This window comes from Reichenbachiella agarivorans (genome assembly GCF_025502585.1).
GTDB classification, from domain to species: domain Bacteria; phylum Bacteroidota; class Bacteroidia; order Cytophagales; family Cyclobacteriaceae; genus Reichenbachiella; species Reichenbachiella agarivorans.
On record NZ_CP106679.1, the window covers coordinates 1,280,070 to 1,395,412 of the forward strand.

The window sequence follows — 115,343 nt, forward strand, 5'->3', positions numbered from 1 at the left end:
CATTTTCATCCTTGCCTTTTGATGCTTGTGCCATAGCTAGAATGTCTTTGGTACTGATGTCACCCTTGAATGCTGAGTCTCTCAAAATCATACCAAATGCTGCGACACTTGCTGACCATCTGAAATTATCAGAGATTTGATCAAGATCGACAGGTTGATCCAAAAGCGGATGTTCAATCAGTTGGCTCTTGCTGCTCTTTGGGTCTTTGTAGCGCAATTTCACCATCATGAGTTCGTCGCTTTGGTAGGCTGATTCGTCTATCTCCATTTTTTGATATTTCAATTCATCCACTGGACTGAACTCACTCTTGACACCTACGGGGATGATTTCGTAGAGAGCGGTCACGGTGTGTCCAGCTCCCAATTCTCCTGCATCCTTTTTGTCGTTGTTGAAGTCTTCGTCACGCAAAGCGCGATTTTCGTATCCAATCAATCTATAAGCTTGTACTTTGGTAGGATTGAATTCTACCTGAATTTTGACATCCTTGGCAATGGTGAATAGGGTACCTCCAAACTCATTGACGAGTACTTTTTTGGCTTCCAGAATGTTGTCTATGTAGGCATAGTTGCCGTTACCCTTGTCGGCAATGGTTTCCATTTTGGCATCCTTGTAGTTGCCCATCCCAAATCCTAAAACTGTGAGAAAAACGCCTTCTTCTCTTTTTTGCTCGATCAATCTTTCCATCCCTGCATCACTTGATTCTCCGACATTGAAGTCTCCATCAGTCGCGAGGATGATTCGGTTGTTGCCATTGGGCTTGAAGTAATCTTGCGCGACTTTGTAGGCAAGGTTGATGCCTGCTCCACCTGCAGTAGACCCGCCTGCTTGTAGGTTATCTAGGGCACGGATAATGGTTTCTTTTTCGTCTCCAGGCGTAGACGGGAGCACTAATCCTGCTGCCCCTGCATATACGACGATCGCTACACGATCCTGTGGTCTCAATTGCTGTACGAGCAATTTGAAGCCAGACTTCAACAGCGGCAGTTTGTTGGCGTCACTCATTGATCCAGACACATCTAGCAGAAAAACCAAGTTGGAAGCAGGTAGATCATCTGTGGGGATATGCTTGCCTTGTAGACCGATATGTACCAGTTTGTGTTTTTCGTTCCACGGTGCGGGAGCGATCTCGGTGTTGATAGAAAAAGGATCGTTGCCTGTAGGTTCGGAATAGTCATAGTTGAAATAGTTGATCATTTCTTCGATTCTCACAGCATCTTTGGGAGGCTTTTGCCCATTGTTGATGAAGCGACGCATGTTGCTGTATGAGGCGGCATCCACATCTATGGAGAAGGTAGACAGAGGTTTGTTTTTGACTGCCAAAAAGATGTTTTCATTGATAGCATCATAGTCTTCGGTGTTGTGGAGGTAGGCAGCATCCTGCTCGTAGTGATGCATAGGGGCAGCTTGAGAAGATTTCATAGAGAACGCTATCTCTTTCTTTCTTGACCTCCCATAGTCAATTACGACTACTTCTTCCAATTCTGCTTGATCGCTGATCATAGAGATGTTGATAATGGACTGGTTTTTCACTTCTACTTCTTGACTTTCATATCCAATGAAAGAAAAAACAAGAAACTGTTTGCCTGTAGTTGGCACTGTGATTTTGTAGTTTCCTTTCAGGTCTGTGATCGTCCCTGTGACGGATCCCTTGATCAATACATTGACTCCAGCGATGGGTTGTCCATCGTCAGCAGACGTGACTTGTCCGGTGATTTCTTGGTCTAGGCTTGGTGACATAGCAGCAGTAGCTATCATCAGCGTCATCATTAATATGGTTATTTGTCTCATCGTTTTTGTATTTATGTAAAACATTTTGACAGTAGGATGCAGGGTCCTTGCGGATTCCATAAAATCTTTTGAAAAAATTCATAGATTGAGCCCAAATAGAGAAAATTAAGTAGATAATCAATATTGCCAGAGCAGCAGACAGATAGTGACCAGACATTGCTGGAGGACTTCCAGCAGGACGGAGATATTTCCATCTTGGGGGAGCTGTACCAGCGCCACATGCATCTAGTCTATGGTGTGAGTCTGAAGTATCTCAAAAACCGTGAGGAGGCACAGGATGCGGTGAGCAATATTTTTGAAGAGCTACTCGCCAAAGTCAAAAAACATCAAATAGATAATTTTAAGAGTTGGCTCTATGTACTGACCAAAAACCACTGTCTGATGGCACTCAGAAAGCAGAGTACTAAAACTTCATCCTTAGATTTTTCGGATTCCTTTATGGAAAATAGCTTGGCGGAGCATCCTAGTGAAAAAATAGATCTGGAAGACAATCTCGTAAGATTAGAACAATGCATCAGTCAATTGAAGGCCGATCAGCGCAGTTGCGTAGAGCTATTTTATCTACAAAAGAAATGCTATCAGGAGATTGTGGATGTGACACACTTTCAATTGAAGAAAGTGAAGAGCTACATACAGAACGGGAAAAGAAATTTAAAACTATGCATGGAGCAGAGTGAGTAAGGATAAAAACCATAGTGCCCCTTTGACAGAGCTGTCAGCCGAGAGGATGCAAGCCTATTTGGATAATACACTCAGCAATTCGGATCGTCATGCCGTAGAGCGATACCTTTTGGATCATCCCTTCGAAGCAGAAGCCATGCAAGGCTATGAGCATGTGTCCATTGACATGAAACAAGACCTTTCGATTTTGTCTCAGAGAATAGACGATGTCCTAGAGCAAAAGGGTCGAAAAGTCATTCCTCTCTGGAAAAGGTCAATTGCTATTGCCGCGGCGATTACTGTATTGCTGGTAGGTTCATTTGCGATTTTCGAGCTGTTTGACGTGACAAAGCAAAATGGGCAAATCGGAATGAATGAGCCTGTAGAAAAAGTAGAGGAGATAAAGGAAGCGAACCCTACAAAAGCCACACCCGAAGACTCAGAAACGGTAGTTGAAAAACAAGAAGAGCATGCGGTAAGTCCAAAGCCAACCGAATCACCACGTAAAAAAACTCCCAAAAAAGTAGTCGAGCATGTTGCCAAAGAAGAGCGGAAAGAAAATGATGAGGACATGGTAGCCATAGAGATGGACTATGTCGCAGACTATGCCACACCAGAGCAACAAGATACCCAAGAGAATGTAGTCACAGAAATAGAGTCCACCACAGAGCTGAATGAGAGCTATGCCTCTGGCAGTGCTCTTAGATCTGCTCCTAGCGCAAAGATGAAAAAGTCTAGTGCAAAGCTAGAAAGGAGCAGTATCTCAGACCCTAAAATGGTCAAGGGTCTGGTGGTAGATAGCGAAATGGAGCCCATCGCAGGAGCAACTGTCATCGTCAAACAAACAGGCGAAGCAGCCATCACCGATCTCAACGGGGAGTTTCAGATTCCTGTACATAGTGAGGACGACATGTTGTCGGTGAGTTTCATAGGATTCAACACCCAAGACATCGTCGTAGGAGAGCAGGACAGCATCCGTGCTACCATGAGTCTGGACATGGCCTCACTAGATGAGGTGGTCGTGGTGGGCTATGGCACAGAGCAGCCAGCTAGCTCCTCAGCTACACCAGATGGTGGCTACCGTGCATTCAAACAATACCTAAAGGACGATCTCGTCTACCCCAGATGGGCCAAAGCACAAAAGATAGAGGGCAAGGTAACACTACGCTTTCGCGTAAAAACCAATGGAGAATTGGCAGACTTTGAGATCCTAGAGGGACTAGGCTATGGCTGTGACGAGGAGGCCATCCGACTGATAGAGGAAGGCCCAGATTGGACACCCGCCAGAGAAAACGGCAGCCCTAAGGAGTCTGTGGTCAATGTCAAAGTGAGATTCGAATTGTAATCAGGTGCAGACAAAATAGCTGTCTTCCAATGGAATAGCTCGATAAATTGATTATTTTAGGTAACGAAATTTATTTTGTCACCTAGCCAACCAACCATGAAATATTCCCTCACTGCCCTACTATGGCTCAGCTGCTGGAGCCTATCTGCACAAGTCAATGATGATTTTTCGGATGGAGATTTTACTGCTAGTCCTGTTTGGAGTGGTGATGTCTCACAGTTTGAAATCGAAGGAAATCAACTCAACTCAAATGGACCAAGTGCCTCTGCTGTTCTCCATTTGTCAACAGCCAATGACATCATGGATTATGCGCGATGGGAGTTTTTGGTTGAATTAAAGTTTGCCCCATCTGGAACCAACAAAGCTCGTATTTACCTTGTGTCCAATAGACAAAATCTTGAAGGAGATCTCAATGGGTACTTTATTGAAATAGGACAGAGCAATGAAGATTACATCAATTTTTATAGGCAAGACGGTTCATCGTCAACCCTGCTCTTTACAAGTTCGACTTTCTATTCTGGAAATGTACTGGTGAGAATACAGATCACCAGATCAGCCTACGGTGTTTGGTCGATTGCTGCAGATCCTTTAGGTGGATCAACCTTTGATTCAGAGGGTGTACGGTTTGTAGACAATACTTATACTGCTACCTCCTATTTCGGAGTGGTTGCTTTTCATACCTCCACCAATAAATCCAACTTTTACTTTGACGACATCCACGTCACGACATACGAACCCAGTGCAGGTGAGACAGGACCAATTATTGATTCGTTGGTGGTGAGCAGTGCCAATCTTCTGGAACTGTACTTTGCACAAAACTTTGATGTGATGTCAGTCACTGATCCAGACAATTACAAAGTCGGCGGAGTAAGCCCTATCTCTGTTTTCGTAGATAGCGAAACAACGAAAATGGTGAATCTGATCTTTCAATCTGATTTTGATCCCAACAAAACCCTCAAACTAGAAGTCAATGGCGTCAAAGATGAAAGTGGCAGTCCCTTTCCCCGTCACTCATTGGCGTTTTTATATGACACATCCCCGCCCAAAATAGATCACCTTGAAGTACTGAGTTCGACTTCCATTAAAATCAAGTTCAAAGAAAGAGTTGAAAGGCAATCCGCAGAGACACGACAAAACTACGAGTATGATGATGTGTACCCTATGTATGTGGAACTAATAGGAGACTCGGTGGTTGTTTTGGAATTTCGAGATGCATTCGTGCCTGAGACACTCTTTGATCTCTACATTGATGAGGTAGAAGATTGGTACGGCAATGCTATTCAAACCCGAATCAAGACTCCTTTTGTTTATGATATTTTGCCTCCCAGATTGGACAGTGCCTTTGTAAAATCACCGCAAGAAATAGTTCTGCTATTCCATGAAAGGCTGAATGAATCCATATCGCAAGAAACGAACCGTTTTCTTTTGGATGGAATGAATCCAAGTATTATACAACTCGAAACAGAGTTTGGAAAAAAATTGACACTGAATTTTGCAGTGGATATCCCAGTGCAAGCACATTTATCTCTGCACATTTCAGAGGTCATGGATATGCTAGGAAATAAAACGGAAGATCAAACGATTAACATCGACAGTGACCTTTTCCGAGTAGGAGAGCTCGTTGTATTGAATCATAGACAGTTGAAATTAGTATTTAACAATGTGCCTAGTACAACAGGCAGTCAACTGTCAAACTATCTTTTGACCCATGGCAATATTGAATCCGTAGCTGTTGATGGTAGGGAGGTGTGCCTGACTTTTGCTGAGAGTCTGATCCTTGGAGAAAGCTATGAACTGAACATGACGGGTGTAGCAGATACCGATGGCCGAAATCTAGTAACACAGACAATCCATTTTGATTTTGATCCTCAGTTTGTAGCAGCGAGAATCATCGGTATGAAGGAAATAGAAATGACTTTCTCCACAAGTTTTGACATCAACGGCTTGATCAATGCCACTTGGTTTGCCTTAGCCAATGGCAATCAAGCCTCAAGCGCAATTGTCAGTAGCAAAGATTCAAAAATCATTCGGTTGATATTTGCGGATAATTTTCTCGATGATCAAACCTATACCCTCTCCTGGCAAACATTATACAACGAACATGGCAATGCCGTTTCTGGATTTACAACACAGGTGATTCGAGATCAGACCGTCCCCAGCCTGACGAATCTTACCGTACTCAAGAGCAATCAATTGCAGCTTCATTTTTCCGAGCCGCTGCTAGAGTCATCAGCGGAATTTACTGGCAACTACCAAGTAGATCCAGGGATTGGTTTTCCTCATACTGCCCTATACAATGCTTCGGATAGTACGGTACTTTTGACTTTTGGGCAAGTGTTTCAGGAGGAAACAGAATATGCACTGCAATTATCCGAGTTGAAAGACCTGTCCTACAACCAAATCCTGCCAGTTGCGATTCCATTTCAATACTTCCTACCATATCAGCCTGCGTTTGGGGAGTTAATCATTTCGGAGATCATGTCCTCGCCTACAGAAGGTCAAGTAGAATTTGTCGAATTGTACAATGCCTCCGACCATACGATTGAGCTGACAGGGTTGACTTGGCATGACGGGAGTGATCAGACTGTATTTACTACAGGAACCATTGAACCCAATGCCTATATTCTTTTGGCCGCTAGTGCGACCAATTTTTCTACCTCCAATCTAGGAAAGCTCGCAAAATGGCTGACACTCAACAACAGTGGAGAAACCTTGTCAATCTATGCTGGGGAATTACTGGTTTTTTCCACAAATTATACAGACGATTGGTATGGCACAGCAGAACATCTGGGCATGAGTTTGGAAATGGTGGATTTGTCCAATTTTTGTGGAGAGGAAAGAAACTGGACCGCATCCCAAGTCGTCGGTGGGACTCCTGGAACCCCCAATTCTCAGTCCAAAACTAATCCAGACAATTTTGGCCCCAAGATTACCCAAAGCGTATTGGACGGAGCGGATCAAATATTGATTCAGTTCAACGAAAAGCTGTATCCTGACTATAACTTGCTCGACAACATCAAGATCGAACCTCATGTCATCTTGGAGTCGGTTGATTTGATTCTGCCCCAGAGCCAAATGATACAGGTATCACTTTTGGAAGGTTTGAATGTGAAGGAAACTTATACAATGACCTTGGAGCACCTCAAGGACTGTGTAGGAAATGTCATTTCGAATGAGCAAAATTATGACAAAATTTCCATCCCTGAACCTGCAGATAGTTTGGACTTGCTCATCAATGAGATTCTATTCAATCCCAAAACAGGAGGCGTAGACTTTGTGGAGATTTACAATCACTCCGACAAGGTCATCGATCTGCAAAACTGGCATCTAGCGAGTGTAAAACCCAGCGAAACCATCAGCAAAATGATCCATACGGATCACCTCCTGATTCAACCCGAACATTACATGGTTTTTACTTCCGATCCAGAATTGTTGAAAGCCAACTACCCAATCAGTGATGAGACTACCTTCGTCAATCTCCCAAGTTTTCCTTCTTACAATGATGATGAGGGAATAGTCGTTCTGATGAATCCAAATGACCAAACCATTGACTATTTCGAGTATTTTGAGGATTACCACTCCAGTTTGCTGGATGATGAAGAGGGTGTTAGTCTGGAGCGAATATCCTTTGACTCGCCGACCAATGATCCCAATAGTTGGTTTTCAGCAGCCAGTACGAGCTACTATGCTACGCCTGGCTTGGTCAATTCTCAGTTTGTCGGATACTCTGATACTCAGAGCATGTTGTCGATAGAGCCCAAAGTGTTCATCCCCGACGGATCTGGTCAGGATGATTTTACTACCATCAGCTATCAACTGGATCAACCAGGCGGATTTGCCAATCTCTATGTTTTTGATACGAGAGGGAGAATCATCAAAGCGTTGGCTCAAAATCAACTGTTGTCAACATCTGGATTCATGACATGGGATGGGTCAACAGATCAGGGCAATCTCGCACCCGTTGGATACTACATCGTTTTTGCGGAGATTTACGATACGAAAGGCAACAAAAAAATGATCAAAGAAACCGTCGTATTGGGAAGCAGACTATGAATGAAAAATTAGAGATTAAAACGTTTGATCAACTCAGTACCAAAGAACTGTATCAATTCCTCAAACTGCGAGTAGATGTCTTCGTCGTGGAGCAAAACTGCCCCTATCCCGAACTCAGCGACAAGGACGAAAAATCGCTGCACTACATGCTCTATGATGGACAAGAGTTGGCAGCCTACTTGCGCACCTACCAACGGGAAAAAGGCGTCTATGCCATCGGGAGAATCGTGACCGATCATCGATACCGAGGCAAAGGACTCGCTGGTAAACTGATTCATGAGGCAATAGCCAAAATACAATCAACAGAAGGAGCAAAAGAGATTTATGTCCAAGGCCAATCTCCTCTGGTAGATTATTACCGCTCTTTTGGACTGGAAGTGTGCTCGCAGGAATACTTGGAAGACAACATCCCCCATACTGATTTGAATCTTAAATTTTAAACTGATGGCATACAACGAAGAAACTGCCGCTCGGATCAGACAACATCTCCAAGCCTATGGAGATGCCATTACCGAAAAAAAGATGTTTGGTGGACTGTGTTTCCTCTACCATGGCAAGATGAGTGTAGGAATTGTCAAAGAAGAACTCTGCGTCAGAGTGCTCGCACCCAAAGATCAGCAAGAACTCCACAAAGCTCATGTCCGACCGATGGATTTTACTGGTAAACCCATGAAGGAAATGATTTTCGTCGAGCCAGCAGGTTTCCAATCCGAAGCAGCTCTGGGATATTATATACTTCTGGGAATAGAACATGCCGAGAGCAAGCTAGGCTGACATTACTCCACTCGTAGAAAAATGACTATAGAGTGTTTTTATACTCATCACAGATGTCTCATGACTCAATACACAGAGCGCAATACGGTCCTCATACTTTCCCCACGCTGACTTTTTTCCAGAGCTCTGCTTTCTTCCTAAAAGCTAAAAAGTGCTCATAGATTTTTTTACTCTGTGGATCGCTGCTAATCAACTCAGACATGACTTCTTCTGATGCTTTTCGCAGGGTGTCCAATATTTCTGAAGAAAAGGCGCGAATATCGACTTTCTCATCAATCATTTTTTGTAGATAAATGGCGTTTTTAGCATCGAATTCAGAGAGCATCCATTGATTGAGGCGCAGGTTGGCCGAAATCAAGATCTCTTGCAAATCCAATGGTAACTCCTTGAACTTGTCTTTGTTCATTGCCATCTCTAGCACAGTACCTGGCTCATGCCATCCCGGAAAATAATAATGCTTCGCAACTCGGTGAAACCCCATCATGTAATCGTGATAGGGTCCAATCCATTCGGTAGCGTCAATCACTCCACGCTCAAGGTTGGTAAATAGCTCTGCACCTGCGACAAGTACCGAGTTGCCACCGACCTTATTGATGACCTTGCCACCCAATCCCGGCATACGGATTTTTAATCCTTTAAAATCTTCGATGGTGTTGATTTCTTTGTTGTACCAACCGCCTGCCTGCTGTCCTGTGTTGCCTCCAGGGAGCGGTATCAGGTTGAAGGGTTCATAGATTTCTTCCCACAGTTTTAGGCCTCCCGCATTGAGTATCCACGTATTCATTTGCTGCGCAGAGACTCCAAAAGGAACGGAAGAAAACAAAGTAGCCGCAGGAATCTTTCCCGTCCAGTAATAACCAGACCCGCTCATCATTTCGATCGCACCATGACTTACCGCATCAAAACATTCTAGTGACGGAATCAGTTCTCCTCCTCCATATACCTCAATTTTCAACCGACCGCCACTCATCTGTTCGACCCATTTGGCCATGAGTTTGCAACCTTCCCCCAATACCGGAAAGTTGGGCGGCCAAGTGGTGACCATTTTCCATTGGTAGTTTTTGTTAAAATTGATGTTGGGGGTTTCGATGGCAGTCTTTTCATGACTACACGCCGACAAAGCACCCGTGACCCCAGCCGCCAACGCCAAGCCCCCTACCTTGATGAACTTTCTTCTATTTTGATCCGACATATCATGCAATATTATGGAGGAGCCAAATTAAGGGAATTAACTCGTTTTCTGAATAGGGAGTCCATGATTCATTTAGCGCCTGCGCATCGCAAAATACACCAAAAATCCTGTAAGGATACCGGGCATCATTTCGTAGACGATCGAGGACCAGCCTAGAAAATTCCAACCCAGTGTCACTACTGCTGCAGAAATCATCATCGCCAAGGTCGTATTGGCATCTACTTTTTTGTGCAGCATCCTCAGCGTGATCACTGGTCCAAATACTGTCCCCAACACCGCCCAAGCATAAATCACTATCTCAAACACACTTTTGTTTCCTAAAAGGGAAATCCCTACCGCAAACAAAGTGATCAAAATCGTGAAAATCTTGCTCACGCGGTAGTTGTGCTTGAATTGTGGAAAAATGTCATTGGAGAGAGACGAAGTGCAACTGATGATCAATGAATCGGCTGTGGATATCGTAGCAGCAAATATCCCTGCCAGCATCACACCAACTAGATAATCAGGCAACAAATGCATTGACATGAGCGGCAAGGCCAACTCTGGATCAAAACTTCCCTTGTCTGACAACACGATTCTGGACAGCAAACCTACTCCGATCGCCAAAGCATAAAAGCCCGTAAACCAGCTGTAATAATACACCCTGACTTTTCGGATGTTTTTGGGATGATCTAAAGTCATGTATCTGACCATGATATGTGGCTGACCCACTACTCCAAATCCTGCAAAGAGCCAACCAACGGCAATGAGTATGGAAGCTGACAAGGACAGTTCTGGTTTGAACAGACTCATGTATCCAACCTCTACACTTTTCAATCTGACTAGGGTCTCGTTCAATCCTCCCATATCATCTATCGCATAATACAACAATGTACCCATCGCAATAAACATGACGATTGACTGAGCAGCATCCGTCCAAATAGAAGCCCTAATCCCTCCCGAAAAACAATAAACTACTACCAAAATCGCGCCTGCTACTATCCCTACAGACTGATCCCAATGGAGTGTAGCTGCCAGAGCCTTTCCTCCAGCACTGAATTGTGCCGCTGCATAGGTGCTCAAAAACACAAAGCTGATTAACCCACTCAACAAACGAATGCTTTTGATGACTTTGCCATCATGATAGGCAATCAGACTCCCAAAACTGAGAATCCCATATTTAGCACTCAAATCGCGGAGCTTGCCATACACCAACATCGATCCCACAAAATCACCAATGATCCAGCCCACCATAAGCCAGATGGATTCCAAACCCGCCACATAGGTATAGCCAATCATCCCGATAAACATGTAGCCGCTGTTGTTGGTGGCTACTGCGGAGAGCGCTACCAACCATGGCTGCACATCTTGACCAGCGAGGAGATAGTCTTTGGTGTTATTTTGTTTGCGAAGAGAGGATGAGACGCCGATACCAGCAAAAAGAAGCAGCAAAGCTCCAAATACTATAATCATAGATATTTCATTGTTGAACTATTCGCAAGTTAATAAAACTATGGCAGAGGGTAATTGTGCCATTCGCTATAAACCAGCTCCTTTAATTCAAGCGATCCAACTCCTGTTGGTAATCATACTGGAGGTCTTCGTGGAGAGACAAGAGAATCTTGCTGATGGCAGCTTTTTGTCTGAGGTAGATATTGTACAAGGCGAGGTTGTGATTGGGTGATGGGTGTAGCTCCTTCACAGATTGACAAAAATGTAGAAGTAACTCCACTTCAGTTTCCTTCTTCTTGGAATAGCGAATGTACTTTTTGGTTAGTCTCAGAACCTTACGTACCGTCTTATTCACGTAATAGTAGCTACTGGTATTCATACTCTCGAAAAGCTCGTCCATCTCTACTTTCACACTATTGATATAGGAGGTTTCATCCTGCTCCTCAAACAAAAGATACGTCAGCAGTTCTTTGCTTTCTTTCTTGAATCGGGACAGGTGCAGACAGAGCTCAATCAGTTCCTTTTCTGATTTATCACCCAGTGCCAGCTTGATTTCTCTGAGAGTGGCTGCTTTCATTTGTATTAATTTATGCGGGCAATTTAGCGTCTATTGGCCGTTTTTATACTCTTTTTACAGTTTTGCTTAACGACACTTTCCAAAAGATAAACATATAAAAGTTCGAATGCGAAACATTCCACGTACCTTTGCCATCAAATACCGAAATGATGTTTAGCTTATAAATTGTCATTTCATTAACAATTTATATGACATTCGAATCACTAGGCCTATCTGATAAGATATTAGAGGCCGTTACAAAAAAGGGTTATACAACCCCATCTCCTATTCAGGAAAAAGCAATTCCAGTAATATTAGAAAGAAAAGACGTACTAGCCTCCGCGCAGACAGGTACAGGAAAAACAGCAGGCTTTACTTTGCCTTTGCTTCAAATCCTAAACCAAGGTCAAACACTGAGAAACAGACCCGTCCGAGCATTGATACTCACACCAACCAGAGAGTTGGCCGCTCAAGTATATGAAAACGTAAGAGAATACAGCCAGTTTACCGACTTGAAATCTACGGTGATTTTTGGTGGTGTAAATGCCGGTCCTCAAATCAAAGATTTGAAACGTGGTGTGGATATCCTGGTAGCCACTCCAGGTAGATTGCTAGATCTCATCAATCAAAAGGTCATGACCCTCGACAAAGTAGAGATCATGGTTCTTGATGAAGCAGATCGTATGCTTGACATGGGTTTCTCTAGAGACATAAACAGAATCATCCAGCTGCTCCCAACACGCAGACAAAACTTGCTGTTCTCAGCTACGTTCTCCAAGGAAATCAAAAAATTGGCCAATGGCCTGTTGAATCATCCTGTCACGGTGGAAGCAACTCCCGAAAATACCACTGCAGAAAAAGTATTTCAAAGAGCGTTCAGAGTTGATCAAAAACAAAAACCCTATTTGACCATCCAATTGATCGAAGAGGGTGATTGGAGTCAAGTCTTGATTTTTACCAGAACCAAACACAAGGCTAACAAGCTAAGTGAGCAATTGGAGAAAAAGGGTATTACCTCTGCGGCGATTCATGGCAACAAGAGTCAAGCTGCGAGAACCAAAGCATTGGATGGTTTCAAAAAAGGAAAAATCAGAGTTTTGGTTGCGACTGACATTGCTGCACGTGGGTTGGATATTCCATTGCTACCTCATGTAATTAACTTTGAGTTGCCCAACGTGCCAGAAGATTATGTACACAGAATCGGCAGAACGGGTCGTGCAGGTGCCAAAGGCGAAGCAATCTCTCTGGTCAGTGTGGATGAAATCGAATACCAACAAGGCATCGAAAAACTCCTCGGACAAAAATTGCGCACAGAGGTCATGAAAGGATTTGAGCCCACGGAAACTGAGCCCACCAAAAGCGAAAGCAAATCTAAATCAAAAGGTGGTTTTCGCCACTCAAGCCACGGCGGAAGCAATGGTGCCAAACAAGGCGGAGGAAATAGCAGCAACAGCAGTAAAAAACCATTCAGAAGACGAAGAACCAGCAATTATTAATTGCAACATTTCATAAAAAGCAGAAAGCCCTCGTTGAATTGATCATCGAGGGCTTTTTTCTGTCAACAGTTCTATTCGAATATGCTGGTTTCATGCCCATCAATACTCACGGTATTCTTATCGTGCCAGTATTTTTTGATACGCTCGTCTCCCTGTTTCTCCCAATAGACCTTCAACTCATTGCGATCCTCCTTGTAATCCATGAATGGCACAGCCATTCCACAGGATGTTTGTACCATATCTATGTCCATTTCGATGATTTGCCGAGACCCCATAATCGCAGGAAACATACTCAAGCACTTCTCATACTTTACGTCTCTTGGATGAAAAACTTTTGCATGCCCGTACAGCCTGAGGATTAAAGGTTTTCCCTCAAATGCACAAAACATGATTGTCATTCGGTCGCTTTCGAGCAGATGAGTGGCGGTTTCGTTACCGCTTCCAGTCAGGTTGAGCCAAATGACTTTGTTGTCTGATAATACACGAAAGGAGTCCATACCTTTTGGAGATACATTTACCTTACCTTCCTTCATTGCCGTAGCGACAAAGAAAATTTTTTGATCCTTGATGAATTCTTTCAGCTCCGTCGTTAGACATTCTAGTCGCTTTCCCATTTCATTTTGGTTTAGGTTTTGCTATTATAAATTGGCTCAGAGCCACTTTCTTCTTTTGAAATAGATAAACATGCCGATAAACATCAAACCCATCACGCCCCAGACGATGTGGTAGCCATAGCGGTATTTGAGCTCAGGCATGTATTCGAAATTCATCCCATAGATACCTGCGATGAAGGTCATCGGTATGAATATCGTAGAGACAGTGGTCAAGACTTTCATCGTTTCGTTCATTTTTTGGCTCAGAGACGAAAAATAGATGTTGGTCAAACTCTCCAGCGAATTGGCAGTAGAATTGATCTCTTCGATTGCACCGTTGCAACTGCTCATCAAATCAAGGAAGTACTTTTTGGCCTCCTTGGTGATGAATGATGATTCTCGGTTCGAGATCAATCGCAGAGAATCTTTGAAGGGAGAAAGTGATTTTTTGATCGTCTGCGTCACTTGTTTCATTCGCTCCATTTTGATCAAGAGCTCTTGTGTAGGGTCGGCAAAAACCTGCTTCTCCAACTCTCTTACTTCTGTATTAATCCATTCGATCGTCTCATAGTAATTATCCAACACAGCATCTAGTAATTGACAAACCAAAAAATCTGATCTTTTACTCCGTATCAACCCCAAATTCTCTTCGATTTTGTTTCGGATGTGATCAAAATGATCTCCATGCTCCTCTTGGAACGAGACTACATAATTTTTACCCAAAATGAACGAAAGCTGCTCTACATTGAGACTTTTATCCTCATCATTCAAAATAGACTTGATGCTAAAGAAAAGGTATTTGTCAAATTCTTCGACTTTGGGCCGAAGCGTGGTGTCCAGTACATGTCGGAGCGTGATTCTGTCCATACCCAGCTTTTGGCCGATGTCTTGGATGATTTCTACATCGTGCAAACCATAGATGTTGAGCCAGTGTACTAGTTTATCATTTTCCTCTTTCACGAAATCCAAATTGTACTCGACCTCATTCACTTTCAACTCGTCCTTGTTATATTGGTAGTGTTGTACACTTACCTCATCAAGTTTCTTTTCTCCAATAAAGGAAACTTTACCGCTACCTTTTGCTTTACTCTTTTGTTCTGTGTAGAGATTCAATGGCAAGCTGACCAATGATTTGAGTCCTGTCAGGATAAGTTTGTCGGGTCTGGTAATATCAAATTCTTTCATCGATGCGATTTTGTAATGATCTTATATTTCAAGTTTAAACCTGAATGAAATAATTCAGGAGTTAAATGGCTGCTCACCTACAAAGCAGGGTTAAAATTAACGATCAAGATTATTTTTAATCCTATCTCACAATACTTTTGACTGGTAACCATTTTCCATTAATTGCCAAATATGCTTTTGCATCATTTGGGTTAAAGCTAGTTGATTTATCGTATTTGCCCTATCCTGATCAGCGCATCCTTTTGGCAAAATGAGTAGAAGGACACGCTCCCAATATTAGATTTTCCATTCTTAACTATTTTATAACGAAACATGCTTTGATTTGCCGATTAGATATGGGACATTTTCTATACTTGTAAGTCTCATCGTCAAATAATCAAATGATCGTCATTGGAAGAATCGACAAAATAGACTTACCAGAGTTTGAGTTGTTCGATATAGATGCAAAAGTAGATACAGGAGCGTATGGCAGTGCGCTGCATTGTCATCATGTGAAAATAACAGAGCGAAATGGAAAACCAACTTTGGAGTTTATGATTTTGGATCCAGATCACCCTGAGTATGAAGGCAAGGTGTTTTACACCACAAATTTTAAAGAAAAGATGGTCAAGAGTTCGAACGGCGAACTGGAAAACCGACAATCAATCACAACAGAAATAGTCATTTTTGGCAAAAAGAGGAGAGTGGAGTTTTCGCTCACAGACAGGAGCAACATGAGGAATCCTATCTTGCTAGGTAGAAAATTCCTTTCAAAGAAATTTATAGTGGATGTACAATTGAAGAATTTATCTTATAATAATAAATACAAAGAATCATGAAAATTGCAGTGCTATCGAGAAATCCGAGACTTTATTCGACTCGGAGGCTAGTGGAGGCTATTGTGCAAAAGGGACACGAAGCACTCGTAATCGATCACATGAAGTGTGACATCATCATGGATGAAAAGGGACCTTCCATTTATTACGAAGGTCAAAAGCTAAATGATCTAGATGCCGTGATCCCAAGAATCGGCGCATCTGTGACCTTTTACGGTACAGCTGTGGTCAGGCAGTTTGAAATGATGGACGTATTCAGCCCAGTGAGTTCGATAGCGATTACCCGATCCAGAGACAAATTGAGAAGTCTCCAGATCTTGTCCAGACATGGAATCGGCATGCCCAATACTGCCTTTACCAATTTCAACAAGAAAGAAAACAATGTGCTCAAGCACATAGGTAAAGCCCCAGTGGTAATCAAGCTGCTGGAAGGCACCCAAGGGCTAGGAGTCGTTTTGGCAGAGACCGAAAAAGCTGCCACCTCCGTCATAGAGGCATTTGAAAGTTTGAAAACCCGAGTGATTTTGCAAGAGTTCATCGAAGAGGCTGGAGGAGCGGACATCCGTGCCTTTGTCGTAGATGGTGAAGTCGTAGGGGCGATGAAGCGTCAAGGCAAAGAAGGAGAGTTCAGATCCAATCTTCACCGAGGTGGAGAAGCCAATGTAATCAAACTATCCAGAGCCGAAAAATCCACCGCACTCAAAGCAGCCAAAAGCATGGGACTAGCCGTGGCAGGTGTGGATATGTTGCAATCCAAAAAAGGTCCTTTGGTATTGGAGGTAAATTCTTCGCCAGGCCTAGAAGGCATAGAGCAAGCCACCAAAGTGGACATAGCAGCCAAAATCATCGAATTCATCGAAAAGTCAAAAAAGAAGACCAAAAGATCAAGCAAAAGTAACCTTCATGCCTAATGGATAGTGACAGTATGTGGATCAGCGATACCGAAATATTGCCTGGGGAAACTAAAAAGGTAACCGTCAACATCGCACGGTTGCCATCACACTCACCCATCGAGATTTCTATTACAGTTGCGAGATCCAAAATCCCTGGCCCAGTTTTCTTGATGATGGGTGGCATGCATGGAGATGAAATCAATGGGATAGAAATCGTCAGACGGATAATTCAAAACAACCTTCACATCCCTGAGCGGGGTACAACGATTTCTATCCCCATTATCAATGTATATGGTTTCATTCATTTCTCCCGCTATGTACCCGATGGCAAAGATGTCAACCGCTCCTTTCCTGGCAACAAGAATGGATCACTGGCTGCCAGAGTGGCCTATTATCTGATGAAAGAAATCATCCCGAAGATCGATTACGGGATAGACTTCCATACGGGAGGCGCTGACCGCACCAATTATCCACAGATTCGCTGCATGATGTCTGATCCAGTCAATGCTGAATTGGCTGCCGCCTTTGCTGCCCCATTTAGTTTACACTCAGCCTTTAGACCCAAGTCTCTCCGCTGGGCCGCTGGCAAAATGAAGAAGAAAATATTGGTGTACGAGGGAGGCGAATCCTCACGCTTTGATGAATATGCCATCAGCCAAGGAATCCTAGGTACAGAGCGACTCATGAATCATCTAGGATTAAAAACCTATGCCCCACCTGCTACAGAACACGAAACGATTCTGATCAAATCCTCCTCGTGGATCAGGGCAAAAGCATCGGGACTCTTCGGGACACTAGTCAGCAGTGGACAGACGATCACAAAAAATCAGATCGTAGGCTACATCTCAGATCCCTTTGGGGAGTTCAAAGTTCCCGTCCGTGCCGGAGCAAAAGGCTACGTCATCGGACTCAACAACAACCCCATCGTCCACCAAGGAGATGCGCTGATGCACATCGGGGTGTTGAAGGGGTAGAAATTCTACTTTACAAAAGTAGAGCGGTGAATTGCCCTAAAAAATACGGTTAACTCTGAGAAACAGACCGTACTTTTTTGAGGAAAAGTACGGTCTGTTTGAGCATCTTTTTAACCCGTTCTTGATCAAACCCACTTCCATACGCATCAAATTATTTTCTTTGCTTATAGAATAAATTTCCTTGCCTATAGGATTATTTTTTATAAGCATCGCTTTACAATCCGATAAGCATAAAACAGAAAAGCCATCAGTACATTTTTGACATTCAAATAAATCCCAAATCAACAGTGCCACAAGTAACCAATTCTCCTTTCAGACCGTTTTAGATTTTCATGATCATTTCATTAGTTTAGTGCCTCATAACATTTTCTTTTCAATCAATACCCCATGAAAAAAACACTCATCGCAGTAGCACTTTTTTTTTCTGTCCAAGCCTATGCTCAGGACAAACCCGCACCCGAATACCTAAAAGGCAGTGTGTTTCCAGATAGTGTCCGTGCGCTCTCATTGACGGCACTAGATGGTAGCGAGGTGTTCTTCGGTGAAATCCTCGCAGCACATACAGGTCAAAAAGTAGTTTTAGATATTTGGGCAACTTGGTGCAAGGATTGTATCGTCAGCCTACCTGAACTCCAACAACTGATGAAAGATGGGAAGAAAAATGATATCCATTTCGTCTTATTGTCAGTAGATAGAGAAGAAATCAAATGGAGAGAGGGAATCAAAAAATACAAAATCAAAGGAGAGCACTTCTTCATCAACGAAGGCTGGGACAATGCCTTGTCCAACTACATTGACCTGGATTGGGTGCCTCGCTACTTGATCATTGATGAAGATGGGAAAATAACCGTACCAAAAGTTGTCAAAGTGGATGATCCTACACTGAAGGATAATTTTTGAGAAGAATTACTAAGCTCATAACAAGCTGGTCTTCAACTCTACATGATTGTGCAGAGTTTTATGAATGGGACATTTATTGGCAATCTCTAATAGTTTTTGCCTCTGTGCCTCATCCAGATTTCCATGTATCTCAATTTCACGAGATATATGGTCAACCTTGACCTTCGGATCACATGACTCACAGGCTACTGGAAAGTCTGTTTTATGATTCAAATGGACATCAACTTGCTCTAGATTCCAACCCTTGCGGTCAGCATACATACGCAAGGTCATTGCTGTACATGCTCCAAGTGAAGACAATAGCAAATCGTACGGAGATGGGCCAAAATTTTGTCCTCCAAGATCCAAAGGTTCGTCCGCTCTCAGTGCATGCTGACCCGCCAATATCTCGGTGACATAAGGCTCGCGCCCAGTTTGTACCACCACCTGATGTTGAGATCTCAGTTTCAGCTCTTCTTCGGCAGGCAAATACCTACCTGCCCAGCTGGCGATTACCTCACCTACATAAGTTGAATCTGCTTTGTTGCTGAGCAAGTGATCAGCTTTATCTAATGAAACAAAGCTTTTAGGATGCATGGCATTGTCATATATCTCTGCGGCATTTTGAATCCCCACTATGTCATCCTGCGGCGAGTGCATGAGCAGAAGTGGCTTTTTTAATTCCTTGACGATGGCAGACATGTTTTTGGACGAAATATCATCTAAGAATTGCTTCTTCACCCAAAAAGTTCTCCCCCCAATGCTAACCTCTGCTGCATCTTGTTCATTGATCTGATCCAGATTCTCTATCAACAGATGTTGCACATGATCAGGAGAAGATGGTGCGCCGATGGTAGCGACTGCTTGAATAGACTTAATTTTGCTCGCTGCAAAAATTACCGCTGCTCCACCCAACGAATGACCCACCAGCAGACTTGGCGCTTCGAATTGCTCCGTCAACGCTTCTGCGGCAGCCACCAAATCGTCAATGTTGGATGAAAAATTGGTATCAGCAAAATCTCCCTCACTCATTCCCAATCCTGTAAAGTCAAAACTCAGCACGGCGATTCCATGATGTGACAGGGCGCGAGAAATACTGCGAACAGCATTGAGATTCTTGCTGCAGGTAAAACAATGTGCAAAGATCGCGTAGGCAAAAGGTTGCTGATCTACAGGTAGCTCTAGGTGTGCCGACAACTCATCACCTTGCTTATTCTGGAAAGTAAATTTTCGGATAGCCATATATTTTCGGACGTAAACAGTAAATCAAGTCAACAATAATTTTATTCTCCTCTTTCTATCAAGAGGACAAAAGGATTAGCTCTCCAATACCTGAGAGTAATAGATAGTCTCTAAGAATATCGTGGATTCAGCGTTTTTATCCTTCTTGTTTTTGAGCTCACGTATGATGCCTCCGCAGTGAATTCTCTGCTCTGGTAATTTTACGGCGTCTTTGCTTTGTGCTATCAGAAAATGCTCATCTGTATCTTGATCGCGGAGTTCATAGACATCGTACTTTTCAAAAATCGGAATCATGATCAAGGTGGTAATTTTGCCTGTACTGACTGGTACTGTGATAAAACCCGTGAGTTTGTCCTCCGAATCTACCCATTTGGGAATACCTGTGACGATTGCCATCGAGGATACCTTAGCCAAGATTGATGCTTCGGAAGGCAAAAATTGTAAGGGAGCATTCTTCTGAAATGATTCCATCAGGTCTTCTGAAAAACGCTGCCAGATGCTAAATTTTTCTTTTTCAGAAAGTGCCAACAATGACATTTCTAAATAAAGCATCATTTTTTGCTTGTCAGTAAACACGCCTGCTGCCTTGGCCAGCTCCGCCGAAGTAATGTTTCCATCATTGGCTTTGGATGAAAAATTGTAAAATCGACCACCATTGTCCAGAGAATCTAGTGCATGGTTCAAATCCGAAAATGGTTCGATTAATTTCATAAAGCGGGGGTTGTTTTTGATTGCAAAGATAATAGAAATGCAAACTCACCAGCGACTACATAGAATCTGTCTACTTTTCAAAATCATATCCCTTCTGCTCTTTCTTTTAACCCTTGATTCATGGCCTTAAAACTTTCCAAGGTCTCACCCTCCAGTCTTTTCTTGAACAGTGGTACGAGCATTCCACTGAAATTTTCGCCATGCAACAGGCGGGTGACACCATCTCCCATCACCTCTAGTACAAAATAGTGCTCACCATCAAAGAGTCCTTTGACCAATAGTTTCCCTTTCCATCTAAACTCTCTGTTTTCCTCTAGTACCAATACTTCTGGTTCAAATTTCATTCCTGGCAATACCACATGGATATGTTTTCCTACGACAGGATCGCCACTGATACTCTTGACAAAAGGGTTCCACTCTGGATAGGCTTTAAAATCCATCAGGATAGCCCAAATTTTTTCAGGACTGGCGTTGATGTTGATTTCTGATACGATTTGCATGCTTATGATATTTAGGTTGAGTATTGATATTTGTTTTCTTTGAAATGATGTGACACAATTCAAAAAGCAAACTGCTATTTCACCATTTTTGTTTGAGTTCCAGATTAGCCTTTTGCAAAATCTGGTTTAAATATACTAGAGTCTTGCTTCTAATATTGCTTAATCGCTAAATTCGGAGAATTGTTACCCAAAGATTAAGAATCAGGACTGACGATTACCTAATGACAAGATTTGACTAATTTCCATCGAAAAAATTAAGCCTATGCCTCCATCATATACCGAACAACGTCAGACATTGGTCAACTCCCTCGAAAACGAATATTTCGACTTGGTCATCATAGGTGGTGGCATCACTGGAGCGGGCATCGCTCTCGATGCAGAAACCCGTGGACTCAAAGTAGCGCTGATAGAACAAAACGATTTTGCCTCTGGCACCAGCAGCAAATCCACCAAGCTGATACATGGAGGTTTACGGTATTTGAAGCAATTTGAATTTGGGTTGGTCAGAGAGGTAGGAAGAGAAAGAGCGATTTTGCACGATCTCGCCACCCACCTAGTCCGCCCCGAAAAAATGCTCCTTCCCCTCACCAAAGACGGGAGTTATGGAAAAATCATCGCATCGGTTGGCCTCATGGTCTACGACGTACTGGCGGATGTCGAAAAGGAAGATCACCGCAGAATGCTCTCACCACAAGAAACCATGCAACTTGAGCCACTACTCAATGTAGATAAAATAGAAGGTGGTGGATTGTACTCCGAATACCAAACGGACGATTTTCGTCTGGTCATCGAACTACTCAAGGCCGCACAAAATGAGGGTGCCAAAGTCATGAATTACAGTGCTTGTCAAGATTTTATCATCAAGGCAGGGAAAATAGCAGGCGTCAAAGTTCATGACGACATCTTGGATCAAGAATACACACTCTACGCTGACTATGTGATCAATGCTGCTGGGCCATGGTCAGATCTGATCAGAAAAAATCAAGAAGAAGTCAAAGGAAAGAAATTGCACCTCACCAAAGGTGTCCATCTCGTGGTACCATTTCAAAACTTGCCAATCCAGCAATCAGTCTATTTCGATGTCCCTGATGGTCGGATGATGTTTGCGATTCCTAAAAAGGACGTTACCTATATTGGCACAACCGATACCACTTTTACAGGAGATTTAGAGGATGTAAGGACAACTTTAGAAGATGTGCATTATTTGCTGGATGCCGTCAATCATTATTTCCCTACTGTCCATCTCGAACCCAAAGATGTGATTTCTTCTTGGGCAGGCATACGCCCACTGATCGAAGAGGAAGGTAAATCGGCCTCTGAAATTTCTAGAAAAGATGAAATATTTGTCTCCGAACACGGATTGGTCACTATTGCTGGAGGCAAATTGACAGGCTACCGCAAAATGGCCAAAAGGGCAGTTGAAACTATCCTAGAGATTCGTCATGAACAGACCGGAAAGAAAATCCCCAAGTGCAAAACCAAAAAATATTATTTACCTGGCAACAGCTTTAAAAATCAAAAAGCTGTCAAAAAATACAAGAAAAGTCTAGCAGAAGAAAACCCCAATACATCCATTGCTGACATTGATTATCTTGTCGACCTCTATGGCACACAATGTGAAGAAATCCTCAGCCATGCCAAAACCAGTTCAATCATTATGTCAGAAGTACGATTCTGTATCGAGCATGAATGGGTCAGTCATTTGACAGACTTTTTTATTCACAGAACAGGGCGATTGTTTTTTGACATTGAAAGTGTCAAAAGCAATCTTGAGGTTGTCGCAGAAGAAATGTCTGCTATGCTATGCTGGAGTGACGAACAGAAAAATGCAGAAATTGAAGGCATCAATCGGGAGATCACTAAGGCAACAGTATTCGAATGAAGCTTTGGGGCATAGACTTGGGAGGAACAAAAATAGAGGGGGTCGTACTAGAACCCTCTACAAGCGAAGTATTATACAGAGAAAGAGTCCCAACTGAAGGAAACTTGGGTTATGAACACGTCCTCAATCAGATTTTAAAGTTGGTCACCAAACTCAAGGAGCAGTCAGGAGAGTCTCCAACCAAGATTGGCATTGGTACACCGGGTTCTATCGACCCCAGTACAGGTTTGCTAAAAGGATGCAACTCCACCCATCTCAACGATCGACCCTTCTTGACAGATGTCAAAAAACTACTCGGCACAGAAGTGGCTGTGGCCAATGATGCCAACTGCTTTGCACTGGCCGAAACGCACATGGGCATCGTGCATGAAGTGTCTCCCCAAGCAAAAGTTGTATTTGGTATCATCATGGGTACTGGAGTGGGTGGTGGTCTCATTGTCAATGGTCAGGCCATTCAAGGCAGAAATGGTATCGCTGGAGAGTGGGGTCATAATTTCCTCGACGATTCTGGAGGAAAGTGCTACTGTGGCAAAACAGGTTGTGTCGAAACCATTCTGTCTGGTCCTGCATTAGAAAAATATTACCACTCCATCAGTGGAGAAAAACTGCCTCTCCGTGAGATCATAGGGCAAAAAACTACAAACCCAAATGCAAAAGCAACCTACGATCGACTCATTCAATTTTTTGGACTGGCTGTCTCGACCATCGTCAATATGATCGATCCAGAGGCGATTGTGATTGGGGGAGGGGTTGGCAACATCGATGGAATCTACACGGACGGATTCGAAAGTCTAAAAAAGCAAGTGTTCAATCCTAGTTGCCATACACTGGTACTCAAACCTAAACTAGGAGACTCCGCAGGAGTCTTCGGTACAGCTTATTTATGAAAAGTCAAGTTGTAATATTAATCACAGGGGTATCGTCTGGTATTGGCAAAACTTGCTTTGACTACCTATTTGCCAAAGGCTACAAAGTCTATGGCACCAGTAGATTCGCAGAACCAGACAATGCTTTTTTGTTGAAAATGGACGTGACCAAACCCAACAGCATTCGATCTGCTGTCAACTATGTTCTCCAAAAAGAAGGAAAAATAGATGTCCTCATCAACAATGCTGGTATTTCGGTTGTCGGATCTGCAGAAATGACGCTGACAGAAGATGCCCGCCAACAAATTGAAACTAACTTTTGGGGGGTAGTCAACACTACCAACGCCGTGCTACCCACCATGAGGCAGCAACATGCTGGCAAGATTATCAACATCAGTTCGTTGGCAGGCCTTTTTGCCATACCCTATCAGTCCTACTATACTGCCAGCAAATTTGCCCTAGAAGGATACTCAGAGTCGCTTCGTATGGAACTGAAAAAACGCAACATACAAGTATCACTCATCGAGCCTGGGGATTTCAAAACCGAAATCTCGCAAAACAGGATTTTATCCAATACGGAAGAAAATGATGATTATTCACTCGGCCTACATTCTGCCATGGAGATCATCGTCAAAGGAGAGCGCCAAGGAGACGATACCAAAAAAATAGCTCGCGTGGTAGCACATATCATCCGAAGCAGGAATCCTCGACTCAGGTACTTGGTTGGCAAACCTATGGACTTGCTTGCTGCCAAGCTGAAGCGTATTTTACCTCCACGATTGTTTGAGTGGATCATTATGAACCATTACAAGCTGTAGTAAATAACCAACAATGACAATCCAGTTTCTGACCTAGAACCAAAATCTTGAGTCATCTATTGGACGCTTTAAGTCCAGACATTCACTATTTTTGACAATTATTAAGAAGACATCATTATGAGCGAAAAACTAATATCCTGGAACCTAAACGGTCTCCGAGCTGCTGTCAAAAAGGGTTTTCATGACTCCATCCTCCAATTGAATCCAGATGTATTATGTATTCAAGAAACCAAGGCACAAGACGACCAAATCCGAGAAGCCTTGGGTGATATTCCCTATCACATATATTCTAGCAGTGCAATCAAGAGAGGTTACAGTGGCACTGCCATCCTTAGCAAAAAGGAGCCTTTGAGCATAAACTACGGTTTGGGGATTGACATTCATGATCAAGAAGGAAGAATCATTACTGCTGAGTTTGAAGATTACTTTTTGACTACTGTCTACGTCCCCAACTCCAAAAATGACTTGAGCAGACTAGAGTACCGCCAAGGTTGGGATGCGGATTTCAAAAACTATCTGAAGAACCTAGAAAAAACTAAACCCGTCATCGTTTGTGGGGATTTTAATGTCGCGCACAAAGACATCGACCTAGCTCGCCCCAAAGCCAACTACAATAAATCTGCAGGTTTTACCCAAGCAGAAATCGATGGCATGGACAATTTTGTTGCAGCTGGACTGATTGATTCATTCAGACATTTGCACCCAGATCAACTGGACGCCTATAGCTGGTGGAGTTACAGAGCAGGTGCCAAAGAAAAAAACGTAGGTTGGAGAATAGATTATTTCTTGATGAGCGAATCCATGTTGGATAAGCTTGACAAAGCAGAGATTCACCCTACGTACGTAGAATCAGACCACTGTCCCGTCAGCATCACATTGAAATAAGAACAAGTTATTTTTAATCACTGGCTTAGCATTGATTTTTATCATTCATTTGGTTTTAACTTAGTGATTATCCTCCTTGTATTCAACTGACATGAAACAACTTAGATTTCTACACATAGTCTTACTCTTCCTGATATTAGCCACTGCCTGTAGCAAACCAAAGACCATGAAAACCATTAGCATCGACATTCAGGGACACCGAGGCGCCAGAGGCCTGATGCCCGAAAACACTATTCCAGCTTTTATCAAGGCGCTGGAATTGGGAATAACTACACTGGAATTGGACCTAGCTGTTACCAAAGATGGTCAACTGCTCGTCTCTCATGAGCCCTTTATGAATCATGTCTTTGTGCTTGATTCTATGGGTCGTGACATCCCCAAAGTAGAAGAAACAAAGCATAACATCTATGAGATGACTTATGCACAGGTAGAAAAATACGACGTGGGGTCAAAATTTCACAAGCATTTTCCTGATCAGCAAAAGATGGTAGTTGCCAAACCTTTGCTGATCGATGTGGTCAATGCTGTCAACGACTATGCCGCAAAGCACGATATCAAAGATATCCGATACAACATCGAAGTGAAAAGCCTCCCCGTAGGAGATGACAAGTTTCACCCTACCCCCCAGGTATTTTCGGATTTGGTCTATGACTTTATCAACAAGCACATGAACAAAAACCTTCTCAATGTGCAATCATTTGATTTTCGAGTTTTGCAATATTTTCATCAAAACTATCCAGATATCGAACTGGCCGTGTTGGTAGAAAATACACTTCCGATCGAAGAGAACCTTCAGGAATTAGGATTCCATCCACAAAAATACAGCTGCTACTACCCACTCCTAAATGAGGAAAAAGTTAAATACCTACATTCTCTCAATATGAAAGTCATCCCTTGGACGGTCAACGAAACAGCAGATATGGAAAAAATGATCTCTTGGGGCGTAGATGGGATTATTTCTGACTACCCAAATAGGGTAATAGACATATTTGAGAATTAAATTACAGATCGAGAAAAACAACAATCAGAATCATGGAGTTTCCAAATTTAAGTGACATCAAGAGAGCGCATACCAGAATAGGCAACTATATCTACAACACACAGGTGATGACCTCTAGCACGATCGACGAGATGGTAGGTGGACAGGTATATTTCAAATGTGAAAATTTTCAAAAAATCGGCGCGTTCAAAATGCGTGGTGCTGCCAACGTGATCATGTCTTATCGACCCGAGGAGCGCAAAAATGGATTTGCTACCCATTCGTCCGGCAACCATGCACAAGCTGTCGCCAAAGCTGCTGCCGAAGCAGGTGCCAAAGCCTATATCGTCATGCCTCACAATGCACCTCAAGTCAAAATCGACGCAGTGAGAGGATATGGTGCGGAGATCACTATGTGTGAGCCAACTGAAACAGCACGCGCAGAAACTTGTAAGCAAGTGATCGAAAGAACAGGAGCGATACAAGTACACCCCTACCACGATGCAAGAATCATTGCGGGCCAAGCCACAGCGGCTAAGGAATTCATCGAGGAGCTACCAGACCTGCACTACATGATCACACCAGTAGGTGGAGGTGGCTTGGCAGCTGGGTCTGCATTGACACTGGCCACTGTAAGTCCTACTACCAAAATGGTTTTGGCAGAACCAGAAGCTGTAAATGATACTTACCTATCCTTCAAAGCTGGAAAGCTCCAAGGAGTTAAAAACCCAAAATCAATTGCCGATGGATTACTTGTCTCGGTGGGTGAAATGAATTTTGAAATCATCAAACAGTATGTACATGAAGTGTACTGCGTGAGTGAAGAAGAAATCATCTCTGCGATGAGATTGGTTTGGGAAAGAATGAAAATAGTGATCGAACCTTCTAGTGCGGTAGCAGTGGCCGCCTTGTTGAAAAACAAAGAAGTGTTTGCTGGCAAGAAAACAGGCATCATCCTCACAGGAGGAAATGTTCAAATGAACGATTTGCCTTTTTAATCTCAAAAGAAAAATTTGGCCATTATAACACAAAAAGGCTTCTCAGTGATTGAGAAGCCTTTTTGTTTTTTATCCTAATTTATATTTTTGATTTCACTAGCTCAACGAGCTCCAATGCATCATTCACGGGTTGCTCATGATCGACATCAGTCCTGCCTCTTGCTGAACTACAAAGATCATCATAAGTATCCTTCAAGGTCTTGTAGGAATCCAGTATGGCTCTTACATCTGTTTGAGACGCACCACTTTGACTCAAGCAATCAACAACTGAGTCATACCATGGTACAAACTCTGAATAGAAGAACGAACAAAGCTGATCAATGTCTCCTGACAAATTTGACAAACTAGTGCTGATGCGTTGTGCATCAGCATTCATCGTATTGGCATCACAGCTACATCCTACAGCCAATTCTTTGCATGAGGAATCATCACATGCACCACATCCTAATACCAATTCGTTGATGTTTTCATTAGAAATACGATACGATGATCCACCAGCACTCGCTACTGCAAACTCATAGCATTTCACATCATGGCAAATACTCTTGATCTGATCACATAGGCCACTAGGTATGCCCATAGAAAAACTCAAAGTACCTGAAGAATAGCCTTTGGCAGCACTGATAGGTATCAGCCAAGATTTCCCAGAGTTACCAAATCTGATCCCAGCATGAGTCACATTGGCATCTGCAGAACTAAAAGTAATAGAAGCAGAAATGGTTTGGCCCTCTTCCACTCTTACCGCAGCAGACGAAGTACCACTCGAAATAGTCAAACCCGGATCACGCGTCAATTGATCGTCATCTACCGAAAATGAGCCCGCAGGCAAAATGATTTCCTCATTCAAAACATCTTCGCCTTTCGGCTTTTCATCCTCCTCCCTGTTGAGCAAGCAAGAGGTAAAAAATAGTGTCAAACACACCAAACCATAAGTCAATAAATTTTTCATAAAATAAACGTTGAAAGGTTAAATAGTGAAAATTCAAGCAGGTGGATTCCACAAATAATCAAACTATATTGCTAATCCGCAATACCTTTTTATGAGTATTTTTTATATGAAAAGGGGAAAAATTTTGTGTGTAATCTGGAATTTAATTTTACCAATATATTCTTGACAGAATCTTAGAAAACAAAGAAGGGGCTCGAATGAGCCCCTTCTTTGTTTCATATCTATATGCAAAGTCTAACCATATATCTCATTCAAGATGCCTGCCAATCTCACACCAGCTTTGAGCAATCGGTCATTGACAATCGAGATATTCTTATAGTTGTATTCGTACGATAGCTTTCCATTTTCTGGAATGTCATAAACTTGGGGACGGTAACTCATAGATTCCTGAATCCAAACATCGATTCCTTCAGATTGGTATTTCTCCAATGCTGTTTGTGACACATGATTGATCCACTTAGAGTATTCCGTAAAACTCAATTGTTGGTAATCAATCAAACCACTGTCCCACACACTGTGCAGATTGGTGTCTTCCCACATAAAATTCACTTTGACAGTGTTGCCACCTTTGTCTTCTCCATTACCCACATGCAAGGGCTGATGAATATCTGCAACCAGGTGAACCAGGTACTTCAAATTTTCTAGTTCGTCACCATAAGTAAATTTTTTGGTCTTCAATTCTTCTATTAGCCTGTTGATCGTGACCACAGCATCACCTTCATCTGGTGTACCTGCCTCTGCATAGGTTTGTCCATCAGGTACTGTACAATAGTGCCATGGCGTCATGTAATCGTTTTTACTATCCGAGCGAATAAAATCCATGTAGTTGCCCACCATGTTGAGGTGCTCATGTTTGAGCAACTGATGAATGTTGCTCTTTGCCTTTTTATTGAGATGCCAATAGGCAATGTCTCCAACGACACGATGACCTGTTTTGCCCCAACCAAAGGCCGTCAAACAAGACAGCGTCAACGCCAAAACTAATATGCTTCTAGATTTCATGTTGTTTCAATTTTTTCATAAAGATTTGAATTATTTCAGGATTAGGCAAATTTGAATCTATATTATTGAGAGAGTGCAGAGTTTTTAAGACTTTTTAACTTTTGAGATAAACACCTTCGAAAAAGGTTAATTAGGTAAAATTGAAGAGGCTTAAAATGAATTCAGCACGCCCCAACGAGCGTGCTGAATTACTAACCTAACCTTAACATTTTTGAGCTAACGCAAGCTCAAAATATCAATAATACTAACTAGAACTTATTACTTATTGTTTTAAAAGGAAAACCACCCGCTTAGGTTGCGCGGGCATGTAATTAATTTGTCAATGGGTAGTTTTAACAGGAGCAATAGTCGTCAATTGGACATACCTTTGCCCAAGCCTATTCATAGCCAGTGCTAAATTGCAGGGCATAATTCAATTATTGAATTCAAAATATTGAGTATTGAAAAGTAAGGAACTTCTCTCCATCTATCGAGCTGATAGTCAAGTCAAAGGCCTGGCAGATTGCATCAAAGCCAACGAAAATACCCACGTCAGTATCAAAGGACTCGTTGGTAGTATGGATGCTGTCGTCGCAGCGGCCGTTTTTGAAACCAATCACCAAAACCACATTTTCGTCCTTCACGAGAAAGAAGAAGCGGCCTATTTTCATAATGATCTTCAAAATCTTTTGGGAGACAAAGAAGTACTTCTATTTCCGTCCTCCTACAAAAGGCCCTATCAGTTTGAAGAGACAGAAAATGCCAACATCCTGATGAGGGCAGAAATCCTCAACCGCATCAACAACAAAGCCTCCTCTGGCGAAATCATCGTCACCTATCCAGAGGCTCTCACCGAAAAGGTAATCAACAAAAAATCGCTGGTAGAAAATACCTGGACTGCCAAAGTGGGTGAAACCGTCGATATAGTGTTCTTGACTGAGCTGTTGATCACCTACGGTTTCGAACAAGATGATTTTGTCTATGAGCCGGGCCAGTTTGCGGTCCGTGGCGGAATCTTGGATGTATATTCCTATGCAGGAGAGCTACCCTATCGGATAGAGCTATTCGGAGATGATATCGAAAGCATCCGTACTTTCGATCCCGAAACACAGCTATCCAAAGACGCCCTGAAAACCGTCAACATCATCCCCAACATACAGACCAAATTGCTGGAAGAATGGAGACAGTCTTTCATGGATTATGTCCCAAAAAACTCCAAAATATGGATCAAAGATCTACAACATACGCTGGATGTAATTGATAAATATTTTGAAAAAGCGACCGTCAATTTTGATGACATCATGGAGGCCAGTGGACAATCAGGGATTGTGCTAAGACCTGACTTGCTTTTCGAAACCCCTGAATCTTTTCAAACAGCTATTGAAAAATACGCCAAGATTGAATTTGGCAATCGCTACTCAGGTGATGCCAAACATAGCTTTTCGTTTGAGGTCAGCGCACAGCCCTCGTTTCAGAAGAATTTCGAAATCATGGCTGAGAGTTTTGAGAGCTATCAGCAAAAGGATTATGCTACCATTATTTCTTCGGATTCCGAAAAACCCATTCAACAACTACAATCCATTTTTGAAGAAATCAATCCCTTCATCAAGTTTGACAACATTATCCTCAGTTTGAGAGAGGGGTTCATAGACCACAACCAAAGGATCGCATTATTCACAGATCATCAGTTGTTTGAGCGCTTTCATAAGTATGCGCTCCGAAAAAAACATTCAAAATCCAAAGCACTTACCCTCAAGGAACTCCGTACTCTCAATCCTGGGGATTACATCGTCCATGTGGATTATGGAATCGGGCGATTTGCAGGATTAGATACTGTAGAAGTCAACGGCAACAAACAAGATGCTGTTAGAATCGTCTTCCGTGATGACGATCTGTTGTATCTGAGTATCCACTCTCTACACAAAATCTCCAAATACAGTGGCAAAGAAAGTGGGCCTCCGCAGATGAGCAAACTTGGCTCACCAGAGTGGGAAAACAAAAAGAAAAAAGTACGCAGCAAAGTCAAGGACATCGCCAAAGAGCTGATTGCACTGTATGCAAAACGAAAAGCTGCCCCAGGTTTTGCGTTCGGCAAGGATACTTATCACCAGACCGAGTTGGAGACGTCCTTCGTCTATGAAGATACACCCGATCAAGCCTCTGCATCCGAAGATGTCAAGATCGACATGCAAAAAGCACATCCGATGGACAGACTGGTTTGTGGAGATGTAGGCTTTGGTAAAACAGAAGTTGCGATTCGAGCTGCTTTCAAAGCAGCTATCGAGGGCAAACAAGTAGCTGTATTGGTACCTACGACGATTTTGGCCATGCAGCATTACCATACTTTCAAGGGTCGTCTGGACAGTTTTGCCGTCGTGGTAGAGTACATCAACCGCTTCCGTACGACCAAAGAAATCAAAGATGTCCTCCAGCGAGTCAAAGAAGGAAAAGTTGATATTCTGATCGGTACACACCGTATCGTCAACAAAGACGTGCAGTTTCATGACTTGGGTCTGTTGATCATCGATGAGGAACAAAAATTTGGTGTCAAAATCAAAGACAAACTCAAAGAGATCAAAGTCAACGTCGATACACTTACACTCAGCGCAACGCCCATTCCTCGGACGCTGCACTTTTCGCTGATGGGGGCAAGAGATTTGAGTATCATCGCTACCCCTCCTCCGAATCGTCAACCAGTCACCACGGAACTACATACCTTCAGTGAGGAAGTCACCAGAGATTCTATCAGTTTTGAGTTGCGTCGTGGGGGTCAGGTATTTTTCGTACACAACAAAGTGAGTGATATCGAAAGTATAGCCAATCTGATTCATAGATTGGTACCAGATGCACGAGTCGGTGTGGCTCATGGCCAAATGGATGGACCCAAACTGGAAAAAGTCATGCTCAAATTCATCGAAGGTGAATATGATGTTTTGGTTTCTACCAACATCATCGAGTCAGGTTTGGACATCCCCAATGCCAACACCATCATCATCAACTCAGCGCAGAATTTCGGCTTGTCCGATCTCCATCAGATGAGAGGTCGAGTCGGTCGCTCCAACAAGAAAGCATTTTGCTACATGTTTACGCCTCCTACCTCCAAGCTATCTACAGATGCACGCAAAAGATTGAGTGCTTTGGAGGAATTTTCGGATCTAGGAGATGGATTCAAAGTCGCCATGCGAGATCTCGATATCCGCGGAGCGGGCAATTTGCTCGGTGGAGAGCAGAGTGGCTTCATCACCGATATTGGGTTCGACATGTACCACAAGATTTTGGACGAGGCAGTCCAAGACTTGAAAGAAAACGAATTCAAAGAGTTGTTTGCAGATCAAGACAAAGACCTAAGCAAAACACTCATCAATGACTGTGTGATAGAGACTGATTTGGAAATTTTGATTCCAGAAGACTACGTCAAAAACATCACTGAGCGACTGAGCCTCTATACACAACTGGACAACATCAAAACCAACAGTGAGCTGGCGATATTTACCCAATCGATCCAAGATCGCTTCGGAAAAATTCCGAAATCAGTACTGGCCCTATTCGAAACCGTCAAATTGCGGTGGATTGCCATTGATTTGGGATTTGAAAAACTAGTGATCAAAAGCGGCAAAATGCGTTGCTATTTTCCACCACAAGAGAATGACAGATACTATACTTCCCCCATTTTTGGCAAAGTGATGTCCTATATTCAGCAGCACCCCAAAGACTATCAGATCAAGGAGATGAAAGGAAAACTCATGCTGATCATCACAGGAGTAGAAGAAATAGAAATTGCGATCCAACAATTGGGCAATATCAAATCTTCATTTTAAAGATTTTAGATCACATTTTATGAAAAGTAGTAGATTTAACATTTACAACTTTGGCACATTTCGATAGATTACTCCCCCACCCCCCTCCAAAGGGGAAAAGCTTATTTCAAGAGATAGTGGCATTTTTCACTTCGGAACTAGGATCAATGGTGCTTTCGAAATGGATTTGATTTCCTTCTTGTTCATCAACATCCTTCTAAATTTCCCTTGTACGTACATTTTGGCTTGATCTTCATAGTGTGGAGAAAATATGTTGCCTGAGTTGCCTGTCGGCAAAATGCTCCAACTATTTTTTTCCACATCTGCGAAATCAACGATTCGGCGTGTAGAGGGTCCAGCATGTACGTGCGCTTCGCCCATTTCATTGAGAGAGAACAGGTAATTATTAATCACCTCGTTGCTACCCGATACTTCAAAAGGACCCACATTAAAAATCCCTCGGAGCAGTGCTACTTTGCCAAATACATGCTGGTGCTCTAGTTGATGCACTTTGCCCCATTGCCAGTCTGATACCTGATCACCGAGTTGAGTTTGCAGCTCTTGGATTCCTGATATGAAAGCCTCCGTGATGATGTCCGTTCTACTTTCCTTTTCTTCCGTAGTGACATCATCCCACCACACAGATGAGTCATTGGCAATCAGTGGTTCGAGGCTTCTTTTCATCACATGTGTTTTGAGATAAGCTTCAAATGATTCCTTGCCCAATTCATCCTGCATCGCCAGTTGTTGTATTTTGAATATCAACTTGTTGAAAACAGTACCGATTGGATCATCTTCTTTAAAATTTCCATCCCAGTCTTTCAACAAATCCAAGACGCTTTGATGGACAGGCTCTTTTAAGTGACCATAATCCAAACTCTGCAAAATTGACTGATTGATACTCATCGCGGTATTGGATTGATAGTCGAGCATCATGGCTTGGGTCCCTTTCACATCCCACTTTTTGTCCTGATCCAAAAGTTCTATGATTCTGTTGGCTCTATCCTCTGGCAAGTAATAGCCAGGATGTGAAATGCCATGGATAGAATCTGGTTGGTTATTGGCACTGTAGGCATAGCCCCAAGGTGCATTTTCTGATTTGGGATTGTACGAAAAATCATAATAACCCAAAGGGTCATTTTTAGAATCCGATCCATCCATGATGAGTTTCGGTGTGGCACTTTGTGAGCGATGAGTCAATGTAGCAGCAGACCAACGGGCATAATTGCCACCCACATCGGCATACATCATGTTGAGTCCTGGTGCATGGATTTTAGCTATTTGGTTTCTGGCTTCATGTATGCCTTTGGCTCGCTGCAATTTGTAAAGAACCTCTAGCTCATCACTGGGCAACTGGAGATAAGTCCACATCATGGTAACAGGGGGAATCGAATCACTCAACCCTAATGCTTGATTCATGATTGGACCATGAGCTGTAGACCGTACATTTAGCAAAATGTCAGAACTGTCTTTGACGATAATGGTTTCTTGTCGGTAAGTCAGTACTTTGGAGATTCCATCTTGTATGTAGCGGCTGGTGTCAGACTTACTTATTTTTTCGAAGTACAAATCGATATCGTCATTTTCGAACATCGTCATGCCAGTCGCCATCCGTCGGTTGTGACCGATGACAGCAAAAGGGAATCCAGCGAGATGAAACCCGTAGAGACTAAAACCTGGCGCTTCGATATGTGCCTCATACCAAACTGCCGGTTGGGAATAGCCTATGTGAGGATCATTGGCAAGAATTGCCCTTCCTGATTTGGTTTTGGTGGGGCCCAGTACCCAACTATTGCTGCCAATAAAGGCTGCAGCAGGCAATTGATCCATAATTGCCGAAACCTGTCTCGAAATCTGAAGCAGCGAACGGACAATTGGTGGTTCATCATCAGTTGAGTACCTTCTCTCCCATCTATGTCCAGATCATCCAGATACCTTACGCCATATTTTTGATAAATCTGAGTCAGGACGGGTTCTGTCTTATGCGCTTGTGCAAAACTGATGGACATGTATCCTAGGACATTGTAAATATCGACCAATTCGAAATCTCGCTTTTCGATTCCCAAAATAATAAACTCTATTGGAGTCGGACCATGATGCATATAGGCATTGATGCCATCAAGATAGGCTTGGGCAGCATTCAAAACATTTGGGTCTCCCTCACTTTTCAATCTTGCAACCTGCTGTTCGGAATATAGGTTGACACCTAATGTTTTGAAAAACATATCTGCACTCAACAAGTCTTTGCCAAAAATCTCAGACAATCTCCCTGGTGCAATTCGCCGTACCAACTCCATTTGCCAAAGGCGATCCTGAGCATGGACATAACCCAGCGTACGATAGGCATCTAGCTCAGATTCTGCATAGATATGTGGCACGCCGTACTTGTCAAAATAAACCGTAGACTTAGATTCCAATCCCCACAAAACAGCGGTACCAGAATATTGGGGTTCTAGTGATGTGGAAATCAAATAATATATGAGGTAAAGCAAACCAATCAAGACTACGATGGCTACCGAAAATTTCTTGAGCATAGATTTGATATTTTAGTCTATGCTTCAATTTAGCGTAGATTATGCGCATTGCATAATCTGTTGAGGCTAGAAAAAGGAAAATAGTTATTTGAAATTTGTCAAATAGCGTTTCCAAAAAGGACTGTACTCTGAAGTTGGATGTTATGGGAGTTTCTCCAGATGCCTCACTTGAGCTTCACCATCTACGACCAGTTTGTTTTTTGCCTTGTCAAAAATTTGGGTCTTGATGGTAGCAGTATGTTTTCCCTCTGTGGTTTCGATGATTTCAAGTCGTACCTCGTAGGCCTCTTCTGGAAACACTGGTCGTTTGAAAGAAAGATTCTGAGACAGATACAAGGTGCCTTGTCCAGGAAAATCCATGCCCAACACTTTGGAAATAAATGAGGCTGAAAATATTCCGTGTGCAATCGGCTTTTTGAAAGGCGTCTCTGCGGCAAACTCCGCATCGAGGTGTAGTGGGTTTTTGTCTCCCGACAACTCCGCGAATAAATTGACTTGCTCTTGGCTGATGCTAAACTCTGTGCTGTACTGATCTCCTACTTTCAACATATCTCTAAAAATTTCGGCAATATTAATCCATTCTCACTTGCACACCATCATATTCGTCGTTGGCAATTCCATCTCCATCCCAGTCCAGCGTAGCTTTGAATCTGACACGATTTCCACGAATCTCGTATTTGTATTTCGTGGTTCCCTCTTCTGACAACATCACGAGCGAATCATTTTCAATCCACCACTTACCATAGACGGTGTTGAAATTCTGACCATCAACTGTGTAGTATTGAGAGGCAAAAGTGCTGTCGGCATTGAAAGTTGTCTCGATGGGTTTGATTTTTAGGATTTTCTCCCATTCCCCCTCATTGGCGAGCAAGACGGAGTCTTTGTTATTCAACCTTTTCATCGTGACGAGTAGGCTGAGATTCATCCATTTGCCCTCAATCTGTTCCTCCTTCTTGAGATCCGTACTTTCTGTACTTTCCTTTTTGTCAGTGGAGCAGGCTGCAAACAGCACAATTGCTAGGAGTAATATGGATAGCTTTTTCATGGAATAAAGATAAGTGCTAATGTTGAAAAATGGACAATTTTATTAGTAGTTGGGGCGACTTGTAGCACAAATTACCAATGGTCGATTAGCTATAAACCGTCACCCTCGCTCGGAGCAAGGGCGACGTTCCTGAAGAGAAGGGTGGGTCATTCTAATATTAGGCTTTCGATTTTGCTGAAATCAGCTTGTGATTCATGAAAATCGTGGTATTGCTTTAAGCCACCAAACCAGTCCAAAACTTCGGTTCTATTTAATTTGGATGGCATATTGGTCAAGTGACTTTTGTATGAGGAGTGGGGATACTCTTTGTAATTTCCAAATAAGCCATGTATTTGTGGGTAGAGATGAATGTATGCAATCAACTGAGAAAAATAGGCTTCTTCTTCCACCAGCTTTCGTTTGAAAGGCCTTTCGAAAAGTGCGCCTGTTCTTTTGAATTTCTTGTTAATGGCTTGTGTATAACTTTTCAACCAGTAGGACAAAGCATCACTGATATGTCTGTAGGCGGGCTGATCATTATCGGCTTTTATTTGTTGATGGATTCCTTGCTCCGACTTTACACGGGTCAATAGGTGAAAATGATTGGGTAACAAGCAGTACGCAAAAGTCTCTAAAAATGGATGAGCATATCTGGCATATTGGCGAAGGAAAAAGTGATAACTCTCTGTATCAAAAAAGACCTTTCCTTTGTTTACTCCTCGATTATAGATGTGATAGTATTTTTCGGGATGTAGTTGGGTGTGGCGAATACCCATGGTTTTAGTTGGCTGGGTGCTACTAAAGATATCCAAAGAGAAAGGAAAATACAATTGACCTTAAATGAAACCGTCGCCCTCGCTTCGAGCGAGGGCGACGGTAAACTAATTTAGCTCAAAAACTCATAGATGCCTGCGACACCTTGTCCACCGCCAACACAGGCGGAAACCATGCCGTATTTTTGTTTTCTGCGGCGCATTTCGTTCAGCAGTTGGATCGAGAGTTTTGCTCCTGTGCATCCTAGTGGGTGACCGAGTGCCACTGCTCCTCCATTGACATTGATGATGTCTGGATTAAGTCCCGCTTCTTGGATCACGGCGAGTGATTGAGCAGCGAAAGCTTCGTTGAGTTCGATTTGCTCGATATCACTGAGTTTCATCCCTGCTTGTCTCAAAGCTTTCGGAATTGCCTCGACCGGACCGATGCCCATGATGCGTGGACTCACGCCTGCCGCAGCATAAGTCACCAATCTCGCAATCGGCTCCAGTTTCAATTCTTTGACCATGCGCTCCGACATCACCATGACGAAAGCTGCTCCGTCAGAAGTTTGAGATGAGTTACCCGCTGTAACCTGCCCTCCCATTTTGAAAGCTGGTCTCAGCTTGGCTAATCCCTCCATGGAAGTATCTGCTCTTGGACCCTCGTCAGTATCCACTACATATTCACGCTCGGCTTTTTTGCCCTCGTCGTTGATGTAGGTTTCTTTGACAGTGATCGGGACGATCTCGTCTTTGAATTTTCCGTCTTTGATCGCTGCAAGTGCTTTTTCATGAGATTTAACGGCAAATTGATCCGCTTGCTCGCGAGAAATGCCATAATCTTTGGCGATTTCCTCGGCAGTCATGCCCATTGACAAATAGTACTCTGGATTGTTCTTGGCGATTTCCCAGTTGAGGGCTGTTTTGTATCCCATCATCGGAACGAGAGACATAGACTCTGTACCACCAGCGATGATACACTCGGCCATTCCGGCTTTGATTTTGGCAGTGGCCATGGCGATAGTTTCCAATCCCGAACCACAATATCTGTTGACGATCAAACCTGGCACTTCGACCGGTAACGACAACAACGAAATCATCCTTCCCATCTGCATGCCTTGTTCCGCTTCGGGAATGGCATTGCCCACGATGAGATCATCTATTCTTTTTGGATCCAGCGCTGGCACTTGTGCCGTGAGGTGCTTGATCACATCTGCAGCGAGATCATCAGGCCTGATGAATCTGAATCCACCTTTTTTTGATTTACCAACTGCTGTTCTATATCCTTTAACTATGTAAGCTTCCATTTTTTTAGACTTTAGTACTTAGACATTAGATTTTAGACTTTCGCCGAAAACCCTTATCATTTTTTGTATTTCATTTATTTCGGAGACTGCGGTCTCTTTTTGCTCCTCATTGATAAAATTGAGGTTTTCACCAATTATCAATTGAGTCTCTAGTTCACATAATGAACCCATGGCTATGCTCAAGAACTGGACAAATTCTTTGTCTGATTTTCTACCTGTTCCCTCAGCAATGTTTGAGGGAACAGAAACAGAACATCTACGAATCTGATTGGTCAATCCAAATTTTTCAGATTCTGGAAAATGACCTGTGAGTTGATATATTTCTGTCACCAACTCAATGCTTCTTTTCCAAATGTTCAGTTTTCCAAAATCATGCATTTGTCTAGTGTCTAAAATCTAGTATCTAACTACTAGTTTCTTAAAGGTTTTCCCTTGAACAAGATGCTATGAATTCTTTCCAGTGTTTTTGGTTCTCCTGTCAAGCTCAAGAAAGCTTCTCTTTCTAGATCAAGCAGGTATTGCTCCGAAACCAAAGTGTTGGAGGTCAAATCTCCACCACTCATGACGTAAGCCAATTTTTTGGCGATCTTGGCATCATGCTCGGAGATATAATTGCCGTACAACATACCTGTCACACCTGCTTCGAACATTGCCATCGAACTGCGTCCGTGGACTTTGATATCTTTTCGCTCGGTAGGTCTGGTGTAGCCAGCTTCTGCCAATTCGATGGCTCTGGCTTTGGCATCCGCCAAAAGTCGAGATCTATTGAGCGTGATTCTATCCGAAGATTTCAAAATACTCATCTCAGCTGCCTCTGCAGCTGAAGTGGCCACTTTTGCCGTAGCAATATTCATAAAATACTTCTGAAGAATATTTAGTTCTGGATCTCCTTCTGAATATTCATCCGAAGCACGCAAAGTCAACTCTTTGGTTCCTCCCCCTCCTGGGATCAGCCCAACTCCGACTTCAACCAAACCAATGTAAGTTTCGGCATGTGCCTGTATCGCATCACAATGCATGGACAATTCACAACCCCCACCCAATGCCAAGCCAGATGGCGCAGACACCACAGGTATATCCGAAAATCTCGCTCGAACCATTGTTTGTTGGAATTGTCGGATCATCATGTCGATTTCGTCATATTCCTGATCTGAAGCATACATGAACAGCATCGCCAGATTCGCTCCAGCAGAAAATTGCTGTGATTCATTGCCAATCACAACTCCTCGGTAGTTTTCTTCGGCTTTCGAAATGGCTGTGTTGATACCTTCGATCACCTCACCTCCGATGGCGTTCATTTTGGTGTGGAACTCTACGTTGAGAATGCCATCTCCAATATCATAAACAGTAGAACCTGCATTTTGGAAGACTACATTGTTTTCTTTGTAAGCCTCCAAAATCACAAAACCCTCAGTACCAGGGACTACCTTGTAAGATTTGGACGGAATGTCATAATACAGTTTTTTGCCTTTTTCGAATTTGTAGAAGCGCTCGTGACCACCATCGAGCATTTCTTGCACCCATGGTGCTGGCTTCATTCCTGCGGCCTCCATTTTTTGAGCTGTTTCCTTGACGCCTAAGACATCCCACGTCTCGAATGGACCAATCTCCCAAGCAAAGCCTGCGGCGACCGCCTGGTCGATCCTATATAGCTCATCGGCGATCTCAGGGATTCGCATCGAGCAGTACTTGAACATATCATAGAACGTCGCTCTGTAGAACTCTCCTGCTTTGTCCTCAGCGTTAACTAAGATCGGAAGGCGTTCTTTGACATTTTCGATGTCTTTTACCTTAGAGAGGCTCTCATAGCTTGCTTTGGTTCGCTCGCCATATTCCATGGTTTTGAGATTGAGCTCCAAAATGTCCTTCTGGCCATTCTTATCGACCGTTTTCTTAAAATAGCCTTGCTTGGTTTTGTCTCCCCACCATTTTTTGTCATAGAGTTCTTGGACAATTTTTGGGAGTTTGAATGCATCTCTGGATTCGTCGTGTGGCAAACCCTCGTAGAGATTCGTTGCGACTTTGACTGTCGTGTCCAATCCTACCACATCCATCGTGCGGAAAGTTGCAGATTTGGCGCGACCGATGATCGGTCCAGTCATTCTATCAATTTCACCGACGGTGAATCCCATTTTTTCGATGGTATGCATACCCGACATGATCGCATAGATTCCTATTCGATTGGCGATGAAGGCTGGCGTGTCTTTGCAAAGCACAGTTTCTTTGCCCAAAAACAAATCTCCATAGTTCATCAAGAATTTGACGACTTCTGGATCTGTGTCTTTGGTCGGGATAATTTCCAGCAGTCTCAGGTATCGTGGTGGGTTGAAAAAGTGTGTGCCACAAAAATGCTTTTTGAAATCCTCACTTCGTCCATCCGTCATCAGATGGATAGGAATCCCTGAGGTGTTGGATGTGACGAGTGTCCCAGATTTTCGGTACTTTTCGACTGTTTCGAAAACCGATTTTTTGATGGCAAGATTTTCAACTACTACTTCGATAATCCAATCATAGTCTGCAATCTTGGGCATGTCATCGTCGAAATTCCCCAATTTGACTAATTCAGCTTTGGTGGGGTCGTACAATGCTGCAGGTTTGGCAGCCAGTGTGGATTGAAATGCTTGATTGACAATTCTGTTTTTTACTGCACTGCTATCGAGGGTCAGTCCTTTGGCGGTTTCGGCTGGGTCTAATTCCTTCGGTGCAATATCCAACAATAATACTTCCACTCCGATGTTGGCGAAATGGCAGGCTATCCGTGATCCCATGATTCCGGAACCCAGTACAGCAACTTTTTTGATGGCTCTATTCATTTTCGATCAAAATTATTTGTTGTTCTATGTTTCTGTTTTCTTCTATGACTTGTTCGATGGAAGACATCACTTCAAAAAACGCAGCTAGTTTTTCGTCGGAAACTTTGCTACGTACACTTTCATTGAAGTAAATGACGGCCTTTTTTGAAAAACTCCTTTTTTTCTTCCCCTCTTCTGTCAACATGATTTTAACAGACCTCTTGTCGTTTGGATCTCTTTCACGGTATATCAATCCGTTTTCTTCCATACTCTTGAGCATTCTGGTCAAGCTCCTTGCTTCCATCCCCAAGAGTGGCGCGATTTTAGTCGCTGGTGTTCCTTTTTCTATATCTATGTTGAGCAATACAAAACCAGAAGATGCAGTGATCCCTCTCTCTTGTCCTCCTTGATTATACATTCTGGATATTGCATGCCAAACTACCTTGATGTGGTAGTCTACCGTTTCTTCTTTTTTCATATCTTACACATCTCGTCCCTCTCAAAGATATATAAAAAATGTATGCACGCATACTAAGTTTGATTTTACTTTCAAACCTACAAACGGGAAATTATTGGTAAACGTTATCGCCTCTTAGTGTTCTAAAACGCTTTCTCGCTTCCGCGACATAGATGCTGCCTGGGTAAGTGATCAGAAATGATTTGTAAAGCTCCATTGCAGTATCTGTATCATGCAAATATTCTTCAAATATTTTACCCTTCAGGAAAAGCGCATCATCGCCAAATATGTCTGTTTTGTAATCTGACTCTATCACATCCAGATTCAAGACGGCGTTTTCATACTCCCCAATCTCTAAGTATATATGAGCCAGTTGCCAGTGGATTTCGTCAGTCAACGAATGGTGAGGATAGGATTTCAACATCTGCAAATATTTGTCCTTGGCTTCCAGTGTTTTATTTTGAAAACGGAGCAAATCAATGTCAGCAAATTCCTTGAGTACAAAATCAGATGTATCCAAAACGGTATTGTTTTGAATCAACAAGCTCAATGCCATGGCATCATTGGCAATTTCTTTGGTCGTGGCGGTTTTGAGGATGTCCAAGTGACTCTTGGCCAATTCAAAGTTTCCCAAGTAATAATTCAACTTTGCATTCTTGAATTTTGCCTCATAACCGATATCACTAGACTTGTTAGCTTTCTCCACTTGGGAATAAAGCAATGTTGCTTCCCATGGCTCATCGATCAATAAAAATATATCGCCAAGATCCAATTTGCTCAATGATTTAGATTTGAGATCCACTCTTGGCAGGGCTATAATTTGATTAAGCATGGCGATCGCAGAATCTTTTTCATCCAGATAAAAAGCATGCAGCAGGGCTTTTTGTCTGAACGCTTCGATCGTCTCTGCATTCAATCCCACTTCGATAATCAATGACTCATAATCTTTGGTAAGCTGACGGATTGCCGTTTGATCTACAGGAAATACATTTTTCACTTTTTCTTGACGCGTTTTGATTAATTCACGCCTTGCTTGCAAATAGTATTGGCTTTCTGGCATACTTTGAATAATGTATTCAAATACCTCTTCTGCTTCAACATAACTTTTGTTGTCCAAAGCGATCATCCCAATATCCATCAAACGATAGCCATTTTCACGAAAACGCTTGGTTATTGCCTTGGCTTGAATAAAGGCTCCATGGAAATTCTTTTGCTGCATAAAAGCCCAAATCAACAAGTCCGCATACATATCTGTACTAGGATCTCTCTGGATATTGTCCATGAGCGAATTTTGGAATTTTTGCATGTCCTCTTCGTTTTGAAGTAGGTTTTGGAGAATGTTCTTGACGTATCTCAAGTTTTGTGGTCTGAGCGAAGCGAAGACGAGATATTCATTCATCATCTTTTCTTTGTCTCCCAAAATACGATACGTATTGGCGAGCTCCAGAGCGTATTCCTGATGGTCGTTGCTAGACTTTCTTCCTTGCTGATAAGTCTGCAAAGCATATTCGGTCAATTGCTTGCTGATAAAATACTGCGCAGCAGTCCGCACCAAAAAACTGTTTTCTTTGATTTCATCTATGAGCTGAACGTATTTTTTGTCTGCTAGATCTTGGCGTTGCGTTGCGGTCAATAGGATTCCTTCATCTATTCTGTAGTAAACATTGGATGGATAATTCTTCAAAGCATTTTTCAAATACTTATCTGCAGTTTTGAAATCATTGAGGGATAACAAGACATCAAAATAATTGTTGTGGATAGTTGGTATGTTTTCTCTGCGATTGGACAAATCATCATAGACATCCTTTGCTTTTTGAAAATCACCATTAAGATAATATTCATTGGCAAGTTGAATTTTTTGATCGTCCTGCGCCACGAGGCTGAGCGGAATGATGATTGCTATTAGAGAGAGAAATAATTTCATATACGTTTTCCACATCTTTGACCGATCCTACAATATTAAAATAGATTATAAATAAACTATTATTATTTACTATCTGTGTAGATATGTGGATAAGTCTTTATGTTCTTTTGACTTGTTTGTAGATCGTGTATTAAAATTAATTTAAGGACAACTTATCTACATTCTAAGTTATTGATTTTTAGTTAGTCATATGGTTTTCCACAGTTTTTAGAACTATGTTGATTACTTTATACTGATGTGTGTTGTTGACCACAATTTGTTGATATATCTGAGTTACGGAAAGTTATTAGTTGGGGTATGAGTGACTTTGGTGTTAACTACTGTTTTGTCTGAATTTGTACACAGTCTCTGCGATCTATCTCAACGATTTATCCACAGTTATCCACATGGTTTTAGAAGCTGATTAGAATGTTTTCAATCTCCCAATTGGCGCGAATATCAAATTCTTCTGGATAGAAGTATATGGGTTCAGGTTCCATTTGAAGGTTGAGATTGCCATGTGTCCAGGTTTGATCTTCATTTTTATCTATTAAAACTCTAAAGGTGTATTTTCCTGGTTTGACATAGTTGAAGATGAATTTGGTTGGATTTTTCTTCTGTGCTATTACCTTATAATCTTTATCTACTAGCTGTAGTGTATAGCTAGGATTGGTCGTCTCTACTTGTCCAGATACGATTCCGTAGTTTTCTGGATTTTTAAATTGATAGAATCTGGTTTGTTGTTCGGCTGTATCTAGATCGATGCTGATGAACGTACCTTTTTTGAATAGATAATATACTTGGTTGGTCTTGATCTTGGTGAGGTAGTTGACTTGTTTGACTTTCACTGTATCAATGGCACTGCTGTCTTGTGGAATATGAGTGCTGTCTGTAAGTAGGTTGAGAAGACTGTCTACTTTGTGTTTGAAGAAATTCTTGTTGAGTTGATTACTAATGACCAGTTCGGTCATGTCTTCATTCCATTGAAGAATACTGTCAGGTATATTTTGTTTGTAAAGGGTGTCGTATTGCAGGATCATGCTATCTCTGTAGAACTCAGTGATGGGTTTGGTGAACCTGATAATCATGTTGAACTTTTCGTCGACATTACTCTGATCTCTGGGCAACAGAGATGAATTGAATTTCTCAGGCTTTCTTTTAGATTCAGAGAATTGTACATAGACAGTATCTGACATGTGATTGTAAACCGTATCGGTGGTTTGGATGATGACAGCTAGGCTATCTTTTTCATATTGGTAAGCTGAGTCATAGTAGTACCTGAGTGTTGTCCTTTCTTTGATTAGGTTGCTCTTGGGAAGGGGTAGTTTACTCATTGAGTCTAGTTTCTTCATTTGATAGGATTGGATGTATTTGTTGTAGAGTACGTCAAAATACTGTCCTGTCTTTTTTGCTCTGATCATTTTGAGATCATTTATGTTGAGCAACTGGATTGCTAGATCAATGTTTTCTTTGTTGCTGTTGAGATCAATAGAATCCTTTATGAATCCTTGTGTCTCTTCATCTGGTTGATTGGTCAGGTTGTTATTCTTGTCCTCGAATGCATAAATCTGGTAATAGGAGTTTTTGATGTTCTCTATTTTGTATGTGCCAGAGGTATCTGTTTTGGCGAAGTACCTTGGTTTTCCTGTAAGTATATTGAGTGTGTCTGATACGTCGTATAATGTGACTGTCGCCTTGTCTACTTTTTTATTGTTGTAGAGGTTTCTGATGGTGCCTGAGATGCTAATCGAATCGATGTAGGGTCCTGTTGAGAATGCTAGGATGAAGTTTTCCACGGAGTTTTTTTCTGTGACATCTACGACACCATCTGCAAAATTGAAAGTATAGGTGGTGCTGTCTTCAAAATCTTCTTCGAATTCAATAAACAATTCATTCTTCTTGATTCGATGTTTGTATTTGTTTTCTGTGAATGGAGTGATGACAAGCTTCTGTTTTATTTTGGATGCATCGATTCTTTCATCAAACACAAAGTGAAATTCTTTGCTTTTGTAGTTAATGCTTTTGTTGGCTGGAGTGCTTTCTATGAGTAGAGGGGGAATAGTATCTCTAGGTCCTCCAGTTGGTGTACCTTGATTGGCGCATGAGTAGATGTATATAGCGACTAGACAGAGCAGGATGGGGAATAGACTTCTCATACTTTTTTGAATACGTATATTAAACTGGAGTAATTGTTATTGTTTTTTCTTGCCCATCTGTTGGACAATAGACCGATGAAGAATGATTTGATGTAATTGGATTTGCCATTCTTGTACTTCTCGCTCAGAAGGCTCACGTAGAATGAATCAAACTTCATCGGAAGTGTTTCTACGAGTTCGAATGAATTGTATTTCATTAATTCCTTGATCGTAGCTTGATTGAAGTGATACAAATGTCTGGGTATATCATATGCTGCCCAGTGTTTTTTGTAGAATCGCTGATCGTATGAATCTGAATTGGGTAGTGCTATCACCAATCTACTTTGTTTGGATAGTAAGTTTCTGATGATTTGTAAGGTATCATTGATATCATGAACATGCTCCAATACATGCCACATTGTGATGATTCCATACTTTCCTTTAGGCAGATCTCGGAGTTCTTCATGTACATGATTGCCTATTTCGTTGATGGCTTGTTTCCTGGCCAATTCATCTGGTTCTATTCCTGTTACCTTCCAATCATTGGCCTGCAGATAGGAAAGCAACTGACCTGTTCCACAACCTATGTCTAATATGGATTTCTTATCCGCCAATCTATCTAGTAGTTTGGACTTTGATCGGATGGTGTAGTTCCTGACTACCTTGTAGATTTGATTGGTTAGGTTCGTGCCTTTGTTGGTGTGAGATATGTAGTCCTTGAACTGGTAGTACTTGCCTATGGATTGTTTGCTAGGTCTGGGGTTGGTGAGGAGCAATTGACAATTGCTGCATTTCATGATAGCAAAGCTCTCACCAGTCAAAGAGTAATCATCACATATGAGGTGGTTGACAAACTCTTTCGAGTTGCAGGATGGACATGAATCTATTTTTTCGTACATAGTTTATCTAGCCATATATACCATTAGAACTGAAATGTCAGCAGGATTGACTCCACTGATTCTAGAGGCTTGGCCCAAATTGGTAGGTTGAATATTTGATAATTTTTCTTTTGCTTCTTTGGATAGAGCGGGTATTTCACGATAGTTGAATCCTGATGGTATCTTCTTGTTATCTAAATCACCCATTCTGTCAGCCAGACTTTTTTCTTTCTCAATATAGGTTTCATATTTGGCAAGAATGGAAGCTTGTTGAATGACCTCTTGAGACAGAGATTTGGTTCTTTCTTGTATCTCAGGATGTAGCTTGATGATATCTTCTATTTCCAATTCTGGTCTACGTAAGAAGTTGATCAATGGTGCTTTCTCCTTGATTGTTGCCGAGTTTCGCTTTTCTAGAATTTGATTGACTTCTTCAGGTTTTACTTTAATAGTGTTGAGATCATTCAGGAGCTGTTCTGTTTGATTTACTTTTTGCTGTACTTTCTCTAGTCTATCGTCGGATGCTAATCCAAGTGTGTGTCCAATAGGTGTGAGTCTAATGTCCGCATTGTCTTGTCTGAGTAGGATTCTGAATTCAGCACGTGAGGTAAACATGCGATAGGGCTCATCCGTACCTTTGTTGATCAAATCATCTATTAATACTCCTATGTAGGCGTCTGATCTGTTGAGGATGAATTTGTCTTTGCCATGCACCTTGTTATGTGCATTGATTCCTGCCATGAGTCCTTGACTGGCAGCTTCTTCGTATCCTGTTGTCCCGTTGATCTGTCCTGCGAAGTATAACCCTGATATTCGTTTGGTTTCCAAGGTTGCATCGAGCTGCGTAGGAGGAAAATAATCGTACTCAATGGCATATCCAGGTCTAAACATTTTGACTTGTTCGAACCCTGGAATTTTAGTGATGGCTTTGTACTGCACGTCCTCTGGTAAACTTGTAGAAAAGCCATTGACATATATCTCCACTGTGTTCCAACCTTCAGGTTCTACAAATATTTGATGCCTTTCTCTGTCTGCGAACCGATTGATTTTATCCTCTATAGATGGGCAATACCTTGGACCCAAACCTTTAATCCGCCCTGTGAACATTGGAGATTTTTCAAACCCAGTTTTCAGAATTTCATGTACTTCACTGTTGGTATAGGTGATATGACAAGGTCTTTGTGTTGCAAGAGGCTTTGTGTCTGTGAAAGAGAATTTACCTGGTTCTTCATCTCCTGGCTGTTCTTCCATCACATTCCAATTAAGGGAACGACCATCTACTCTTGGAGGTGTTCCTGTTTTCATTCTCCCTGCTTCAAACCCTAGTTCCACTAATTGTTCGGTTATGCCTGTTGCAGCTTTCTCACCTGTACGGCCTCCACCGAATCTTTTTTCACCAATATGAATGATTCCATTGAGAAAGGTTCCATTGGTTAGCACCACGGATTTCCCCATGATTTCAATACCCATGGATGTTCTCACGCCTCTGACTTGATTGTTTTTGACGACCAGTCCACTTACCATTTCTTGCCAGAAATCTACATTTGGTGTTTGCTCAAGTGCTAATCTCCACTCTTCGGCAAATCTCATTCTGTCATTTTGAGTTCTTGGACTCCACATGGCAGGACCCTTAGATTTGTTGAGCATCCTAAATTGGATCATAGACTTATCAGAAATGATCCCTGAGTATCCCCCGAGTGCATCTATCTCTCTAACTATTTGTCCTTTGGCTACACCGCCCATGGCTGGGTTGCATGACATTTGAGCAATGGTATTCATATTCATGGTGACCAACATGACTTTGGAGCCCATGTTGGCAGCAGCAGCAGCGGCTTCACAGCCGGCATGCCCAGCACCTACCACGATCACATCGTATTCTGGAAACATAACGTTTATTAATAATGTTCCACGTGAAACCTTTTGTGTTTTGTTGCAAAGTGTTCCACGTGGAGCAGTGATATTGTTCTTCTAAAATTGCGGCAAAGATAAGTAAGCATTCTCTTTTTCTCTCATAAGGCTTTTTTCTTCATCGGTCTTGTCGTTGTACCCGACAAGATGTAATACTCCATGCACCATCACACGGCGTAGTTCTTCTATGAAAGTAATAGATTGTTGGTTGGCATTGTCGCTGACTCTGTCTATGCTTATAAATAGGTCTGCTTCGATTTTACCTTCCTCTTCAGAGTTGTCGAAGGTGATGATGTCTGTATAGTAGTCGTGATCTAGATAATCCACGTTGACTTGGTGTAGGTACTCATCTGAGCAGAAGATGTAGTTGATATTAAGTAATTCGTGTTTTTCTGCATTGATGGTATGCAATATCCATTGGCGGATATTGTTTTCTTGACCTAGTACAAAGTCGGTGTCCTCGTAAAAGAATTGTATTTCGTCCATTAGTCTATATAGAAACTCAATTCGACTCTCTTACCTTGGTCTTCAAACTTGACTTCATCACAAAGGTTTTTCATGAGGAAGATTCCCCTCCCTCCTGGCTTTTCTAGGTTTTCTGGAGCTGTTGGGTCTGGTAGGTTATCATAATTAAATCCCTCCCCTTCGTCTTGTATCGTAAACCGTATTTGACTTTTTTCTAAGAAAAGTGACAAGTCTACATTTTTGCTCTTGTCTGATTTGTTGCCATGTACTATAGCATTGTTTACAGATTCTGTGACTGCAATCATGATGTTGCCATAGATGTCATCATCAAATTGGTATTTCTCTTTGGCGTTATCAATAAAGCTTTCAATGATTCTAATGTTTTCGGAAAGAGAAGGGATCTGAATTTTTATGGCGTCCATTGTTCGATGTTTTTATGGTTCACAAATATATTATTGTTCGTTCAACCTTTGGAAATATTTGTTTACTTCTTCTTTGTAGTACGGATTCATTTTGGCTGGTAATGTCTGTAAGAGTTCAAGTTCAGACTCTTTGGCCTTGATGTATTCTTCAAATTCTTTGTTAGGTGTATGTTGAAGGTCTTTGGCACTTTGTGCTTCTCTTTTTTGATCTAGTTCACGCTCTTTCAATGCGTCTTCTGACTGTAGCATTCGAGTCAAGATTTCTTCTTGCCTGCGGAGCATTTCTTGAGATAGGTTTTTGTTGACCAGGTCTGTTTCTGTCTGCTCCATTTTTTTGATCATTTCTTGCAGGTTTTTGGACACTCCCTCTTCTCCCTGATTTAGTCCGTCTTGCATTTCTTGGAGTTGCTGTCTGAGCATTTCTTGCTCTGCAGCCAGTTCTGCTAGTTCTTGGGATAGCTGCCTTCCTGATTTCCCCTCTTTTTTCAATTGATTAATCTTTTCGTTCAATTGTTTTTGCATTTCTGACATGCTGGGTGATTGGTTTTTTGGTCCTTTTTTGCCCTTTTGTGGTGAACCCATCGCTTCTGCCATTTGCTGTTGCATCTGCTGTAGGACATCATTGAGCAACAGTGAGAGGTTGTTGATGGCTGTCATGGTGTACTGTTGACTGGCGACTGCTTCAGGTTTTTTTCTGTCCTTGAGTGCTTGAAGACTGGCTTCTATATTCTTGTTCATGTCATTGAGTTCTCTCGTCACGAAACTTTGGATTTGAAAGACCCTTTTGGCTAATGACAACAGGCTGTCTTCTATGATGACAGCATCATCACGGAGTTTGAGTTGGTTCTGTGAGAGCGTCACGTAGCGCGGATCACTTTGATTGACATCTGTGAAATCATCCATCAACGATTCTTGGTCAAAAGAAAGCTTTAGCAAGTTGTCCAGTATGTCTCTCAGGTTGTCTAGATTTTCACTGAGCATTTCCATCTCCATACCTGCTTGCATTTCCTTCATCTTTTGACCTAGCTGTTGCATTTGATCAGCAGCTTTTTTCTGAGAGGATCCAGCCTTCTTTCTATTGTTATCTTCTAGTTCCTTTTTTGCATCCTCTTGTGCTTGATCTATTGATTCTTCTTCGGGAGACAAATCTTCTAAGTCTTCTGGTTGGGAGAGTTCTTCATTCATTTCTTCCATTTTGTCCATTTGCTCCTGGATGCGATCAAACTCTTCATCCAGTTTGGACTGTTCTTCCTTGATGGAATCAAGATCTTTTTCTTTGTTTTGCGTGTCTTCTGCCAGTTTGGACTGTTGTTTTTCCAAGTTCTCCAGGTCATTGATGATCTCATCCATTTTATAGTCGAACTGCATTCTTTTGAACATTTCAAGCGCTCTTTCTATTTCTTTTTCGAGATTCTTTTCTTTGTGTTGGATGTTGTTCATCAGATCCTTGAGGTCTGTGTCTGTTTTTTCGTTTTCTAAGAGTTTTTTTAGTTCATCATACAGTTTTTTAGTTTCCTCATCTAGGATGTCCTCCATTAGCTTTTGTAGCTCTGCTGCTTTCTTTTGTAGTTCAGGGTTGGGTTTATGAAACTGATTTTGTTTTTGCGTAAGCTCTTTGTGCTTCTTAGCCAATTCTTGCAGTTCTTGCTCTAATTGGGTCTTATCTTTTAGTAGTTTATTTAATTTTTTCTGCTCTTGCCAGCTGTTGTTGTTTTGCTTTTTAAAGTCTTTTTGTATTTCCGCAATTTTTTCTTTGATATCTTCAGCTTTGTCTAGGGCTTTGTCAATGTCTTTTTTTGCTTGACTGGCAGATTTTTCTATGTCTTTGTTGATTTCGGTCTTAACAGGAATTTTGAAGAGCATTTTTTGGGTGCGAGACTCTTTTGGCCCATTGACTGCATCATTGTCAAATACACTTACATAGTAGCTTAGTTCATCACCAAGAGTGAGATGAAGGGAGTCGATAGAGAGTTGATGATAGTAGTTTTGAGAGTTGATTTTTCGGTTAAAATTGATGTTTTCTTTATGGGTAGAACCGTTAATGTCATAAACCAACTGTAACTTTTGGAACCCATAATCATCAGAGATGATGCCATTGATCAGCAGATATTTGTAGAGTGTGGTATCCTGCTGTGTGCTGATTTTGATCTGGGGATATTGATCTTTGATGATGTCAATGTGATAAACAATGATTTCTTTGTTTTGGCTATAGACATTGTGCAATTTGATCTCATAGTCCGTTTCTTGATTGAGTTTTTGCTGTGTTTTGAAAACACCGTTTCTATCTGTTGTGAGGTTAAGCGAATCACGTTCAAAAACAAGCTGTATCTGGTCGGACTCTATTGACTCGATGCTCCATTTGGCAATAGTGCCTTCGGGTGCTGTGATGTTGCCATTGTTGATAATTTGTGAGCTTTCCAGACCTGTATAGACAGGAAAATCTAGGAGAATGCTCAGATTTTTGATCTCTGGACGTGATTTTACTTTGATGTTATATGTTTTGGATACGAATGACCCAGCAGATATGCTAAAACTAAAATTGTCTTGAACTTTGGCAATTTGATAGCTCAAATTTTCTCCATCAAAGTTCATTTTGGCCCTTTTGTTTCCAGATTCAAAATAGAAATACGCTGGTATAGCTTGCCCTTCTACTTTGAAGTCTATTTGATAAGGCTCGTTGCGAAAGGCTATGAGTTCTGTGTTAACCAACTGTATTTTGAATAAGGAGCTGTTGTATTCTTTGTCGTAGTTGATGATTCGTACGGTGCTTTCGGTCAGAAAGTGCGGTACAAACAAAAAAGCCAAGAGGATAATACAAAACGGTATAAGAATATATTTGAAATACCTAAAGTTGCCTTTCAAATCAATACTATTCGAAAATGTAAATATCGACAATGCCTGGGTTCGTTGTGCGACACTTGCGTTTAGAAGGGCATTGTCTTGCCCACTGTTACGCAACTGTATAGTATTCAGCAATTTGTCTTTTAGATCAGGAAAGTAATTTCCAATATGTACTGCTGCTTCTTCGTTGCTGAGTAGACTGTCACTTTTGAAATATCGAATCAGTGGTACGATGACCAGTACAATGAGTCCAGTAATAAATGCCATGCTTACCATAAAGAAAACGGCAGTTCTACCAGCTTCTGAGAACCTAAATGAAAACTCTAAACTGTTGGCTACTAGATAGATACATAGAGAAATCGCTACAAAAAATATACTTCCTCTGATGAATATGTTCAGAAAAAGCTTCTTTTTGTAAGCCTGTATATTTTGGACCAAAGTGTCCTGAGTATTTGAGTATTCGGTTTTCAATAGCTCTTTATGACTTCAAAATGTACTTTGCCGATTTGCTCGGCAAGGCTTCTATGTGCTAATAATCCCTTGAGATTGCCGTTGGTTAGGTAGTAATCTGGATATATTTTTATTGCTACATATGCGTTGACTCTTGGGTTCTTACTTTTCATTTGATTAAAAAGACTATCAGCTACGGTACTTCTGTTATCCACTAAAAAATTGACATATTCAGATGACCAAATAATATACGGATCATTGCTGAGATGATCTGAACTTTCTGAAGGATATATGTGTACATTGTCCTGTTGCAGTGTGTCATGTATCAAATTTGGGTCATGGTATTCAAATACAAGTGGAATTTTGATCGTGTCGCTACCGATTTTGGGCGTAAAATGCGCTGAATCAATGGCAAAATGGTTGTTTTGAGCCCCTAATAATTCAACACAGGTACTAAGAGTCGAAGAATCTTTGAAATTCACGAATGTATAGCCGTTTACAAAGCCACTTTTTCGTTCAATTAATGAATAATTGCTGTATTTATCCTCCTTTACTTGTCTGTAGAAGTCTATCGCTCTTGTGCTTGTACTTGTCCATTGATTGAAATGAATGATATCCAATTTTCCATCTATAAATTCATCAAGAATGGCATTTTCATTTTTTAGAAAACGGATGGATATGGTTTTGATTTGAGAGCTGTCATGGGTTGTGAGTTGATAGAGAATGTCACTATCAGAGATTGCGAGCGTATATTTAGGTTTTGCACCAGTGCTTGTGATTTGATTTATAAACAGCTCTGCTTCATTGAATATCTTACCAGAATCGAGACTAAGTACGTTTTGATTAAAATTAATATTTAATGTTTCACGTGAACTGATTTGTTCGACTGTATTTTGCTCCTTTCCACAAGAGCAACACAGCCATAGAATAGCAGCCAAAGAAAGTAATAGTGTTTTCATGATTAAAATTCCAAGCCAATTTCTTTCTCGAAGTACTCTATGGTGTTCATTTTCAATAATTTTTCTTGCTCCATCAGGTTGAGGTTAGGAATGTTACTGTTAGCTGCCCAGTGTGGCCAGCCTTCTTCGTCAAGCCCTTGCAATTCGTAATAGCCAGATAAGCTCAGTACTTTGCATATCCCTAGATGAATTAAGTCCTGTTTTTCTTCTTTGGAAAAACTCATTTGACCTTTTCCTAATTCTTGGATTCCAATGAGAAATAAAACGCCGTTTAAATCGGCAGGTTTCTTCCCAATCACCAATTTCAATTTTTCCCTCAATTTAAGCCACCTTCTGTCTAAATCTAGATCCTTTTTCATTTGTCTGGTATCAATTTTCAAATATAATTGACCTCAATGCAGTAATCTATATTTATCTTAAAGAAAGCAAAGGAGATATGCACATCAATCAGTATTTCAAAGGCTTTATGTCACTTATTTTTCCTGTGACCTGCGCCAATTGTTCTAGACCTCTTGTGGACCATGAGGAGTTACTTTGTTTGCATTGTTATTTTGATCTTCCCAAGACGGGTTACCATCTTATGACAAAGAACCCCATGTTGGACCAGCTTTCTGGTGTAGTGCCAATGGAGGCTGCATATGCATTCTTAAAATACACTAAAAAGGGAATGGCTCAGAGATTAGTACATCAATTGAAGTATGGTGGATCCAAAAAGGTAGGTGTGATTTTAGGAAGATGGTTTGCCAAAGACATCCAACAAAAAGTGCTGGAACAGGGCTTTGATTGTATCATGCCTGTTCCCATACATAGGTCACGTTTGATGAAAAGAGGGTATAATCAGTCTTTAGAAATAGCAATTGGTATGAGCGAAGTATTAGGAATACCAGTAGAGACCAATGCCATCAAACGTGTACACATGACTCAATCACAAGCCAAGAAGATGAGGTTGGATCGTTTGACGAATTTTCACGTGGAGTATGTGGTATGGGATGTGAGCAAGATTGATGGAAGGAAAATATTACTAATTGATGATGTGATTACCACTGGAGCCACCATCACTAGTGTTTGTAGTTTGTTGACAGACTATGGTGTGAAATCCTTATCTGTTGGCTGTTTGGCAACTGGGAAATAAAAAAGCCAACTGTAAAACAGTTGGCTTTTTAAAGTTTCTTTATTTGATCTCTTAGTAGTTAGTACCAGCTCTAATCATAGCACATCTGAATCCGATTGTCGCTGTTGCTGAATCTTCTTCTAAGAATCTTCTTGTTCCTGGTGACATCCAGTATGCTACGTCAGCCCATGATCCACCTTTGTAGACTCTTACTCTGTCACTTACCATAGAGTTGAAGTTTGCAAAGTCATAACCATCTTCCTCATCAAGGAAACCATCATTTCTGACAGGGTTCAAATCATCAAAGTCTTGGTAAGACAAAGGACGATAAATATCTTGTACCCACTCGTTGACATTTCCTGCCATGTTGTATAGACCGAAATCATTTGGAGGATAATCGTAGATATAGGTAGTAATCATTGCGCCATCGTTCAGTTTACCTGCGATACCTGCATAATCACCACGTCCTCTTTTGAAGTTGGCCATGAAAGTACCAATCTTCTTACCGTAAGGATTTCTCAAAGCATGTCCATCCCATGGATACAATCTTCTGTGTGTTTGGTTTTCGTCCAACCACTGTGTACCGATCAACGCTTGCGCAGCATATTCCCACTCAGCTTCTGTAGGTAGACGATAGTTTGGCAACACAAAACCAGTTTCCAATGGAATTCTTTGGTTTGGTGCAGCTTCAGCTTCAGCAGACTCTTCAAAATAACCAGCTTCTTCAGCAAGTTTCTGATTCACCACGATAGATCTCCATGTACAATAGTCTTGTGCTTGTTTCCAAGTCACACCTACTACTGGGAAGAATCTAAAACCTGGATATCTTAGGTAATGATCTACATAAGGATCATTGTAAGCCAAGTCTTTGGTCCAAACAGTCGTGTCAGGAAGTGCTGATTTGTAGTATTCTGCAGAAGAATCCATTCTCACGTAGTGTAGGTACTCTAACCAGTGAATGTTGGCTACTTCTGTTTCATCCATGTAAAATGATGCTACCGTCACAGTTCTTTCGATGTTGTTGTTGGTATTCATCAAATCTTCTTCAAAACTACCAAGGATGGTACGTCCACCTTCGATAAATCTCAAATTGGGGCCTTCAGGCTGCCCTTGAAAGTCACTGACTTCAAACGCACCTTCTTCATTATATTCTAGTCCAGTTGCTGAACTATAACCTCCTGGGTTTTGACTAGTTGCATGTCCACCTCCTCCACCACAAGAGCTTAATGCAAAACCTAATCCCAGTGCAAACGCCGATGCGTTCAAGAAAGGAATAAATTTCTTCATAACAATTTTTCAAATTTTATTCGAACTCCTAAAATAGCGACAAAATTCTATAAAACAAATTGGAAACAATAGACTGGGCAATTATTAAATAAAAATATGCCCATTCCTGTTGCATTGAGATAGAACCCTATACACCTAATTAATACCAAAAGTATTCAATTTATTGTCCACAAGATACATTTATTCAATAAATCGTGGAGAATAAATGTATTGAAAATACCTTAGGTGCTAAGTGTTGCTATGTCTTGACATTATTTTCTCTAAATTTGTGCTTGTTATGTTGCACACAGAGGTTATATCATATCGTCCTTTTTTGATTGCTGTTGCATTCAAAATGGTAGGCTGTAGGTCTACGGCCGAGGATTTGGTACAGGATACTTTTTTGAGTTGGCTCAAAGTAGATGCAAGCAAGATACAAGATGTCAAATCGTACCTGACCAGAACTGTAACTAACAAATGCCTCAATTATTTGAAATCAATTAAACAAAAGAAGGAAGAGTTAATAGATCAAGTCAGCCCATCATTGACTTCTCTGAGTATTTCTCCTGATTTTAGTAATTTGGATTTGAAGTGTGAGGTGACCCACGCTCTTTCTTTGGTTTTTAAGAAACTAGCTCCGTCTGAACGTGCAGTATTTGTTTTGAAGGAATTATTCAATTTCGATTATTCTGACCTGACTACTATCTTAGGTAAGAAGGCAGATAATTGTCGTCAGATTTTGAGTCGTGCGCAAAGCAAGCTTTCAGATGAAACGGAGCGTTTTAGTGTAGATGTTGACAAATTGAGACGAACCGTTATAGACTTCAAAAATGCTACACTGGGTGAATTCTCTGGGTTGATTGATAATCTGAAATCAGATATTTATAAAAAGGGTCTGTGAACTTGAGTTTCTCACCTTAGTACTAGAATTTTATCACATTCATATTTTTTTTACTCAAGAGTGTAGGCGGTAGCATCAAGTTGATTTCATCTTTGAGTGCTTTTATCATTTTATTCTTCACAAAACTTTTCTTCACAACTAAACCTACTTCTCTAGTTGGAATTGGCTCTGCAAAATGTCGCAATTTGTTTTTGTCATCTTTTGTCATGTCAAAAGTGAAAAGCTCAGGAATTAAAGTATAACCACCTCTTTTATCCACTAGTTTTTTTAGGGCTTCTAATGAACCACTTTCATAAAGTACACGGTTGTTGAATCGATCTGAGTGCTTGACGTTACAGATATTCAGAGTTTGCTGTCTAAAACAATGACCCTCGTTGAGAATCCACAGTCCATCTGCGTTTAAGTCTTCTACTTTGATTTTTTCTTGATCAAACATCGGATGCCTGTGTGATACATAAGCAGAGAATTCCTCATAGAAAAGGGGGATTTCTTTGAGATCGGCTTCTTTTAATGGAGTCACCAGTATTCCGATGTCTAGCTGGTCTTTTCTGAGCAAGTCGATCAGACTATCTGTCATATGCTCTGATATCTGTAGATTGATATAGGGATACTTCTCTATAAAACTGGAAATGAATAATGGAATAAGATAAGGAGCTAATGTGGGTATAACACCAATCCGAATGTTGCCTTTGATGTCTTGTTTTTCTTCATCTATTATTTCTTTGATGCGCTGTGATTCACTTAAAGTCACCCTAGCTTGATCCAGAATTTTTTTACCTATTTCTGTTGGCTGTACAGGATGCTTTGATCTATCAAAAATTAGCACCCCAAGAGAATCTTCTAATTTTTGAATTTGCATGCTCAACGTGGGCTGAGTGACGAAGCATTTTTCGGCAGCCAGAGCAAAATGTCTGTAATTGTCAAGAGCAATAATATACTCAAGTTGGACTAGTGTCAATGCGTAGAATTTTAGGTAAAAAAAAAGACCTAACATAATTAGGTCTTCAATTCTAAAGCTTTTATTCGAGAATTTTGAACTCAACTCGTCGATTGTTTTTCCGACCTTCGACAGTGTCATTGTTATCCACGGGTTTAGCCTCTCCATATCCTATTGTTACCATTCTACTGGTATCGATGTTGTGATTTTTGAAATACTCGTAAACAGCGTTGGCTCTTCGTTTAGACAGTTGCTGGTTGTAGTCTTTGTCACCAATGGAGTCTGTGTGTCCCGATATTTCTATCTTTTTGATTGCGCCAGAGTTTAACATTTCTAGAATTCTCTTCAACTCTGCGTAGGAAGAAGTCTCTAGTTCATCTTGATCAAACTCAAAGAAGATATTGTTCAATACCACTGCTGCACCTGAGTGTATTTTGTTTAGAGAAAGGTCTTGAACAATAACTTTTGCTTCCCTCACATCATTGAGGTCGATGTGTTCATTTTTGGATAAATAACCATCCTTCTCAGCCAAGAATCCATACCTAGCACCAGATCTAACTTTGAACTCGAAAAGCCCATTGGCATCTGTATTGGTTTCTCCAATTTTGATACCATCAGGAAGGCGCTCTACAACTACCTTGCTGGCAATGGCTTTTTTGGTATCCGTATTGAAGACTTGGCCTTTTACAGTCACTACGATTTCTGTGATAGGCACAACTACCGGTGCTGGCTCTGCGGCGACTGGTTCTACAGCAGCTACTGATTCTTCGGTAGTAGGTTTTTGCTCAGCTGCAGCAATGATTTCTTCTATGCTTTCTTGTTCCTCCCCAGGTTTTACAAACAGTTCATCGATTCTAAACTGGAATACATCTGTATTTTCGTCTGATGTACCTCGTGTAAAATAAGCATGACTACCTGTGGATGGGATGTTGAAATAAGTATCATCCTCTGGGCCATTGACTCCCCTACCCATGTTTTCTGGTTTGGACCAGTTAGTCCAGGTGTCATCTAGCCTTTTTGAAACATAAATATCCGCTCCTCCATATCCACGAAAACCCCTTGAGGTGAAGTACAATGTTTCATTGTCCTTGTCTAAGAATGGCGCATACTCTTCGTCCGCAGAGTTGATTACTGCTCCTAGGTTGAGAGGCTCGGACCATGTACCTGATTGTGCGTTTTTGAATGAAGTGTAAAGATCTCTTTCGCCATTGGTGTCATCTCGCTCTAGAGACATGATGATCACCTCCGTATCTTGACTCATATAGAAATCAGCTTGGTCAGAATAATTGTAAGCGTTTTGGATATCAATGTTGACGGGTTTTTCCCATTTGCTACCGTCTTTGCTTCTCGTCATAGAAATTCCCTCGCCCATTCGACCTCTTTTTTCATATCGGTTTCCTAATAGAAGAATGATTTCATCATCTACTTGTGTGATCGAACAGATATAATTAGGTCCAGCAGTATTGAGTGGCCCTCCGATATTTACGGCTGGCAACCATTCATGTGTGTTTTCATCAAGTTCTGAATACCAAATGTCAGAATAGTCATCCATGCCACCGACATTGTCTGGGTGACTTCTTCTACTAAAGTATAGTCGCTTTCCATCTGGAGAAAGCAATGGGCCTAGTTCTACATATTCGCTGTTTACGTTTTTGCTGAGTCGCTCTGTACTCAAGTTGTTGTTGACGTTGGCAGCCAACTCAATCAATACGCTGATTGGAATATTAGAAGATGAAATACCGATAGCATCGATAGCATTGTAACCAGGTACTTTGCTACAATCCAAATCTACACGAAGATAGGCTATTCTATAAGGTGTCTTTTCAAAGAAAAGGTTGAGTAGTCTACTCTGCAGTGGGATTGGTCTTGCATTTAAGTCAAACAAGAGGTACTCATTGTCCAATGAGTCGTATGCGAATACCTTGGTAACCGCACCTGGGTTTTCAGTTTCAGCAATCGCAATCTGTTGTGCTCTGATTGGTTGATCAAAAAGAACAACAATGTACTCATTTCCATTGGCTTTGGCAGGTCGCCACGCGTTAGGGCTATCTCCGCCAGATGGATAGATATTTGGAGAATGCAAAGCCTGACTCGCAGCATATTGAAGAGCTGTTAGCTCTGACGTCACAAAGAGTACTTCGGATGCCCATTGAACAGTTTCTTGTGCCCAAGATTTTGTAGTCAATAGGGAGATAATAATGAGGATATAATATTTCTTCATTTAGGTAAGTCCATTAAATAAAAATGAATCATAGCGTGGCAGGAATCAAAGGTATTCAAATTATTTTATTGTTGAATGATTCTAACTTCAACTCGTCTATTTTTTGCTCTAGCTTCTGGAGTTCTTTCTCGGGTGAGAGGCTCTGTTCCTCCAAATGCTTTTGTTTGTATTCGGTTCTTTTTGACGCCTTTTGACACCAAATAATCCTTGACAGCCAATACTCTTTCTTCAGATAGCTGCATATTGGCATCTGCATTTCCTTGAAAATCAGTGTGTCCTTCTAGTTGCACAATTACATTGGGTCTCTCATCTAGCCATGCAGCAAACTCATCTAGTTCTTGGTTTGACTCTTCTGAGATTCCAGCCTTGCCTCTAGAAAACATCAAGTTGTCCAAGGTAAATTTTTCGTGCATGGCATCCGGTTCCATTTTAAAATTCTTTTCGATCAAGCCAATCCCTTGGTCTTTCACCTCGAATTCTTCACTGATTGGTTTGTAACCATCTGCTTTGACATTGATGATGTATTTTTCATTTTCTATCATGTATAGTTCATACACACCATTGCTTTTATCAGTATTAGATGTACCCATGTCATCATAATATGGGAGTTTTTCATAAAATACATTGGCAAGAATGGGAGAATTAGAGACTGGATCGGTTACGGTTCCTGTGACTCGAATGACGGTTTGTTCTTGGGCAGATACTATACTGGCCCAGCTCAATAGAATGGTAGTAAGGATAAGTTTTGTGGACATGGTTCAGGTGGTACTGTTGAATTCAACATCAAATATGAATAATTTATTTAAAAAATCAGGATTATTATAGTGAATAGAAGTTAAAAATGTAGTTAGCAACATGCTGGATTGTAAGATTCACGGTTAAGAATCTCTGACGATAAATCTTAGTAGAAACATAGGAGATCAGTCGTGGACAATTATATTTGTTGGCTCATCAAAGGATTAAATGGCAGTCAACAAACCCAATACCTCTTTAGATTTATACAGAAACCGATCTAAGTTCAAGTGGGTCGTGTTGGTGGTCTCGGTGATTATTAGTTTGGTATCCATCTACTATACCAACATACTGGTGAGTCAGCTAAAGAGTCGAGAGGAAAAATCAATCAGCCTATATGCCAATACTTTAGAACACTTTGCCAATCAGCAGAGCAATACAGATATGAATTTCATTTTTGAAGAAATCATCGTATCTAATAAATCCATTCCCGTCATCGTCACAGACGAAATTGGCAGGCCGCTAGAGTCAAGAAATGTCCCCAAGGCAGATCAGGCGCAAACAGTCAAGGAGCGAAACAGAATATTGAAGGAGGAATTGGAAATCATGGAGTCGCAGCATGAACCCCTCTTGCTAACCTTGCGCAGCAATGATGGCACGATCACGGGGTACCAATTTATCTACTATAGGAACTCTACCCTTTTGGCACAGCTCCAATATTACCCTGTGGTGCAACTGTCCATCATTGGTATATTCGGAATGATTGCTTTTCTTATTTTCAACTACTCTAAGGCTGCGGAGCAAAACAGAGTATGGGTAGGCATGGCCAAAGAAACGGCTCATCAACTGGGGACACCCATCTCGTCGCTCATGGCATGGGTCGAATATTTGAAAGCGGACGAAAATCTGACAGATCAAGAGATCGTCTTGGAGTTGGAAAAAGACGTGGAAAGATTGAACATGATCACAGCACGTTTTTCCAACATTGGTTCTGAGCCACTGTTGGAGAATGCCAACGTCTACGAAGTAATAGATGAGACAATTAATTACTTGAAAAGAAGGTTGTCCACGAAGGTCAACTTTACCATTACATGTTTTCCCAACCAAGACTTGGAGGCCAATTTGAATATCCCGTTGTTTGAATGGGTAATTGAAAACTTGTGTAAGAATGCCGTAGATGCCATGAGCGGGGATGGTCAGATCGACATTAGAATTTTAAAAGCCAATGAAGGGCATGTAGTCGTTGATATTTCGGATACAGGCAAGGGGATACCTAAATCCATGATTCAAAAGATATTCCAACCAGGGTATTCGACTAAAAAGCGAGGTTGGGGATTGGGTTTGACTCTGGTGAAGAGAATCATAGAAATATATCACAAGGGAAAAATCTACGTGAAAGAGTCAGAAGTAAACAAGGGAACGACCTTTAGGATCTCCCTTAAATCCTGATTAGCTAAAAACAAATATGATAGTTGGTGATTATGTCAATATTGCCTTAACTTCGCACTCTGAAAAAACAGGACACAATTTTCATAGAAAAAATATCTAGAAATGGCAAATAGTGGTAAAATCACACAGGTAATCGGCCCAGTTGTAGACGTTAGTTTTGAAGCTGAGGGATCCAAACTTCCCAATATCTTGGAAGCATTATACGTGATCAAAGAGAATGGTCAAAAAGTAGTTTTGGAATGCCAACAGCATTTAGGTGAAAACCGAGTAAGAACCATCGCAATGGAGGGTACCGAAGGTTTGACCAGAGGAATGGAAGTGATCGATACGGGATCGCCTATTACCATGCCAATTGGAGAAGATATTAGAGGTCGTCTTTTCAACGTAGTGGGAGAAGCAATCGATGGTATCGAACAGCCTAAAGGAGAAAAATCTCTACCTATTCACAGATCAGCACCTGCATTTGAAGATTTATCAACTTCTACTGAGATCTTATTTACAGGGATCAAAGTAATTGACTTGATTGAGCCTTATGCCAAAGGAGGTAAAATTGGATTGTTTGGTGGAGCGGGTGTAGGTAAAACTGTATTGATCCAAGAGCTCATCAACAACATAGCCAAAGGACACGGCGGTTTGTCAGTATTCGCTGGAGTTGGTGAAAGAACAAGAGAAGGTAATGACCTTTTGAGAGAAATGATTGAATCTGGAATTGTTACCTATGGTGACGAATTCTTGCATTCTATGGAAAGCGGCGGATGGGATCTATCCAAAGTAGATAAGAAAAAATTACAAGAATCTAAAGCAACCTTTGTTTTTGGTCAGATGAATGAGCCTCCAGGGGCAAGAGCGAGAGTAGCGCTTTCTGGATTGACAGTTGCAGAGTACTTCAGAGATGGTGATGGAGAAGGCGAAGGCAAGGATATTCTTTTCTTCGTAGACAATATCTTTAGATTTACTCAAGCTGGATCTGAGGTATCGGCTCTATTGGGACGTATGCCATCAGCGGTAGGATACCAACCTACACTAGCTACCGAAATGGGTGCGATGCAAGAGCGAATTACTTCTACTAAAAATGGATCTATTACTTCTGTTCAGGCGGTCTATGTACCTGCGGATGATTTGACTGACCCTGCTCCTGCGACTACATTTGCTCACTTGGATGCAACCACCGTACTTTCTAGAAAAATTTCTGAGTTGGGTATTTATCCAGCGGTGGATCCATTGGATTCTACATCTAGAATTTTGTCAAGAGACATCGTAGGTGATGAGCACTATGACTGTGCACAAAGAGTAATCGAAATCTTGCAGAGATACAAAGAGCTGCAAGATATCATCGCGATCTTGGGTATGGATGAATTGTCTGATGAGGACAAGGAAGTAGTACACAGAGCAAGAAGAGTTCAGAGATTCTTGTCTCAACCATTCCACGTAGCAGAGCAGTTTACTGGATTGAAAGGCGTGTTGGTAGATATCAAAGAAACCATCAAAGGTTTCAATGAAATCATGGATGGTAAATATGACCACTTACCAGAGGCTGCATTCAACCTAGTAGGAGGTATCGAAGATGCAGTAGTGAAAGGTGAGAAAATAATGGCAGAAGCTAACGCATAAAGATATGTTTTTAGAGATCATCACACCAGACGAGAAAATATTCAAAGGAGAAGTGGATCATGCGACCTTTCCTGGGAGCGAAGGTTCGTTTCAAGTATTGAATGACCATGCTGCGATGGTCAGCTCATTGGGTAAGGGCGATTTGAAAATGGTCATTACTCATGACAAAAAAACCAAAGAAGTACACATGGGCATCGATGGTGGAGTCGTGGAGATCTTGAACAATAGAGTTCTGGTCTTGGCCGAACATGTCGATCGTTAATCATAAAAAGTATAAGAATTGAAAACCCACAGGCCTGACTTGTGGGTTTTTTTGTGTCCAAAAGGATCACTTGGTAAACCCAACTACTTCTGGTGCTTCGATATCAAAATCTGGCAACTTCAATTTAGAAGATGTAGAAGCGCTAATAAAATTAGATGTCGCATTGAGGGGCAAATGAGGATAATATGCCAACCTAATCGTCAATGTAGAGATCGCAAACTTATCATTGCTGATGCTGACACCCAATCCAACACCTGAGTAAAAATCTGTGTCGAAATAATCACTTTTGGTATCCTTGACCAAAGTACCCTCAACAAAACCAAAAAAAGCCAAACGCATATTCATGACGTTGTAAGGAGAGAAGAACAAAGACTCAAGCTGGGCATTCAACAAGCTAGTCGCCTTGAGATAATAACCACTCACGCCATAAATACCCAGCTGATTTGACCCTCTGATGTAATGATCATCTGTCGGTCTGATTGAATGTAGCAGCGTCAAATAGGCAAATTGTCTGAATCGATAATTCCCTATCCTCAACAAAGAAGTATAATAATTGGTGTTGATACGAACAGTCCCGTCCTCCCAATGATCTTCATTATAAAACGCACCATAGGATGCCTGAATATTGAGATACCCGACTTTGGAAAAGTACCCTCCCAAAGCATATTTAAATCCCAAATAATATCTATCTACAAACTCTCGATGCTGAAAACCTGTCGTAACACCCATCGACGATCCAGTAGGGATATCCTCTGTTCGTCCATAGTTGAGGACATACCTGTCTTTGAAATAATTTCTAGAAGATAGACCTACTTCAACTAGGTAATTTGTCTTGCTATGGTAGATGTAATTGGAGTCTGGGGTTACGAGTGGTTTGTCATAGAAATTTTGGCGATCCAATCGTCCAGCCACCACAATGTTGATGTCATTTTTGAATCCCAATCTGTTCAAATCCGCCTTGATAGGAAAAGATCTGCCCAACCATAAATCAGAACGATCCACGCTATAATAAAACAAGCTTGTAGAGTCTACATCTGGATCATAATTGAATTCTCCATATTTATAATCACTCAACTCGATTCCTCCAGCGTATTTAGTATCCTGAGTAAAAAAACTTCTGTTTGCTTCTATGCCCAAACCTCTTTTTCTAAAATGATCAGAAAGATCAAATTTAATATCTATATAGGAGGCAAAGAGGTTGTTGATCGTATAGAACAGTTCACTCCCTCCGTGCCTGATGTAATTGTATTCCAATTCGTGTCCTAGCCCACCTATATTCACTGAGCTGATTCCAACAAGAGCATTGTTGTCATTGTTGGGTTGAATAGAAACAGCATAGGGGAATATGTCTCGGGTGACAACATGGGTTTCTACAGAATCATGCGAACCAGAAGGCAAGACCATGATCCTGGCATCTCTGATAAAGTCCTTGGAACGAAGTAGACGCTCTGAATCGACAATTTTCTGTGCATCTACAAAGTCTCCTTCCCTAAAAGTCAACGTCCTACGAACGACCCATCGTTGGGTATGAACATGCAGTTTATTGATTACATTGGTATATGGATCTACACGATACCTAGATGTATCATTCATGCTCGACCCAAATACAGCTAAGTGTTTGTATTTTAATGGATTGATAGTCCTATCTTCATAGGGAGTAAAGCGAAACTCACTCAGACCCTCACCATGACTCTTGGATTCCTTGGTAAACAAAACATCATACACCATACTGGATACCCTAGACCGAGACATTTTTTGCTCTACCGAATCATAAAAAGCATCAGACTTGCCAAGAGTATGTTTTCTTACGTAATAATCAGTGGTGTCTGAGATGGCAATGGTTGTGTCTCGGCGTATATAATAGACCTCATCACCCAAGAAAAGAAAACGATCTGCCTTAACTTTAATTGAATCATGGTTGACATGAGCCTGCTCCTTTAAAATTTGACCAGGCAGGTCTATGACCATAAGCGAAAAGCAAAGGGCAGTCAAAAAACGCAAGAACAAAACCCCATTTCGCACACCTATTCCAATTACTTTTCAATCCTAAAAACTACTCCTCCACTAAATTCTCCATGAAGTATAGGCACGGCAAATGAGGAACCCCCTCCACAACCCGAACCTGACGAACAGTAGATTCCCACGCCATCAAATAACAAAGGCATAAACATTCTAGCTTGCATCTTGAGCCCTATTCTTTCTGTTGGGAAAATTTTGACCCCTGCTCCAAGCCCCATTGAGAAAAATATCCGAGTATCGTATCCTTGCTCCTGTGGTGCATAACTAGTGAGACCCATGCCAATCACACCATATGGGCGGATGAGCTCATCACCACCCAGCGATTTTTCAACCCCCAGATGAAAATTTTCCATTTTGAGTCTCAGGTTGTGATAGGGATACAAAATCGCATCATAATCTACCGTCTCCGAGTCTGCAGAACTATTCGTATATAAAAACTGTACTTGAGTACCATTGCCCATATCATACCCCAATGTCAAACCCCAAATTCCAGAGTTTTCTACATCGACCTCTCCTCTGTAATATTGCGCTCTACCACTGAGCATGTATCCCCCATATCCCGAAAATTCTATGGCCTGCGCCATAGTCGTCATGGGAAGTAGGAAAACAATCATTGTAATCAATAGATTTCTTTTCATGGCTTGTTAGTTTCAGTTAATAATTAAACTTAATCAATATCTCGTACTAGCTCCATAGAGACGCAACAGATTTTATAAAAGAATCCATCAAAGACAATAATGATCAGGCTCGTCTCAACAGAATATGAAAACTTTGCTAACTTGATACACAAATAAGCCACCCAAACGAAATGAAAATCTTCTGCCTCTTTTTGATTTTAGCACTAGGATATCACCTGGCGCATGCTCAAGTAGAAGACAGCACACAAAGTACTAAGAATCAAAAAAAGATATCAATCATTCCTTTGCCTGCCATCGCTTCTAACCCAACCAATGGCTGGATGTTTGGCGTAGCACCAGGTGCTAGCTGGTACATGGGAGACAAAGAGACGACTCACATCTCATCAGGCTTGGGCACACTTATCTACACCACCAAAAAACAATGGATTATCACCGCCAAAACAAATATGTTCTTGGCTAATGACAGTTGGAACCTCCTCGGAGATTGGCGCTATTTCATCACTTCACAACCGACATACGGATTAGGTACAGAGTCTCAATCAAAGAAAAACAAGGGAACAGGAGTAATTTTCGAAGACAATACCTTTAGTCAACCTATCCCCGATAAGCAAATGATGGATTTTGACTATTTACGATTTCATGAAACCGTACTCAAGCGCTACCACCAAACACCATTCTACTTTGGATTAGGCTATCATCTCGACTACCATCACGAAATCAACGATCGCTTACTTGATTTGGATACAATTCCTCCCTTGCTCACCAGTCATTACATTTATTCAGAAAAAACGGGGTTTTCAAATACTGAGTATATCCTATCAGGCATCAGTATCAATTCCTTGTATGACAGTCGAGACAATTCCATCAATCCCTATCACGGCAGGTATGCCTTTGTAAATGTCAGAATGAATCCTACATTTCTAGGAAGTGACCAGGCATCTAGCCTACTATGGGCGGAATACCGCGACTACCTCAACCTGAGTAAAAAAAGACCCCGACACATGTTGGCATTTTGGGCCTATGGTTGGTTTGTGACTTCAGGCAATGTGCCCTATCTCGATCTACCTGCGGTAGGTTGGGATCAATTTGGCAGATCTGGTCGTGCATACACGCAAGGCAGATTCAGAGGAGAAAATGTAGTCTATGCAGAGACTGAGTACCGCGTACCATTGCAAAAAACCAAAGATACCTTTGGAGCTGTGGCCTTCATCAATGCCACCACAGCGAGTAGCCGATACGATGACATAAACCTATTCGAGCATCTCAGTCTTGGATATGGTGCAGGTCTACGTGTCATGATCAACAAAAAATCAAGAGCTAATCTCAATATTGACGTGGCATGGGGAGAAGGTGGTGCTGCAGGTTTTTATTTTGGAATAAATGAAGCATTTTAGAGTTTATGAAAACAGCCATAGCCATATTATTCCTGATCACAATTTTTTTCCAAACCCAAGCGCAGGAAATCATCCAACCTTCCAAAAATTACAAAGGAGGAGAAATGATTTTTGCCCCGAGCTATGGATTAAAATTAGAAATCCCATCTCATTGGAACGGCTATCTCTCACGGGGGACAGAGATATTCACAGTCAGCAATGATACCACGCTAGAAGCGACCGCTTTGTACTTTGTCAATGAAACTTCACTCCCGTCTATCCAATCCAATTGGGAAAAGGGGTTCGAACTGGCAACAGAACTGAGTATCGAGCTCCTAGATACAGTCACTGAAAAGGATGGTGTACTCTCAGCACCCATTCACACGACAGGATCTAATCCGTACAAGGGCTATTTGCTAGCCAAATGTGGTGAATACAACTACTGTGTCACTGTTCTCATGTACACCCCACACAAATTCTACCCCCCATATGAGGGAAAGCTGAAGCCATTGATCGATCAATTGAGCTTTTACAAACCAAGACCCCAAACCAACGATTTTGATTGGAAAAAGGCATTGACCAACAAAATGATTTTCAACTCGGCCCGAGGAGAAAATGGTTCGAAAGAGGAGAATAGAATATGGTTGTATTATGATGGTACCTTCAAAAGCAAAACACAGCGTACAGGAGTATTCAGAGGTCAAGCAGGGAAATACCACGGCACCAAAAAAGGAAGCTACATCATCCAAAATGCGAAAAACGAAAACCCTGCAACCCTAGAATTGCAATTTAAAAAGCAACCTAGCCTTACTCTCACATTGACGATCAAAGACAATCAGTACTATCTCAACAGTGATGTGATTTACTTTTCGGAAATAAAATAGGGTTGAGAATACAATCTCTAATCTAGCAAAAAGTACAAAGTGCTATTCATATTGATAATGATATGCAAAATTGCAGGCGTTCTGTTTAATATTTTACCATCTCTGTTGTTTATATTGCAATCACCTAGCAATTCAGAATCAAGATGACAGAAGCACTACCTACCTCTTTGGACAAACTATTCTCGCAAGGCCAAGAGGTATTTTGCAAAAAAGGTGATGTTCTCAAAAAGCAATTTAGTCGTGTGGACAGGTTCTACATTTTGCTAGAGGGCACCGTGCACTTTCATCAAAGCCTGCACAGCAACGACAGAGAACTGTTGGCAGGGATGAGCCAATCTCTTTACGCACCGATTGGCATGGATGCTTTCATCGCACCCTACAGGAATGAAACTACGGCGAGAGTCGCATCAGACACTGCTAGACTTATCAAATGGGAAACGGAGCAGTTAATCAAATGTCTCGATGCAGATATTCATCTAGCGATAGATTTTTTTACTTTCCTCAACAATCACTCACACCGCTTCGTCGAGGATACCAGCGAGTTATTTGCCAATACCTCTGCAGCTTTACAAACACTCAATACAGACTCTTCCTCGGACGGCTATCTCGCGCACATCGATCGAGACGAAATAGACAAAGTTATCTTGCTGTTGCAATCTCCATTTTTTGAAGAGTTTGATGAGAAGGATTTGGCCGTACTCGCCAGCTCTATGCAACGTCGAGAATACTTGGTCAATGAAATTGTCATCAGCCAAGATGAGAAAAAAAAGGGGATATTCTTACTAGAATCTGGTGAAGTTCAATACTCTCGCATGAACTTCAGCATAGAAACCAACAAAACCTACAAAGTACCATTTAGGTCTATTTCTACTCCAGGCTACTTACTGAGTTCGTCTAGCCTACTCGGAATCAAAAGTGCCATGACCTCTCATGTCACCAAAGAGGCCGTCGTACTATATATCCCTAAGGAGACATTGGAAAAACACTGCAAAGAACATCCTAACTTTGCACTCAGCTTCCAAAAAAGAATCCTCTGGTTGATCAACAATCAGCTCAGAGCTGTGCGTACCCGACTCATCGCCACGCAATTCAACGAAGAGCTACTGGTAGCCAGTACACTCATCAGTAGCAACAGCACGAAACTGTCTGTACACTCTCCCTTGCACGCTGTGCCAGTCTTGCTCGAAGACAAACTAACCATACCACAGGCCATAGAGGTGCTTCACAAGGTAGAACTAACTGGAATAGGCCCTGAAAAAAACCTAGCCTCCCTATGTTTGGACAATCTCCACAAGACACAACGAGAATCCAATTTCTACCGTGCCTTGCAAGACATCTATAGCAGTGTCGCTGAAAATACCGAAGAAAAAACCAACGATGAAGTTCAGTTGGACTGTATCAAGGCCAGTAAGAAAGCATTTTCTATCCCGTCGATATATATCAAAGGACTGGAATACATGCCTAATCAACCAGGGTGTATTTTCATCTACAATCATCTGCTCAACGAACCCTATTACACCTTGCCCAATCAATTTCAAATCACATTGGACTCACACTACCTGAGCGCATTGGTGTATGAAAACTATGGTGCACATGCCCAAAGGGTAGTCAGAATTGGAAAATCAGATGAGTATGCCCACGAAAACTACTACAACAAGCTAGGTTTTATCAGTGTGTACACCAACGATTCGGATGAACTGATTGAAACAGAAGAAGAAAGAAAATCAAGACACCAGGTATTCTATGATCAAATCAAAGACGCCATATTGTCTGGCAAGAACATCATCATCAGTCCAGAAGGAAGTTCACATCCAACTGAGCATTCACCGAGCAAATTCAAATCTGGGATTTTTAAGGTCATACAACAACTAGAAGTACAACCCCTGATTGTACCCATTGTTATGGCCAACTTTGACAAGCGCATCACAGCGTACAAATTTGCCTGTGAGATCAAAAAACCTTTTAGGTTGAATGAGAAAATGAAAGAGCTCGGCACGAGCGACATCAAAGAGTTCCTGAGAAAATACCAGTTAAAGTTCAGGCAAGACACGCAAGAACTCACAGACAATATCGCCAACGAAAACAGTGCACAGCTTCTGTTTCAAGATGAAATTGATGCCTTAAAAGAAAAAGTCACAAAACTTCCACCAAATGATACAGTTGCCTTTTATGGCAGTAGTACCATCCGACTATGGGAAAGCTTGGAAGGAGATTTGGCTGATAAAAAGGCTGTCAATTTGGGCTTTGGTGGATCTTCTTACCAATGGTGTTTGTTCTATTTTGAACGCCTATTCGAAAATTTTCTGCCTAAATCCTATGTACTCTATGGAGGTGACAATGACTTGAGCATCGGACAGTCACCCTCTGATGTACTGATGAATTTTTCGCTCTTATATGAAAAAATCAAACGTCACAGTCCACATGCGCCTATTACCGTGATCTCTATCAAACCTAGCCCAAGTAGAGAATATTTGCTGCCAAAGATTATCCAGACCAACGAACTGTTGAGAACCTTTGTGGATGAACATGACAACATGCATTGGATCGAAATATTTGAACACATGCTGTCCCCAGATGGAAGACCCAAAACAGATTTATTTGTGGAAGACATGCTTCACCTCAATCTAAAGGGGTACAAAATCTGGAAACAACAAGTTAGAGAGCAATTGATCGTATGATCTGTTGTGCGCACAGGTATTTTAGGAGTTATTTGGGTACAGCGAAATAAGGCTCCCTTGTTACTACTTTTATCTTCTCTCCCTGAGATAAAATGCTATCTGGTGCTTTTCCATTCAGTACTTTCAACAATTTTCCTTTAAGCTGGTTGTCACTTCGGATGGCCAGCTTTTCTATGGATTCTCCTTCGCGGGCAGCAACTATAGTTATTGACTCTCGAAAAATCAATTCCTTCTCTTGGGTAGTCAAGGGATGCAATGAAAGCGCTGCCTTCTTGATCATGCTTTTGGCATCTCCAGAGGTGACAGTAGAGATTTTATACAGGTTTTCACCCATTTTGATCCAGACAAACCCAGTATAAATGGAGCCTTCATCTCCTTGCTCTGTGACCAAGACCAAAAAAGCATCATGTCCATTTACTTCTACCTTTTCGCCTTTGACAGACGCTTGCGCTTGCTTGTCTTTCAGTAGTTTCATGTAATCACTTCCATACTTTTGGGGAGACTGTGCTGTATCCTCCAAGGTTAAAATCACAAAAGCATTTTGATCCTTGCTGACCGCACCGACAGCATTGTAGGTATTTACATAAGTCCAAGAAGAAGGAAAAGTCACACTAAAATCAATGTCAGGGTGCAAAAACACACTATCCACAAATATCCCCTTGTCTGGATTGTCCGAAAAAGACAAGCCATTCAGCCTATCCAAAATGGGTCTTTCTTGCATTTCATTGCTAGACCATGTTAGGTTGTGGGTAGACTTGGTCAAGTTGCTAATTCTGTCTGGGGTATATGGGTGATTGCTGAAATAGCTTCTTTTCTCCTCTTGTTCGGATCTTACCTCCTCCCATACGACGATCCGGTCGAGAATTTTGCTCAATGCCTTAGGGTCAAAACCAGCTTTGGCTGCCAATGCTACGCCTAGGTGATCGGCTTCTGTTTCGTGTTTGCGGCTGTATTTGGCTGTAAAAAAACTAGAACCCACGGCAAAAGGTGTGTTGATTATGTTTCCCACATTGGCACCAGCAACTGCCCCTACAATCATACCAGGCACTTGGAGCAGGGCAGGGAGAATACTCCGTTTCATTTGTTTGACGGAGTGACGCTGCTCGACATGAATGACCTCATGACTGAGCACACACCCCAATTCATCTACATTCTCCACCAAAGCCAATAGTCCTCTCGTGACATATATATAACCACCTGGCAAGGCAAAAGCATTGGGAATCGGTTCGTCCACGATCTTGAATTGGTAATCAAAAAGTCGGTTGTCCAAGTGATCTATCAACCGCTCTCCAATCTCCTCGACATATGGAGTCAAAATCTCATCTTCATAAATCCCCATTACCAATTCTACCTGCTTGGCTCCATTTTCTCCTAACTGCTCATCATAACTCAAGGGCTGAGAGAGAGACGGAAGGGTGAAAACAAGAAATAGGAAAAGGGAAAAAAGGTAGTTTTTCATACAATTTTAGTTTATCAAATCGCCCCCCATTCAACTCCGTGCAGATAAAGTAAGCACAAACAATAACGAAATAAAATATTATACATTTGTTTAAAACATTTATTCAATATAGTTTTGTTCAAAATTATCAATTTTGTCAGAAGATACAACAGAAAGCAAAATCAAAGAAGCAGCAGAGTCCCTCTTTGCTAAGTACGGCCTCAAAGGCACAACGATTAGAAAAGTCGCCGAAAAAGCGGGAGTGAACATTGCCTTGGTCAATTATTACTTTAGAAGTAAGGAAAAGCTGTTTTTATCTGTTTTCGAAGAGAAGCTAAAAATTTATACCGAAATGGGCATTGGAATTCTAACAGACAGAAAGAGAGATATCTGGAGTCGAATCCGTGACTATGTAGACGAAATGATCAATGCAATGATGAAGGAATCAAACCTGCCAATCTTCATTATGAGCGAAACACATTTTAATCCAAACCTCATTACGCAGATTAAAAGCTTCAGTAAAGAAGAAATGAGATTAAAATCTCAAAAAATTCAGACCGTTTTAGATGAGGAGTTGGAGAAAGGCAATATTCGAAAAGTTGATGCTATAGACTTTGAATGTACTTTAACATCCATGATGATTTTTCCTTTTTTAACAAAAAACATTTTGAAGCATACAGGTAGGTTAGATGAAGATTTTAATGGTTTTGATGGCTTCCTCGAGCATAACAAGAGCAATGTGATCTTTGCGATTACAAATTTTTTGAAAAAAGACTAAACAAATTTTTTTACCCCATAATTAAACAAGCGTTTAAAACATTTTAACAATGCGATCGAAATTAGTAATATTAACTTTAGTCATGGCTTTGGCTATCCCCACACAGGCGCAAAAGGTATATAGCCTAATGGAGTGCGTGAAGCGTGCCCAAGAAGAAAACTTGGAAGTCAGCAACAGTCAATACGACCAATTGCTTTATGACCAACAAGTCAAGGAGGTCAAACGATCTGCGCTACCACAAGTGGGCTTTGGTGCGGAATATAAAATATACACTCAGCTACCTACGACGGTGATTCCTCTATCAGCTTTTCAGCCAGGAGAGGAGGGATACAGTGAAGCCGCATTTGGTACTGACCATCAGTCTAATTATTCACTGCATTTAGAGCAGGTCATTTTTAACCCCACTCTTTTTGTCGGTATCAAAGCGGCCAATACAGCGGCACAGATGGGTGAGCTTCAGTACAAACAAACCAAGGAAAATATTACCTATCAGGTCGCCTCCAACTATTTCAATGCGCAGGTTATTGCAGAGCAAATATCTATGCTCAAAGAAAATAGTCGAACCCTAGATACATTAATCAATAGTACGAGACTCATGCAGGAAAGTGGTTTGGTGAATCATACCGATGTAAGTCGTCTCAAAATCAATCAATCCAAGCTGGACAATCAAATTGCCACACTTAGTGCTAATTATGATTATGTACTTAATTCACTCAGGCTGCTGCTCAATCTGAGTGCGGATGCAGAGTTTGCAGTTGTGACAGACTTTAACCCAACTCCTACTCCACTCGAAAGCAATGAAGCTTTTGATTACCAAGACCGCACTGAGCTGCAATTACTTGATAAACAAAAAGAAGTGCTTCACCTTCAAGAGAAACAGATTCAGGCTGGATATCTACCTAATATATCAGCAGTAGGTACCTATGGATTTATGGGTTTTGGACAACCTGATCAGGATTTTTATGAACACTACGATTTTAGTTATGTAGGGCTAAAAGCAAGCTGGTTACTGTTCGACGGCTTTACAAAAACAGCGCAGACAGCACAAAAAAGAATAGAACAAAAACAACTTGAATCCAGCATGGAGCTGACACGTCGAAGCATTGAAAACGAAAGAATAAATGCCCTATCCAAATTACGGGTTCACCACCAAGAGGTAATCAATCAAAAACAATCAATGGAACTAGCCTCTCAGGTCTATAATGATATCAAACTACAATACAGTGAAGGAGTAGTGGGTGTACAAGAAATTATCGAATCAGAAAACGAATTGACCGAATCACAAACAAACTATCTCAACTCTTGGGTTCATCTACAACAAGCCAAACTAGATCTAGCCAAAGCAGAGGGAGCATTATTAAATGACTATTAAAACAGTAATCAACATATCAAAATGAAAAATAATAAATCGAAAATAACAAAAATCGCAATTGCAGTAGGAGTAATTGTTTTGCTAGGCGCATGGTCGATCCATACCCTTTTGGGCAATTCTGAAGAAGTAGAAAAAAAAGTTTACGTTCGTGATTTTGCAATCAAAGTGCCAGTAAAAGTCGCACAGGTAAGCAACCAAAATCTAAAAGAAAGCAGAAGATACTTAGGAAGCTTTAAAGCCAACAAAGAGATTACAATTACCTCGCAAACACAGGGTGAAGTAATCGGTATCTACGCTGAAGAAGGTGTCAAGCTCAAGAAGAATTCACTCATTGCAAGGGTAGATTCAGAGCAAATCGATTTTCAACTCATAGCTGCCAATGCTGCATATCAAGATGCAAAAAGAGAATTTGAGCGCTATGAAAAATTGACCAAGCAAAATGCAGTGGCTGATATCAATCTGGAGAAAGCCGCGCTACAATTAGCAACCGCAGAAAGTCAACTCAAAATTCTCCAGAAGCAACAAAGCCATACCCGTATCAAGGTTCCTTTTGCAGGTACATTGGTAAAGAGAGAGTTTGATCTAGGTTCGGTACTTGCTCCGGGTATGCCATTGGGCACGCTGATAGATATTTCAGAACTAAAATTGGTAATCAGCATTCCAGAAGAAAAAATTCGAGCTTTCAAAGAGGGGGATGATTTGACTGTTCATTCTGATGTCTATCCTACACAGACTTATGCAGGAGTGGTTACGGCTGTTAGCGCCAAGGCAGACAAGGCACATAAGTTCGATGTTCAGATCAAAATCAAAAACTCTGATGAATATCCTCTAAAATCAGGTATGTATGGGTGGGTTGAACATCAATACGGTAATCAATCTGAAAGTTTATCAATTCCTGTCACAGCACTGATGGGTTCTTCTAAAGATGCAAGTGTGTTCAAAGTCGTAGATGGAAAAGCCCAACTACAAAATATCCAAATTGGGATCCGCACTGAAGACTTCATCGAGGTAAAAAAAGGTTTACAAGCCAATGAAACAGTAGTAACCAATGGTCAGATCAATTTGAGCGATGGAATAATCGTAACTTATTAATTAACAGGTTAATAAACTTTCATAGATATGAATATAGCAGAGTTTTCAATTAAGCGGCCATCCTTCATTTTGGTGATATTTATACTCACCTCTCTGGCAGGATTGCTGACTTATAACAAAATAGGATATGAGCTAATCCCTGAGATGGACATTCCTGTCATGACGATCACAACCATATATCCCGGTGCAGCACCATCTGAGGTCGAATCATCTGTCTCCAAAAAGATAGAAGATGCCATATCAGAGCTAGACAATCTAGATGAAATCAATTCCAAATCGCTGGAAAGTGCCTCCATCGTGATTGTTAACTTCAAAAGTGGAACGGATCTAGATTTAATGGTACAGGATGCGCAGCGCCAGATCAACAATATCCTAGCAGAGCTACCAGAGGATGCCGAAGCACCTTCTATCTCTAAGATTTCTCCAAATGACATGCCGATTTTACAGATCAGCGCGACTTCCAATCTGGACGGAAAATATTTTTATGCCCAGATGGATGACAAACTAATTCCGGAGCTCCAGCAACTCAAGGGTGTGGCAACCATACAAGTGATTGGTGGTGATCAACGGTCTATTAACGTGAGCGTGGATCCAGAAAAGCTGCACTACTATAACCTGTCTTTGCTACAGGTGACACGCGCCATTTCTTATGCCAATCTCGACTTTCCTACTGGGAAGGTCAAAAGCAACGGACAAGCCGTGACAGTAAGAATTTCAGGAAAATTTACGAAGATAGACGAAATCAGAGAGCTCATCGTGGCTACAACCGATGATGGTGGCGTGATTCGACTCAAGGATATCGCTACCATAACGGACGATATCGCCGAAACAGAAAGTATTGCGAGGTTGAACGGAAAGAATGCAATCCTACTCCGGATCAAAAAACAAGGGGATGCCAATACTGTAGAAGTCTCCGAATCAGTACTCAACAAACTAAAGGAACTGGAAGAACGCTACTCTAGTCAGGAATTAAATTTCGCCATCGCTCAAAATGATGCTGACTTCACACTGGAAGCAGTAGATGCTGTGCTACATGATTTAGAGATTGCGATTATTCTCGTTGCTGCAGTGATGCTCTTATTCCTTCACAGTTTTAGAAATGCACTGATCGTAATGATTGCCGTCCCTGCTTCCTTGTTGGCTACTGTGGCATTTATGTTCATGATGGGTTACACATTCAATCTCATGACACTTTTGGCAATGTCGCTAGTGATCGGTATTCTGGTGGATGATTCCATCGTAGTACTAGAAAATATCTATCGACATATGGAAATGGGCAAAAAGCCCATGAAAGCAGCCATTGACGGCATTGCAGAAATCGGTTTGACCGCACTATCCATCACGCTGGTAATTGTGATTGTGTTCATCCCAGTGACGATGGTTAACTCCTTCATTGCTGATATGTTCAGACAATTTTCATGGACGATAGTAGTGGCTACACTCTTCAGTTTACTTGTCTCCTTTACTTTGATCCCCTGGTTGATGTCACGCTTTTCACAAGTCACACATTTGAATCCAAAGAATCCCTTTCAATGGTTCTTAATTCAGTTTGAGAAAGCTTTGAAAGGCCTAAACGACCTCTACTCTTCGTCTTTGCATTGGTTTATGGACAAGAAATGGGTGCTTTTTGCTATCCTTCTGGTATTGTTTGGTTTTACAGGGTGGATTGGAAGCTTAGGAATAATCGGTTCAGAAACTTTTGCCTCGGGAGACAAAGGAGAGTTCAAACTTAGTCTTGAATACAGCAAAACAACCAGTATAGAAGCAAACAATCTACATACACGAGAAATCGAAAACTGGATAGCTTCTAAACCAGAAGTCAAAATGATTCTGACCAATGTAGGTGGGCCTACTTCTGGGATGGGTAGCACAGGCTTAGGCGATCCCTACAAAGCAGAAATGAACGTAATGATCGATCAGGAAAACTACAAAAATCTCCAGACCGAACCTTTCATGATAGACATCATGAATCAAATCAGGCAAAATTCCTCTGGTGTGAAAGTAGGGGCTTCTAAAGTAGGCATGACTGGAACAGGTTCAGCACCCATCGAAGTATCCGTCGTAGGTGAAAATTATGACGAAGTAATAGAAACTGCTAATAAGCTAAAGAACATTATCGAGCATACTCCAGGAGCAAATGACCTGAAAGTGTCTGTTGAGGCTGGTGTACCTGAGGTTCAGATCAATATAGATAGAGACAAGCTTTCTCGATTAGGTCTTGATGTCGCCACAGTAGGTGCGACTCTTCAAAATTCCCTGCAAGGCAATGATGATAACGAGTTTAGTGAAGAAGGATTGGAATACCCAATCATGGTTCGTCTCACCAAATTTGATAGAAAAAATGCCAATGACGTGGAGCAAATTCCATTCATCAACAGTAAAGATGAACTCGTTACTTTGAATCAATTTGCAGCAGTCACACAAACTACAGCCCCTTCGATGCTGGAGAGAAAGAACAGGCTTTCCTCTGTGACGGTCACAGGATATACTCTGGGAGTACCTGCTGGTACTGTAACTCAAAACATCATGGCACAAATGGAAAAAGAAAATTTCCCAGCGGGAATTAACTTTATCTGGGGTGGTGATGTAAAAAATCAGAAAGAGAGTTTTGGGCCACTAGGTGGGGCATTTGGCATTTCATTGCTATTGATTTATTTTATCTTGGTCGCTCTCTATGACAATTTTGCATATCCACTGGTCGTACTTCTGTCTGTACCTGTGGCAATTATCGGAGCAATGTTGGCGCTGGGTCTATCGCTGTCTTCCATGAGTATATTTACGATTCTAGGAATGATCATGCTACTAGGTCTTGTAGCGAAGAATGCTATTCTGATTGTTGACTTTGCCATCAAACTAAAGGCAGATGGCCTATCCACACGTGAGGCCGTCATGCAGGCGGGCAACGACCGTCTCAGACCCATACTGATGACAACCATCGCCATGGTGATCGCCATGATACCGATTGCTATCGCATCTGGTGCTGGTGCTGAGTGGAAAAACGCCATGGCATGGGTATTGATTGGAGGACTGATGTCTTCGCTGTGCTTGACAATTTATCTAGTGCCTGTGGCATTCGAACTGGTGGATAAAGCGACAGAATGGATACAATCGAAATTCAAAAAAGATCCTATTAGGTCAGTAGATAGCGTAGAACATGCTTAATCATATTTATTATTTTTTTGAAAATGGAGTGCGGTCTTAGATCGCACTCTTTTTTGTTTTCATTGGGAATTGAAGGAATTTGATGAGTAATTTTATACCCATGCAAAAGCTTTTCATTCTCATAATCTTCATCACCTTTTCTCCCCCCCTTTGTGCCCAAAAAATATTCACACGGCATCAAGGTTGGTCAGACTTGACTCTTTGGTACAAGGTAGGAGAACACACCAAGGTTGGGGGAGATTTTGGCTATCGAACAGAACTAGAGCATTTTTCATTTAACCAGACCTACTTTAGACCTACCATAGTTTGGCAGAAAAACCCACTCTACAATGTGTCCTTTGCCATTTCCAACTTTTATACATTTTTAGAAGATCAACCGAATCTATGTGAATTGAGATTTGCACAGGAAGCCAGCCTATTTTGGCCACAACTTTCTTTTATGAAAATTGATCATCGCTTGCGGTTTGAAGAGCGATTTTATTACCTAGACAACTACTCTGGCAGAGAAAGTCGGATGAGGTATCGTTTGGCGCTAAATCCCAACAAATTCACCTTACTAAACAAAGAAGGTTTCTATACCTCTGCCACTTGGGAGACATTTATTGGACTAGGGAATAATTTCGACAATCCCTTAGGCAATCTACACCGTTGGGAAGCAGTCTTCGGTAACAAAATCAACGATCGCTTTGGCGTAGGTCTCCACTACATTTGGCAAACAACTGTACTGACTGATAACTCAATGAAAATCAAAGACAACATTGTCAGGTTGCGATTTGCATACAAGCTCAACTAAATCAACCTTTTTTCCCAAACTTGTAGAAGGGTAAGGTAAAACCTACCAAGAATCTCCATCGCTCCCATACCACCTCTACTCGCTGATCAGGGTTGGTATTGTCATCAGGCAAATTCACGATTTTTCCTACGGTTTGATTACCTCTAGAATATACCGAACCAATGGTAAATTCTATTTTATCAAATTTGACCAAAAAACCACCCCCATAGTGGTATATATCGGTAGTAAAAATAGAGTTGGTGAAATTGTCAGTGATTAGACCAGCTGTATTGTCTGCTGCATCATCCAGAGTAGAATGATCAACCGCCACACTTAAAAACCCTTGTAATTTTTTGACCAGATTAAATTCCATCCCTACACCCCAATTGATAACCGACTGCCTCTCGTCAAACATACGATCCATAAATACCATATCATTAACTGGAGCCTTCTGCGCTGTAAATGGCTCTGGAACTAGAATGGCATAGCGATCCACCTTGGCAAACCACTCTGCACTACCGTGAAGCTTGAAAGCTCCAAAATCATATGCTGCTCCTACACCAATAGAAAAAGGAGTCTTGTATTGCACCTCTACATTGCTTGTGCTGTTTTTAATCAACCTAGAGTCGTCATCTATGTCACCGTCACTATCTAGGTCAAAGCCAGTGAGCACTTCATCGTATTCGGTCTTTGCACTTTTTCGCAATACCGCATATGGTGTGGTGATGGTCATTCCAATACTCAAGTTTTTAGCCTCATAGTTCATTCCTACCTTGAACACCAAGCTGTAAATTTGAAATTTTTTGACACGCGTCCGCTCAAATGAAGCGACTGCACCATCATCCGCACTCAACCCATCTTCATACAAGGCGTAAGTTCTCTTTTGATCCAGCGTAGATAAGAATCCTGAGACACCCACACTAAAATGGTCATTGAGTAGATATGCCCAACTACCACCCATCCATTCATCCCTGATGGTCTTGCTGACACCAAAATCAATATAAAGTGTCTCTTGACCAGCCCAAGTGTCGTTGAACTCATAGGTCAACTCCGATCGGGTTCCCAAATTGTAATCAACCTGCTGTCTTGACAAAAAAGCATAGGCAAACTTGTGCTTGGGCAAAATTGGAATCCTGAAACTTCCTGCCGCCAGTGTCGGGGCATTCCCAAAATTGGATTCATTCAGATCCGTTTTTTCCACGCCGTCTTTTACCTTGAGACTACTCAATTGGTAGGCTTTGGCACTAATCAAAAATGTGGGATTGTCCTGCAAAGCCAGCCTTGCTGGATTGTAAAAGGTAGCTCCCAAATCGTCCACACTGCCAATCACATTGCCACCTAGGAGCATGGATTTATTACCAAATTGCTCTGTCCAATAATGTGCATCTTGAGTATAGGCGCTGGATGCAAAAACCAATAAAAATAACAGGCTCAGGTTAGTTTTTTTCATTTGTCCATTAGGTCATAAGGTGGAATCTAAAAGTAATCAAAATATGACTACTTACGCTCAAAAGCCTTTTTAAAAGAAAAAACCAAAATCAAAGGAGATCAAATCCTCCTCTGGTGAAAAGGCATAAGACAGAGCCATCGAGAATTTGCTCAATGGTGCGACCCACACACCAGCCCCTAAAGCACTGTGCCATTTGTTAGAATCCTCTGAGCCGACCCAAACCCGTCCTACATCATAGAAACCATGTACTCCAAATTTTCCTGGAAACAGGAAGGAAGAAAAATCCTTCAATTTGATGCGTAGATCTGTGTTTTGATAAAATGAAGTCCTGCCATAAAATCTAGTTCGTCTAAAACCCCGCAAATTGGTTCGTCCTCCCAACGTATTGGCATTGTAAAACTCACCATTGACAAACTGTCCAAAATTATGCGCATAGCCTGTGCGAGACGCCAAAGTCACAATGGCTGGATAGCTGAAGCTATAATACAGACCTAGCGAGGTGTGAAAATGTGCATAGTCAGTGGTATTGTCATTCAATCCAGCAAATGCTGTGTAGTTGGTCTCAAAAAGCAGTCCTCTGGTAGGAAACATCTTTTCGTCGCGGGTATCGAATTCTACCTGAGCATAGGCACCTGAATAGAACCTTTGGTCGTCAAACAAATCACTCGTATCAAACTCGTCGAAATCTGGCGAATCGATGTAAGTATTGTCGTTTTCATCCACACGTACCGTTCTGTTGATACTCCCCACGGTGAAGAGTCCCGAGTTTCCTAGTTCTCTGGTCAAAGCAACCCGTAGGATGTCATCCTTGATTCTGGTGCGGTAATAATCAATGCCTTCGTCCAAATCATAAACTGATTCATTGCCGATTCCGAAGAAATTATTGACCACAGGTTGACTAAGTTCCAATTGTGTAAATACATTCCACTTGCCCAACACATCCATATAGTTGCCTTTATAGTTGACATTAAAGGCACCAGTCGCCACTGCTACATCCGCCATCAGCAAATGCTTGGATGCATAAGGCTCGCGCCTCCAAGCATGTCTCGTGTATTGATACCCAACCCCCACAAATACCCCATCGTCTGGGTTGAATGAGCCATAAATGATCGGCACCAACAAGTCGTATTCGTAACTATATCTATTGTAGTCATTGATGTCGCTTCTATCGCTCAATTTGGATTTGAAAGACTGCTGATCAGTTTTCAGATTTGTAGATTTCCTGTCATAGATGAGTACATTTTTGGCAGCATGATGCGTCGTCTCATCGTAAATCTCATCCTTACCTTTGCCACCGATGACTCTGACTTTTATCGCAGAGTGCACCTCTCCTGATATCTTGATCTCATCATCCGAGTCAAAAGCATAGATTCGCACTTCCTTGGTATCATCATTTGTGAACGTCCTGTCGTATATGACTTGCTCTACTTCTTCCTTTTTGGAGATTTTGTGAATCGTCACTTTAACCCTATCCTTGTCCAGATTTTGAATCAAAATGAGTTCTTTCTTGTCCGAACAGAGAATCTCTACTTCCTTAGCGAGACTCTCGTAAAACTCCATGCCATAGTCGCCGAGATTGTCACGGCGCGCTTTCAAGACATCAATCGTCCGTTGACCTGACGCTGCAAATACATTCTCTGGCCATATGTGAATAGCATCCTCAATCACCTCATCCGTCAGACTATCTTGTACTACTTTGATCATGTCTTCCCAATCCGCTCTGTCCAAACTCGTCAAATAAAAGCGATCCAAATGTCTGGAATTGAAATTGAACCCTGGTGCCCATTTCATCTCAGGATTGAACCCTTCGATTTTGGGCATCCCCCATTTACTACTTGCCAATTTGGGCAAAATACCATCATTGATGAAAAATACTTGGTCTCTATCTCTTGGAATCGCTTTGTAGGTTTTTCCTTTTCCACTTTCACTGTCATAAGACGCCCATCTCCATTGATCCTCGTGTCTATCCCAATCCCCGATAATCATGTCAAACATCCGATTTCTCAACAGAAAATCCTCGTCCACTCGGTTGTCATTGTCGTCCCTGAGAGCCTCAAAAAGATCGGGGGAACCGATGATTTCAGAAGAATTACCAAAGAACTTAGCCTCAGACCAATCATCATTTGGACGCTCTTCGAATAGTGCTAAGTGGTTGGCAAACATCTCTCTATACTGCCCAAATGCTCCATCATCTGGTACATAGACTAATCGTGGATTGGTGTGATAGATCCCAAGTGCGTCCGCCATCGGAGGTACTACATAGGCTGCATAGGGATGGCTGGCACTGATCTGATCTTGGACTACATTCTCGGCTAGCGTTGCCTTCAACATTCGCGGCAAAGCTCTATCGGCGTATTTCTCCACCGAGCGTAGCGAATATTGTTTTCCATCCTCCGCCTCCAGTCTCAAAGAACTTGTTTGCATACCACCGCCCTTTTTGATTATTTCCAAGCCTCCCTTTTCTGTGGATAGATTAAATACGGGTGCTTCGACCTCCATCTCCCAAACATCACGATAGTTATCTCCCATCCATTTTCTTTTTCCTTTGGACGCAATGTACAAAGTCGATGCTTGTGCTTTCTTTGTTTCTCTTTCGCCTGTGTAGACAGGTATTTTGTCATATCCATCATCTATGAACCGAAAATCATACAATCGCTTTTCATAGATTTTTTCTCCTGTTGGCGCTTCTTCATCGACAGCCCAAAATTCCAAATCAGCTTGACCTTGAGGGGAATAATTCACCTTGCCAAACCCAATTCTGGATCGCCCAAACTCTAAATACTTTCCGTTTTCTTTGAGATAAGTAGCTTTAGACCCTGAGCCACTCACTACATAGTTCACACTATCCTTGATGATATGCTCCAGCGCATGCTCGTGACCCGATACATAGATGGTGTTCGAGTAATTTTTGAGCAGGGACTCAAGGGCATTTTTGATCGCCTGATACTCTGGATGAGGTATATCTTGGAGTGAACCAGCTGTGGCGCGATAGCTTGGATACAATGACCCAATCAGAGGTAGCGGAATGTACAAATTTTCGTTGAGTTCTGTGAGGGGAAACAGATGTTCCTTGGCAGAAAAATGTCCTCCGTGTGGCCCATAGCTGTACAGTGGATGGTGCGAAGTAAGAATCACATGGTCGTTCTTGTGCTTCTCTAGCAGTGTAGCAATATCTGCCACAATGTCCAGAGGTTCGTTGTAATTGAGCGGATCATCTAGCAAAGGTTTGTTGTACCGATGCAACATCCACTGCATATCAAACACTATCAAATATACACCTTTGTCCAGCTTGATTTCTTCTGGTCCTGGAAAGCCATCTTTGGGATAGAACACCTTTTTACTATCAAAATAATCTTTGACGAATTTGGTCTGCTCATGTACATGTTGCCAGCCCTTGCGATGCGAGTTGTCCCAATCGTGATTGCCTGGGATCACTATGGTTCTCCCTTTGAACTTTTGAGTAATCTCAAATTGCTCTGTGAGTTTGGCTTCCTGTTCCTGTCGCCTAGGATGATCTTTGGGAGGAAGTCCATCTGTGTAGATATTGTCTCCTAAAAAAATAAGTGTCGCGTCCTTACCAGCTGCCTCCAATTGCCCTTTTAGAACTTTGAGATTGGGCCTTGCTCTCGAAGGCTCGCCAGCATCTCCTATGAGGAAAATAGTGTGATTGGAATCAGGTTGGTTTTGTCCATACAAATGGACAGAAAGCAGCAGAAATAAAACAACTAGATATCGTTTCATCATTTCATTTTGAATTTGAGAATATATCCTCTGTCACCTTGTCCCTCATTGGAGATGAATAAGTCTCCATTTGGAGCAAAGCAGATTCCTTCGGGTTGACCAAACAGGCGAGGATCCAAGGGCACGCTTCCTACGATTTGGTACTGCCGATTGACCATCAGGAGCAATTTGCCTGTCGAGGCAATAATATAAAAAATGTCTTGCGTAGGATGCAGTGCAATACCAGAAGGCATAAAATTCAGCCTATTTTCATCATACTCAAAATCAACTTGAGACTCCAGATACTTTTTGATATCGGAGCTGGTGATTGTAAAGGTAGGTCGAGGATCAATCTCCCTTTTGTTAAGGTCAAAACTGTAAAAGGCTCTGCCCTTTACATCCCTATCCTTCAAGTCCCCACTTTCCTTGCAAGCAATGATCAACTTACCAGTTTTAGAATCATACGCCAAGCCTTCGACATCATTTTTCTTTTTGAGATCGGTATTCATCTTGATGCTTTTCTTGCCCTCATCATTTGCCAGAAACTTGTAAAGATCGCCATTGCTCTCTGCCACATAGATAGAGTCACCCACGACCTGTATGCCTTCATAATCACCTCCATCGGCGAATCTGACTTCTCTGATTAGTTTTCTTTCTTTGTGATCATAAAAGAAAACCTTACCATCCTCATCTTGCACACAAACGAGTATGCCATCGTCCAAATAAGACAATCCCGAAACTTCCTCTAGGACATAAGGTAAATAATATTTTGAGGTAGGGTTCTTGAAATCATAGGTTTTGAGATGATCCGGAACGTGGTGAAATAATGCTTCGGCGGTTTTTCTCGAATCGCCATTACAACTGATCAATGAGCAGGTCAATAAGAAAATGAAGATGTACTGTTTATCCATACTTTAGGGTTGAATCGAATCCCGACTTTAACATTCTTTAACTAAACTATTTCAATCAAAAATAGTTTAGTTCTTTTGACTTAAATTGTATTGTGGATACTGAAATCATATCTAAAATTAGTGCTTATGTGCGAGATACCTTCCAAGGTAGCCTCCCAGAACATTGCCATTATCACAACTTGACACATACCGAAGAGGTCGTGACAGCTGTGTCTGTCATCGCTATGGCGGAGCAACTGCCGCACGAAGAAATCGAAATAGTCACCATTGCGGCTTGGTTTCACGATCTAGGTCATGTACAAGGCAGCCAAAACCATGAGGAAAAAAGCATCAAACTGGCTATCGAAAAGCTGAAGGAACTAGAATATCCACAAGAAAAAATAGAGCAAGTGGCTGACTGTATCCGTGCCACGAGAATGCCTCAAAGCCCGAAATCCAAAATGGAAGAAATTCTGTGCGATGCGGATTTGCACCACTTGTCCACGCCTCGTTTTCAAGAAAAATCCGAAATGTTGATGACAGAACTTTCCCAAGTTACTGGCATATATATTGAAAAAAATGAGTGGTACAAAAAGACCTATCAGTTCGTAAAAGAGCACAAGTATTTTACAAAGTATGCCAAGCAAAATCTAGAATCTGTAAAACAGGAAAACCTAAGACGGTTGGAAGAAAAAATACAAAAGGAGAAGAAGTCAAAGGAAGACAAGCTCAAAAAGAAAATTTATGACTTAGAGGAAAAACTAGCCAAGGCAAAGAGCAAGGAATCCATACCGACCCGTGGGATTGAGACCATGTTTAGAACCACGTCTAGGAATCATCTCGACCTCAGCTCGATTGCTGATCAAAAGTCAAACATCATGATATCCGTCAATTCGATCATTTTGTCGATTGTGGTGACTGTTCTCCTTCGCAAACTTGAAGAGTACCCTCACTTCATGATCCCAACCTTGATTTTGACTATCGCTTGTTTATCTACTATTGTTCTCAGTATTTTGGCTACCAGACCCAACGTCTCCAAGGGCAAATTCACCAAAGACGACATCATTCACAAAAAAGCGAATCTGCTTTTCTTCGGTAATTTTCACCAGATGAGTTTGGAAGAATATGAATGGGGCATGAATGAACTGATGAACGACAGTCAATATCTCTACGGCAGCCTCACCAAAGACATCTACTACCTAGGCAAGGTGTTGGGCAAAAAATACCGTATGCTCAGAATCGCCTATACAGTATTCATGTTTGGTTTTGTGATTGCCATTATTTCCTTTATCATCGCAGAGGCTTTTTTCAAGAGTCACTATATGTACTAATCTAACTACCTACTTTAGATGAATTTCAGATTGAATACTGTCCATACAGCACTCCTTTTTGTCATGATGTTTTTGGGCTGCACTAGTCCACAAGACACCAAAACGATAGCAAAAACAGAATCAACCACCCCAAAAGAAGCTCCTAAATCTCGTTTGTCTGCTGATCTGGGGACTCCTGACAATCCCATTAACCTGTATCTCACCCCATCTAGATCTGTAGAACTCGTCGAGCAAACTGGAAAATTACTGATCAATTACTTGCATGCCGAAACAGCTCTCAATTTTGAATTACAAGTCTCAGATAGCTATGATGACATGATCAAAGCCTTTGCGTCTAATGATGGTGACATTGCATTGATGAACTCCGCGAGTTATATCAAAGCACGAGATGCTTATGGGGTCAACGCCAAGTTAAAAGCCATCAGATATGGCAAATCCAACTACTATGGTCAAATCATCGCCAATACCAATAGTGGGATCGACAAAATATCCGATATTCAGGGTAAATCAGTCGTATATACTGACTCCCTGTCTACCTCGGGATACTTGTTTCCTAAGAAAATCTTTGCAGACTACAATATTCAACCTGCTAAAACTGCCTTTGCAGGCACCCACGATCGTGTCGTCAAAATGGTCTATATGGGTATTGCGGATGCAGGTGCCACCTATTATTCTGAACCTTCGTCAGACGGAGAAATCAGAGATGCCCGCTCCAGATTGCTATCAGAGTTCCCAGATGTGGCAGAAAAAGTAAAAATACTACAGGTCACAGAAGCCATCCCTAACGATCCAGTTGTGTTTGGCAAGCACGTCAACAAAGACATCAGCTTTCAGGTATCTCTGGCACTCATCAAATACCTAGAAACTCCTGAAGGAAAGAATGCTATGAGTGATCTCTACTCTATCGAAGGCTACACTCGATGTACGGACGCAGACTATGACGGATTGCGCAGGGTGCTGAACTAGAACTTTGCGTTGTTCTCGGAAAGAAACTCACGTTTAACCCATCTCTTCCCAGCGTTTGATGATTTCGTAGGTATCGAGCTGAGCGTTGTAGAGTCTTTGTCCCACCTTCTTCACGATCGGAATATTGTTGATCTGCTGATCGAGCATTACCGCTTTGGTATTGTCTTTGAGCTGAATTTTGAGGAGCTCTCTCACCTGAGATTTTAGCTCTGGATCTTTCACTGGGAACTTCACTTCAATGCGGCTTCTCAGGTTTCGTTTCATCCAGTCAGCAGAGCCCATATACAGTTCGTCCTCCCCATCATTATGAAACCAGATGATGCGACTATGCTCCAAAAATCTACCAACGATCCTGCGAATGGTGATGTTCTCACTCATCCCAGGTACGCCTGGAACCAGACAGCAAATACTCCTGATGATCATCTCTATCTTGACACCCGCACGGCTAGCATTGTAGAGTTTGTCGATCATACCTTTTTCTTCGAGGTTGTTGAGTTTGATGATGATGTGGCCTTTCTTTCCATTCTTGACATTCTCGATTTCACGATCAATCAGTTTGGTGAACCCATCAATGATGTTAAACTGTGATACGAGCAGGTTTTTGAATTCTGCAGGTTCTTTTCTCTTGATTAAGTATTTGAATAAATCATCCAATTCTTCTCCCATGGACTGATCACAGGTCAACAATCCATGGTCTCCATACATAGAAGCTGTCTTTTCATTCAAGTTTCCTGTCCCGAAGAAGCAATAATTTTTGATCGTCCCATGCTCTGTTTTTTTCTTAACTAGGGCTACTTTGGCATGGACTTTCAAGCCAGGGATACTATAGATGATTTTGACTCCAGCCTTTTGCATCTTTTCTGCCCAGCGCAAGTTGTTTTCCTCATCAAACCGTGCCTTGAGCTCCATGAATACCGTCACTTTCTTTTCGTTCTTGGCAGCACTGATCAGCGCATTGCCAATCAAAGAATCAGATGCCATTCTATAAAACGTCACCTTCAACTCTAATACGTGCGGATCAATCGCCGCTTGATTAAAAAACTGAAGGACATAATTATATGTGTGATAAGGAAAATGCAACATTTGATCAGACTGATCAATGGCAGAAAAGATTGATCTATGCTGGTCAATTTTGTAGTTGCGCAGGGGTTTCAGTGATGGATACTCGATGGATTTTCCGATGGGGTTAGGTAACTGAAAAAAATCAAACAAACTGTGATAATGCCCTCCTGGCACTAGGTCTTCGTCGATCAAGTCGAAAGAATACTTGAGGAAACTTAACAATTCTTCAGACATCTCCTTGTCATATAAGAATCTAGACGGGACCCCCAAATTTCGCTTTTCGATCTGTTTTTGAATCTTTTCTACCAAATCGCCACTGAACTCATCCTCTATGTTGAGATCCGCATCTTTGTTCATTTTTATGCTCTGACATTCCAAAATCTCATAATCTGGAAATACAAAATCTAGGTTCATACGGATGATGTCATCTAGGAAAATGTAATGAAACTGTACATTAGGTGAGGGTAGTTTGAAAAACCTAGGAATGATGTTGGAGGGTATATTGAGGTAGGCATTGTCAATGACACCAGAATATTTGTTGCGCAGACGCAAGCCAAAATAGAGTGATCGGTTGTCCAAAAAGTGCTCTCTGCTAGACTGTCCAAACACGTATGGTTGTAGATAGCACAGTATTTTGGTTTTGAAATAGTACAAACTCGCAGCTTTCTGATCTTCGTTCATCTGCTCAGGTGATAGGATGAACAAGCCGTTCTTTTCCAGTTCCAACAGGACTTTGCTTCGCAGTGTGTCACCAAACTCAGTCAGTTGTTTTTGAATCCTGTCGTGTATATTTTTGAGTAGAATAGCTGGATCATAGTCCAACACCTTGTTGATTTTTTTCTTGTCCAGTTTCAGATAGTTTCTCAGGTTGGCTACCCGAACCCTAAAAAACTCATCTTGATTGGCAGAATAGATGGCCAAAAATTTAAGTCGCTCAAACAAGGGAACATCATTGCTTTGGGCTTCCTTTAATACTCGGTAGTTAAAAGTCAACCAACTAAGGTCTCTGTCAAAATATTGATTAGTGGTTTCAGTGATTTGCTCTTTTTGCTCTTCCAAGGTGGACAAGATTATAGTTTGTTGGGGTGAATTTATCGAAAAGAGAACGGATAGCGAAAAATGAAGGGTTAACATTTGATCATCCCAAGACAAAATCGCTATTCATAGCCTGTCGTAACTTACTCTTCATAAAATCGTTTTGAAAATCAATCTATCAACTCATCATGGGAGAATCTATCAATTATTCTAATCCTCTGCAATTTCCATTCGAGAGCAAGCTTAGTTTGGCCAATTTGATTTTGTATTGGCAGGTACGCATGCATTCTACAGACTCCTTCGTTTCCTCTCAAGCCGCAGCTATTATCGCGGAGGTAGAAAAAATTTCTGAACTTCAAAAACCCATTACTGATTTGTCTTTGTTAGAGAAACACAAATCAGTGATTCGACTCTTGATGTCCGCTATTTTTTCTCCCTATACGGAAGAAGAAGAGATGATAGGCGTCTTGTCTCCCTTCGCTGGCGAGATAGTGTATGCCTCCAAAGCATATCAGGACATTATGTTGTTGGTCAACAAAGAAAAGAACAATTTACCGAAAAATCGTGAAGCAGAAATCATGACCCACAATGTGATGGGAGCCTATTCATCTATCTTGGATTTGTTCTACAATGTGTCGGTTGATCGTCGAAAGGATATTTTTCATACTCTTCAAAATTCCGAAACAGGACTCAATAAATATTATAAAATTAGCATCAACACCAGTTTTTGTGAAATCATCCCCAAAGGAGATTTACCGGTTGTAGATGATCAAGTGGTCAAATTATTGCTAAGCAATTCTAACTCTCCTGAGATTTGGATGGAGATGTTGCCTCCGCACCTATTTCGGTTTCAAGGTTTCGTCATTGTGAGATTACATGATGTCAGCAACGAAGAAGTACTATCTAGAATCAAAGAAGGATTGTTAGAAAGAAGCAGCATCACCAACGAAGAGAGTTTCGAAAAACTGCAGTCTAGATTCAAAGATTTGCTTCAGATTTCGGATTTGAAATTGGGTATTACTGGCTTTGACAAGACCAAAGGCACTTTTGTCAATTTTGGAAAACAAAACAACCGTAGTATTATCTTAGGGAGTGAGAGAACAATCTCTTGTCACATTACATCTGATAAGCTGTGTGATCTATTCACTACGGCCAAAGAACCCATCGTGATCGATGAAGACTCTAGTTACTATCAGATGATGGATCAGCATGCGAAACGTTTTAGCCAGAGTGGAATCAAAAGCCTGATCATGAGTCCGTTATTTTACAATGATGAGTTCGTAGGTATATTGGAACTAGGGTTTAAAGACAAAATTCAATTGAGCAGTGCAGCTATCTCCTACATCAAAGAAGTCCTGCCTCTGTTTGCTATAGCCGTGAAGCGTGATCTGGAGGACGTCCAAAACAAAATAAGCACCATCATCAAGAAAAAATACACCTCTATACATCCGACAGTAGAGTGGAAGTTTTCGGAGATGGCCAACCTCATGCTGGATCAAATAAATGTAGGTTTGAACCCAGTCACTCCCCCAATCGTCTTTGAGAATGTCTATCCCTTGTATGCTGCATCCGATATTCGTAACTCATCTGTCGTACGAAATGACGCCATCAACCGTGATCTTCTCAAACAAATAAAATTGGCTCGAAACGTCCTCGAAAAAGCTCTAGAGTTGACCAATCTCCCGATACTTGAAGAGACCCTTTTTCAACTCAACGATTTCCGAGAGAAAATCAAAGACCAACTGATCACGGGTGATGAACATGCGATTCTGGATTATATCAAATATGAGGTTGAGCCCATCATCCAAAGCCTAGACACCAATCATACAGACATCAAGAAACATTCCGACCAATATTGGGCAGCTCTGGATGTTACTTTTGGAGTAGTATATGAGAGTAGAAAAAAATTCGAGTTCAGCCTCAACAAGATCAACGAAACCATCATTGATATACTGGATCATGAAGAGCAAAGAGCACAAAAAATGTTTCCCCACTTCTTCGAAAGATACAGATCCGATGGTGTCGAGCACAACATATACATCGGCAAGTCTCTAGTGGACAAACAAGAATATGACGAAATATATCTGCGTAATCTACGATTGTGGCAACTGTTAGTCACTGCAGAAATCGCCAACAAAACTGCGCGTCTGATGCCGGAGCTTCCTCTGCCATTAGAAACCACACACCTAGTCTTAGTACATTCTAATCCTCTCTCCATTCGGTTCAGACAGGACGAAAAGAAATTCGATGTAGATGGTGCCTACAACATTCGCTATGAGATCATCAAAAAGCGAATAGACAAAGCCAGAGTCAAAAACTCAAATGAGCGAATCACTCAACCAGGTAAAATCTCCATCATCTACGCTCAAGAAAAAGACGTCCAAGAATACAGCAAATATATTAGCTATATGATGCGAAAGGGTTTGTTGATTGGAGAAATAGAATACCTAGACCTAGAAGAGTTGCAAGGAGTGAGTGGGTTGAAGGCACTGCGTGTGGCGGTCAACTACGAGTCCTTTTCTGTTATGGATGAGGTGAAGAAAATACTCCAAGAGACATAAAAAAACCCCAAACTAGGGGTTCAAATGTCTTTGGGTCAAAAGGAATTAATGTTCCTCTTTCTTCTTATTTGAATTTCTAAAATCTATCAAAGATATCGCAGCACCAAAGGCCGCTAAGAAAATCACAATATTTACAAATAAATTTACCCCGTCTGTAACTGCTGGATTAAACATAGCTTTTTCTTTTTATTCCTAGGGCGAAGATAGAAAACATTAGGCAATTCATTTCAATAGGAATCCAAAAGTTGCTGATATCGATCACAATCTATCGTGTGATCATTGACTAACCCAGTGGCCTGCATGTGTGCATACATGATTGTACTGCCTACGAATTTGAACCCTCTCTTTTTCAAATCTTTGCTCAGTGCATCTGATTCTTTGGTGGTAGCGGGTACTTCTCTCATGCTCTTCCAGTGTCCTACTATTACCTCATGATTGACAAATGACCATATGTACTGGCTAAAGCTTCCAAACTCCTTTTGTACCTCGATAAACAGCCGGGCATTGTTGACAGCCGAGTTGATCTTCAGTTTGTTGCGAATGATTCCCTCAAAGGATCGGAGCTCTTCTTTCTTTTGCTCGTCATAGGCAGCCACTTTCTCCACCTCAAAATCAGCAAATGCCTCTCGGTAACCTTCCCGCTTTTTGATCACTGTACTCCAACTCAAGCCCGCTTGTGCACCTTCTAAAATCAAAAATTCGAAATGTACCTTGTCGTCATGAACTGGTACGCCCCACTCTTCGTCATGATATTTTTGGTAGGCTTCAAAGCTATCTCTCGCCCATTGACATCTGTTTTTGCACATCTTGGTCTATTTATTTCTAAAGTTAATGTCTTAAAAATCAATTTATCTATTTTCGTTCTCAATAGAAATACTTCTCTTTGAGACTTATGTCAAAGAAATACAAAGTAGGCTTTGCAGCACTGGTTTTGATTCTTACGCTTACTAGTCCATTTCGGACTCAGGCACAGCTTGTAGGCAGTGCTGCAATGGATTTCACCAGGTTTACCTACCACGACAAATTGCCCAAATACCTCCTGTCAAGAAAATCCATCGTCTTGGTATCAGCCCCGATGTCTGAAAAGAACCCCCATGTCCGCTCAGATTGGGAAAAACTTTCCTCCTTTGTCCACAAGTATTTTAGACAAATGAACATCGATGCAGTTGCCTATTTCTACATCGATGATATATTCAGCAACGTAGATGTCAATTTAGAATTTGCCAAACAGCTCACTGAGCGAGAAATCAAGTATGTGATATTGTTGGATCAAAAGAAGGTCGACGGCCATAAAGACAGCTACTACTACAAAATAACCGTCACACCGTACAATGACAAGACGAGTTTTGTGAGTGAAGACCAAAATGCTTGGAAAATAGAAGGCTCTGACCTCAATGAGATATTGGTCAAAATGAACAAAGAAATCATCCGAGAGGACATGGAAATGACCAACTACCTCATTCCAGAATATCCTGAGTTCTTCTCCTCCACACGGATCATCAAGGGAAGAAGAATACCCACCTATGCCATGGATCTCAAAGTAGAAACTCTGGTCGTGCCGAGATTTCAAAAATACGTCATGGAAGACAGCAGCAAAGTAGACGAGGCATACAAAAAAAGAGTGGCTGCATTCAACCGTGAAATCGACAAAAAAAATCAGCGATTGGAAGAGATCATGTCTACCTACAGCCCCCTCAAGTACCAACTGATAGATGAAATCAGCGCACAAGCCATCTATAACGATGGCCACCAATTTGCACTGATGCGTATAGACGGGACCGGGCAAATGATCAAAGAATCTCTCTCCTATGAAATGGCCAACGAAACGGATTATATCACCCTCAAAGCCTCTATGGGTGGTGCACAAGTATATCCTCTCCCCAAAGATGCTGTCGTATCCAAGTATTTTGTACAGCATGTATTCACCAAAGACGTCTATGTGGGTCTCAAATGGGATGCAGACCTAACTTGGGAAGAATCCCTGACCAATTTTATTTTTCACATGAAGGATATCTTGAAGGTAAAGTAGCCCATGATTTTCGCTGATTATTCTCATAATACCTTATATTAGTAGCCGATCTGAAAAACAATGAAATGAATAAATTACTGAAAATTATTTCCGTATGTTGTCTTATAATTGCCTGTAGTACAGCATTATCCTATGGACAAAGTGCCAACTCAAAGTATAAAGTAGGTGACACTGCTCCCAATTTTTCTGGAACAGATCAGTTTGGTCAATCTTTTGATCTATCTACACAACTCAAAGAAGGGCCGGTTGTCTTGATGTTTTACAGAGGCTATTGGTGTCCCTATTGCAACAAGCAATTGTCTCAGATGCAAGACTCGTTGCAATTCATCACAGCAAAAGGAGGAAGCGTCATAGCCGTGACCCCAGAGCAACCCGAATATATAGAAAAGACTTTAGACAAGACCAAAGCTTCTTTCAAAGTAGTGCATGATGCAGATTTGAGTATCATGACCTCTTATGGAGTTGCCTTTGAAATGGAAGAGCAATTGGTCACTAAATACAAAAAAAATGGTCTTGATCTCGATGCGATCAACGGAGACAATGGATCCAATCTACCTGTGCCTGCCACCTATATCATCAACACTGATGGCAAAATTCTGTACGTCTTTTATGACCCAGATTACTCTAAAAGAGCCACGGTCAAAAAGATTCTTCAAAATCTATAATTAAGCAAATCGTTATGTTAAGCCCATTACAAATTAAAAAACAGACCCACTTTTACAAAATCCTTGATTTTGACCGCAGCGGCACAATCGAACGTGACGATTTCGAAGCGATCGGCGAAAATTTATGTATTGTCCGTGACTTTGACATGGACACACCAGAGTACGAAACCGTCATGGGTATGACCAGCGGTATCTGGAATAAGTTAGTTCCTTTTGTAGAAGGAGACCAGGGAACATTGGAGCAGTGGTTGCAGTTCATGACAGTACTATTGGATCCAAAAAACGAGGAGTCCTACAACAAATACGTTCTCAACTTTACATCCACACTGTTCAAGCTCTTTGATCTCAATGATGATGGATACATCTCTCAAAACGAATACATTGATCTATTCATTGGTATGAGAATCGAGGTACGATTTGCACCCAAGGCATTCAAGAACCTAGACGACAATCATGATGGCAAATTGTCTCAAGACGAGGTTCTCTACTCAGTAAATGAATTCATGAAGAGTAGCAATCCTAGCGCAAGAGGCAATTGGCTCTTTGGGGGCTGGGAATCTGATGAAGATTGATTTCTCATTTTAGGCCAAAAACACAAAGACAGAGTCTCTTGCGATTCTGTCTTTGTGTTTGCCAACGTTTAGCACTTTAAAACCCATCATCCTCGTCTTCCTTTTTCGGTGCGGGTGTAGTTTCTTCTAGTACTTCTTCAAAAGTATCAGCAGCCTCATCTTCTGTGGTTTTTTCTTCCGTTGATTCTTCGATGGTTTGATAGGCATCCTCCTGTTGTACTTCCAGATGTGCATCGTCTGGGAACTCTAGATTGTAGTCATCACCAATGTTGTAGTATTTTCTTCTAAATCCATTGATAAAACCAGTCACTTCAAACTCATCCCCAATCACGGTGGTGTAGTCCCCAAAGCCTGCCTTTGACACACTAGAATGCTCAACCACCAGGTTGTTGAAATGATCATTGGACGAATACATCATCAATCGACCGTGCTCGTAACTAAAGAAGTACCAAGTAGAAGGTGCCAACTGGAAAAACAAATTGACAACATCTCCACCATCCTCATCCTTTTTGATTTCCAAAAATCCCTCTGCCTTGGCATTGATATCAGCAGTTTTAAAATTGGAAATTCCTATTTTCGAACTGTTGTACCAAGCTCTATGTTCATCAGACCACACCATATCTACATTGGAGATTAGAATGCTCTTGTTAAATACCTCTGAGATGCTGTACAAAGGTTTGTAGTCTACCATCAAAACTGTTTCATAATCCTTTACCAGTTTATCCCCAGCTAGATTGGACAATTTCACCATCAAATCAAAACTGTTGTCATGAGCCAAATCGGGACCCAATCGCTCGATGATGTCTTTCACATCCCCAGTCATTGTACTCATGATTTCCTTGTGCAGCTCCATGTTAATCCCAATTGTCGCATCCATCGCATAATAATTGGAATCTGGCTTGCCAACGCCCAAAACAGAACTTGTCAAACTATACTTAGGCTTGTTTTCAATCAAACTAAGAGGCCCATCAAAAGAAAGCTCTCCTGTCCTATCATTGTACACAAAAGACTTACCCGAATAGCCTCCAGGTGTTCTTCTATTGGGTTGTTCGATACGAAATTCTTGTTTTTTCTGATCATACGAGAGAATACCTTCCGCCTTGAAGAAGTAGTCATCATCTGGGTTATTTCTCTCTCTGACATAGGCCATATACAAGTCAGAAGAGTTTTCCTCACGCATGATACCTGCGGTGACAGCTGTACCGTCTTCTGCTTTTGATTCGGCCAAATTCAGTTCTACATCTACCAAATCACCTGGCGTTTTGAAGCTGATCCAGTAATCGTATCTACCCAAACTTTGGACATCAAGACTCACATAACCTTCTTTGGCCAATGCTCGCTTGTCAGCGTACATTGTCACGTCTCCTTTGTAATAGAAACCAGGTGAGATACGGATATTTTGTTCCTCGGTGATCACTCCTCCAGATACTGTCATGGAATCAATCTTATTGTTTCGTTTGACGCCTTTCAGATCAAACCTTTCAAATTTGATTGAGAAAGTATCAGACGCAGAGTTGACCAATTGATAGGTTGCGCTACCTATAAATTTCTTTCTCGATACGACGGTTAGATTACCATCATACAAATTGTGGTATTGGTTGAGGGTATCGATTTTCAATTTGGCATTGTTGAATGGCTGCAAAACTGAATTCTCAAAGATCGTCGTTTCGTTGTTGTCAGGTATAATCTCAGCGTCTGCGACACGGATGTGCGGTATTCCTTTGATATTCAAATCGTAGGTCTTCATATTGTATATCGCCTCCGTAGCACTGAAAACCAATGAGTCAAGATCCTTTCTTGTCGTATAGAAATAGGAATGCTCTATGTCTATATAATCAGGTTTTGACATCACAATCTTCGCAGAGTCCAAGTACCAAACAGCATCTGGTATCGATGTTTTCATCTGTGCATAAGGGAAACTGATTGCAGCTACACCTTGCTTCTCGGGGTGTACTTTGGCGATGTTTTCTACCAAATCAAAATGAACGTCCATATCCTTTCCCGTCATGGCTGGTTTTTTAGGATTATCCGTCAAGATTTCAAAAGAAGCATGTCGTCCAAAATATTCATATTGGCTGAATTGAAACTCCTGTGATTCAGACCTAGAACCTCTCGTTAGCATTTCCCCTGATCCATAAACCCCCTTCAAAGTGATATTAGCCTTCCCGTCCAGCGAAGCTGTAGAATTATAGAACTGAAAAGGTGCTTTTGTATTTTCTATATACATACTGTCCTTGAGGGGTCTCCAGAGCATTTTGAAATCCGCCAAGATTGCTTCTGGATAGGAGGCTTCTTCCACCTGTCCTTCTCGAATCAATCCCTCTTGACCTACTGCAGATACAGAATCCATATAGAACACAAAATCGTTGGAGTACACAGTCGCTGTTCTAAAATCAATTCGTCCTGATGCCCTTATTCCTCTAGCATTCAGGGTCAAACTACCATACAATCGACCTTCTCCCTTGTACAGAGGGTAACCTTCTTCAGGGATTTCATGTTCAAAACCCAAAGATTGATCAGGCATAATCATCAACCTCTCCTTGACTGGAGGAAGAATCCCTCCTGAATAAAAATCACCCATGAAACCAATGGCAGAGGCTTCTCCTCTGTTGCTACTGTCCATCTCAAACGGAGGGACAATGAAATATACTGATCTATCATATGCCCCGTGAAGTATATCCTTTTTGTCAAAATAGACAACCGCCTCAGAATCAGATATAAAATAAGGATACTGAGTATATCTCCTTAGTCCTGCTTTGTTTTTAGGATGATTGATAAACAATGTCCCTGAAGTCAACTCAAGATGGTTGCTCAATTGGGTCTTTTCAGAATCCTTCTTTTCATGAAAATTGACTTGAATCTTAATGGAATCGATATCTGGCATCTCTACGAGATACTCATTGTAATTCAAGCTTACGTCCTTTCCATGGTAACGATAATCTCCCGCATTGACCATTCCGTTAAATTTCATTCCCTTGTCTCTGGTCAAACTCAATATACTACTGTCTGGCTCGATAAATACTTCAGTGTCTGGTGTGATGTACACCCTTCTTACACCACGAACAGTCATTTCACCCTCATCAAAATTCAGCGTGGCATTTGGCCCTCCCTGTGGTGCTACCGAACTGATCAAAAAATTGTCATAATCCTTTTTCTTGTTGTTGGCCATCTCGTAGTGATATGCCTTTCTCAATACTTGTATCTGTCCAGAAGCCTTGTCGTAAGTGATGTATTGATTCTGTTCCAAATATACCGCCGCAGCCTCCGCCAATTTCAAATCCAAATTGTAGGCATCAACCAGCTCCAGTACATTGAATTTTGAATCTTGTATCTTCCTAGAATACAGCACGACCAGTTTGATCGGATGAAAACCAAAGAGACCCGTCATCTTTTTGTAACGAATTGGGTTGAAATATTCTTCGGATTCGAAAAGCGCAGGAATACGATTGGGAGCATTGAGAATTGATACGTCCAGCGCACTAGAATCGGGATTCCACTCCACCATATCGGCCTGAAATTCTATCTTGAAAAAAGAAGAATAATAATAAGTATGCTTATACCCACCATCATCCTGTACCAAAGTCAATTTGGGGATTCCCGCATCATAGGCCATCTCTACGACTGGATGATAAATCGAATCCGAGCCATGGTAGATCACCATGGATGTACGCTTGGCTCTAGTCAGTGAGTCTAAAAACTCATACTCTAGAGACTTGCTCACAAAACTGCGACGATTGGCTCCAGTCACCTCCAAGGTGGACAGGTCTCTAGAAATCGATCGTCCAAATTTGCGTGACCCTTTTAGAGCAAATCCTCCTACATACTTGATGTTCTTACCAGGTAGTTTTAGTTTGATGTCTGACTTTAAAGAGGTAAAACTCGGATATACCTTTTCTGCATTTTTGTTTCTTTTTCCACTTTTGAAATAAAATTGTCCCGGGACTGAACCATCGTACATTTCGGGAAATTTCATCTCTGCCCGTGTTGTCTTCAGCAAGGGTACATTCGTTTTGAATGCGTAAGCCTTCAAATCGACCACAGCACCTTCTGTTCCTTTCAAATCATCTGGCCAATCGATCGTCCCGCTTGTGCCTACAAACTCCTGTGATTTGAGTAAAAATGTTCCCGAAACATTTTTGATGGTAAGTGTATCGAATGGAGTCGCTATTTTAAACTCCATTCCCTCCAACTTGATAGCTGGCCCCCTCAGTACGGGGTTAAAATCATTGGATTGTGCCAGTGAGACCAAGTCTGGTTTATCAAAAGCGTAGAGCTTGCGCTCATAGTTGTCACCTTTTTTTGCCGAAGGAGCATCTTCTAAAAAGCCATCATCAGCAGCCGAGTCCCAAGATGAATCATCCGATCCCCAACCATCATCTGAGCCCCATCCGTCATCCGACCCCCAGCCATCATCTCTTCCCCAGTCGTCCGCAGCTGCCCATTCATCAGAACCAGATGCAGCAGGTGCCAATTCTTCCTCAGTGATAATGTCGCTGAGGACTTCGTCTTCATAATCCTCCTCCTCTTCGATAGGCAATGCTGCCTCTTCCATCAATTCTACGGTGAACTTGCCTCCAGTACTCAAGACTTTGTTGTAATGCGAATGGTATATCGCCCCTTCGGCAAAAAAGTATGCCAGATTCTTGAAAACAGTGATGATCTCTGGTTTTTCATAGCGATCTGCTGCCTGATGACAGATGTCCAACACATTGGAAAATTGCTGATCTGTCAGACCCTCTTGTGTGTAGGCATGTGTAATCAAGCTAAAGAAAAGTGTGTAATAGGGTTTGGTAGGCAATCTCCTATCATTCAGCTTGGTGCAAACTGAGATAATAGAACTCTTTTGGTTGCCATCGATTTTGGTATCCCAGATGTTCCTGAAATCATAGGCAATCTTTTCTGTTGTCTCTGTATTCAGAGACTTTAGATTGCGTATGACATCTATGGCAAAGCTATCTGGCTGAGTCGCAAACCCAAAATATTGGGCTGTAGCCAGATGGGAGCCGAGTGTACATAACAGAACAAGAAATAAACACCTGTTTTTGAACATTAAAAATGATTCTGTATGAACTGCTAAAGATAAGTAAACACGACTCGATATTCGAAAGGAATATCAGGATTTGGTCAACTTTAATGCAGCCCAATTGTCCTTAATAACTGTTTGAACCAAGGAAAGATTATATGCTGCTGCCATATTTTTGATGTCTTCGATGTCCGCTTCATAGAATCCACTCAAAAATAATACCCCACCAGTATCCAGCAGTGAAGAATAAGTCGGCATCTCGACCAAGAGGACATTTTTATTGATATTAGCCAAAACTACATCATACTTGTCTCTGGTCAACTTCAACTCGTCGATCACTCCTTGATGGACTGGCACATCATGCATGTCGTTGAGTCCAAAGTTCTCAGTGCTGTTTTCGATACACCAGTCGTCAATGTCAGTCGCTTCTATGTAAGTAGCTCCTAGTTTTTGTGCCATGATTGCCAATACTCCAGTCCCCGTACCAATGTCTATCACGGATTTGCCTGTAAAGTCGCTTTGCATCTCTAATGAGAGCATGTTGTAAGTCGTCGCATGATGTCCTGTACCAAATGACATTTTAGGAAAAATGACGATTTCATATTCGAAATCAGGATTGGGATCATGAAAAACCGCTCTGACCCGACATTTCCCTTCTACTTCGATGGGGTGATAATTTTTCTCCCATTCTTCATTCCAATTTTCCTTTTGTACTTCGGTATAGGAGTACTTGGCCTGAGTCAAATCTTTGTATCGCTGTATTACCTCACGTACTGCCAACTCCTGAAAGAGATTGCTAGCCATGTAGGCATCCAACTGATCCTCACTTTCTTCGAAAGTATCAAAACCAATTTCAGCTAATTCGGCGATGAATATTTCGTGAAAATCAGCAGCACAAGAAATAGAAAGTTTTATAAATGTCATCTGTTACATCCTGCAAAGGACTCTATATCGGTGTAGTAAATGGAAAAATCTGCCAAAGATCTATTTTTTTCTATATAAATATACACATCAGCCAGGCCGTGGTTGCTGACTGTTGCCCAGTGACCTGGACGATCTGCATAGAGTGCATTGACTTCTTTGAATACTATGACGTCTGCGAAGGACTCTGAGTCCTCCACATATACCCTGAAATGTGCTCTTTGAGGATCTTTCTCATAAAAGACCTTGCCATAGATTTCACAAGGATCGTTGTTGGGTTGATCCACAGAGTTAAAAACCGAAAAACACAAGATCAAAGACAGTAGAATTGAAACCATACAGGTAATATAGATAAAAGCACAAAATGAACTTGATTCCTGTTGATACAAGAATCAAGTTAAAATGTAAATGGGGTCTTAAAATGCGTTGACGATGGCTAGGAAATCATCCGCTTTGAGTGATGCACCACCGATCAAACCACCGTCCACATCTGGCTGAGAGAAAAGCTCCTGAGCATTGTCTGGTTTGCAGCTACCGCCATAGAGGATAGGACAAGCTTCCGCAGCAGCCTTGCCAAATTTGCTAGCCAAGTGTGCTCTTAACTCAGCGTGCATTTCTTGTGCTTGCTCAGAGCTGGCCGTTTTACCCGTGCCGATCGCCCAGATGGGCTCGTAGGCAATGGTGATTTTAGCAAAGTCATCAGCTGACAAATGGAACAGACTCTCTGTCAATTGTTGCTTCACATAATCGTACATCGTACCTGCTTCTCTGATCTCCAGTGGCTCACCACAGCAGAAAATTGGAATCAAATCATTAGACAATGCGATATCTACTTTGCTAGCAAGGAGAGCAGCCGACTCGTAGAAGTACTCTCTTCTTTCGCTGTGACCCAAGATTACATAGTTAGCACCTGTTGACTTGATCATAGATGCAGAAATCTCACCTGTATAGGCGCCAGAAGCTTTGTCACTACAGTTTTGAGCAGCAATTTGGATTCCTTTTTTACCAGCTACACTCGTCGCTACAGTTGTCAAGTGAATGTAAGGAGTACCCAAAACGATCTGTGCCTTTTCTTCTCCAGTCGCCTTTTCCAATACTTCTAAAGCCAATTTTTTTCCAGCTTCCAGATCATTATTCATTTTCCAGTTGCCTGCTACGATTTTTTGTCTCATTATTATGTCTATTTTAAAGAATCCAAATTTTGATTGCACAAAGTTGTAAAAATTATGGCATTAATTGATGATTATTCATCATTTTAGCAATTGGATTGAATGGCACATATCTCCCCCCATTGTGAATTTGACCTCATGATTTGAAAGTATTTCTCATTTCTTTAAACTAGAATAATTATGACTAGGCACACCTATGATTTCGGAGTAATTGGCAATTGCGCATTTAGCGCCCACATCAAAACTGACACCAACATCTCTTGGATGTGTTGGCCTAGATTTGACAGTTCCTTTATTTTTGGCAAACTGATAGATGATGAAAAGGGGGGGGAATTTTCTGTACTTCCTGTAGATGGTACATTTGACTCCAAACAATACTACATCGAAAACACCAATGTGCTATGCACCGAAATAGAATGCGCCACTGGCAAATACAAGGTGACTGATTATGCACCTAGATTTGAACAATACGAACGCCATTACAAACCTCTGATGCTCATCAGAAAAATTGAGCCTATCTCTGGACACCCTAAAATCAAAGTCAACTGTGATCCAGTGGGCAATTATGGAGAAACCATCCCTGAACGTACCATCGGTAGCAACCACATCCGTTACAATGGTCTGGGTTCTCAGGTTCGGTTGACCACTAACATCTCGATGAACTACATCATCAAGGATCAGGAGTTTGTCCTCAACGAAACCAAATATTGTGTACTCACATATGGCCAACCCATGGAGGCCGAACTCAAAGAAACGTGTGAAAATTTCCTCGATAGAACTATCCGGTACTGGAGACGATGGGTCAAAACAGCTAGCATCAACCAGTTTCAGCAGAAAGCAGCCATTCGCTCTGCTTTGATTCTCAAAATCCACCAATACGAAGACACTGGCGCTATCGTCGCTGCATTGACGACCAGTTTGCCCGAGGCTCCAAAATCCACCAGAAACTGGGATTACAGGTTTTGCTGGATGAGAGACACCTACTACACACTCAATGCCTTCAACAACATTGGTCACTTTGAAGAACTCGAGAAGTACTTTCATTATATCATGAATATCACCAGCTCCGAAACAGAGCGCTATCAGCCGCTCGTAGGTATCGGAGGTGAAAAGAAACTGATCGAGATAGAAACCAGCCTCAAAGGTTATATGGGCGAAAACCAACCTGTTCGTGTAGGCAACCAGGCCTATGAGCACATTCAAAATGATGTGTACGGTCAGGTATTGGTCTCATTGCTACCTCTCTACTATGATCAAAGAATCATATTTACGGAGACTTTTGACAGTGGAGATCTCATCTTCAAAACACTCAGCTTGATCGAAAAGACCATGGAACAGTCTGATGCTGGACTGTGGGAATTCCGAAACCTGAAACAGTACCACTGTTATACCTACCTATTTCACTGGGCAGGTTGCCTAGCAGCCAAAAAAATAGCTGCAGTGATAAAAGATGAAAAAATGGACAAACTAGCAACCAAGCTAGGAGCCATAGCACAAGCCAAAATTGAGGAATGCTACAGCCCAATCAAAAAAGGCTACAGCCAAGCCATCGGCACAGACAGAATGGACGCCAGCTGTCTACAACTCATCAACATGGGCTACCTCGACAACAACAGCGAAAGAGCCAAGCAGCATTTGATTGCCATGGAAAAAGATCTCCATGCAGGTGGTGGATTGTTTTACAGATACAAGCATCAAGATGACTTTGGCGAGCCAGAGACAACTTTCTTGATTTGTGCATTCTGGTATGTAGAGGCATTGGCCTGTGTGGGCAGGCTAGATGAAGCCATCGAGCATTTCAATACATTGGTTGGATACAGCAACCATGTCGGACTGCTCAGCGAGGATGTCACTGAAAAGGATGGTAGCATGTGGGGTAATTTCCCCCAAGCATATAGCCACGTGGGACTACTCAATGCTGCAGATAGAATCGCCAAAAAATTGGATATTCCAGATTTCAACAGCTAAAATTTATGATCAAAAAAAGGATATCCAGTGGTTCAACTTTTGAAAAGTTGATCGGGTACTCTCGGGCAGTGGTAGACAGTCACTATGTACATGTGTCTGGTACCACAGGCTATAATTATGCGGAGATGACCATCTCAGATGATGTGGTACAACAGGCCAGACAATGTTTGCTTAACATCTCGCAAGCATTGACAGATGCTGGCAGCAGCATGGAAAAAATAGTTAGGGTCAATTACATCTTGCCCAACAGGCAGGATTTCGAACCTTGTTGGCCAGTACTCCGAGAGTTTTTTGGGGATATTAGGCCAGCAGCAACCATGATCGTGGCAGGTTTGGCAGATGCCCATATGAAAATTGAAATAGAGGTGACAGCCACCTTGTAGTCGTTTAGATTGCAGAACAAATCTCTATTATTTACTTTCACCCAGATTTTGGATAGACAAATTTGGGTGAAGGTACAAAATTGAATCAATTGACCCGGGAATTACAAAGCTCCCGTTATACAGTTTGAAAACATCGAAAAAATGAACGAAAAATTAATATACGGAATCCAACAGATAGGAGTAGGGGTAGATGATGCTGGCAAAGGATTCGAGTGGTACGGGACTCGATTAGGTGCCGATGCCTGTATATTCGATGATAACAATGAAGCTACCTACATGGCCAAATACATGGGAGGGGAGCCAAGAAAGAAAAGAGCAATCCTTGCCATGAATCTTCAGGGAGGCAGTGGATACGAAATCTGGCAGCATACGGGTCGCACACCGCTCAAAATGAAAGAACCCTTGGATTATGGTGATCTTGGCATCAACATCGCCAAAGTGAAATCTCAAAATATCCAACAAAGTTATGATAGGCTACAATCCTACGGTGTGACGTTTCTGTCCGATATAGTGACTGCACCAGACGGTATCAAATGCTTTTATATCCAAGACCCTTGGGACAACATCCTACAGATCAAAGAATATGACTCTTGGTACAAAGCCAAAAAGCACGATATGGGTGGCATATTTGGTGCAACTCTCGGTGTATCTAACATCGACGCTAACATGAAGCTTTTTGCAGGCTTGTTGGGCTATGATCAAGTCATCTATGACAAGACCGGCACTTTTGAAGACATCTCTGCCTTATCCAAGGGCACAGAAAAATTTAGAAGGGTCTTGCTGACTCATGCCAAAGACAGAAAGGGCGGATTCTATCCACTATTAGGAGACAGCCAAATCGAGCTCGTACAACGCCTCGATTCAAAGCCTAAAAAATTGTTTGAAAACCGCATGTGGGGTGATATTGGTTTTATTCATCTCTGTTTTGATATCAAAAACATGAAAAAATTGGTTCAAGAATGTGCCGACAATGGTTTTCCGTTTCAAGTCCTGAGTTCAGAATCATTTGACATGGGAGATGCCAACGGTCATTGGGGCTACATCGAAGACCCAGACGGTACCTTGATCGAGTTCGTAGAAACGCATAAAGTGCCGTTGATCAAAAAGTTGAATTTCAACATCAACCTGAGAAACAGAGATCCACACAAACCCCTGCCGAACTGGCTGATCGATGCGATGAAAATTAAGCGCCGCAAATTTTAGAAAATTTTCATAGCTTAGTCGATTGGAGTATCAATCTGCTAAACTATGAATATCCCTTCGCTCAAATACCTCTGGCACAAAATGCTAGATGGCTTTTTACGATTCCCTCTGACGATCGTCTCATCAGCCATTGGTTGTGCTGTAGCGATCTATTTGACAGAGAAGGAATTCAACAGTGTCAACATCCTGCCATATGTCAATGTCCTGCTCACTTGCGTGATGGGAATCCCTCTGTTTTTTTGTGTCTCCATTCTCACTAGGCATTACCAATTTGATCGAGTCAAAACCACTTTAGCATGGATTATTTCGATACTTTTTCTTGGGTTGATTTTTTACTCTCTACCCAGCACAGAGTCCACACACAATACCTCAGTTCCCTACATTCGATACGTCATTTATAACCTAGCCATCCATCTTCTCGTCTCGTTCATTCCCTTCTTGACGAAAGGACACGTCAACGGCTTTTGGAATTACAATCTTCATCTTTTTATTCGGTTTCTGACATCTTTGGTCTATTCTGGTTTTTTGTATACAGGTCTTTGCATGGCGCTACTTTCACTCAATCTGCTGTTCAACATAGACATAGATGAAAAGCTCTACTTCGAGCTTTACATTCTTGTCCAAGGATTGTTCAACACTTGGTTCTTTGTTTCAGGCGTTGATGCTGATTTCAGTCAGCTAGATACAGATAGATCTTACCCTCTTGGATTAAAAATCTTTACGCAATATATCCTAATGCCCCTGTTGGTTTTGTACTTGATCATCTTGTATGGGTATGGATTCAAAATCATCGTGAGTTGGGATTGGCCAAAGGGCATTGTTGCCTATCTCATCAGTTGCGTCGCAGTCTTGGGTATCTTCAACCTCCTGCTCATGTATCCATACAGCAAAATCGAAGCAGCCAACTATTGGATCAAACGGTTCTCGAAGGTGTACTACTATACGCTCATTCCGCTGATCCTGCTCCTTTTCATCGCGATCTATCTCAGGATCGGTGATTATGGGATTACCGTCAACCGCTACATTCTCGTTTTGTTGGGTATATGGCTTTCTATCGTTACGGTCTATTTTATTTCTGGGAGAGAAAACATCAAGTTTATCCCCATATCTCTGACGCTGGTATTGGTTATTACTTCCTTTGGTCCTTGGGGTATTTTCTCATGGAGTGAAAGAAGCCAAGTCAATCGTCTCAAAAAATATTTGGAGGAAAACGGCATTCTCGAAAATGGAAAAATTATCAATGAAATCACTTGGATTCCAGACAGCACGTTGAATTCTTCAACAGGCATGCACAAACCCTCCTACATTCAACTGCCTGATTCCATCCACAACGAAATCATCTCTATTGTCCAATACTTAGACGACTATCACGGGTTCAAACAAATCCGACCTTGGTACAAACAGAATGTCGACTCACTGATGTCGATTCACGAACAAAACCTGACATACACACCAGATGAAGGGAACAAATACCTCGAAATTGCCAACCTTGATCCTTACTACCAATATCCAAACGAATACCTTTATTTTCACTTTAGCAGAAATACCAAGGAATGGATAGACACCAAAAACTACGACAAGATGCTGCTCGTTGAATGCTCCATCTACGATAACCAAAGCTGTGTCAGTGACTATCATGAAAACAACACCGTAAACAATCAGGTGATCGTAAACTCAGACACAACCATCCCACTCAAAATCGTATTAGAGACCGATACATTGAACATATCCATGACGGATCTGCTGCTGGAACTCATGCACAAGCATGAAGAAAAGCAGTACAATCTGCCTATCAGCACCATGATGCTCGATTATCAACAAGACAATCATGATCTTAAAATCATTTTTAATCAAATTCGATTAAACGGAGACCAAGAGTCCATTCAACTGAATCAGCTAGATTTTATCCTCCTTTATAGGTATTTGTAGCAGCAATCACATGCTTTGATCCTTGAGAAGGAAAATTCGTACTACCTTCGCAGTTAGTTAATTAGCTTTTCACGTGATCAATCAGGTTTTTGCACAAGGTTAAATTCATATCGATGCTCCAGCACTGTAGCAGTGTGTTTATTCTTTGCCTGATATGCCTGATATGCCTGATTAGTTTTTCGGCACTAGGTCAAAGTGATTATGACATGCAGGGGGGACTTTCCGAAGGACTCAAAAGTGTACGCTCCAAGAGCACCAAACTGTGGGGCTTTGTCAATGAAAACAACCAAGAAGTGATTCATTGCAAATACGATCTGGTAGAACCCTTCGAAAACAGTCTGTCCATTATCCAATACAAAAATTATTATGGTGTAATCAACCAAAGCGATAGCTTGATCATCCCACCTATCTATGACGATCTCAAATCCGTAGACAATCATTCCTTTACAGTCAGACTGAGAGGAAGCGAAGGTGCTGTCAATGAATACGGAATCGAAATTATTCCTATTAAATATCAAAAAGTCATCGCCGTGGACAAAGACCTTATCATCGTCAAGATGGACAATGATTGGGCGCTGGTCAATCATGCAGGTGAATTCCTCTCGGGTTTTATCTATCAACAAATATATCCCATGCGCGAAGGGATGATTAAAGTAAAAATAGATAGGTCTTATGGGTTTTTGAATGCCAAAGGAAAAATGATCATAGCAGCCAACTTTGACAACTTAAAGTATTTTTCTGAAGGGTTATCACCTGCCAAAAAAGGGGAGTACTGGGGAGCAATTAACAAAAAAGGTCAAACAGTCATCGATTATTTGTACGAAGACATGGATCCGGTGCAAGATGGACTAGCAAAAGTCAACCTCAATGGAAAGCAAGGATTCATCAACACACAAGGTCAAGAAATCATTGCCATCAGATACAAAAACGTAGAATTCAGAGACAGTCATGTAATCTGCGCAGAAGAGCCTTTGGGCCTATTGCTATTCAACCCAGAAGGTCAGTTGCTGTCTGACAAACACTACGACAAACCCAAGTACTGGAAGGACTATTACAAAGTAAGCGATGACAAAATATTGGTGATCAGAAAAGGTCTGTATGGATACCTCAATCAAGATGGCAGTGAGTTTGTCCCCTGTCAGTACGATGAGGCCAAACCTTTTGAAGAAGGAATTGCCAAAGTCAAGATAGATGACAAATGGGGCCTCTTGGATAAAAACAACAACATCATCCTCGATATCAAATATGACAAGATTTCAAAGTTCAACAATGGATTAGCAGTAGTCTCAGAAAACGGGTATCTAGGGTTAGTCAATCAGTCTGGCAGACTTATCTCCAGAGTAAATTATGACCTACTGGAGCCCACATCTGATTTTCAATTTATCATTCGCAAAGAATCAAAATATGGTGTCCTTGATCAATTTGGTGTCCCAATTATTCCAGTAGAATACGATAGCCTGTACAAGAATCTATACAGCGCAGGCTACTTCGTAAAGCGAAGCGATAAGTGGGGGTATTTGGATGAAATGGGTGGCCTAAAACTACTAGTCCAATACGAAAAGATACAAGTCTATGATGACGAGACGGTCATCGTACAAAAAAACGGCAAAAGTGCACTGATGAATCTAGACAATCATGTCAAGATTCCATTCAATTATGAAAAGCTAACGCTTACGCCTGAAAAATTCATTAGAATAGAAACCAATGGCAAAGTTGGACTTGCATCACTCAATGGACAGGTACTGATCAAACCCAAATATGAAGACATTCGTCATATCAAAACCTATTCGGCAGAAGTCCAGCGCAAAGGTGACTGGATGACTGTACACTTCTAGTAGTAGGTTATTCCTAAACACAGTCATCATGCCCTATTGAGTTCAAAGCTCATCACAGTGCCTTTGTTGACTTCACTCTGCACTTCGAGAGATGATTTGTGTGCCAAAATCAACGCACGACATATCTTGAGTCCTAAACCTATTCCCTTCTCATTTTTAGTCCCTAGTTTGGTGGCAAAAGTGCTTTTCAATTTGACCAAATCCTGTGGAGAAATCCCAACACCCTCATCTATGACACTGATTCTCACTTTGTTGCTCGGGGCTGCCACGCTTTGTAGCGTAATCGTATCATCTTTGCTAGAAAATTTGACGGCATTACTGATGAAGTTTCTCAAAATCGATTTGATCATGTCAGGTTGCCCAAAGACATCATCCACCTCTAGGTTGACACGAAACAGGATTTCTTTTTCCTCAAATGCCTCCGAAAAAAGAAACTTGAGATCTTCCACCACGCTAGAAATATTGACTGGCCCCTTCTCAAAATCAGCCTCATCACTCTGACTTTTGATCCAAATCAAGATATCGTTGATCAAGAAGTTGACAGTCGAAACTTGAGTTTCTATTTTTCCGATGTACTCCATGGTTTCATCTTGTGTCAGGTCTCCACCTTTTGCCAGTTCTAATACCCCATGCAAACTTGCCAAAGGAGAGCGCACATCATGAGCCAATATGGCAATGAGGTCTTTACGCATTTCGCTCAGCGAGTTGACCCTGAGATAACTTTCCTTGATTCTGGTGTCTTCTTCGGCCAGCAATTCTGTCCTGTTAAAACTCAACCTGTTTTGCCGTTCGATTTGATATTTGGTCAATGTGAGCCCACTCAAAGTCATAATATAAAGCATCGTCGTATTGACCAACTCGTAAGAGTCATCAAAGAAAACAACCGCAAGAATAATCCCTAATAGTGTGATAGGAGCCAAAATCAAGGAATGTCCATACATAATCCCTGAAAAAACAAAAGAACCAAATACCACTAGCAACATGATACTATGTATGCCTGACAGACCATTGCCACTAGTCTTGATGAGCCACAACTGTGACAAAATGGTAAAAAAGAAGATAATGATGGGGATCAAATATGGCCGATCTATATAGTGTCCCTTTTCCATGCGGGTCACCAGCCAGATAAACAACAAGTAAAGAGGAATAAAGACAAAAACTTGCCAAAGGATGGATTCGATATGTCTTTGATGAAAAAAGTAATAATCCTTGATGGCATAGATCCCGTTGAACAAGACCAACAAAATCAAAAAATACTTGACATACCTGATCTCTGTCCGAATATTGAAGAGCCTAAACCCTGCTTCCAATTCGTCATCATGAAACTGAAGACTCCAAGTATTGATAAATGATTTTGACATCCCCCTAATAATCCACTTGCACTGAGCAAGATAGCTACTTAGTTTTTCACTTAAAAGAAAATAAAACTAATTGAACCAACTGCTGGATTTTCAATACTTACAGATTACTAGTCTTTGAAGAGGTCATTGTCAGTCGCTTTAGCATATCTCTGACTTTGTCTGTTCCGAAGATACTATACTTAGCAGCCGATTGATTACCTCCGACTTTGATGGTATGCGCTGTGTCCGGCATGGCCTTAAATGTATCTTCGTCAGTCCAATCGTCTCCTATAGCCATCACAAAGTCCGCCTTGTAGCGTTTGAGCCAATTGGTCGCTGCACGACCTTTGTTCACCTCGGTACTTTTAATCTCGATCACCATGTCGCCTTCCAGTACTTGCAGGTTCTGATTAGACGCCAAGTATTTCAAATGACTCATGAGCTCTCTGGTGCGGAGTTCTCCCAGACCTGTCTCCACTTTGCGGTAGTGCCACACCAGCGAATAGTCCTTCTCCTCGATAAAGGATCCTGGGGTTCGGTTGACATAGCCTTCCAATACGTCCTTGATGTTTGACATCCACATATTGGTCAAATGAGTGATGGTTTCCCATTCTCCACCTGCCTTTCTCAACCATACGCCATGCTCAGCGATCAAATCCATTCTCCTGCCCGTAAACCACTTCTCCAAAGTTGTTTTGTCACGGCCGCTTATGATCACTACATGTGTATTAGGGTATTTCAGGATTTCATCTAGGATCTCGTAGAGTTCGTCGTTGGGGATGGCCAATTGTGGATCAGGATGAAAGCCCGTCAGCGTACCGTCATAGTCCAAAAACAACAGTCTTTCCTTTGCTTTCTTAAATTCCTTTCTGATAGTGGTGATGGTCTTTTCATCTATGATCTTAGTCTTCTGTGCCAACTGTCTCTTCTTGACATGATCGAGGCGATTCATAAACAAATCTACCCAATGATAAATGTTGTAGCGCTGCAAGGTATCCTGCATCACAGTCATGCGTCGGATTTGTTCCTCCTCACTCATTTCCAGCGCATCTTTGATTGCTTCTATCATCTGTGTTTGATTGTTGGGATTGACCAAAATCGCATCGGACAGCTCTTTGGATGCTCCAGCCATCTCACTCAAGATCAACACTCCCTTCTTCTCCAACTTGCTGGCTATAAACTCCTTGGCGACCAAATTCATCCCATCTCTCAACGGACTCACAAATCCTACATGTGCCATGCGATAAAATGCCGACAAGGCATGTAGCGGATAGGACCGGTAGAAATAATGTACTGGGGTCCAACTCAACCTGCCAAACTGGCCATTGATCCTACCGACCAATAAATCTATTTCTTCTTTCAATTCTTTGTACTTGTCCACTTGATAGCGCGAGGGGACGACAATCATGACCAGAGATACTTTGCGCTGGTATTGTGGATATTTCTCCAGGAATTTTTCGAATGCTCTGACTCTCTGAGGTATCCCTTTGGAATAATCCAATCGATCAATGGATAGCATCATTTGAGGTGTGTTGATGGCTGTCCTGTACTCTACCTCCTTTTGTAGGGTCTCGGGGTGGGCAGCCGTCTGATGGTATTTGTCATAGTCGATACCCATGGGCAAGGCATCCGCCATGATTTGGCGATTGTTGTGATTGATGATCCCATGATCATTGCCGATTCCGGCCAAGCGATTGACAGAAGATAAAAAGTGTCTTGTGTCATCATACGTATGGAAACCTAAAAAATCCGCACCCAACATGCCCAACAATAGCTCCCTACGACGAGGTAGCAACCTAAACGACTCATAAGACGGGAAAGGAATGTGCAGAAAGAATCCTATTTTCAAATCTGGCTTCTTCTTTCTGAGCAATTCAGGAACCAGCAGCAGTTGATAATCATGAATCCAAATCGTGTCCTGAGCATTGCATTCCGCCAAAACCGCATCAGCAAACTTCTGATTCACTTTTTTATACGATTCCCAAGTGTTTTCATCAAAGATCGAATATTGATTGAAATAGTGAAAATTGGGCCACAGGGTCTCGTTAGAAAACCCTTCGTAGTACAACTCCAAGTCCTCATCAGTCAAGAAGACCGGAACCATGCTTTGCGACTCCAGTATTTCCGTTGTATTTTTTTTCTCTTCTTTGGTAGTCAATGTAGCTCCTGGCCAACCGATCCATAGGTTGTTGCCACTCTTGTAGATGGAGCCTAGACCAGTAGCTAGACCTCCCTCAGTAGCCTGAAAATCCAACCCTTCGGCAGATTTGACCACTTTTACGGGCAGGCGATTAGAAACAATAATTGTTTTTGGAGCAGGTTTTACGGACATACATCGGAGTTTTCTTGTCTACGGTCTCTTATTGACCGTTGGTTCAAAATTAATGATTATTGACTAGACCCTGAGAGTCTCTTCAATACAATAATATGTCTTTTCGCAGGTCTTTGAATCTATACAGGTCATGTTTCTCCAAATCCTCCAATTCCTGGTAGCTCCCATTGCGCTCTATCCACTTTCTGAC

90 protein-coding genes (2 of these 90 cut by a window edge) are annotated in these 115,343 nt (G+C 41.6%); 41 read left to right on the plus strand and 49 right to left on the minus strand.

The features are described from left to right. Positions 1 to 1,789, minus strand: partial view of a vWA domain-containing protein gene (locus N6H18_RS05400; RefSeq protein WP_262310815.1) — the 5' portion only. Its footprint begins 56 nt before the window's first position; the window shows 1,789 of its 1,845 coding nt (coding positions 1–1,789); its start codon is at positions 1,787 to 1,789; the stop codon falls past the left edge of the window. Between the two features lie 123 nt (positions 1,790 to 1,912). Between N6H18_RS05400 and N6H18_RS05405 the strand changes: the two genes are divergently transcribed. The 5 genes from N6H18_RS05405 to N6H18_RS05425 all read left to right on the plus strand — a co-directional run bounded on the left by N6H18_RS05405 (position 1,913) and on the right by N6H18_RS05425 (position 8,621). Further along, complete coding sequence (locus tag N6H18_RS05405; RefSeq protein WP_262310816.1) at positions 1,913 to 2,470, plus strand: RNA polymerase sigma factor; 558 nt, start codon at positions 1,913 to 1,915, stop codon at positions 2,468 to 2,470. Beyond that, positions 2,463 to 3,794, plus strand: coding sequence for a TonB family protein (locus tag N6H18_RS05410; protein WP_262310817.1), 1,332 nt, complete (start codon positions 2,463 to 2,465; stop codon positions 3,792 to 3,794). The genes N6H18_RS05405 and N6H18_RS05410 overlap by 8 nt, the downstream gene beginning before the upstream one ends. 96 nt (positions 3,795 to 3,890) lie before the next feature. Continuing rightward, positions 3,891 to 7,847, plus strand: coding sequence for a lamin tail domain-containing protein (locus tag N6H18_RS05415; RefSeq protein ID WP_262310818.1), 3,957 nt, complete (start codon positions 3,891 to 3,893; stop codon positions 7,845 to 7,847). Then, entirely contained in the window at positions 7,844 to 8,287 is a 444-nt protein-coding gene (locus tag N6H18_RS05420; protein ID WP_262310819.1) for a GNAT family N-acetyltransferase, read from the plus strand. Before N6H18_RS05415 ends, N6H18_RS05420 begins: the two co-directional genes overlap by 4 nt. Before the next feature lie 4 nt (positions 8,288 to 8,291). Beyond that, positions 8,292 to 8,621 carry a TfoX/Sxy family protein gene (locus N6H18_RS05425; RefSeq protein WP_262310820.1) on the plus strand — a complete coding sequence of 110 codons (330 nt, stop codon included), beginning with the start codon at positions 8,292 to 8,294 and terminating at the stop codon, positions 8,619 to 8,621. Between the two features lie 91 nt (positions 8,622 to 8,712). On the opposite strand, the gene N6H18_RS05430 is transcribed toward N6H18_RS05425, so the two are convergent. From N6H18_RS05430 to N6H18_RS05440, 3 genes are all read right to left on the minus strand, one after another. Further along, a complete protein-coding gene (locus tag N6H18_RS05430) occupies positions 8,713 to 9,813 on the minus strand; it encodes a TRAP transporter substrate-binding protein (protein WP_262310821.1) in 1,101 nt (366 codons plus the stop codon). Positions 9,814 to 9,885: 72 nt separating this feature from the next. Continuing rightward, positions 9,886 to 11,265 carry a sodium/proline symporter gene (locus tag N6H18_RS05435; protein WP_262310822.1) on the minus strand — a complete coding sequence of 460 codons (1,380 nt, stop codon included), beginning with the start codon at positions 11,263 to 11,265 and terminating at the stop codon, positions 9,886 to 9,888. Between the two features lie 82 nt (positions 11,266 to 11,347). Then, the gene (locus N6H18_RS05440) at positions 11,348 to 11,821 is read right to left on the minus strand and encodes a hypothetical protein (protein ID WP_262310823.1); all 474 of its coding nucleotides are present in this window, start codon (positions 11,819 to 11,821) and stop codon (positions 11,348 to 11,350) included. Positions 11,822 to 12,009: 188 nt separating this feature from the next. Here N6H18_RS05440 and N6H18_RS05445 point away from each other — a divergent pair, with 188 nt between their 5' ends. Beyond that, positions 12,010 to 13,296 carry a DEAD/DEAH box helicase gene (locus N6H18_RS05445; protein WP_262310824.1) on the plus strand — a complete coding sequence of 429 codons (1,287 nt, stop codon included), beginning with the start codon at positions 12,010 to 12,012 and terminating at the stop codon, positions 13,294 to 13,296. Positions 13,297 to 13,367: 71 nt separating this feature from the next. On the opposite strand, the gene N6H18_RS05450 is transcribed toward N6H18_RS05445, so the two are convergent. Further along, entirely contained in the window at positions 13,368 to 13,910 is a 543-nt protein-coding gene (locus N6H18_RS05450) for a pyridoxamine 5'-phosphate oxidase family protein (RefSeq protein ID WP_262310825.1), read from the minus strand. Between the two features lie 36 nt (positions 13,911 to 13,946). Then, positions 13,947 to 15,074: a magnesium/cobalt transporter CorA gene (gene corA, locus N6H18_RS05455; RefSeq protein WP_262310826.1), complete on the minus strand. Its 1,128-nt coding sequence runs from the start codon at positions 15,072 to 15,074 to the stop codon at positions 13,947 to 13,949. 380 nt (positions 15,075 to 15,454) lie between these two features. On the opposite strand from corA, the gene N6H18_RS05460 reads away from it, so the two are divergent. The 4 genes from N6H18_RS05460 (at position 15,455) to N6H18_RS05475 (ending at position 18,656) form a co-directional block, all read left to right on the plus strand. Continuing rightward, a complete protein-coding gene (locus tag N6H18_RS05460; protein ID WP_262310827.1) occupies positions 15,455 to 15,892 on the plus strand; it encodes an ATP-dependent zinc protease family protein in 438 nt (145 codons plus the stop codon). Next, positions 15,889 to 16,800, plus strand: coding sequence for a 30S ribosomal protein S6--L-glutamate ligase (rimK, locus tag N6H18_RS05465; RefSeq protein WP_262310828.1), 912 nt, complete (start codon positions 15,889 to 15,891; stop codon positions 16,798 to 16,800). Before N6H18_RS05460 ends, rimK begins: the two co-directional genes overlap by 4 nt. Continuing rightward, positions 16,800 to 17,756, plus strand: a complete 957-nt coding sequence (locus N6H18_RS05470) for a succinylglutamate desuccinylase/aspartoacylase family protein (RefSeq protein WP_262310829.1) — start codon at positions 16,800 to 16,802, stop codon at positions 17,754 to 17,756. Before rimK ends, N6H18_RS05470 begins: the two co-directional genes overlap by 1 nt. Positions 17,757 to 18,143: 387 nt before the next feature. Beyond that, positions 18,144 to 18,656 carry a TlpA family protein disulfide reductase gene (locus N6H18_RS05475; RefSeq protein WP_262310830.1) on the plus strand — a complete coding sequence of 171 codons (513 nt, stop codon included), beginning with the start codon at positions 18,144 to 18,146 and terminating at the stop codon, positions 18,654 to 18,656. Positions 18,657 to 18,671: 15 nt separating this feature from the next. Here the strand turns inward: N6H18_RS05475 and N6H18_RS05480 are convergent, their stop codons facing one another. The 3 genes from N6H18_RS05480 to N6H18_RS05490 all read right to left on the minus strand — a co-directional run bounded on the left by N6H18_RS05480 (position 18,672) and on the right by N6H18_RS05490 (position 21,088). Further along, positions 18,672 to 19,877, minus strand: a complete 1,206-nt coding sequence (locus N6H18_RS05480) for a bifunctional alpha/beta hydrolase/OsmC family protein (RefSeq protein ID WP_262310831.1) — start codon at positions 19,875 to 19,877, stop codon at positions 18,672 to 18,674. Between the two features lie 75 nt (positions 19,878 to 19,952). Continuing rightward, a complete protein-coding gene (locus tag N6H18_RS05485) occupies positions 19,953 to 20,588 on the minus strand; it encodes a hypothetical protein (RefSeq protein ID WP_262310832.1) in 636 nt (211 codons plus the stop codon). A gap of 83 nt (positions 20,589 to 20,671) precedes the next feature. After that, positions 20,672 to 21,088, minus strand: coding sequence for an SRPBCC domain-containing protein (locus N6H18_RS05490; RefSeq protein ID WP_262310833.1), 417 nt, complete (start codon positions 21,086 to 21,088; stop codon positions 20,672 to 20,674). Positions 21,089 to 21,350: 262 nt separating this feature from the next. On the opposite strand from N6H18_RS05490, the gene N6H18_RS05495 reads away from it, so the two are divergent. The 6 genes from N6H18_RS05495 to N6H18_RS05520 all read left to right on the plus strand — a co-directional run bounded on the left by N6H18_RS05495 (position 21,351) and on the right by N6H18_RS05520 (position 27,516). Next, positions 21,351 to 22,970, plus strand: coding sequence for a glycerol-3-phosphate dehydrogenase/oxidase (locus tag N6H18_RS05495; protein WP_262310834.1), 1,620 nt, complete (start codon positions 21,351 to 21,353; stop codon positions 22,968 to 22,970). Beyond that, the gene (locus N6H18_RS05500; protein ID WP_262310835.1) at positions 22,967 to 23,857 is read left to right on the plus strand and encodes an ROK family protein; all 891 of its coding nucleotides are present in this window, start codon (positions 22,967 to 22,969) and stop codon (positions 23,855 to 23,857) included. Before N6H18_RS05495 ends, N6H18_RS05500 begins: the two co-directional genes overlap by 4 nt. Next, positions 23,854 to 24,654: an SDR family oxidoreductase gene (locus N6H18_RS05505; RefSeq protein WP_262310836.1), complete on the plus strand. Its 801-nt coding sequence runs from the start codon at positions 23,854 to 23,856 to the stop codon at positions 24,652 to 24,654. The genes N6H18_RS05500 and N6H18_RS05505 overlap by 4 nt, the downstream gene beginning before the upstream one ends. A gap of 117 nt (positions 24,655 to 24,771) precedes the next feature. Continuing rightward, the gene (locus tag N6H18_RS05510; RefSeq protein ID WP_262310837.1) at positions 24,772 to 25,539 is read left to right on the plus strand and encodes an exodeoxyribonuclease III; all 768 of its coding nucleotides are present in this window, start codon (positions 24,772 to 24,774) and stop codon (positions 25,537 to 25,539) included. A gap of 166 nt (positions 25,540 to 25,705) precedes the next feature. Further along, entirely contained in the window at positions 25,706 to 26,539 is an 834-nt protein-coding gene (locus N6H18_RS05515) for a glycerophosphodiester phosphodiesterase family protein (RefSeq protein ID WP_262310838.1), read from the plus strand. Between the two features lie 32 nt (positions 26,540 to 26,571). Beyond that, a complete protein-coding gene (locus N6H18_RS05520) occupies positions 26,572 to 27,516 on the plus strand; it encodes a pyridoxal-phosphate dependent enzyme (protein WP_262310839.1) in 945 nt (314 codons plus the stop codon). Positions 27,517 to 27,595: 79 nt separating this feature from the next. Here the strand turns inward: N6H18_RS05520 and N6H18_RS05525 are convergent, their stop codons facing one another. Together N6H18_RS05525 and N6H18_RS05530 are read right to left on the minus strand one after the other, a co-directional pair. Continuing rightward, a complete protein-coding gene (locus N6H18_RS05525; protein ID WP_262310840.1) occupies positions 27,596 to 28,465 on the minus strand; it encodes a hypothetical protein in 870 nt (289 codons plus the stop codon). 234 nt (positions 28,466 to 28,699) lie between these two features. Then, complete coding sequence (locus N6H18_RS05530; RefSeq protein WP_262310841.1) at positions 28,700 to 29,467, minus strand: S1/P1 nuclease; 768 nt, start codon at positions 29,465 to 29,467, stop codon at positions 28,700 to 28,702. A gap of 440 nt (positions 29,468 to 29,907) precedes the next feature. On the opposite strand from N6H18_RS05530, the gene mfd reads away from it, so the two are divergent. After that, positions 29,908 to 33,264 (plus strand): transcription-repair coupling factor, encoded by a 3,357-nt coding sequence (gene mfd / locus N6H18_RS05535; RefSeq protein ID WP_262310842.1) that lies wholly within the window; start codon positions 29,908 to 29,910, stop codon positions 33,262 to 33,264. Between the two features lie 126 nt (positions 33,265 to 33,390). Here the strand turns inward: mfd and N6H18_RS05540 are convergent, their stop codons facing one another. The 18 genes from N6H18_RS05540 to N6H18_RS05625 all read right to left on the minus strand — a co-directional run bounded on the left by N6H18_RS05540 (position 33,391) and on the right by N6H18_RS05625 (position 54,432). Further along, positions 33,391 to 35,073, minus strand: a complete 1,683-nt coding sequence (locus N6H18_RS05540; protein ID WP_262310843.1) for a penicillin acylase family protein — start codon at positions 35,071 to 35,073, stop codon at positions 33,391 to 33,393. Continuing rightward, on the minus strand, positions 34,968 to 35,777 hold the full coding sequence (locus tag N6H18_RS05545; protein WP_262310844.1) for a penicillin acylase family protein: 810 nt from the start codon (positions 35,775 to 35,777) through the stop codon (positions 34,968 to 34,970). Before N6H18_RS05545 ends, N6H18_RS05540 begins: the two co-directional genes overlap by 106 nt. Before the next feature lie 141 nt (positions 35,778 to 35,918). Further along, complete coding sequence (locus N6H18_RS05550; RefSeq protein ID WP_262310845.1) at positions 35,919 to 36,326, minus strand: MaoC family dehydratase; 408 nt, start codon at positions 36,324 to 36,326, stop codon at positions 35,919 to 35,921. A gap of 22 nt (positions 36,327 to 36,348) precedes the next feature. After that, entirely contained in the window at positions 36,349 to 36,822 is a 474-nt protein-coding gene (locus N6H18_RS05555) for a hypothetical protein (protein ID WP_262310846.1), read from the minus strand. A 146-nt stretch (positions 36,823 to 36,968) separates the two neighbouring features. Further along, positions 36,969 to 37,577 (minus strand): hypothetical protein, encoded by a 609-nt coding sequence (locus N6H18_RS05560; protein ID WP_262310847.1) that lies wholly within the window; start codon positions 37,575 to 37,577, stop codon positions 36,969 to 36,971. 110 nt (positions 37,578 to 37,687) lie between these two features. Next, a complete protein-coding gene (locus N6H18_RS05565; protein ID WP_262310848.1) occupies positions 37,688 to 38,863 on the minus strand; it encodes an acetyl-CoA C-acyltransferase in 1,176 nt (391 codons plus the stop codon). A gap of 18 nt (positions 38,864 to 38,881) precedes the next feature. After that, entirely contained in the window at positions 38,882 to 39,241 is a 360-nt protein-coding gene (locus tag N6H18_RS05570) for a four helix bundle protein (protein WP_262310849.1), read from the minus strand. Positions 39,242 to 39,273: 32 nt separating this feature from the next. Then, a complete protein-coding gene (locus N6H18_RS05575) occupies positions 39,274 to 41,676 on the minus strand; it encodes a 3-hydroxyacyl-CoA dehydrogenase/enoyl-CoA hydratase family protein (protein ID WP_262310850.1) in 2,403 nt (800 codons plus the stop codon). Next, positions 41,669 to 42,133 (minus strand): MarR family winged helix-turn-helix transcriptional regulator, encoded by a 465-nt coding sequence (locus N6H18_RS05580; protein WP_262310851.1) that lies wholly within the window; start codon positions 42,131 to 42,133, stop codon positions 41,669 to 41,671. Before N6H18_RS05580 ends, N6H18_RS05575 begins: the two co-directional genes overlap by 8 nt. A gap of 91 nt (positions 42,134 to 42,224) precedes the next feature. Beyond that, positions 42,225 to 44,036, minus strand: a complete 1,812-nt coding sequence (locus N6H18_RS05585) for a tetratricopeptide repeat protein (protein WP_262310852.1) — start codon at positions 44,034 to 44,036, stop codon at positions 42,225 to 42,227. Between the two features lie 392 nt (positions 44,037 to 44,428). Then, positions 44,429 to 46,171 (minus strand): Ig-like domain-containing protein, encoded by a 1,743-nt coding sequence (locus tag N6H18_RS05590; RefSeq protein ID WP_262310853.1) that lies wholly within the window; start codon positions 46,169 to 46,171, stop codon positions 44,429 to 44,431. After that, positions 46,168 to 47,049, minus strand: coding sequence for a class I SAM-dependent methyltransferase (locus tag N6H18_RS05595; protein ID WP_262310854.1), 882 nt, complete (start codon positions 47,047 to 47,049; stop codon positions 46,168 to 46,170). Before N6H18_RS05595 ends, N6H18_RS05590 begins: the two co-directional genes overlap by 4 nt. Positions 47,050 to 47,052: 3 nt before the next feature. Continuing rightward, positions 47,053 to 48,915 (minus strand): tRNA uridine-5-carboxymethylaminomethyl(34) synthesis enzyme MnmG, encoded by a 1,863-nt coding sequence (gene mnmG, locus N6H18_RS05600; RefSeq protein ID WP_407692835.1) that lies wholly within the window; start codon positions 48,913 to 48,915, stop codon positions 47,053 to 47,055. Positions 48,916 to 48,996: 81 nt separating this feature from the next. Beyond that, positions 48,997 to 49,422 carry an rRNA maturation RNase YbeY gene (gene ybeY, locus N6H18_RS05605; RefSeq protein WP_262310855.1) on the minus strand — a complete coding sequence of 142 codons (426 nt, stop codon included), beginning with the start codon at positions 49,420 to 49,422 and terminating at the stop codon, positions 48,997 to 48,999. Then, positions 49,422 to 49,823: an ATP-binding protein gene (locus N6H18_RS05610; protein ID WP_262310856.1), complete on the minus strand. Its 402-nt coding sequence runs from the start codon at positions 49,821 to 49,823 to the stop codon at positions 49,422 to 49,424. Before N6H18_RS05610 ends, ybeY begins: the two co-directional genes overlap by 1 nt. Before the next feature lie 30 nt (positions 49,824 to 49,853). Continuing rightward, complete coding sequence (locus N6H18_RS05615) at positions 49,854 to 53,102, minus strand: DUF4175 family protein (protein WP_262310857.1); 3,249 nt, start codon at positions 53,100 to 53,102, stop codon at positions 49,854 to 49,856. Between the two features lie 29 nt (positions 53,103 to 53,131). Beyond that, on the minus strand, positions 53,132 to 54,073 hold the full coding sequence (locus N6H18_RS05620; RefSeq protein ID WP_262310858.1) for a hypothetical protein: 942 nt from the start codon (positions 54,071 to 54,073) through the stop codon (positions 53,132 to 53,134). 2 nt (positions 54,074 to 54,075) lie between these two features. Then, on the minus strand, positions 54,076 to 54,432 hold the full coding sequence (locus tag N6H18_RS05625; RefSeq protein WP_262310859.1) for a hypothetical protein: 357 nt from the start codon (positions 54,430 to 54,432) through the stop codon (positions 54,076 to 54,078). A 221-nt stretch (positions 54,433 to 54,653) separates the two neighbouring features. On the opposite strand from N6H18_RS05625, the gene N6H18_RS05630 reads away from it, so the two are divergent. Further along, positions 54,654 to 55,205 (plus strand): ComF family protein, encoded by a 552-nt coding sequence (locus N6H18_RS05630; protein ID WP_262310860.1) that lies wholly within the window; start codon positions 54,654 to 54,656, stop codon positions 55,203 to 55,205. A 51-nt stretch (positions 55,206 to 55,256) separates the two neighbouring features. Here the strand turns inward: N6H18_RS05630 and gldJ are convergent, their stop codons facing one another. Then, on the minus strand, positions 55,257 to 56,471 hold the full coding sequence (gene gldJ / locus N6H18_RS05635) for a gliding motility lipoprotein GldJ (protein WP_262310861.1): 1,215 nt from the start codon (positions 56,469 to 56,471) through the stop codon (positions 55,257 to 55,259). A 277-nt stretch (positions 56,472 to 56,748) separates the two neighbouring features. Here gldJ and N6H18_RS05640 point away from each other — a divergent pair, with 277 nt between their 5' ends. Continuing rightward, on the plus strand, positions 56,749 to 57,351 hold the full coding sequence (locus N6H18_RS05640) for a sigma-70 family RNA polymerase sigma factor (RefSeq protein WP_262310862.1): 603 nt from the start codon (positions 56,749 to 56,751) through the stop codon (positions 57,349 to 57,351). Positions 57,352 to 57,373: 22 nt separating this feature from the next. On the opposite strand, the gene N6H18_RS05645 is transcribed toward N6H18_RS05640, so the two are convergent. The 3 genes from N6H18_RS05645 to N6H18_RS05655 form a co-directional block, all read right to left on the minus strand. Next, complete coding sequence (locus N6H18_RS05645; protein WP_316044838.1) at positions 57,374 to 58,345, minus strand: hydrogen peroxide-inducible genes activator; 972 nt, start codon at positions 58,343 to 58,345, stop codon at positions 57,374 to 57,376. A gap of 25 nt (positions 58,346 to 58,370) precedes the next feature. Beyond that, positions 58,371 to 60,509: an OmpA family protein gene (locus N6H18_RS05650; RefSeq protein ID WP_262310864.1), complete on the minus strand. Its 2,139-nt coding sequence runs from the start codon at positions 60,507 to 60,509 to the stop codon at positions 58,371 to 58,373. Positions 60,510 to 60,574: 65 nt separating this feature from the next. Then, positions 60,575 to 61,264 carry an OmpA family protein gene (locus N6H18_RS05655; protein WP_262310865.1) on the minus strand — a complete coding sequence of 230 codons (690 nt, stop codon included), beginning with the start codon at positions 61,262 to 61,264 and terminating at the stop codon, positions 60,575 to 60,577. Between the two features lie 208 nt (positions 61,265 to 61,472). On the opposite strand from N6H18_RS05655, the gene N6H18_RS05660 reads away from it, so the two are divergent. The 3 genes from N6H18_RS05660 (at position 61,473) to N6H18_RS05670 (ending at position 64,563) form a co-directional block, all read left to right on the plus strand. Beyond that, complete coding sequence (locus N6H18_RS05660) at positions 61,473 to 62,690, plus strand: sensor histidine kinase (protein ID WP_262310866.1); 1,218 nt, start codon at positions 61,473 to 61,475, stop codon at positions 62,688 to 62,690. Between the two features lie 102 nt (positions 62,691 to 62,792). Further along, positions 62,793 to 64,301: a F0F1 ATP synthase subunit beta gene (atpD, locus tag N6H18_RS05665; RefSeq protein WP_262310867.1), complete on the plus strand. Its 1,509-nt coding sequence runs from the start codon at positions 62,793 to 62,795 to the stop codon at positions 64,299 to 64,301. Positions 64,302 to 64,305: 4 nt separating this feature from the next. Continuing rightward, on the plus strand, positions 64,306 to 64,563 hold the full coding sequence (locus N6H18_RS05670; RefSeq protein ID WP_262310868.1) for a FoF1 ATP synthase subunit delta/epsilon: 258 nt from the start codon (positions 64,306 to 64,308) through the stop codon (positions 64,561 to 64,563). Between the two features lie 66 nt (positions 64,564 to 64,629). On the opposite strand, the gene N6H18_RS05675 is transcribed toward N6H18_RS05670, so the two are convergent. Then, positions 64,630 to 66,531 carry a BamA/TamA family outer membrane protein gene (locus tag N6H18_RS05675; protein WP_262310869.1) on the minus strand — a complete coding sequence of 634 codons (1,902 nt, stop codon included), beginning with the start codon at positions 66,529 to 66,531 and terminating at the stop codon, positions 64,630 to 64,632. Positions 66,532 to 66,596: 65 nt separating this feature from the next. Beyond that, positions 66,597 to 67,220, minus strand: coding sequence for a porin family protein (locus N6H18_RS05680; RefSeq protein WP_262310870.1), 624 nt, complete (start codon positions 67,218 to 67,220; stop codon positions 66,597 to 66,599). A gap of 170 nt (positions 67,221 to 67,390) precedes the next feature. Between N6H18_RS05680 and N6H18_RS05685 the strand changes: the two genes are divergently transcribed. The 3 genes from N6H18_RS05685 to N6H18_RS05695 all read left to right on the plus strand — a co-directional run bounded on the left by N6H18_RS05685 (position 67,391) and on the right by N6H18_RS05695 (position 72,155). Continuing rightward, positions 67,391 to 68,614, plus strand: a complete 1,224-nt coding sequence (locus tag N6H18_RS05685; RefSeq protein ID WP_262310871.1) for an outer membrane protein assembly factor — start codon at positions 67,391 to 67,393, stop codon at positions 68,612 to 68,614. Between the two features lie 5 nt (positions 68,615 to 68,619). Beyond that, positions 68,620 to 69,477 carry a hypothetical protein gene (locus tag N6H18_RS05690; RefSeq protein ID WP_262310872.1) on the plus strand — a complete coding sequence of 286 codons (858 nt, stop codon included), beginning with the start codon at positions 68,620 to 68,622 and terminating at the stop codon, positions 69,475 to 69,477. Positions 69,478 to 69,620: 143 nt separating this feature from the next. Further along, on the plus strand, positions 69,621 to 72,155 hold the full coding sequence (locus N6H18_RS05695) for a GDSL-type esterase/lipase family protein (protein WP_262310873.1): 2,535 nt from the start codon (positions 69,621 to 69,623) through the stop codon (positions 72,153 to 72,155). A 28-nt stretch (positions 72,156 to 72,183) separates the two neighbouring features. On the opposite strand, the gene N6H18_RS05700 is transcribed toward N6H18_RS05695, so the two are convergent. Beyond that, a complete protein-coding gene (locus tag N6H18_RS05700; protein ID WP_262310874.1) occupies positions 72,184 to 73,614 on the minus strand; it encodes a M48 family metalloprotease in 1,431 nt (476 codons plus the stop codon). 133 nt (positions 73,615 to 73,747) lie between these two features. Between N6H18_RS05700 and N6H18_RS05705 the strand changes: the two genes are divergently transcribed. The 5 genes from N6H18_RS05705 (at position 73,748) to N6H18_RS05725 (ending at position 80,790) form a co-directional block, all read left to right on the plus strand. Continuing rightward, positions 73,748 to 74,371, plus strand: a complete 624-nt coding sequence (locus N6H18_RS05705; protein WP_262310875.1) for a TetR/AcrR family transcriptional regulator — start codon at positions 73,748 to 73,750, stop codon at positions 74,369 to 74,371. A gap of 49 nt (positions 74,372 to 74,420) precedes the next feature. Further along, on the plus strand, positions 74,421 to 75,743 hold the full coding sequence (locus N6H18_RS05710; RefSeq protein WP_262310876.1) for a TolC family protein: 1,323 nt from the start codon (positions 74,421 to 74,423) through the stop codon (positions 75,741 to 75,743). Between the two features lie 21 nt (positions 75,744 to 75,764). Beyond that, positions 75,765 to 76,835: an efflux RND transporter periplasmic adaptor subunit gene (locus tag N6H18_RS05715; protein ID WP_262310877.1), complete on the plus strand. Its 1,071-nt coding sequence runs from the start codon at positions 75,765 to 75,767 to the stop codon at positions 76,833 to 76,835. A 27-nt stretch (positions 76,836 to 76,862) separates the two neighbouring features. Further along, positions 76,863 to 79,997 (plus strand): efflux RND transporter permease subunit, encoded by a 3,135-nt coding sequence (locus N6H18_RS05720; protein ID WP_262310878.1) that lies wholly within the window; start codon positions 76,863 to 76,865, stop codon positions 79,995 to 79,997. An 82-nt stretch (positions 79,998 to 80,079) separates the two neighbouring features. Beyond that, positions 80,080 to 80,790, plus strand: a complete 711-nt coding sequence (locus tag N6H18_RS05725) for a DUF2490 domain-containing protein (protein ID WP_262310879.1) — start codon at positions 80,080 to 80,082, stop codon at positions 80,788 to 80,790. A gap of 1 nt (position 80,791) precedes the next feature. Here the strand turns inward: N6H18_RS05725 and N6H18_RS05730 are convergent, their stop codons facing one another. The 3 genes from N6H18_RS05730 to N6H18_RS05740 all read right to left on the minus strand — a co-directional run bounded on the left by N6H18_RS05730 (position 80,792) and on the right by N6H18_RS05740 (position 86,850). Continuing rightward, positions 80,792 to 82,219, minus strand: coding sequence for an outer membrane protein transport protein (locus tag N6H18_RS05730; protein WP_262310880.1), 1,428 nt, complete (start codon positions 82,217 to 82,219; stop codon positions 80,792 to 80,794). A 69-nt stretch (positions 82,220 to 82,288) separates the two neighbouring features. Then, positions 82,289 to 85,963, minus strand: a complete 3,675-nt coding sequence (locus N6H18_RS05735) for a BamA/TamA family outer membrane protein (protein ID WP_262310881.1) — start codon at positions 85,961 to 85,963, stop codon at positions 82,289 to 82,291. Then, on the minus strand, positions 85,960 to 86,850 hold the full coding sequence (locus tag N6H18_RS05740) for an SdiA-regulated domain-containing protein (RefSeq protein WP_262310882.1): 891 nt from the start codon (positions 86,848 to 86,850) through the stop codon (positions 85,960 to 85,962). The genes N6H18_RS05735 and N6H18_RS05740 overlap by 4 nt, the downstream gene beginning before the upstream one ends. 92 nt (positions 86,851 to 86,942) lie before the next feature. On the opposite strand from N6H18_RS05740, the gene N6H18_RS05745 reads away from it, so the two are divergent. After that, a complete protein-coding gene (locus N6H18_RS05745) occupies positions 86,943 to 88,160 on the plus strand; it encodes a Pycsar system effector family protein (protein ID WP_262310883.1) in 1,218 nt (405 codons plus the stop codon). A gap of 18 nt (positions 88,161 to 88,178) precedes the next feature. Further along, the gene (locus tag N6H18_RS05750) at positions 88,179 to 89,126 is read left to right on the plus strand and encodes a phosphate/phosphite/phosphonate ABC transporter substrate-binding protein (RefSeq protein ID WP_262310884.1); all 948 of its coding nucleotides are present in this window, start codon (positions 88,179 to 88,181) and stop codon (positions 89,124 to 89,126) included. A 33-nt stretch (positions 89,127 to 89,159) separates the two neighbouring features. Here the strand turns inward: N6H18_RS05750 and ppk1 are convergent, their stop codons facing one another. Next, entirely contained in the window at positions 89,160 to 91,247 is a 2,088-nt protein-coding gene (gene ppk1, locus N6H18_RS05755; RefSeq protein ID WP_262310885.1) for a polyphosphate kinase 1, read from the minus strand. 164 nt (positions 91,248 to 91,411) lie between these two features. Here ppk1 and N6H18_RS05760 point away from each other — a divergent pair, with 164 nt between their 5' ends. Next, on the plus strand, positions 91,412 to 93,784 hold the full coding sequence (locus N6H18_RS05760) for a hypothetical protein (RefSeq protein WP_262310886.1): 2,373 nt from the start codon (positions 91,412 to 91,414) through the stop codon (positions 93,782 to 93,784). Positions 93,785 to 93,829: 45 nt separating this feature from the next. On the opposite strand, the gene N6H18_RS05765 is transcribed toward N6H18_RS05760, so the two are convergent. Continuing rightward, positions 93,830 to 93,958, minus strand: coding sequence for a hypothetical protein (locus N6H18_RS05765; protein ID WP_262310887.1), 129 nt, complete (start codon positions 93,956 to 93,958; stop codon positions 93,830 to 93,832). 53 nt (positions 93,959 to 94,011) lie between these two features. After that, positions 94,012 to 94,590, minus strand: coding sequence for a DNA-3-methyladenine glycosylase I (locus tag N6H18_RS05770; protein ID WP_262310888.1), 579 nt, complete (start codon positions 94,588 to 94,590; stop codon positions 94,012 to 94,014). Positions 94,591 to 94,676: 86 nt separating this feature from the next. Here N6H18_RS05770 and N6H18_RS05775 point away from each other — a divergent pair, with 86 nt between their 5' ends. From N6H18_RS05775 to N6H18_RS05785, 3 genes are all read left to right on the plus strand, one after another. Continuing rightward, the gene (locus tag N6H18_RS05775) at positions 94,677 to 95,813 is read left to right on the plus strand and encodes a hypothetical protein (protein ID WP_262310889.1); all 1,137 of its coding nucleotides are present in this window, start codon (positions 94,677 to 94,679) and stop codon (positions 95,811 to 95,813) included. Positions 95,814 to 95,878: 65 nt separating this feature from the next. Continuing rightward, on the plus strand, positions 95,879 to 96,478 hold the full coding sequence (locus N6H18_RS05780; RefSeq protein WP_262310890.1) for a peroxiredoxin-like family protein: 600 nt from the start codon (positions 95,879 to 95,881) through the stop codon (positions 96,476 to 96,478). Between the two features lie 14 nt (positions 96,479 to 96,492). Next, complete coding sequence (locus tag N6H18_RS05785; RefSeq protein WP_262310891.1) at positions 96,493 to 97,050, plus strand: EF-hand domain-containing protein; 558 nt, start codon at positions 96,493 to 96,495, stop codon at positions 97,048 to 97,050. Positions 97,051 to 97,126: 76 nt separating this feature from the next. Here the strand turns inward: N6H18_RS05785 and N6H18_RS05790 are convergent, their stop codons facing one another. From N6H18_RS05790 to tpiA, 4 genes are all read right to left on the minus strand, one after another. Beyond that, positions 97,127 to 102,100 carry a hypothetical protein gene (locus N6H18_RS05790; protein WP_262310892.1) on the minus strand — a complete coding sequence of 1,658 codons (4,974 nt, stop codon included), beginning with the start codon at positions 102,098 to 102,100 and terminating at the stop codon, positions 97,127 to 97,129. A 63-nt stretch (positions 102,101 to 102,163) separates the two neighbouring features. Then, a complete protein-coding gene (prmA, locus tag N6H18_RS05795) occupies positions 102,164 to 102,997 on the minus strand; it encodes a 50S ribosomal protein L11 methyltransferase (protein WP_262310893.1) in 834 nt (277 codons plus the stop codon). Then, positions 102,994 to 103,332: a DUF6150 family protein gene (locus N6H18_RS05800; RefSeq protein WP_262310894.1), complete on the minus strand. Its 339-nt coding sequence runs from the start codon at positions 103,330 to 103,332 to the stop codon at positions 102,994 to 102,996. Before N6H18_RS05800 ends, prmA begins: the two co-directional genes overlap by 4 nt. Before the next feature lie 78 nt (positions 103,333 to 103,410). Then, the gene (gene tpiA / locus N6H18_RS05805; protein WP_262310895.1) at positions 103,411 to 104,166 is read right to left on the minus strand and encodes a triose-phosphate isomerase; all 756 of its coding nucleotides are present in this window, start codon (positions 104,164 to 104,166) and stop codon (positions 103,411 to 103,413) included. A 177-nt stretch (positions 104,167 to 104,343) separates the two neighbouring features. Between tpiA and N6H18_RS05810 the strand changes: the two genes are divergently transcribed. The 5 genes from N6H18_RS05810 to N6H18_RS05830 all read left to right on the plus strand — a co-directional run bounded on the left by N6H18_RS05810 (position 104,344) and on the right by N6H18_RS05830 (position 111,481). Further along, the gene (locus N6H18_RS05810) at positions 104,344 to 106,131 is read left to right on the plus strand and encodes a glycoside hydrolase family 15 protein (RefSeq protein ID WP_262310896.1); all 1,788 of its coding nucleotides are present in this window, start codon (positions 104,344 to 104,346) and stop codon (positions 106,129 to 106,131) included. A 5-nt stretch (positions 106,132 to 106,136) separates the two neighbouring features. Further along, a complete protein-coding gene (locus tag N6H18_RS05815) occupies positions 106,137 to 106,514 on the plus strand; it encodes a RidA family protein (RefSeq protein ID WP_262310897.1) in 378 nt (125 codons plus the stop codon). A gap of 141 nt (positions 106,515 to 106,655) precedes the next feature. Beyond that, complete coding sequence (locus tag N6H18_RS05820) at positions 106,656 to 107,717, plus strand: VOC family protein (protein WP_262310898.1); 1,062 nt, start codon at positions 106,656 to 106,658, stop codon at positions 107,715 to 107,717. Between the two features lie 45 nt (positions 107,718 to 107,762). Continuing rightward, positions 107,763 to 109,646 (plus strand): DUF4153 domain-containing protein, encoded by a 1,884-nt coding sequence (locus tag N6H18_RS05825; RefSeq protein WP_262310899.1) that lies wholly within the window; start codon positions 107,763 to 107,765, stop codon positions 109,644 to 109,646. A 113-nt stretch (positions 109,647 to 109,759) separates the two neighbouring features. Continuing rightward, positions 109,760 to 111,481: a WG repeat-containing protein gene (locus N6H18_RS05830; protein ID WP_262310900.1), complete on the plus strand. Its 1,722-nt coding sequence runs from the start codon at positions 109,760 to 109,762 to the stop codon at positions 111,479 to 111,481. 26 nt (positions 111,482 to 111,507) lie between these two features. Here the strand turns inward: N6H18_RS05830 and N6H18_RS05835 are convergent, their stop codons facing one another. From N6H18_RS05835 to N6H18_RS05845, 3 genes are all read right to left on the minus strand, one after another. Continuing rightward, on the minus strand, positions 111,508 to 112,842 hold the full coding sequence (locus N6H18_RS05835; RefSeq protein ID WP_262310901.1) for a sensor histidine kinase: 1,335 nt from the start codon (positions 112,840 to 112,842) through the stop codon (positions 111,508 to 111,510). 97 nt (positions 112,843 to 112,939) lie between these two features. Beyond that, the gene (locus N6H18_RS05840; RefSeq protein WP_262310902.1) at positions 112,940 to 115,153 is read right to left on the minus strand and encodes a bifunctional alpha,alpha-trehalose-phosphate synthase (UDP-forming)/trehalose-phosphatase; all 2,214 of its coding nucleotides are present in this window, start codon (positions 115,151 to 115,153) and stop codon (positions 112,940 to 112,942) included. Positions 115,154 to 115,235: 82 nt separating this feature from the next. Next, positions 115,236 to 115,343: the 3' end of an exo-beta-N-acetylmuramidase NamZ family protein gene (locus N6H18_RS05845; protein WP_262310903.1), read on the minus strand. It continues 1,068 nt past the right edge of the window; the window shows 108 of its 1,176 coding nt (coding positions 1,069–1,176); its start codon lies off the right edge, out of view — the gene reads right to left on this strand; its stop codon occupies positions 115,236 to 115,238.

What these genes read in the sequence shown, in the direction of transcription:
- N6H18_RS05415 (WP_262310818.1), top strand. Translation starts at nt 3,891, where the DNA reads ATGAAATATTCCCTCACTGCCCTACTATGGCTCAGCTGCTGGAGCCTA.
- N6H18_RS05420 (WP_262310819.1), top strand. Translation starts at nt 7,844, where the DNA reads ATGAATGAAAAATTAGAGATTAAAACGTTTGATCAACTCAGTACCAAA.
- N6H18_RS05425 (WP_262310820.1), top strand. Translation starts at nt 8,292, where the DNA reads ATGGCATACAACGAAGAAACTGCCGCTCGGATCAGACAACATCTCCAA.
- N6H18_RS05430 (WP_262310821.1), bottom strand. Translation starts at nt 9,813, where the DNA reads ATGTCGGATCAAAATAGAAGAAAGTTCATCAAGGTAGGGGGCTTGGCG.
- N6H18_RS05435 (WP_262310822.1), bottom strand. Translation starts at nt 11,265, where the DNA reads ATGATTATAGTATTTGGAGCTTTGCTGCTTCTTTTTGCTGGTATCGGC.
- N6H18_RS05440 (WP_262310823.1), bottom strand. Translation starts at nt 11,821, where the DNA reads ATGAAAGCAGCCACTCTCAGAGAAATCAAGCTGGCACTGGGTGATAAA.
- N6H18_RS05445 (WP_262310824.1), top strand. Translation starts at nt 12,010, where the DNA reads ATGACATTCGAATCACTAGGCCTATCTGATAAGATATTAGAGGCCGTT.
- N6H18_RS05450 (WP_262310825.1), bottom strand. Translation starts at nt 13,910, where the DNA reads ATGGGAAAGCGACTAGAATGTCTAACGACGGAGCTGAAAGAATTCATC.
- corA (WP_262310826.1), bottom strand. Translation starts at nt 15,074, where the DNA reads ATGAAAGAATTTGATATTACCAGACCCGACAAACTTATCCTGACAGGA.
- N6H18_RS05460 (WP_262310827.1), top strand. Translation starts at nt 15,455, where the DNA reads ATGATCGTCATTGGAAGAATCGACAAAATAGACTTACCAGAGTTTGAG.
- rimK (WP_262310828.1), top strand. Translation starts at nt 15,889, where the DNA reads ATGAAAATTGCAGTGCTATCGAGAAATCCGAGACTTTATTCGACTCGG.
- N6H18_RS05470 (WP_262310829.1), top strand. Translation starts at nt 16,800, where the DNA reads ATGGATAGTGACAGTATGTGGATCAGCGATACCGAAATATTGCCTGGG.
- N6H18_RS05475 (WP_262310830.1), top strand. Translation starts at nt 18,144, where the DNA reads ATGAAAAAAACACTCATCGCAGTAGCACTTTTTTTTTCTGTCCAAGCC.
- N6H18_RS05480 (WP_262310831.1), bottom strand. Translation starts at nt 19,877, where the DNA reads ATGGCTATCCGAAAATTTACTTTCCAGAATAAGCAAGGTGATGAGTTG.
- N6H18_RS05485 (WP_262310832.1), bottom strand. Translation starts at nt 20,588, where the DNA reads ATGAAATTAATCGAACCATTTTCGGATTTGAACCATGCACTAGATTCT.
- N6H18_RS05490 (WP_262310833.1), bottom strand. Translation starts at nt 21,088, where the DNA reads ATGCAAATCGTATCAGAAATCAACATCAACGCCAGTCCTGAAAAAATT.
- N6H18_RS05495 (WP_262310834.1), top strand. Translation starts at nt 21,351, where the DNA reads ATGCCTCCATCATATACCGAACAACGTCAGACATTGGTCAACTCCCTC.
- N6H18_RS05500 (WP_262310835.1), top strand. Translation starts at nt 22,967, where the DNA reads ATGAAGCTTTGGGGCATAGACTTGGGAGGAACAAAAATAGAGGGGGTC.
- N6H18_RS05505 (WP_262310836.1), top strand. Translation starts at nt 23,854, where the DNA reads ATGAAAAGTCAAGTTGTAATATTAATCACAGGGGTATCGTCTGGTATT.
- N6H18_RS05510 (WP_262310837.1), top strand. Translation starts at nt 24,772, where the DNA reads ATGAGCGAAAAACTAATATCCTGGAACCTAAACGGTCTCCGAGCTGCT.
- N6H18_RS05515 (WP_262310838.1), top strand. Translation starts at nt 25,706, where the DNA reads ATGAAAACCATTAGCATCGACATTCAGGGACACCGAGGCGCCAGAGGC.
- N6H18_RS05520 (WP_262310839.1), top strand. Translation starts at nt 26,572, where the DNA reads ATGGAGTTTCCAAATTTAAGTGACATCAAGAGAGCGCATACCAGAATA.
- N6H18_RS05525 (WP_262310840.1), bottom strand. Translation starts at nt 28,465, where the DNA reads ATGAAAAATTTATTGACTTATGGTTTGGTGTGTTTGACACTATTTTTT.
- N6H18_RS05530 (WP_262310841.1), bottom strand. Translation starts at nt 29,467, where the DNA reads ATGAAATCTAGAAGCATATTAGTTTTGGCGTTGACGCTGTCTTGTTTG.
- N6H18_RS05540 (WP_262310843.1), bottom strand. Translation starts at nt 35,073, where the DNA reads ATGGATCAATTGCCTGCTGCAGCCTTTATTGGCAGCAATAGTTGGGTA.
- N6H18_RS05545 (WP_262310844.1), bottom strand. Translation starts at nt 35,777, where the DNA reads ATGCTCAAGAAATTTTCGGTAGCCATCGTAGTCTTGATTGGTTTGCTT.
- N6H18_RS05550 (WP_262310845.1), bottom strand. Translation starts at nt 36,326, where the DNA reads ATGTTGAAAGTAGGAGATCAGTACAGCACAGAGTTTAGCATCAGCCAA.
- N6H18_RS05555 (WP_262310846.1), bottom strand. Translation starts at nt 36,822, where the DNA reads ATGAAAAAGCTATCCATATTACTCCTAGCAATTGTGCTGTTTGCAGCC.
- N6H18_RS05560 (WP_262310847.1), bottom strand. Translation starts at nt 37,577, where the DNA reads ATGGGTATTCGCCACACCCAACTACATCCCGAAAAATACTATCACATC.
- N6H18_RS05565 (WP_262310848.1), bottom strand. Translation starts at nt 38,863, where the DNA reads ATGGAAGCTTACATAGTTAAAGGATATAGAACAGCAGTTGGTAAATCA.
- N6H18_RS05570 (WP_262310849.1), bottom strand. Translation starts at nt 39,241, where the DNA reads ATGCATGATTTTGGAAAACTGAACATTTGGAAAAGAAGCATTGAGTTG.
- N6H18_RS05575 (WP_262310850.1), bottom strand. Translation starts at nt 41,676, where the DNA reads ATGAATAGAGCCATCAAAAAAGTTGCTGTACTGGGTTCCGGAATCATG.
- N6H18_RS05580 (WP_262310851.1), bottom strand. Translation starts at nt 42,133, where the DNA reads ATGAAAAAAGAAGAAACGGTAGACTACCACATCAAGGTAGTTTGGCAT.
- N6H18_RS05585 (WP_262310852.1), bottom strand. Translation starts at nt 44,036, where the DNA reads ATGAAATTATTTCTCTCTCTAATAGCAATCATCATTCCGCTCAGCCTC.
- N6H18_RS05590 (WP_262310853.1), bottom strand. Translation starts at nt 46,171, where the DNA reads ATGAGAAGTCTATTCCCCATCCTGCTCTGTCTAGTCGCTATATACATC.
- N6H18_RS05595 (WP_262310854.1), bottom strand. Translation starts at nt 47,049, where the DNA reads ATGTACGAAAAAATAGATTCATGTCCATCCTGCAACTCGAAAGAGTTT.
- mnmG (WP_407692835.1), bottom strand. Translation starts at nt 48,915, where the DNA reads ATGTTTCCAGAATACGATGTGATCGTGGTAGGTGCTGGGCATGCCGGC.
- ybeY (WP_262310855.1), bottom strand. Translation starts at nt 49,422, where the DNA reads ATGGACGAAATACAATTCTTTTACGAGGACACCGACTTTGTACTAGGT.
- N6H18_RS05610 (WP_262310856.1), bottom strand. Translation starts at nt 49,823, where the DNA reads ATGGACGCCATAAAAATTCAGATCCCTTCTCTTTCCGAAAACATTAGA.
- N6H18_RS05620 (WP_262310858.1), bottom strand. Translation starts at nt 54,073, where the DNA reads ATGAAAACACTATTACTTTCTTTGGCTGCTATTCTATGGCTGTGTTGC.
- N6H18_RS05625 (WP_262310859.1), bottom strand. Translation starts at nt 54,432, where the DNA reads ATGAAAAAGGATCTAGATTTAGACAGAAGGTGGCTTAAATTGAGGGAA.
- N6H18_RS05630 (WP_262310860.1), top strand. Translation starts at nt 54,654, where the DNA reads ATGACAAAGAACCCCATGTTGGACCAGCTTTCTGGTGTAGTGCCAATG.
- gldJ (WP_262310861.1), bottom strand. Translation starts at nt 56,471, where the DNA reads ATGAAGAAATTTATTCCTTTCTTGAACGCATCGGCGTTTGCACTGGGA.
- N6H18_RS05640 (WP_262310862.1), top strand. Translation starts at nt 56,749, where the DNA reads ATGTTGCACACAGAGGTTATATCATATCGTCCTTTTTTGATTGCTGTT.
- N6H18_RS05645 (WP_316044838.1), bottom strand. Translation starts at nt 58,345, where the DNA reads ATGTTAGGTCTTTTTTTTTACCTAAAATTCTACGCATTGACACTAGTC.
- N6H18_RS05650 (WP_262310864.1), bottom strand. Translation starts at nt 60,509, where the DNA reads ATGAAGAAATATTATATCCTCATTATTATCTCCCTATTGACTACAAAA.
- N6H18_RS05655 (WP_262310865.1), bottom strand. Translation starts at nt 61,264, where the DNA reads ATGTCCACAAAACTTATCCTTACTACCATTCTATTGAGCTGGGCCAGT.
- N6H18_RS05660 (WP_262310866.1), top strand. Translation starts at nt 61,473, where the DNA reads ATGGCAGTCAACAAACCCAATACCTCTTTAGATTTATACAGAAACCGA.
- atpD (WP_262310867.1), top strand. Translation starts at nt 62,793, where the DNA reads ATGGCAAATAGTGGTAAAATCACACAGGTAATCGGCCCAGTTGTAGAC.
- N6H18_RS05670 (WP_262310868.1), top strand. Translation starts at nt 64,306, where the DNA reads ATGTTTTTAGAGATCATCACACCAGACGAGAAAATATTCAAAGGAGAA.
- N6H18_RS05675 (WP_262310869.1), bottom strand. Translation starts at nt 66,531, where the DNA reads ATGGTCATAGACCTGCCTGGTCAAATTTTAAAGGAGCAGGCTCATGTC.
- N6H18_RS05680 (WP_262310870.1), bottom strand. Translation starts at nt 67,220, where the DNA reads ATGAAAAGAAATCTATTGATTACAATGATTGTTTTCCTACTTCCCATG.
- N6H18_RS05685 (WP_262310871.1), top strand. Translation starts at nt 67,391, where the DNA reads ATGAAAATCTTCTGCCTCTTTTTGATTTTAGCACTAGGATATCACCTG.
- N6H18_RS05690 (WP_262310872.1), top strand. Translation starts at nt 68,620, where the DNA reads ATGAAAACAGCCATAGCCATATTATTCCTGATCACAATTTTTTTCCAA.
- N6H18_RS05695 (WP_262310873.1), top strand. Translation starts at nt 69,621, where the DNA reads ATGACAGAAGCACTACCTACCTCTTTGGACAAACTATTCTCGCAAGGC.
- N6H18_RS05700 (WP_262310874.1), bottom strand. Translation starts at nt 73,614, where the DNA reads ATGAAAAACTACCTTTTTTCCCTTTTCCTATTTCTTGTTTTCACCCTT.
- N6H18_RS05710 (WP_262310876.1), top strand. Translation starts at nt 74,421, where the DNA reads ATGCGATCGAAATTAGTAATATTAACTTTAGTCATGGCTTTGGCTATC.
- N6H18_RS05715 (WP_262310877.1), top strand. Translation starts at nt 75,765, where the DNA reads ATGAAAAATAATAAATCGAAAATAACAAAAATCGCAATTGCAGTAGGA.
- N6H18_RS05720 (WP_262310878.1), top strand. Translation starts at nt 76,863, where the DNA reads ATGAATATAGCAGAGTTTTCAATTAAGCGGCCATCCTTCATTTTGGTG.
- N6H18_RS05725 (WP_262310879.1), top strand. Translation starts at nt 80,080, where the DNA reads ATGAGTAATTTTATACCCATGCAAAAGCTTTTCATTCTCATAATCTTC.
- N6H18_RS05730 (WP_262310880.1), bottom strand. Translation starts at nt 82,219, where the DNA reads ATGAAAAAAACTAACCTGAGCCTGTTATTTTTATTGGTTTTTGCATCC.
- N6H18_RS05735 (WP_262310881.1), bottom strand. Translation starts at nt 85,963, where the DNA reads ATGATGAAACGATATCTAGTTGTTTTATTTCTGCTGCTTTCTGTCCAT.
- N6H18_RS05740 (WP_262310882.1), bottom strand. Translation starts at nt 86,850, where the DNA reads ATGGATAAACAGTACATCTTCATTTTCTTATTGACCTGCTCATTGATC.
- N6H18_RS05750 (WP_262310884.1), top strand. Translation starts at nt 88,179, where the DNA reads ATGAATTTCAGATTGAATACTGTCCATACAGCACTCCTTTTTGTCATG.
- N6H18_RS05760 (WP_262310886.1), top strand. Translation starts at nt 91,412, where the DNA reads ATGGGAGAATCTATCAATTATTCTAATCCTCTGCAATTTCCATTCGAG.
- N6H18_RS05765 (WP_262310887.1), bottom strand. Translation starts at nt 93,958, where the DNA reads ATGTTTAATCCAGCAGTTACAGACGGGGTAAATTTATTTGTAAATATT.
- N6H18_RS05770 (WP_262310888.1), bottom strand. Translation starts at nt 94,590, where the DNA reads ATGTGCAAAAACAGATGTCAATGGGCGAGAGATAGCTTTGAAGCCTAC.
- N6H18_RS05775 (WP_262310889.1), top strand. Translation starts at nt 94,677, where the DNA reads ATGTCAAAGAAATACAAAGTAGGCTTTGCAGCACTGGTTTTGATTCTT.
- N6H18_RS05780 (WP_262310890.1), top strand. Translation starts at nt 95,879, where the DNA reads ATGAATAAATTACTGAAAATTATTTCCGTATGTTGTCTTATAATTGCC.
- N6H18_RS05785 (WP_262310891.1), top strand. Translation starts at nt 96,493, where the DNA reads ATGTTAAGCCCATTACAAATTAAAAAACAGACCCACTTTTACAAAATC.
- N6H18_RS05790 (WP_262310892.1), bottom strand. Translation starts at nt 102,100, where the DNA reads ATGTTCAAAAACAGGTGTTTATTTCTTGTTCTGTTATGTACACTCGGC.
- prmA (WP_262310893.1), bottom strand. Translation starts at nt 102,997, where the DNA reads ATGACATTTATAAAACTTTCTATTTCTTGTGCTGCTGATTTTCACGAA.
- N6H18_RS05800 (WP_262310894.1), bottom strand. Translation starts at nt 103,332, where the DNA reads ATGGTTTCAATTCTACTGTCTTTGATCTTGTGTTTTTCGGTTTTTAAC.
- tpiA (WP_262310895.1), bottom strand. Translation starts at nt 104,166, where the DNA reads ATGAGACAAAAAATCGTAGCAGGCAACTGGAAAATGAATAATGATCTG.
- N6H18_RS05810 (WP_262310896.1), top strand. Translation starts at nt 104,344, where the DNA reads ATGACTAGGCACACCTATGATTTCGGAGTAATTGGCAATTGCGCATTT.
- N6H18_RS05815 (WP_262310897.1), top strand. Translation starts at nt 106,137, where the DNA reads ATGATCAAAAAAAGGATATCCAGTGGTTCAACTTTTGAAAAGTTGATC.
- N6H18_RS05820 (WP_262310898.1), top strand. Translation starts at nt 106,656, where the DNA reads ATGAACGAAAAATTAATATACGGAATCCAACAGATAGGAGTAGGGGTA.
- N6H18_RS05825 (WP_262310899.1), top strand. Translation starts at nt 107,763, where the DNA reads ATGAATATCCCTTCGCTCAAATACCTCTGGCACAAAATGCTAGATGGC.
- N6H18_RS05830 (WP_262310900.1), top strand. Translation starts at nt 109,760, where the DNA reads ATGCTCCAGCACTGTAGCAGTGTGTTTATTCTTTGCCTGATATGCCTG.
- N6H18_RS05835 (WP_262310901.1), bottom strand. Translation starts at nt 112,842, where the DNA reads ATGTCAAAATCATTTATCAATACTTGGAGTCTTCAGTTTCATGATGAC.
- N6H18_RS05840 (WP_262310902.1), bottom strand. Translation starts at nt 115,153, where the DNA reads ATGTCCGTAAAACCTGCTCCAAAAACAATTATTGTTTCTAATCGCCTG.